This window comes from Acidimicrobiia bacterium, assembly GCA_035471805.1.
Taxonomy (GTDB): Bacteria; Actinomycetota; Acidimicrobiia; order Spongiisociales; family JAHEDJ01; genus JAHEDJ01.
This window is the reverse complement of sequence record DATIPS010000004.1, coordinates 1-91,852: the sequence shown is the minus strand read 5'-3', so window position 1 is coordinate 91,852 and position 91,852 is coordinate 1. Positions and strand designations below refer to the sequence as shown.

Here is a 91,852-nt window from a genome sequence, read left to right as displayed (position 1 = left end):
ACGTCGCCCGGGCTCTTCGTCGAAGCGTTGAAACGAAGAACCAGCTTGTTGTCCAGTTCCCGCTGAATCTGGTCGTACAGGGTGTTCAGTTCGGTTGGGTCCGAGGTGGCGAGGTAGAGGCCGTCGGTAGCCGCAGTGAAGCTCTGCAACGGGCCCGGATCAAACGTCGGCGACTCGAGCCCGATGCCGAACACCCGCGGCGCATCCGGTGAACCAAGGACGGCGAGCACATCGTCCGCAACGGCTTCGGAACCGTCGTCGGCGCCATCGGTCAGGATGATCAGGTGCGGCTGCAACTCCGCCGCCTCTCCCTGATACATGTTCGCGGCGCGAATGACGCCGTCGTAGAGAGCGGTATTCCCGCCTGCTTCCAGGGTGCCGATCAGGCGGAGCAGCTCGGCCGGTTCGTTCCTGAAGGCAGAGAGAACGTTGACCTCGTCGCCGAAGGTGAGGAGGGCGATGAAGTCCTGGTCACGCTTGTTGCGGACGAAGTTGGATGCGGCCGCCTTTGCCGCATCGATCGGGTCGCCGGCCATGCTTCCGCTCACGTCGATGACCAGCACCACCCCAACCCGGACGGTCGACTCTGAAATGGACTCGACCTCGACGGTTTCAACGGGTTCACCGTTCTCGGTGACCACGATCTCGTCCGAGTCGAGACCTGTGATATTGCGGAACTCGACGACCATGGTGACGCGGCCGTCTTCGTCGTAACGGCCCACGTTGATGTCGAGGATGTCGACGGAGGCTTCCTGGTCTTGCGCCATCGCCGGAAGCCCGGCCGGTGCCAGGAGAACCGCAACGAGGCCGACGGCAAGAAGTCTCTTGATGGCTACCGTCCCATTGAGAACTGATCGGACCGGCGGGCGAACGGTTCGGGATCGAAGAGGTCGCCCGGCAGGCGGATGCCGATGTCGGAGAGCTGGTCGCTGAAGCTCGGCCGGATGCCCGTCGCCTTCAGGCGTCCCAGGTACTTGCCGTCCTCGTCAACGCCCATGCCGAAGTCGAACAAGAAGAGATCCTGAAGAGTGATGATGTCGCCCTCCATGCCCTCCACCTCGGTCACATGGGTCACACGACGGGTGCCGTCGCGCAGACGGGCGATGTGGACGATGAGGTCGACAGCCGAAGAAATCTGTTCGCGAATCGCCCGCACCGGCAAGTCGAAACCCGCCATTAGGACCATCGTCTCGATTCGGGACAGGGTGTCCCGCGGTGAGTTCGAGTGGACCGTGGTCAGCGACCCGTCGTGGCCGGTGTTCATGGCCTGCAACATGTCGAGCGCCTCGCCACCTCGAACCTCGCCGACGACGATGCGGTCCGGACGCATGCGCAACGAGTTCCGGACGAGGTCACGGATGGCGATCATGCCCTGACCTTCCAGGTTGGGAGGCCGGGACTCGAGGCTGAGCAGATGCTCCTGGTGGAGCTGCAGCTCGGCGGCGTCCTCGATGGTGACGATTCTCTCGGTTTCGGGAATGTAGGACGAAGCCACGTTGAGGGTGGTCGTCTTACCGGAGCCGGTACCGCCGCTGATGATGATGTTCAACCGACCCTCCACGCAGGCGCGCAGGAAGTCGGCCGTCTTCTGACTCAAGGACCCGAAACGAACCAGGTCTTCTTCCTGCAACGGGTCGACGGAGAACTTACGGATGGTGAGGAACGGTCCACCGATCGCCAGCGGGTGAATGACCGCGTTGACACGGGAACCGTCCGGTAGACGAGCGTCGACCAGCGGGGTCGCCTCATCCACCCGCCGGCCGACCTGGCCGACGATCTTGTCGATGATTCGACGCAGGTGGACATCGTCGACGAACCGCACGTCGGTGCGGGCGAGCTTGCCGTCGCGCTCCACGTAGACGCTGTGGGGACCGTTGACCATGACCTCGGTGACGTCCGGATCGTTGAGAAGGGGGTCGATCGGGCCGTAACCGAGAACATCGGATGCGATCTCATTGAGAAGCTGGGAACGGTCGGCGCTCGACAGCGGAACGCTCTCTTCTTGATCGACCGCCCATTCGAGCATCTCCATGACACGCAAACGCAGCTCCGCGTCACTCATCTGCCGGTCGTACAGCGTGGGGCCAAGCTCCTCCACGATGCGGAAATGCAGCTTGCCGCGCAACTCGCGGAAGGCGCTCTCGCGCTGCGAGTCGAACGTCACGCCCGTTTGCTTGGCAGCTGCGACTCTTTCAGACAGCGACGCCATGATCTAGATCCTCCTTGGGGGTGCGCAGATGATCACGCTATATCCATCGGCGCTTTGACGCCCGACTTGACTCGGATGTCGGCCCTGCCACCAGGTTGTATACGGTTTCGAAACCCTTGGCCACCTTGGACTTCGGAGCGCTCTCGACGACCGGACGGCCTTCGTTGACGGAAGCAGGGACGAGACCATCGGAAGGAACGCTCGCCGAGATCTTCATCTTCAATGACTTCTCGATCTCCTTCTCGTCCAAGCGCGCTTTGGCGTTGGACCGATTGAGAATCAGCTGGATCTTGGCCGAGGGGAACTTCAAGAGGCGCAGGGTCTCCAGTGCCAGCTTGGCGTTCTTGACGCTCGGCAGATCCATATCGACCACGAACAGGACCTCATCGGCTCGTTCGAGCAGCGAGAGAAGCAGCTCGTCGAGCAAGGAGGCCGTATCGACGATCACGTAATCGAACATGGTGCGCAGCCTGCCGAGGATCTCCACCATCGACGCCGTTGATATCTCGTCGGCGAATGCCGGCTCCAGCGGGGCGGCCAGGACACTCATCCCGGTGGGATGCTTCGTCAGCAGCGAATCCAGCAAGGCGTTGTCCAACCGGTGGATTTCCTGAGCGGCGTTGACCACGGTCAGTCTCGGCTCGAGCTGCAACACGAGACAAACGTCACCGAACTGAAGATCCGCGTCGACCACCACGACTCGCTTGGGGTCGTGGTTCTGGGCCAGCAACATGGCGAGGTTCGTCGCCATGACGGTCTTGCCGCTTCCACCCTTGGCCGACATGACCGTGATGATGCGCCCTTCACGGGGTCCGGTCGGCGCATACGGCTCCACCGCCCCGACCGCCGGCTTGCGCTGCGGGCGGCTCTCTACCTGATCGAGGATCTCCGCCAGTTTCGTTGCCGAAACCGGCGCCTCGATCACATCGGTGAGGCCGGCCCTGAGGGCGGCACGCAGCAGCGGGGCGGTAACGGTACCTGCCACCAGAACGAGCGAGATGTCGGGGTCGATTTCCTGCAGGAGCGTGGCAGCTTTGATCCCGGCCTCGTGTGCATGCGACGGCCCCAACAAGACGAGAGCAGTGTCCCCCGCTTCAACGGCGCGTTGCGCATCGGCCAGCGTGCGCGCGGTCGGAACGCGACCGTCGAACACCCGCTTTGCCTCGTCTAGGAACTCGTCGTCGTCATCGACGATGAGAATCCCGAATTGATCCCAGTCGTAGTCTGTTGTCATTCTTCTGCGAGCAACTCTTCCAGGTCGGCGAGGAACGGGAACAGCTTGGTCAGGAACCCGTATTCGGGTCCGAACAACTTCTCAACCGTCACGCCCTCGGTGGGCTGATCGGAGACCGCGATGAAGCTCGGCGGTACCAGCGTGAGCCAGACGGATCCGTTTTCTTGTGCAAAGACCATTCTCTCGGCCTGATCCGGTGTCAGTTCGAGGGTCAGAACGATGTTGCCGGGGGCCTGCTCGGCGGCGGGAGCAGCCTCGCCCTCCGCAGCAGTGGTCGGGGCGACTATCTCGACCGGAGCGTCCTCGTCCGGCTTCACTTCCTGACCGATCGCCAGCACCGGAAGGCCCTGCAGAACGTATCGGGTGAAGGCCTTCGTGACGGTATTCGTTTCAGTCACAGGAGTCGGTCCGGTCTCATCAGGCGTCGGCTGAACCTCGCCGATGACCAGTTCTTCCCCGACCGGGACTTCGAGTTCCAGGTCCATCGAGACGATCACATTGACACGGTCGCCGGGTTCGATGAAGCCGTACACGCCGCGCTCGGCGCTGACGAACACGGTGATCGCCTCTTTGCCCTCCGAGATGCGCCCGGCCAGGGGTTGGATCTCGGTTGTGATCTCAACCCACTGGTCGGTGGTCAGTACCTGACCACGGGAAATCGGACCCGCCGCAACACGGTTGCGCAGCGCGGCATTCAGTTGGTCGATGTTCCCGATAACCTTGTTGGCGTCCAGTGTTCCCGGGTCGCACGCTTCTTCCGGTTCACAGTAATTCACGGCTTCGATTTCTCTCAGCACATACCGTATCTGCTCCAGAACCGCACTTCCCTGAGTGCCCTCCGATAGATCATCCGCTGCTACAAAGACCTCGACGTACGCTCGGTCCTGTCTTGCTTCCTCTTCAACGTTGGAGAGGAAGTTGTACACGGCAAACGTGGCGACGGCTGCGAGCAGCAGCGCAACCACCAGTACGAGTGTCCGTCTACCCATTGAAGCTCCTTACATCGTGAGGTCTATCGAAGGGCATTGACCCCACCGTTATTTCAGTGAATGGGACAACGCGCGGCAACGCCGGGTTCGTAGGTACCGAACCGTTACCTAACACAGAATCCCCCTGTCGTCGCAGAGTCGTCATTACCCGGCCTCCCCGACGCCCACTATAAGTACCGAGGCTGCCACAGATCGTGAGATTGTCAAGCCGTGTTTTCTAGCGACGGCCTATCCCACGTTCTTTCAATTCTTGCAGGATAGCCTCAAGACTCGAATCTACGTTGAATGATCGTTCTTCGGTCGTCTCGGCCTCCCGCTCGAACTCGCGACGCTCGGGTGCGCGACGGCGCGGCTCCCGGGGCGGAGCGGCCGCCGGCTGCGGACGATCCTGCCAATCCGGCGAGGCCTGCTTGATGGAGAGGCTCACGCGACGGCGACTCTCGTCCATCTCGGTGACCTTGACTTTCACCGGCTGGCCGATTGAAAGCTCGAGCTCCGGGGACTCGACGCGGTGCGCGGCGATCTCCGAAACGTGCACGAGGCCTTCGACACCTTCGCCGACCGACACGAACGCTCCGAACGGAACGGTCTTCGTCACGTTTCCGTCGACAACCGATCCCACCTCGTGCTCTCTCGAGAAGGCTTCCCACGGGTCATCCTGGGTCTGCTTGACCGACAGGGAGATCCGCTCACGATCCAGATCGACCTCCAGTACCTTGATCATCACCTCGTCGCCGACCTTCACAACCTCGGAAGGATGGTTGACGTGCTGATAGGACAACTCGGAGACGTGCACGAGTCCGTCCATTCCCCCAAGGTCCACGAACGCACCGAAGTTGACGACCGACGAAACGACACCCGGCCGGATCTCGCCCACTGCCAGCTCATCGAGGAAAGCCTGGCGTTGCTCGGCCTGAGCTTCCTCGAGGAAGGCCCGGCGGGACAACACGACGTTGTTGCGATTCCGATCCAGTTCGATGACCTTCGCTTCGATGTCCTGACCTACGTACTGGTCGAGATCGCGCACCCGGCGCAACTCGACGAGCGAGGCCGGCAGGAATCCGCGTAGACCGATATCGACGATCAGACCGCCTTTGACGACCTCGATCACGGGACCGGTGACGGTGCCGCCCTCGTTGGTGATCGACTCGATGCGACCCCAGGCGCGCTCGTACTGGGCGCGCTTCTTGGAGAGGATGAGGCGACCTTCGTCGTCTTCTTTGTCGAGCACGACCGCTTCGATGCGCTCGCCCGGCGTAACCACCGCGGCGGGGTCCACGTTGTTGCGAATGGACAACTCGGATACCGGAATGACACCTTCGGACTTGTAGCCGATGTCGACGAGAACTTCGTTCTGATCGATGCTCACAACGGTGCCTTCGACGATATCGCCCTCGGAGAACTCGAGCACCGTGTGCTCCAGTGCGGCAATGAAGTCGTCGGCAATGTCGTCGGGCAGCTGACCGACGGTTTTGGCGACGATCGGAGTCGACTTCTTGACGATGGGTTCCTCGGCTTCGGGAGCCGTCTCGGCGACTTCCTCGACGACGGCCTCAACCGGGGCGTCTTCGGCCGCGGGCTCTGCGGGCGTCTCCTCCGCAGCGGTCTCCGCGACAGCCCCAACGGGGGCATCTTCGGTGACTGGCTCGGCAGGTGCCTCTTCAACGGCAGACTCGGTGACGGTTGATGCCGTCTCCTCCTCAGCTGCTTCGTCGGCGGCGTCTGGCGCCACGGGCTCATCGGTCGTCTGGTCGATTATGGCCGCCGGAGTTTCCGGTTCGAGGTCGGCCACCGCGTCGCTCGCCTCGTCGGCGATAGGCGCGGATTCGTTTTCGGTCGTCATGGGTGGTTGTGTTTCCTCCGAGAGAGATTGCTCCCGCGGCAAGATAGCGCGAGGCGAAAAGAGTGTATCACGGACAACTCGAGCGCCCTAGTCGAGATCCCCTGTCTGGCAATTAGTCCCAGGATTGTGCTCGCGCCGGCTCAACTCTTGCACTCCGCCAGATTGGACCCGCTCGACACATCCACCCGCAGCGGCACGGAGAGCTCAACGATGTTCTCCATCGTCGACACCATCAGTTCGGTGGCCGACTCGATCTCCTCGGGAGGTACTTCGAGGACCAACTCGTCGTGAATCTGCAGCAGCATGGCCGACTCCATCGCAGCCAGCCGGTCGTCGAGTTCCACCATTGCCTTCTTGATGATGTCGGCGGCCGCCCCCTGGATGGGAGCGTTCAACGCCATCCGCTCCCCCATCTGCCTGATGCGGAAATTATCGCTCTTGAGTTCGGGAAGGTAGCGGCGTCTGCCGAACATCGTCTCGGTGTACCCGAGCCGTTTGGCATCTGCGACGACCGAGTCCATGAAAGCCCGCACATCCGGGAACTGCGCGAAATAGGCGTCGATGTGTTCTGTGGCTTCATCCCGGCTGATTTCGAGACGGTCGGCCAGACCGAAGGCCTCCATCCCGTACAGCAACCCGAAGTTGATCGCCTTCGCCCGCCTCCTCAGCTCTTGCGGGACGTCCTCCAGATCTCGTTCGAAAACCCGTGCCGCGGTTGCGGTGTGAATGTCCAGGTTGTTCATGAACGCTTCGAGCAGGCCGGGATCGCCGCTGAGATGCGCCAGGATCCGGAGTTCGATCTGCGAGTAGTCCGCAACCACGAAGGTCCATCCCCGGCGGGGAACGAACGCCCGCCGGATCAGCATGCCGGATTCAGATCGCACGGGGATGTTCTGGAGATTGGGATTGTCGGAGGAGAGCCTGCCCGTTGCCGCCGCGATCTGATTGAACGAAGTGTGAATGCGTCCATCTGCGGCGATGAGCGGCAGATAGCCGTCGACATAGGTCGAGCGAAGCTTCTCGAGTTCCCGGTAGCGTAAGAGGTGCGCCACGATCGGATGCGCATCGGCGAGCTTCTTCAGCACCGAGGCATCGGTCGAGGGCGTTCCTTTGGCCGTCTTCTTCAGAACCGGCAACTCGAGTTGGTCGAACAGCACCTCGCGCAGCTGCAGCGTCGAATTGATGTTGAACGGGCCGCCTGCCTCCTCGTGAATGGAGACCTCGAGATCGGCGAGCTGCTTGCGCAGGTCGTTTCCCAGCTCCTCCAGGTATTCGCGGTCGATCCGGACGCCGCGTGCCTCCATGCGCGCCAGCACGCCGACCAGCGGCATCTCCACTTCGTCGAACAGGGAACGTTCGCTCCGTTCCTCGAGCTGCTCGATCAGCACGTCCGCCACCCGGCTCAGGGCCATCGCCCTCCGGCCGGCGCCCTCCAGGTCCGGGCCTCCGGAGAAATCGAATGCGCCCTGCACTACTCCCGGCTCCTCCTTGTCGGGCGACTCGACCTCGATACCGAGGAACTGATCCGCCAGATCCCGCAGATCGAAAGAGCGGGAAGTCGGATCACACAGGTAGGCGGCCAGGGCTGTGTCGACCTGGACACCCCTGACGGCGATGTCTCGGGCCATCATCTCCCGAACAAACCGTTTCCCGTCGTGGACGATCTTCGGCGCGCTCTCGTCGCTCAGAGCCTGGCTCCACTCCTCGATCCGGTCCACCGACAAGAACGCGGCCGTTCGATCGTCGACCACCACTGCGATGCCGGCGAGCTCGCCGCCGTCGTACAGCGGATCGAAGGCAATCCGGTCCAGGCCACGCAGCAGCGCGGCGATGCTGCCCCGGGGCGGAACGACGACCTCGACGTCCAGCGGCTCGACCACCGGCGCACCTTCGGGATGAACCACCATCAGCTCCTCGAGCAGCGAGCTGAACTCGAGGCTCTGGAAGAGTTCCTTCAAGCGCTCGATGTCCCAGTTCGTCCACTCGAGGGCGTCGGGGGACGAACCGGTCTCCAGATCCAGAACCAGCTGCATCAGGTGTTGATTGAGAAAGACCTGCTCCCTGGCGGCTTCCAGGTTGTCGCGCAGCTTCGGCGTCATTTCGTCGAGATGCTCATAGATGGCTGCGAGGGTGCCGTACGACGCGACCAGGCGTGAGGCAGTCTTCTCCCCCACACCGGGCACACCCGGCAGATTGTCAGACGGATCGCCGCGGAGCGCCGCATAATCCACATACTGGGAAGGGCCTATCCCGTATTTCTCCCTCACCCAATCGGCATCCGCCATCACGATGTCCGAGATTCCCCGGCGTGTGTAGACGACCTTCACACGTTCGTCGACCAACTGGAAAGCGTCACGGTCGCCTGTGACTATCAGAACGTCCCACCCCCGACCGGCCGCAGACTTCGCCACGCTGCCGATGATGTCGTCTGCTTCGTAACCCGGCATACGGAACTGGGTGATCCCCAGCGCGTCGAGGACCTCATCGATCAGGGGCAGTTGACTGCGAAAACTGTCCGGCGCCCTGTCGCGCTGCGCCTTGTATTCCGGATACTCCTCGGTACGGAACGTCTGCCTGCCGGTGTCCCAGGCAACGGCCAAACCATCCACCGCGTGGTCTTTGAGCAACCGGACCAGCATCCTGGCGAAACCGTAGACGGAGTTGGTGACTTGACCCGACCGCGTGGCAAGGTCGTCGGGAAGCGCGTAGAACGCCCGGTAGGCCAGACTATGGCCGTCGAGAAGTGCGAGGGTCGGCATGAACCATGATCATAGGTCCCGGAGCTTGTCGAAGAGTTTCCGCCGCTTCTCCTCCAGCCTCGCCCTGCGGGCCCGTACCTCTTCGACCGCCCGCTCGAATCTGGCCACGTCGGCGCCGGTCTGCCTCGCCAGCGCCCGGTCCTCCGGATGATCTGAGACGAGGGCGTCGCGTTGTGCGTCGTCGTTGATATGGCGGTGGAACTGGAGTTCCTCGAACACTCGCTCCTCTTCCCCGACGAGTTCGGCGAGTTGCTCGTTGATCTGAAAGATTCTCTGTTCGATGCGGGACATCAGGACTCGCTTGGCGGCGATCACGCGGGCTAGTGCCGGGGGCGGGACTTGAACCCGCACGGACCAAGGTCCAATGGATTTTGAGTCCATCGCGTCTGCCAATTTCGCCACCCCGGCTCGGCGTGCAGTGTAGAGCACGCGCGGGCACAACCCGCCACTTCAGCCGTGGCGCCGGTCCACCCGCAAGACGGGAATAGGAGTATCCTGAAAGGGCAACGGTCACCCGGATCCTGGATCGATCTTCGCCGCATCCCCCCACTCCCCACTCCCGGCTGGAACGGTCCAAGTTTCAGACGGGTGACCGTTGCGAACCGGTCGCGAGTTCCTCGTCGCGAGTCGCGAGTTCAGAGCACTTCCCTGAATGCGGCCACTGCCGCGGACAGCGAGTTTGCTGCTTCTTTCGGGCCGGTTGCTTCCAATACCCGGCGCACCAGGGCGGAGCCCACGATGACCCCGTCGGCGATCCCGGCGATGGCCGCCGCGTGCGCAGGGGTGGAGATACCGACCCCCATCACCAGCGGTGTCCTGGTTAGTGCTCTCACCCGATGGGCTAGATCGGCGGCCCGGCTGCTGGCCTCCACGCGTTCGCCGGTTACGCCCACCTCGGCAACTCCGTAGATGAGGGCAGGATCGGCATCGACGATAAGACGCAACCGGGCGTCGGTGGTCGTCGGCGCGGCGAACAGCACCATGCCCAGACCGGCGCGCTCCACTGCGCTCTTGACGAAGCCGGCTTCTTCCAGCGGGAGGTCGGCCACGATCACCCCGCTCACACCGTGATCGGCGGCGCGGCGCGCGAACTCATCCGGACCCGCCTGCGCGATCACGTTCGCATAGGTCATGACCATCACCGGCAATCCGGTGCGGGCCACGACCCGACCGGCGATTTCCAGGCCTTCGCTGAGGCCGACACCCGCCGCGAGAGCCCGGGCTCCGCCCTCCTGGATGGTCGGCCCGTCCATCAGCGGATCCGAGTACGGAATCCCCACCTCGAAGCCGTCGGCCCCGGCCGCTGCCATCGCCTCGAACATGTCGACGGCGTGACCCGGATCGGGCAATCCGGCCGTCATGAAGGGAAGCAGCGCAGTTCCGCGCCGCGCCCGGGTGGCGGCGAACATTGAACTGAGTCTTTCGGCGCTCACGCCGTCACCTCTGCAATCTGCTGTACGTCCTTGTCGCCGCGGCCCGAGAGATTGACGAGGACGGTTTTGCCCGTCAGCTGGGCAGCCGCCTTCTCAATCCAGGCGATGGCGTGCGCCGATTCGAGTGCGGGGATGATTCCTTCGGTCTGGGCCAGTAACCGAACGCCGGCCAGCGACTCCTCGTCGGTGATCGAAACGTAGCGAGCGATGCCGAGCTCCTGGAAGTAGGCGTGCTCGGGGCCGACCCCGGGATAGTCGAGTCCTGCCGAAATCGAGTGTGCTTCCTGCACCTGGCCGTCGGAGTCCTGCAATAGAAAGGTCCGGGTCCCGTGGATGATGCCCGGCGAACCTTCGGTCAGTGAAGCGCCGTGGCGGCCGGTGGCGATACCTTCGCCTGCTGCCTCCACCCCGACGAGCTCGACGCCCATGCCGGCGAACGGGTAGAACATGCCGATGGCGTTCGAACCGCCCCCGACGCAGGCAACCACCACGTCCGGAAGCTGATCGCCCAGCTGCTCGAGGGACTCGTCGCCGATGATCCGCTGGAACTCTCGAACCATCCACGGGAACGGATGCGGCCCAACCACTGACCCGATCACGTAATGGGTGCTCTCCACGGTGCCCACCCAGTCGCGCATAGCCTCATTGACGGCGTCTTTGAGCGTGCCGGCGCCGCTGGTCACCGCGGTGACCCTGGTTCCGAGCATCTCCATGCGGTAGACGTTGAGGGCCTGCCTCTCGATGTCCTTCTCGCCCATGAAGACCTCACACTCCAGTCCGAGAAGCGCCGCCGCGGTGGCGGTGGCCACACCGTGCTGCCCGGCACCCGTCTCGGCGATGATGCGGGGTTTTCCCATTCTTTGGGCCAGAAGCGCCTGTCCGAGAGCATTGTTTATCTTGTGAGCACCGGTGTGCGCCAGATCCTCGCGCTTGAGCAGGATCCGCACCCCCAACCGGGCACTGAGGCGCTGCGCCTCGAAAATCGGGGTCGGCCTGCCGACGAAGTCCCGGAGCAAACGGTCGAGCTCATCCCTGAACGCCCGGTCCGACCATGCGGACTCAAAAGCCTTCTCGAGTTCTTCGAGGGCCGGCATCAACGTCTCCGGAGCGAACCGTCCTCCGAACTCGCCAAATCGGCCTCGGTCGTCGGGTCGTTCCAGTTTCATTTCTTCTTGGCCTCCCTCACGAACTCTCTGATGAGTTCGGGATCTTTCACACCGGGCGCAGACTCTAGGCCGGATGAGGCGTCAACACCCCACGGTGAAACCCGGGCGATCGCCCCGGCGACGTTCTCGGAGTTCAATCCCCCGGCTAGTACGAAGTCGCGGTCGGCAGGCCCGATCAGGTCCCAATCGAAAGACGACCCGGAGCCACCGTGACGGTTCGGTTCAAACGTGTCGAGCAGCGGAATCCGGCCGGCCGGGACCTCACCGAGGTCGACCCGGGACCGAACCCGCACCGGATGGAGAACGAGTAGACCCTCGGAGATCGCGGCACTTCCGGCATCTGCGGAATGGAGGCCGTGTGGTTGCACGCCGGTTGCCCCGGTAGCCGCAACCCATCTCATCAACTGCTCGGGCCGCGCATCGACGGTGACGAGCACCCGCTGAACGGTGAGGCCCTCCCCGAGCCTGCGGGCCGTCTCGGGCGACACCCGGCGCGGCGATTCGGCCAGAACGAAGCCGACGGCATCGGCGCCGGCCTCCACCGCCGCCTCGACATCCGCGGCGCGGCTCAATCCGCATATCTTCACCCACATCAGCCGGCCGCCGTCAGGAATCGGCCGATCAACGCGGCGGGGTCGGCGGACCGGACGAGGCTCTCCCCCACCAGCACTGCGTCGTATCCGGCCTGTGCCATTCTCCTCACATCGGCCGGAGTGTGAATCCCGCTCTCGGCGACGCGAATCGACGGGCCCTCGATCCGGGAAGCCAGCCTCTCGGCAGTGGCCAGATCGACCTCAAACGTAGTGAGGTCGCGGTTGTTCACCCCGATGATCCCGGCCCCGGCGGCGACCGCCCGGGCGGCTTCCTCCGCAGAATGAACCTCCACCAGGGCGGGCAAGCGGGCCTCGTGCGCCTCGGCGAGCAGCCCGCCCAGCGTCCGGTCGTCGAGAATCGCGACGATCAGCAGAACCGCGTCGGCTCCCATCGCCGCCGACTCCCAGATCTGCGAGGGATGAACGATGAAGTCCTTCCTCAGCACCGGCAGCGCCGTCGACAGCCGTACAGCCTCGAGGTCGGCCGGCGATCCGCCGAAGTGGTCTTGCTCGGTCAGGACCGAGATAGCGGCAGCGCCTCCCTGCTCGTAGATGGCCGCCTGCCGGGCGGGGTCCAGACCGGCGTTCAGAGTGCCCCGCGATGGTGAACGGCGCTTGACCTCGGCAATGACGGAGATGCCCGGCGCGGAGAGTGCGGCCGCGAACCCGCGGTCGGAAACCCGGGCCGCCGCCCGATGAGCGTCGGTCTGTGAAATGACCTCGGGGAGCCGCCCGTGCACTGCGGCAACGATCTTGTCGAGCATTAGGGTCTACATCGTAGAGGCAGGTGGGGAGGACACCGGCAGCACCACGGTTATCGTCGTGCCGGCCTCACCCGGATCGGTCCCGGCTTCTATGGAGCCGCCCATGGCTTCGACGATCTCTTTGACTATCGACAATCCGAGCCCTGAGCCCTCGGGACGCACCCGGCGATACTTCCTGGCCACGTAGAACTTCTCGAAGATGTGCGGCAGGTCTTCAGCATGGATCCCGGCACCCGTGTCGACGACCTCCAACCGCACCGTTGCGGTATCGACTGCCAGGCGAACGATGACCCGGCCGGCTTCCGGTGTGTACCTGAGGGCGTTCTCAATGAGATTGACGGTGATCTGATCCAGCCGATCGGGATCGATATCGACGATGCCCGATCCAGCCGGCTCGTACCGGAGGTTCAGGTGCGCCGCCTCGGCACGTGCTCGAAAGGTCTCGATGGTCTCACCCAGGTGCGCCACCACATCAACCGGTTCCCCACGAATCGAGAACTCCCGTGACTCGAGCCTGGCCAGCAGCATGAGATCCTCGATCAGCCGCCTGAGCCGGCCCGTTTCCCGGTCGAGCACTCCGGCGATCCGGTTGATCTCGGCAGGATCGACCTCCCCTTCCGCCAGTACCTCGACGTACCCGGACACCGTGGTGAGCGGGGTGCGGAGGTCGTGCCCGACGCTCATCAGGAAGTCGCGTTCACGTTGCCGCGTCGCCTCCAGTTCGTCCGCCATCTGATTGAACGAAGTCGCCACATCGGCAATCTCATCCGCTCCGTCGACCCGGGCGCGCGCCCCTGGATTACCGGCCGCCAGCTCGCCGGCCGCTTGCCGGAGGTCCGCCAGACGCTTGACCAGCCAGTTCGACATACGGCCGGCCGCCACCGCCGCCACGCCGGCCGCGACCAGCAACGGCAGGATCATCTGCCGGGCTATGGAGCCGAGCTCGAGGACGTCGGACTGTCGAATCATCACCACCGCGAGGACGCTCCCCGTTCGGCCTATTTCGGCGACCGACCGGGCGACCACCTCCACGACGGCCCCGCCTTCGAGATCGGCAACTCGATCTGCCATGACTCCTCCGGACAGGACCGAACCGAAGTCGAATTGTCGAACCACCGCGGCCGGGAGAGAGTTTCCGATGATGCGCTCGTCTGCCGCCACCGCCACCAGGCGCACGTCTGCTTCGGGTCCGGCTACCCGGCCGGCCTCGAACAGCAGGCGGCGCACCGTGGGCGCCGACCCTTCGGCGAGTAGCTCACGGGTCCTGGCGGTACTCAGGTCCACTCCGTCGGCAACGAGGGCGTCCTGGACCAGTCCGGCGATCTGGGAGATCTGCCGTTCCATCTCCGAGCGGGTTTGCGCGCGCACCACCGACAACGTGATCAGGGCCCCGACCAGAGAGACGATCAACAGGGTCGTGGCGACCGCACCGAGGAGCGACCAGAAGAATCGTCGGCGCATGCCTCAGCCTGCCTCGACCCGGTAGCCGACTCCCCAGACCGTCTCGATCGGTATCCCGTCCAGCTTCTTGCGCAGCTGCCGGATGTGAACGTCCACAGTGCGGGTCTCGCCGAAATAGTCGTAACCCCACACCGCCGCCAGGATCTGCGCCCGCGACAGGACCATCCCCTTGTGGTCGGCCAGATACCAGAGCAAGTCAAACTCCCTGGCGGTGGGACGAACCGGATCGCCTTGGGGAGGCCTCACCTCGCGCCGGCCGCCGTCGATCTCCCAGCCGGCCACCTCGATGAAACGGCGATCATCGGTGCGGCCCTGGGACCGGCGCAGAACCGCCTTGACCCTCGCCACGAGCTCTCTTGCAGAAAACGGCTTCGTGACATAGTCATCCGCTCCGATCTCCAGGCCCACGATCTTGTCGATCTCGGTGTCCCTGGCCGTCAGCATGATGACCGGGATCTCCGACTTCGCCCTGATACGCCGGCAGATCTCCACGCCGTCCATTCCCGGGAGATTGAGATCGAGCAACACGACGAGAGGCTCGAGCCTCTCGAGTCTCCGAAGCCCGTCCTCGCCGGTCAGCTCATGGACGACACGCAAGCCCTCGCGTTCGAACACCGTGGTGAGCATCTCCCCGATGCTCTCCTCGTCCTCGATCAGCAGGACCGAACCTTTGTTCATGATTCTCCATCCTCGCGTCGCACACAGAGGTCCGCGCGCCTTTCCGAACCCGGTTCGGCCCACCATCGTGGTCAGGGTTTGTTCGAAAAGGATCAGAGAACGGTGAAATCATCGAGCGGCAGTGCCCGGACGATGGCTTGGACTGCTCCACCATGCCACCGGACGTCGACGGCGTCCCCCGGTTCGATCTCGCGCCTCACCAGGGCCAGAGCAACGGGTGCGCGCAGCGTGAGGGACTCGGCGACCGATCCGACCACACCGACCTCCCGATCGCCGGCGAAGACTCCGGCCTGCGGAGGCGGCAGCACGTTTTCGCCCACCACCAACCCGCGCAAATAGCGGTTGACATGACCGCGACTGTCGATGCGGGCCACCAGTTCTTGACCCAGGTAGCAACCTTTGGTGAACGAGACGCTGTCGGCCACCAGCCCCGACTCCTGCGGTATCGTCGACTCGTCGACGTCCTGACCCATCTTCGGCTCGCCCGCCTCGATGCGCACGGCCGTTGCGGCGAGATGACCGCAGCGGAGGGCGCCGTGTTCGACCAGGGCTGCCGGGTCCAGTCCCGCGCAGATGAAGCGGTCCAGGCCGCCGAGCGGGGCACGGGCAACCCATCCATCTTCCGTCTCGCGCCATCCTTCCCCGGGGGCCCGGCCTGCGGCTCTCAAGACACCCGCCGACGAAGGACCGAGCAGCTCGAACACCGGGCGTTCCTCGAGTTCGATCTCGACGTCGACCCGGATCCGGTAGCGCAGAAGGTCGGCCCTCACCGTCTCCGCTGTTCCGGTGTCCGTGATCAGAACGACCTCCTCCTCCCCGATCAGAACCCACAGCAGGGCCCGCAACTTGCCCTGCGGGCTCAACAGGAAAGACCGCACAATCGAACCGGACGGCGCTGTGAGGTCCTGGCTGAGAAGACTCTGAAGGAACGTGATTGCGTCCGGGCCGTGTACGCGTACTGCTTCGTGCCGGCCGGCGACGAGTCCGGCCGCCCCGCGGATCGCCAGGTACTCCCCGGTCACGTCCCCGAAGGAAGCTTCAGACATGCGCGGCTCCAGCGATGGCGGCCAGCGCGGCCGCTGCCTTGTTCATCGTCTCATCGTATTCTGCCGCCGGATCGCTGTCGGCGACCAGACCCGCTCCGGCCTGCACCCAGGCCTTGCCGTCGGCCGCGACCACGGTTCTCAGGCAAATGGCGGTGTCGATGTTCCCGGAGAAGTCGATGTAGCCGACTGCGCCGGCATACGGCCCTCTGGTCACGGGTTCGAGCTCGTCGATGATCTCCATCGCACGGACTTTCGGCGCCCCGGAAACCGTGCCGTGCGGGAAGGTTGCGCGCAGGACGTCGACCGGGCCGATACCGGGCCGCAACCTCCCGGAGACCCCGGATACGATATGCATGACGTGCGAGTAACGCTCGATCACCATCAGATCGTCGACCTGCACAGTCCCGTACTCGCACACCCGGCCGACGTCGTTGCGGGCGAGATCGATGAGCATCACATGCTCGGCGCGCTCTTTCGGGTCGGCCAGAAGTTCCTCTGCAAGTCGCTCGTCTTCGGCCTGCGTATCCCCGCGCGGCCGGGTGCCGGCAATCGGGCGTGAATAGACGACACCGTCGCGCACTCTGGTCATCAACTCGGGGGACGAGCCGATCACCGTGACCTCCGGGTGCTTGTGATAGAACAAGAAGGGCGAAGGGTTGATCATTCGCAGCGCCCTGTAGACAGAGAAGGTATCGCCGGTGAACGGCACTTCGAGTCGCTGACTGATGACGATCTGGAAGGCATCCCCGCTGAAGATGTATTCCTTGGCTCGATGCACTGCCCGTTCGAACTGATCCCGTTCGAGCGTCGATCCGGCCGCCGGCACGGCGGCCTCCCAGCCGGCAGACCGGGGTTCGTAGAGGAACGGCCGGCCGAGTCTGGCAGCGGCATCCTCCAGATCGGCGACGGCCCGGTCGTACTGCCCGGCCGGATCGTCACCGACGAACACGTTGCGAACCAGGGTGATGCGCTGTGCCAGCCGGTCGAAGGCGGCGAGCGACCCGACGAACTGCCACATCATCTCCGGCAGCCGGCGGTCGTCCGGCGGCCGATTCGGGAGATGTTCCACATAGCGAACCGCGTCGTAGCCGAGCCACCCGACTGCCCCGGTGTGGAGGGGAGGCAGCCCTTCGTAGTGGGCGGCGGTCAACCTGGAGATCAACCCCTCGAGAACCTCCAGCGGGTTGCCGTCGGGCAGCTCAACCTCCGGGTCGTCGAGGCTGGAGACTCCGTCGCGGGCGGTCAGGGTGTACTCGGCGTTCCACCCGACGAAAGACCAGCGTGCCCAGTTCTCGCCTCCCTCGACAGACTCGAGGAGGAACCCCGGATCGTCCCCGACCAGCTTCTCGTAGGCGGTGACGGCCGTTTCGCGGTCGGCCAGAACCTGCATCGACACCGGAACGACCCCGTGGCCGGCTGCGAGGTCGAGAAAGGTGGAGCGATCGGGGACAACGGGCATGGATCGGAGGGTACTAGCGGAGCAGCGATTCGGGGCACGGAAGGTGAAGCTCCCGACCGGACCCCGGCGGCCGCTACGTGCTCTCGTTGATGAAGTCGCCGAACGGGGTGTCTCCGAACACGTCCAGCATCCAGGTGGCGATACGGGTCAGGTTGCCGGTGATCATCACGATCCCGAACACTGCCAGCAGGAGGCCCGAAGCGACGTTGATGGGCCGCAAGTATTTCCTCATGAAGGTCATGGCCTTGAAGGTCGCGCTCATGCCGACCCCGGCGATGATGAACGGAATGCCGAGGCCCATGGCATAGGAGAAGAGCAAGACGACTCCCTGCAAGACCGTGTCCTGGGCGGAGGCGATGAGCAGGATCCCGCCGAGGATAGGGCCGATGCACGGTGTCCAGGCGAAGCCGAAGGCGAGCCCCATGACCGGCGGTCCCCACAGTCCCATTCGGCCGGTGTCGACGTGCATGCGGCGCTCGCGCATCATCCACGAGGTCAGTCGGCCGCCTCTTTGCAGTGCGGTCAGAACGATGAGAACGCCGAAGGCGAGCACCATCCATCCGGCCAGTTTCGAGAGCCCGACGCTGTTGCGCTGGAGCCATCCGCCGATACTGGTCGCTCCCGCCCCGAGAGCGACGAAGACGAGCGTGAAGCCGAGCACGAACAAGCTGGTAACGCCCAGCATCCTTCTCCACGACGCCGAGCTCTCCTGGAGATCGGCCACCGAATAGCCGGACATGAGGCTGAGGTACCCGGGCAGCAAGGGCAGCACACACGGAGACACAAATGAGAAGAGGCCGGCAACGAAGGCACCGATGATCGTTATTTCCATAGCTGTTGGTCCAACCCGGGTCGTTGAGGAGATGTTCCCAGATCCGCGGCTTGTTTCGAAGCCCGTAATGTCACCCGAGCGAGGACCGTCGCCCGTACCGGACTGCGAACGCCAGTCCGCGCACCGCGATCAGAACCGCAATCGACCACCAGACACCGGTCAGTCCCCATTCCATGCGCGGGGTGACGAGGAGCAGAAGCGCGGTGACCGCCGACGCAGAAACCGTTGCTCCTGCCAGGAATCGAAACGCACCCGCTCCCAGATAGAGCCCGTCACCCACGAATACGAGTGCCCCGATCGGCTGGATCACGGCGAGGATCAACATCGCCGATCCGGTCAGCTCCCGAACGGTCTCGTCGCTGCTGAACCATCCGGCGATAACACCCCGGCCGGCCAGGATGATCGACCCGAGGGCCAGCCCGATCCACCATCCCCAGGTCAAGAGTCGCCGGGCCGTCAGCCGGGCGGCCTCCGGATCGTTTGCGCCGACGAACCGGCCGATCATCGCTTGCGCGGCGATTGCGAGCGCATCCACGACCAGGGCCAGAAACAGCATCCATTGCGAGACGACCTGATGGGCGGCGACCTCCTCCGTTCCGATCGAAGCCGCAGTCGCCGTGGCGAGTGTCAGCACCGCGACCAGCGAGAGGGTCCGAATCGACAATGCTCCGCCGACGTTGAGGAACGGGCGCAACTCCTGCCACGAAGGCGGGCGCCAGGCGACACCCCAGTCGGAACGGGCCATCAGCGTCACAAACCAGATTGCACCGGCCCATTGCGCGACGACCGTGGCCACCGCCGCGCCGCGGATCCCCCAGTCGAGTCCGAAGATCAGGATCGGGTCGAGGATCAGGTTGACCAGGTTCAGCCCGATCGTCACCACCAGTGGAGTGACGGTGTCCTGGAACCCGCGGAAGGCCCCGTGGCCGACGGTGATGAGCAGGACGGCCGGAATCGCCAGGGCGCGAATTCTCAAATAGGGGGTGGCCGCGTCGAGAACCTCCTCCCCGGCCTGCATCAACCCCAACAAGGCGCCGGTGGCGCTCTCAACGACGGCGAGACCGACGGCGCCGATGACCAGTGCCAGAAACACTCCCTGGCCGACTATCTGCGCCGCCGACTCGCGCCTACCCGCGCCGATTCGTTGGGCAACCAGCGACGTCGTCCCGTAGGCGAGGAAGTTGAACGTCACAAACATGAGTGTGAAGATCGACGTCGCCACTCCGAGAGCACCCAGCTGCGTCGCACCCAACCGGCCGACGAAGGCGGTGTCGACCAGCGAGACCAGAGGATCCGCGGCGAGTGCCCCCAGCGCCGGAACGCCCAGGCGGATGATCTCCCGGGAAATCTCGCGAGGCTGATTCACTCAGCCCCCACTCTTCCTGCCTGCCGGCGAAAGCATCTCCCCTGCCGGCCGCGTTGGAAAGACGGTTGGGGCCGGTTGCCGTGTACCTCCGTCGGCAACTACCCGCTCATCCGCTTGTCCGGAAACGGGCACAGGTCGATCAAACCGCACTGGAAGCAGGCCGGCTTCCTGGCGTCGCAGATATCGCGGCCGTACTGGATTAGCCGCATGGAGAGCTGCCTCCACCGGCTTCTGGGAAACAGCGCCTTGAGATCCGCCTCGATCTTGGTCGGGTCGGACTCGGTCGTGAGTCCGAGCCGGTTGGAAAGACGCTTGACGTGCGTGTCGACCGCAATCGCCGGAACCCCGAATGCCTCCGCGAGAACCACGCTGGCAGTCTTGCGCCCCACTCCCCGCAGCTTCGTGAGTTCGTCGATGTCGACCGGCACCTCACCGTCGTGTTTGTCGACCAGATCTGCGGCGAGAGCAAGGACCGACCTGGTCTTCTGACGGTAGAAACCGGTGGAGAAGACGATGGATTCGACATCCTCGGGATCGGCAGATGCCAGATCATCGGGTGTCGGGTATTTGGCGAAGAGGACGGGAATCACCTTGTTCACGGTCTCGTCCGTCGTCTGCGCCGACAAGACGGTCGACACGAGCAGTTGCCAAGGGCTGTCGTAGGCCAGAGCGGTTCCGATCTCCGGATAGCGGCGGGCCAGCCGATCACCGACCTTGCGGGCGTGTGCCTTCTCTGCCGGTGTTGGATCTGTGCCGTCTGCCCGAAGGTGACCTCTTGCCATGCGGCGGGAGGGTAGTAGGAGCCGGGAGCGTCCAGCGCCGGTGCGGGGCTACTGGATCATGGGCGTTTTCGTCACACTACGATGCCGCCCGTGGATCTTCGAGCAGCCATCGCCAAGTACGGAGAAGTCAACGGCGACCTCCTGATGGTCGACCGGTTCCTGAACCACCGCGTTGATCCGGAAGTGATGACGGCAATAGGCGTCGACATTGCGGCCTGGCTGGCCGATCGACGACCCGACCTGCTGCTCACTGCCGAAGCAAGCGGGATTCCCCCGGCCCTCGCCGCCAGCAGGGAGATGGGAATCCCCATGGTGTACGCCAAGAAGTACCTCGGGCCCGGAGAGCGCTACACGTTTTCGAGGGAGGTCTCCTCGCCGACAAAGGGAACCGAGTACCGCGTCGAGGTCGCCAGACGGGTGCTCGATCCCGGCCTGCGAGTGGCGATCGTCGACGACTTCCTGGCCGGCGGCAGAACCGCAGCCTCGCTCGGCGAGATAACCGAAGAGGCAGGTTGCGAGGTCGTGGGGGCGGTCTTCGTGATCGAGAAGACGTTCTCAGGCGGCCGGGAGCTGCTGGAGTCGCACGGCTGGGATGTTCATGCCCTGGTCGGGATCACCTCGCTCGACGGAGGCGGGGTCGGCGTTGCCGACTGAACACGACCTCACAGACCTCGCCGACCGCATCCGAAGGCATTTCAACGACGGCTGCTACGCCTGCGGGCGGGCCAACTCGATCGGCCTGGGAGTGGACGGCTTCCGACGGGATGCCGGGGACGTGGTTGCCGACTTCACACCGGCGGACGAGCACCGGGGCGGACCGGGCATTCTGCACGGGGGGATCGCGGCGACGGCCCTCGATGAGATCCTCGCCTGGGCGGGAATGGTGGAGGAACGGGTGATGATCGTCACCGCCACCCTCGAGATCCGCTATCGGAGACCGGTTCAGATCGACCGTGGCCCGATCGTTCTCCGCGGGCGGCTGGACGAGCGCAACGGGCGGCGCCTCAGGCTGTCCGGATCTCTCACCGTCGACGGTGAGGAGGCGGCCTCGGCTTCCGGCCTGTACGTGGTCGTCCATGATCTGGACGGGCTTCTCGCACAAACGTCCTAACCTGCCTTCCCATGCGCCGCCCCCCCATTGCCTATCTCGCGCTCGCCGTCGCCGCCCTCTTCTTCGGGGCGACGTTCGTAGTCATCAAAGAGGCGGTGGAAACCCTGCCGCCCCTCTCGTTCGTCGGCTGGCGGTTCTTGATCAGCGCAGTGACGCTTCTCCTTCTCGCCTGGCCGCGCGGCAGCCGAATCTGGAAAGAGGGAACTCTCGCCGGAGTGTTTCTCTTCGCAGGCTTCGCACTGCAGACGTGGGGCCTTTCGCTGACGAGTGCATCGAACTCGGGATTGATCACCGGCCTGTACGTCGTGTTCACGCCCTTGCTGGCGGGAGCCGTCACCCATCGCCGGCCCAACCCATGGACCACCTTCGGTGCCGTGGCGGCTTTCGTCGGACTGGCGCTGCTCACGCTCGACGATTCCTTCGGCCTGGGAGCCGGTGATCTGATGACGCTCGGATGTGCCGCGGCGTTCGCCGCACACATCGTCGTGCTATCCAGGGTCGCCTACCGTCACCCCGTCGTGCCCTTCACCGCGGTGCAGTTGTTGTTCACAGCCGGTGCATCGCTGGCGGCTTCGGCCGTCTTCGAAGGGCTCCCGTTGCCGGCCTCGTCCGACATGCCGGCTCTTCTCCTCACCGGTCTGGCGGTCAGCGGCGGGGCTTTCATCCTCCAGGTCTGGGCACAGACCGTGGTCGGCCCGGCCCGCACGGCCGTCGTCCTCGCTCTCGAACCGGTGTTTGCGGTGGCGTTCGCGGCCTGGCTGCTGGAGGAGCGCCTCACGACGCGGGGGTGGATAGGTTCGGCGCTGATTCTCGGCGCCATCTACGTCGTGGTGAACACGACGAGAGACAACGACGAAATCCCGGCGGCAGAGGCCGTCAGCCCCGCTCACTGATCAGCCTTTGGCGCTCAACCGGCGGGTTGCTTCGGCGATCTCTTTGCGGCGCTCCATGCGCCGGACTATCCGCATCATCACCCGAAGGGTCGCCACGAGTCCGAAGAGCACCAGCGCGAGGCCGACTGCGAGTGCCGGCCCGGAGCCGAAATCGGTTGCGCAACTGGACAAGCCGTCGCCGCACACTCCGTATCCCGTGCCTCCCGAGCCCAGGTCGAGCAGCACCAACAGCGGAACCGCCGCCACCGCCACCACTGCCAGCAGCAATGCGGCGATTATCACTCTCAACCAGAACACGCTCATAGAAACGGAAGGCTAACCCGTCGGAGTTCCCCTTCCGGTAATATCCGCGCGAGTGAGCGACTACTACCAAGAGCTATTCACGCAAGCCGAGATCGACGTACTCTCCCGTTTCTTCACCAACACCGATCGGCCGGTTTTCGGCTTGATCAATCTCCCCGAGGTCGTCAAAGGCGCTCTCTTCGCCAGGTATTCACGTACCCACAAGTCGGTTCGCCGCCTGTTTCTCGACGAGTTCGTCGAGAAGCCCGAACTCGGCATCGAGGTGATCGCCGGGGCGCTCGGCCGAAAAGACGGCGTCGTCAAACTCGGAAAAGCTGAGGACCTCTACGATCGGATCTTCCTCGAATACGGGGACGACTCGGTTGCCCAGCTGGGCGGAGTCCACCTCGCCTGCGAACAAGCATCCAACGTGCTCACCAAGGTCCTCGAATGGGGCAGGATCGCCGCGTATCTGGAACAGAGCACCCGCTACATCGCTTACGACCGGCCCCTCGGCGACCGCTACAGGTATTTCGTTCCGGAAGAGGTCCGTGCCGCCGGTCTGGAGCAGGACTTCACCGCCTACATGGAACGGATCTTCACGTTCTACTCGACGGCGGTCGAGAGGCTGGTAGACCACTTCTCCGCCCTGCACCCGCAGCAGGAGGGTGACAGTGACTTCGTCTGGCGCTCAACGATCCGCGCCAAGGCCTACGACACGGTACGCGGGGTACTGCCCGCCGCCACTCAGTCGAACGTCGGAATCTACGGCACCGGCCAAGCCTACGAGATGGCCCTCGTCCGGATGCAGGCCCATCCGCTGACCGAGGTTCGCTCGTACGGGGCGATGATGCTCGAAGAACTCCGCAAGCAGATTCCCGCCTTCATGAAGCGAGTCGATCTACAGGACCGCGGCGGCATGTGGAGCGAGTACCTGGCCCGGACGGCAGGAGCGGTCGCCGGCATCGCAGCTGAACTCGAAGAGGAGCCGGAGGCGCGCGAGGAAGTAACGCTGGTCGATTGGGATCCCGAAGCCGAACTGAAGGTCGCCGCCGCCGCCCTGTACGCGTCGTCCGAGATGCCGGATTCACAGCTGCTGAAGATGGTGGGACTCCTCTCGGCGGACGAGCGCCGTCGTATCCTCACCGCCTATTTCGGCGACCGCCGCAACCGCCGGCACAAGCCCGGCAGAGCGATGGAACGCGTCTACTACCGCTTCGACGTGCTCTCGGACTACGGGGCATTCAGAGACCTCCAGCGGCACCGCATGCTCACGATCGAATGGCAGCGCCTGACCACCCGCTTCGGATACGACACCCCTGAGGAAGTGGCCGGCGTAGGCCTCCTCGAAGAGTGGGAGGGGATCATGGAGGAGGCCGGCGTGCTCTACGAACGGGTGCGAGCTGCGACCAATGCCGACGTCGCACAGTACGTGGTGCCTTTCGCCTACCGGATCCGCTACATGCTCGAGATGAACGCCCGGGAGGCGTTCCACCTGCTGGAACTCCGAACCCAACCGGCAGGCCATCCAAGCTATCGAAGAGTTTGCCAGGAGATGCACCGCCAGATTCGAGAGGTGGCCGGCCACCGGGTCATCGCCGACGCGATGCAGTTCGTCGACCACTCCGACCCCGGACTGGAGCGCCTCGACGAAGAACGCCGCCTCGAGGCGAAGAGGCGGAGCGCCGGAACCCTGTAGCCCGCCGCCTGCGGCCGGCGCCGGTCGGTAGTCCCGACGATTACGAAAACCCCGCCGTCACCCGGCCAGGGGAATCCGCAGCACCAGGTTCCCGTCTTCCACAGCCCATTTGGCGTTCCCGACGAGCGAGAAGTCCATGAAATCGGCTTCAGCCTGTTCGATCAGCAGACGGCGCTCGGGTCCTGCGACCGGGGGAAGATTGCGCTCCTGGACGGCGTGTGCCCTGGCTTGGAAGCGTTTGATGAACTGGTCGACGTCGAACTCTGCCATTGCGTAACTCCATCTCTCATCGTCGTGCTCCAGGCTATCGCCTACCGTAGCCGGTGAGGTCGATCGGGGACCCCGCCCATCCGGCCGAGACGACCCCTGCCCCCACTACGCTGGGCGTCAATGTCATCCGTGAGGTTCATCGTCGTCTCGGGGAAGGGGGGTGTGGGCCGGTCGGCCGTCTCGGCCGCCCTGGCACTGCGCGCCGCCCGGACCGGCATGAGGGTGCTGGTCGTGTCGATGACCGAGTCGGTGGGCCTGGCCGAGCATCTCGGCGTGGACCACCTGGGTCCGGAGCACGTCGAAATACACGCCGGCCTTTCCGCCCTGCAGATCGAACGGCCCGCCGCCCTCGACGAGTACTTGCGGCTGCAGGTGGGCATCCCCAAGTTCGCCAGGCTCGGACCGCTGGCAACGGCCTTCGACGCGCTGGCGTCGGCGGCTCCGGGAATCCGTGAGATCGTCACGATGGGCAAGGCGCTCTATGAGGTTCGGAGGGGCGATACGTGGGATCTCGTCGTTGCAGACGGCCCGCCTATCGGTCAGATCGGGTCCCATCTTCGAGCCCCACGGACAGTTTCCGATCTCGTTCCGACCGGCCGCATCCGCGAACAGGCCGCCTGGATGGCCGAGTTCCTGGCCGACGCGGAGAAATCTGCGCTGATCCTGGTCACCCTCGCGGAGGAACTCCCGGCGCTCGAGACGGCGGAGGCGGTGACCTGGCTGCGCAACTCCGAACTGATAACCACGCACTCAATAGTCACCAACCGGGTCCTGGAACCCTTGGAGGTATCCGCCGCCGCGTTTTCCGACGACGGACCGGTGCGCGACGCAGCCGTGCTCCACCGGGGTTTGACCGAAGAGCAAGCACGCTGGCTCGAGAGAACACCGGACGGACCCCGCCTGCCCTATCTCTTCGGAGCGACCGGACCTGCAGAAGTCGCGACGCGCCTGGCCGACCTGGTGGTGCTGCCGTGACGAGAGCGATCCTGGTGACGGGAGCGGGAGGCGTTGGTAAGACAACCCTCTCGGCTGCCATCGCGGTTCGTTCTGCCCGGTCCGGACGGCGCACCCTCGCCCTCACCGTCGACCCGGCCCGCAGGCTGGCCGATGCGCTCGGAGTCGGCACGCTCGGTGCCGTTCCGACCGCCAACCCCGAACTCGACCTCCTGTGGGGGGCGATGCTCGACGCCGAACACTCATGGGATGCAGTGGCCCGGCGTCATGCCGACCCGGAGGTTGCCGAACGGTTGGTGTCGTCCGAGTTCTTTCGGGTGGCGGCCAGGCACTTCCCGGCCAGCCAGTCCTATGCCGCCTCCGAGCGCATGGCCGACCATCTCGAGAGCGATGAATGGGACGTCGTGGTGGTCGACACGCCTCCGGCTGCCGGCGGCATCGAGTTCTTCACCGCTCCGGCCGAGACCCGGGACCTCGTAGGAGGACGTCTGATCCGCTGGATCACAGGAGGAATCCTCCCTGGTCGGCGCAGCCTCTTCCGGATCGCCGGCCGACCTGCATTGCGAATGGCAAGCACTGTTCTCGGCTCCGACCTCCTCGAACGCGTCGCCGAGTTCCTCTTCGACCTGCGGACCACGCACGACAGCCTGTCCCGCCGTGCGGCCGCCATCGAACGGCATTTCAGAGAGGCTTCGACTCTGGTCGTGACCACCTCAGACCCGACGCCGATGCGGGAGGCCGAGCGGTTCTTCCGCTACCTCCCGAAGGTCGCCAGCCCTCCCGAACTCGTCCTCTTCAATCGATCTCTGCCCGAGGCGTGGCGGGTTGCGAGCCCGCCGGCGGACACTCCGCCGGTTCTGGCGGACAACCTCCGCAAATGGTCGGCGGAAGCCGCCCGGCAGGCCGTGCGACGGGAAGAGTTCGCGCTTCGCTACGGCACACCGGTGGCGACGGTGCCGTGGCAGCCGGAGAGCCCCACCGACCTCCATGCGCTGGAGGATCTGCTCACACAGGCGGAGGGGCTCGAGGTACTCAGGTTCTGAGAGGTTCAGGGTATTGGGTTCCACACAGCCACAACTCAGAACCCAAAACCAACAACCGTTTCAGAGGATCGCCTTCTGGCCGAACAGCTCGCGCAACTCGGCATAGAGATCGGAGCGCGGTTCGACGCGATGGTCGTCGCCGAGCTTCAAGACCTTGTGGCCGGTATCGGTGGTCATATGCAGGTAAACCGGGGCCGGTCCGGGATGGTTGATCAGGACGTCCTTCAACTGCTTCACCCTCTCGGCCGAGAGGAGACGCGCCGGAATTTCGAGAGTGACCGCCCCGTCCGGTTCGAGATGCGGCTCCTCGATCGCGTGGCCCATCACCTTCACATCTTCGCCGCGGTGATCGAGACGACCTCTGACGAGCAGGATCGCATCCTCGCGGATCAGGGGTCCGAACTCATTGACGGTGCGCGGAAAGGCCACAACCTCCACAGAACCGGCGAGATCCTCGAGCGTGAAGTAGATCATCTGATCGCCGCTGCGGGTGAATCGTCGATTTATGCCGGAGACGAGACCACCGACCATGATCGAAGCGCCGTCGGTGAGGTCCATGAGGTCCGGTATCCCGCACGTGGTCTGACGGCGCAACAATCCTTCGACGCCGAGCAGCGGATGGTCGGAGATGAACAGGCCGAGCATCTCTTTCTCGAAACCCAGTTTCGTTCGCTTGTCCCACTCACCGTCTGGAACCTCAACGACCTCCGTGAACACCTCCTCCTGTCCTCCAAACAGGCTGAACTGTCCGAGATCCTCTTTTCGCCGCCGGGCAATCGTCGACTCGAGTACCTGCTCGAAGGTGAGGATCAAGCCCTTCCGGGTCAGCCCCAGCGCGTCGAAAGCCCCGGCCTTGATGAGGGACTCGACGGTCCGGCGGTTGAGTGCAGAGACATCGACGCGATCGGCGAAGTCCTGGAAGTCGACGAACGGACCGCCGGTCGTCCTGGCTTCGATTATGCGCTCGACGACGCCCTCTCCGACGTTTCGGACCGCCGACAACCCGAACCGCACCTTGCCGTCCCGAACCGTGAAATCGACCTCCGATTCGTTGACGTCCGGTACCAGCACGTCGACACCCATGCTGCGGGACTCACCGAGATACAGCGCGGTGCGGTCCTTGTCCTTTTTCGTCGACGTCAAGATGGCGGCCATGTACTCGGCCGGATAATGGGCCTTCAGATATGCCGTCTGATAGGCGATGTAGGCGTAGCAGGCGCTATGGGGGATGTTGAAGCCGTAGCCGGCGAAGGGTTCGATGGCGTCCCAGAGTTCGCGGCCGAGACTGGCCGGATGTCCTTGGGCGGCACATCCCTCGACGAACTTCTGCTTCTCGGCTTCCATGACGGACTTGATCTTCTTGCCCATTGCCTTGCGAAGATTGTCCGCTTCGGCCATCGAGTAGCCGGCGATGTCGCGCGCCACCTGCATGACCTGTTCCTGATAGACGATGATGCCGTAGGTCGACTCGAGGAACGGCTGCGTGGCCGGATGGGGATACTCGACCGGCTTTCGTCCGTTCTTCCGCTCGGCATACTCGTAGTGCATGTTTTGCCCCATCGGGCCCGGGCGAAACAGGGCGTTGGTTGCAACGATGTGATCGAAGACGTCGGGTTGGAGCGAGCGGATGAGTGATCGCATCGCAGAACCCTCGAGTTGGAAGACCCCGATCGTGTCCGTCGCCCTGATCATCTCGAACGTCTTCTCGTCGTCGAGAGGCACATTGTCGATGTCGATCAACCCGCCGCCGGAACCCTCGATCAACTCGAGCGTCCGTTCGATGATGGCGAGTGTCCTGAGGCCGAGGAAGTCCATCTTCAACAGCCCGAGATCGGCGATCCCGTGCATCTCGTACTGAGTGACGATCTCCGACCCTTCGCCCTTCTGCTGAATCGGGACCAGTCCGGTCAGCGGCTCAGGGGCGATGACGACCGCGGCGGCGTGAATGGAGTCCTGGCGACGCAGACCCTCGAGGCCTTTCGCCGCGTCGACGACCTGCCGGACCTCTGCTTCGGCGTCGTACGCCTCACGCAAACCGGAAGCATTTGAATACCAGTCCTTGACGGTCACGTCGGCATCCGGCGGCGGAGGGGTCAGACACTGCTCGAGGGAGGCCTCTTTGCCGAGAATGGCCGGCGGCATGAGCTTGGCCACCCGGTCACCCAGTCCGTACGGGTGCCCCAACACGCGCGCCGCGTCGCGGATCGCCTGCTTCCCTTTGATCGTCGAGAAAGTGATGATCTGGGCGACGTGATCGGATCCGTACTTCTCCGCCGCGTAGCGAATCAGCTCGCCCCGGTAACGCTCGTCGAAGTCCATGTCGATGTCCGGCATCTCGCGACGGCCCGGGTTGAGGAATCGCTCGAAGATCATTCCGTACTGAAGGGGGTCCAGTGCCGTGATCTTCAGGCAGTAGGCGATGATCGATCCGGCTGCGCTACCCCGTCCCGGCCCGACTCGAATCCGTTGCTCGGTCGCATATCGGATCAGATCCCAGACGATCAGGAAGTAGGCCGGGAATCCCATCTCTTCGATGATCCGCAGCTCATGCTCGATGCGCTCGCGTGCATCGTCCGGCAGTGGATCGCCGTATCGGTGCCGGGCACCCTCCTCCACCAGCTCCCGGAGGTAGGACAGTTCGGTGTGTCCCTCGGGAACCGGGAACACCGGCAGCAAGATCTTGCCGAACTCGAGTTCCACGTTGGCCCGTTCGGCAACCCAGAGCGTGTTCGAAGTCGCGCCGGGGAACCTGTCCTCCGGAAAGAGGTTCCGCATCTCCCGAGCAGTCTTGACATACAGTCCCGTACCTTCGAACCGGAACCTGCTGGCATCGTCGAGCGTCGACCCGGTCTGAATGCACAGCAAGACGTCGTGAGCGGCGGCATCCTCGGCCGTGATGTAGTGAGAGTCGTTGGCGGCCAGGAGGGGTGCGCCGATCCTGGCGGAGATATCGACCAGGTCGGGCAGGATCCGCCGCTGGGCCTCGATGCCGTGGTCTCCGAGTTCGATGAAGAAGTTGTCGCGGCCGAAGATGTCCTGGTACATGGCGGCAGCCGCAACGGCCCCTTTCATGTCCCGGCTCATTTGCCGGTTCCCCTCTTCACGCGAGGCATCCGGGGCCAGCAGGCTCGGCACATGGCCGCCCAGGCAACCGGACGTAGCGATCAGACCTTCGGAATGGCGGCTGAGCAGGTCCAGATCCATGCGCGGCTTGTAGTAGTAGCCCTCGAGGTAGGACTTGCTGACCAGTTGCATCAGGTTGCGATATCCAACCTCGTTCTCGGCCAGCAGCGTCATGTGGTGTCTGACGTTCTCGGCGCGAGCCGGACGGTCGAATCTGCTGCCCGGCGTCACATAGGCTTCCACGCCGATGATCGGCTTGACACCCACTGCGGTCGCCGCCTTGTAGAAATCGACGACGCCGTACATGGCCCCGTGATCGGTGATGGCCACAGCCGGTTGTCCGTCCGCCTCGACCGCACGGACCAGGTCGTTTACACGAGCCGCTCCATCGAGCATCGAGAACTCGGTGTGAACGTGGAGGTGAGCGAAGCTGTCGCGGGCCATGGATCCGAACTACATCAGTGGGATTATCGACTGTAGCAGTGCCGGCTGCTCGCAGTGGCCGGTCACGCCAGAATAACGGCGAGCAGAGAAACGATCCCAACACCTGCAGCTATGCCGGCACGGGTCGACGCGGTTTTCTGCGGAACCAGCCCCCACAGGTATCCGATGAGGAGCCCCGCCACGAAACCCCCCAGATGCCCCTGCCAGGAGATACGGGGCACCGCGAAAGAGAACACCGCATTGATCCCGAGGAGCACGAGCAGCTGCCTGTACAGGGCAGCACCGGCTCGCGTGTGCCGAACCCGCCACGACCCGACCAGCCATACGCCGAACAGTCCGAATATGGCACCGGAAGCGCCAACCAGCAGAGTGATTTCGTCGCTGAGGAAGTAGGCGGTCGCTCCCCCGGCGGCGGCAGTCGACAGATACAAGACCGCGAAGGCGGCCGAGCCGAGCTGGCGTTCGAGTTCCGGTCCGAACACGTACAGAGCCCACATGTTGAACAGGAGATGGGTCGAGCTTCCGTGCAGGAAGGCGGCGCTGAGGATCCTCCACCACTCCCCGTCCGCGACCAGCCAGTTCGCCTGCGCGGCATATTGCTCGATCAGATCCCGGGCCCACCTGACCGTTGTGTCCGTCAATCCGGGAATCACCCGCGGCGCGACGAACAGCAAAACGGCGACGCCGATCAAACCGAATGCGACGGGAGTCGGACGGTTCATGAGTTGGCGCGCCGTCACTTGTGCGGCGGCCGGCCGCGCACATTCGAAACACTTCTGACCCACCGGCGTGTCGAAGGCACACTCCGGGCACATCGGCCGTCCGCACGAGGCACAGCCCAGCAGGGTCTCGCGATCGGGATGTCGGTAGCAGACGGTTCCGGTTTCCATGACCGACCACGGTAATCGAACACGGGAGATCCGTGATTTCGATCGGAACTCATGCGGCTACAGTTGAAAGCTGATTCCAGACACTCAAGGGAGACCCAGAATGCGTGACGAGCTCTTCATCCTCGCCTTCGACCACCGGGGCAGCTTCAAGTCGAAGATGTTCGGAATCACCGGTCGCAACGAGACCGCCGAGGAAGCCGCCGCCCTGCGAGATGCCAAGCGCCTCGTATACGAAGGCGCTCTCAAAGCCGTCGAGGACGGCCTGTCCCCGGATCTGGTCGGCGTTCTGGTCGACGAGGAGATGGGTGCCGACGTGGCTCGCGATGCCAAAGCGCGCGGTATCAGACTGGCGATGCCGGTGGAGAAATCCGGCCAGCCCCTCTTCGACTTCGAATATGGGGAGGCGTTCGGCGATCACATCACCGAGTTCGACGCCGATTTCGCAAAGGTGCTCGTGCGCTGGAACCCTGATGACGACCCCGAAGACAACCGCGCCCAGGGCGAGAAGCTCAAGCGGCTTGGAGACTGGCTCCGGGATCACGGCAAGACCTACCTCTTCGAGCTTCTGGTCCCGGCGACCGACCGGCAACTCTCCCTCGTCGAATCGGGAGCGGACTACGACGCCGAGATCCGCCCGTATCTAACCCTTCAGTCGATCCGGCAGATTCTCGATGCCGGCGTCGAGCCGGACATCTGGAAGATCGAGGGCCTCGATCGACGTCGCAGCTGCGAGCTCCTTTCGCGGCTCATCAGGTCGGATGGACGCGACGACGTTATCGCGGTAGTCCTGGGACGCGGAGCCGACGACGCAAAGGTCGACCACTGGCTCCGAATGGGTTCGGGCGTTCCCGGATACGCGGGATTCGCCATCGGCCGTTCCATCTGGTGGGCCGGCGTGGAAGGCTTCAAAGACGGGAAGATCAGCCGTGCCGAGGCAGTCGCCTCCATCGCCGCCAGCTACCGGCGCTTCATCGACGTCTACAAGGGCAGTTGACCGGAGGACCTCATGCGAATCGGAATCCTTACCGGCGGCGGTGACGTCCCCGGCCTCAATCCTTGCATCAAAGCCGTAGTCAACCGGGTTGCGGACCGCGGTCACGAGGTAGTCGGCATCCGACGCGGATGGGCCGGTGTTCTGGAACACAACCCCGAGGATCCCGCCTCCGCCGCGCAGCACTTCCTCGACCTGACGCCCGAAGTTGTGCGCACCATCGACCGGACCGGCGGGACCATGCTGCACACCTCCCGGACGAATCCTCAGAGAGTTCAAACGAGGGATGTGCCCGACTTCCTGTTGGGGAGCATCGACGGGGACGGCCCGCACGACCTGACGCCCCATACCTTGCGTGTGCTGAACGATCAGCAACTCGATGTGCTGATACCCATCGGCGGTGACGACACCCTCTCCTTCGGCCAGCGCCTCCACGAAGAGGGTTTCCCCGTGATCGCCATTCCGAAGACGATGGACAACGATGTTCACGGCACCGAGTACTGCATCGGTTTCTCGACCGCCATCACCCGCGGAGTCCAGTTCATCACGAATCTGCGCACGGCCACCGGCTCACATGAGCGCATCGCGGTAGTCGAGTTGTTCGGCCGTAACAGCGGCGAGACCTCACTGGTCACGGCCTACCTGTCCGGTGTGGACCGTGCCCTCATCTCCGAGGTCCCCTTCGACATCGACCGCCTGGCCGCCTTCCTGGTCGAGGACCGCGCCAGGAACCCGAGCAAGTACGCCATCCTGACGATCTCCGAGGGTGCGCAAATGATCGGCGGTGACATCATCGAGACGGGCGAGGCAGACGCGTACGGTCATCGCAAGCTCGGCGGTATCGGCGAGGTGACGGCGCGGCTCATCAAGGAGCGCACCGGCATCTCGATAATCGAGCAGCGGCTCGGCTACCTGATGCGGTCGGGTAGTCCCGATTCCCTCGACCTGATGGTGGCCATCAACTACGCGGTGATGGCGGCCGACCTCGCAATGGAAGGCGCAACCGGTCGCATGGTGTCGCTGCGAGGCGGGACCTACACCAGCGTGCCCATCTCGGTCACCGCCGAAGGCGTCAAGCGGGTCGACGTCGACGAACTCTACGATCGCGACGAGTACCGGCCGAAAGTCCGCCATGTGAGCGGCAAGCCGATGTTCCTGTACTGATGAGCGGGGTCATCGGCGTCCTGACCGCAGGAGGGGACTGTCCCGGCTTGAACGCAGTGATCCGCGCCGTCGTCGGCCGGGCCGGCGAGCACTACGACGCAGAAGTCGTCGGAGTTCAAAACGGTTGGGAAGGCCTGATGAACGGGCGCACCCGGCCCCTCGACAGGGACAGCGTGCGCGGCATCCTGTCGCGCGGCGGGACGATCCTCGGCACCTCGAGGATGGACCCCTATGTGCACGGAGACGGGTATGAGAGCGTTCGCCGCACGATCGAAAGCAACGGCATCGAATCCCTGATCGTGATCGGCGGCGACGGCACGCTTCGCACGGCCCTGAAGCTTTCCGAAGAAGGTCTCTCGGTAGTCGGCGTCCCGAAGACGATCGACAACGACATCGCGGCAACGGACTACACATTCGGCTTCGATACCGCCCTGAGCATCGCCACCGAGGCGGTGGACCGGATCGCCACGACTGCGGAGTCACACAACCGGATCATGCTCGTCGAGGTGATGGGCAGGACCAAGGGATGGATAGCCACTTACGCGGCGATAGCCGGTGGCGCCGATGGGCTCCTCATTCCGGAGGTGCCGTACGACCTGGATGACATCGCCGCAGCCCTCAAGCGGCGCCACCGGCAGGGCCGGACCTACTCGGTGGTTGTAGTGGCCGAAGGCGTCGCACCTCCGGACGGCGTGTCGGTCGACCATCCCGTCGACGCATTCGGTTTCGAGCGGCTCGGCGGAGTCGCCTATCAGATCGCGCCCGAACTGGAATCGCGGACCGGTTTCGAGACACGCGTCACAGTGCTCGGCCACTTGCAGCGGGGCGGAACTCCCACAGCTTTCGACCGGGTGCTCGGCACGCGGTTCGGGGCAGCAGCAGTCGATCTGGCGCTGGCCGGCCAAAGCCGGGTCATGGTGGCCGTACGGGCCGACGAGATGGTCTCGGTTCCGTTGACCGAAGCCTGCGAGTCAGTCAGGGGGGTCGATGAGGACCTCTACGGACTGGCAGCCACGTTCTTCAGCTGAGGGGGCCGAAGGCCGCCAAACCCGCCGCGATGTCTACGAGAGCGCGGAACTCGGCGGCTCGTTCCTGTGGCATCGCCGCCGCAGCCAGCTCGAACCGTTCGGACTCGAGCGCACCCGTGGCATATGCACCAATCGAAACCAGTGCCGATCGGACACCTCGCCGGATACGCCTGCTCTCGGCAGACAGCACCTGTTCGATCTCCGATTTCGGCCAACCCGCCAGCAGAGACTCATAGGCCCCGGAGAGCCCGGCCATTCCCAGTACTTCACAGACGGCGACCATCACCAACCGCTTCTCGTCCCCGGTGAGCTGTCCCGGTGCCATGACGAACTCGTGGAGGTCCCACCACCGGCCGAGCGTGCGCGGCTGCCAGGACATAACACCCCACGGGGGTGGCACCGTGTCGAACGCCTTGCGGATGCGAATGAGGGTCGGCCGCGTCTCATCGTTCTGTTTCGGCGGCTCGATCGGCGTGCACATTCGTTGCGGAGCCGGAGTCCGCAATCCGTCGAACATCCTGGCTGCTGCGCCGATGCCGACGGCGCCGGCCACGCCCCGCCTGCCGTATTCGCCTGCCACCGGCCCGACCAGCCCGGGCTCGACGGTGCCGGCATAAGCACTGCGGGCCAGTGCGCCGAAGGAAGTGGCCGCAGTCGTTGTCGAAGGTGTGGATCCCCATCGCAGGAAGTCCTCGAGACTCTTCGATTCGAGCGGACAGGCAGCCAGCACCCCGGCGGCCGCCACCTTCTCCGGGACACCCTCCGGCGCGAAAGCCGAGGTGAGTATCGAATGGCGGAGGGCCGAGAGCGCCTCCCGGTCAACCATCGTCCGGCCCGACGTCGGGCTCACCGAGTGCTTCGAGCGACCTTGACAACTCCGGCGGAAGGGGCGAGTCCACGATCAGGCGGGCGCCGGTTTCGGGATGATCCAGTTCGAGATGATGGGCGTGTAGCCACAACCTGCCGGCTCCCGACGCTGCCCCGCCCTTTCCATAGGCACGATCGTCGAAAACGGGATGACCTATGGAGGCGAGATGAACCCTTATCTGATGGGTGCGCCCGGTCTCGAGCGAGATGTCGAGTAGGGAAACACGGTCGCCCCACACCGATTTGAGCGTGTAGTGGGTACGAGCCGGCCTTCCCTCCACCACCACCGCCATTCGTGTTGCGCGTGACGGATCCCGACCGATCGGAGCATCGATCGTCCCGGTGGTCATGTCGAGCCGCCCGTGGACGAGCGCGTAATACCGGCGGGAGACCTCCCTGGAGGCGATGGCGGCCTGCAGCCGAGCCAGCACCGGGGCTTCCTTGGCGATCAGCAGCAGGCCCGATGTCTCTCGATCGAGGCGGTGTACGACTCCCCAGCGGTCTGTTTCGCCGACCCCTCTGACTTCAGGCCAGCGAGCGAGAACTCCTGCCGCCAGCGTGCCGGTGTCTCTCCCGGCTCCCGGATGTACGACCACTCCGGCAGGCTTGTCGATAATGGCAATCCATTCGTCCTCGTATGGGACCGTGAACGGTACGGATTCATCCGGCTGGAGTCCGACGGGCGAGGAAGGTTCGGGAAAGCTCAACACGACTCCGGCGCCGAGACGCTCCCTCCGGGAGACTGGCTTCCCTTCCGCCTCCACCCGACCACCCTCGATCAGGTCGGACGCGGCCGACCGGCTGATGCCGGCCAGAACCGCAATGATCTTGTCGGCGCGTTCTCCGGCCAGGTCGGCGGGTACCGCCCGAATCAGCCGCGCCGGAGTGCCGCCAGAACGAGCAGAACCGCCCCCACCACTATGGCGCTGTCTGCGATGTTGAAATTCGGCCATAAGGGTGTCTCAATCCAGTCGACTACCGCACCGTCGAACAAACCGGGTCCGCGGGCGATGCGGTCGGTCAGATTACCGAGGGCACCGCCCATGATCGCACCGAGTGTGATCGCCTCGAAACGCCCTTCGACGGACCGCAGAGCGTAGATGATCAGTCCCGTTGCCAGGATCGCTCCCACGGCTATGAAGCTCCCGCCGCCTTTCAGCAGGCCGTAGGCCGCACCGGTGTTGAATGCCAGTTCAAAGCTGAGGATGCCGTCGATCGCGACAATGTCGGCATCGGCGAGGGCGTTGAGCGCCCACAGTTTGGTGATGCGATCGGCGACTATGACGATCGCGGCGGTTGCTCCACCGAGGACAAAGGCTCGCCGGGACCTGGGGCTCAGGTCAGCTTCTGTCTCTGGCACAGTCAACGCAGAAGGTGACGTAGGGAAGCGCCTCCAGGCGGGCGACAGGGATCGGCTTCGCACACGCCTCACAGATTCCGTATTCACCGCGTTCTATTCGAGCGAGGGCGTGCTCCATCTTGAGCAGGAGATCGGCGGTGTTCTGATCGATCGAGAGTTCCTTCTCGTATTCGAAAGCCATTGAACCGCCTTCTGCGGTCATGGGATCCGGACTGCGCTCGGATGCGGTCTCGGCGAGTCGCGCCTCCTCACGTTCCTGCTCGTGCTCATCGAGCAGGTCCGCCAGACGATCGCGCTCCTGTTCGAGCTTCTTCCGAAGCCGACCGAGCGTTCCTGAGGCGAGTTGACGAGCCATGTTCCTCCTCTTGGCGGGAGGAACATAGCACGAACAAGCCGGCGCTTCGTTCGTTGCGCTATCCGCGGGCGGCCAGATTCTCGACAAGCAGGGTCGCCACCGCCTCCGGGGATCGACCCTCCACACGGACCTTCTTGCGTCGCGAGGTCGACCCGCCTTCGAGGCTCAGATGAGCAGGGAGGAGCTCGCCGAGCAGGGCGAGCACCGCCTTGTTTGCCCGGCCACCTTCGGGAGGCGCTCCGACACGGACCCGCAGGGCGCCGTCGTGTATGCCTGCCACCCCGGACCGTCGAGCACCGGGAATCACCCAGACGTCGATGACGGTGTCGGGCCCGTCGGCCCGCAGAGCCCCTTCCAGGTCTGTCCGGCTGATCATTCGTCAATCCTCGGCACGGCAGAGCGGAATTGCGAATCGCTACTGGCGAGGACGTTCGCTCGAGCGGGCCGCCCGGTGGACCCGCCCGGGCCGTGGCACCACGCAGTGCGACCGTAATGATGGCGGGCAGCAGGTTTGTTCCCACTACGATGACTGGCCCGAAACACGAGGAGCAGAGGCCTGATGAAAGGGTTCCGCCGAGTCGCATCGAACGTAGATCTTCCGGCGCTCGACGCGCGAATCCTGGAACTCTGGGATCGGATCGATGCGTTCGAGAAGTCGATAGAGCAGAGGCCCGAGGACCAGAGCTTCACTTTCTACGACGGGCCTCCGTTCGCCACCGGCAGCCCGCACTACGGGCACATACTCGTCGGAGTCATCAAAGACATCGTTCCGCGTTATTGGACGATGCGGGGTCATCGCATCGAGCGCAGATTCGGCTGGGACACGCACGGCTTGCCCGTGGAGATGGAAGTCGAGAAGCAGCTGGGAATCTCCGGCCCGCGCGAAATCCAGGAATACGGCATCGACCGATACAACGAAGCCTGCCGGGTGATGGTCAACCAAACCACTGAAGAGTGGGAGGACATCACCAAACGAATCGGCCGCTGGATCGATTTCGAGAACGACTACAAGACGATGGATCCGGAGTTCATGGAATCTGTCTGGTGGGTCTTCAAGCAGCTCTGGGACAAGGGTCTCATCTACCGGGACTTCAAGGTCCTGCCCTACTCGTGGGGCGCCACGACTCCCCTGTCGAACTTCGAAGCAAACATGGACTACCGCGACGTCGACGACCCGGCGATCACAGTTCGCCTGCGCGTCGTCTCGGGAACCGGCGGAGCCCGGCCGGGAGACTGGCTGCTCATCTGGACCACCACACCGTGGACGCTGCCCGGCAACCTCGCTGTGGCGGTAGGGGGAGACATCGACTACGTGTGCGTCCGCGACGGCCGGGACCAGTACTGGATCGCAGAGGCTCTCGTCCACACCCTGTGGCCGGAGGGCGGCGAGATCGTCGCCAGAGCCAGAGGTGCGGATCTCGTCGGTACGACCTACGAACCGCCGTTCGACTACTTCGGTGAGGAACGCGACCGTGGAGCCTTCCGGATCCTCGAATCGGCGGAGACGAGCACCGAGGAGGGAACAGGCCTCGTCCACATGGCTCCGGCCTATGGAGAGGTCGACTTCTACACACTCCAGGCCGCCGGTCTCGACACCCTCGTCGATCCGATCGACGCCGAGGCACGGTTCACCGACGAGGTGCCTGATGTGGCGGGGATGTACGTGAAGGACGCCGACTCCAAACTCATCGATCTCCTCAAACTGAAGGGCCTTCTCGTCAAACGCGATCAGATACGCCACTCCTACCCCTTCTGCTGGCGCACCGAGACCCCTCTGATCTACAAAGCCATCCCGACCTGGTTCGTGGCGGTCGAGAGTTTCAAAGACCGCATGGTCGAGTTGAACAAGAACATCCACTGGGTGCCTTCTCACGTCGGCGAGCGGCGATTCGGCAACTGGCTCGAAGGTGCCCGCGACTGGGCAATAAGCCGCAACCGCTATTGGGGCTCCTGCATACCCGTGTGGGAGTGTTCGAACGGCCACACGACCTGCGTCGGGTCGATCGACGAACTCGAGAGCCTGTCGGGGGTGCGGGTCGACGACCTGCACAAACACTTCGTCGATCCGGTCACGTTCGAATGCCCGGAGTGCGGGGCTACGGCGGTGCGGGTTCCAGAGGTTCTCGACTGCTGGTTCGAGTCCGGTTCGATGCCCTACGCGCAACCTCACTACCCGTTCGAGAATCGCGCCTGGTTTGAATCCAACTTCCCGGCCAACTTCATCAACGAGAGTCTCGACCAGACGCGGGGATGGTTCTACACGCTCGTGGTCCTGGCGGCTGCTCTGTTCGACAAAGAGCCCTTCCAGAACTGCATCGTCTCGGGGATGATCCTCGCCGAGGACGGTCGCAAGATGTCGAAGAGCCTCAAGAACTATCCGGACCCGACCAACATCCTCGACTCCTACGGTGCCGACGCTCTGCGGGCCTATCTGATCGATTCGCCGCTGATGCGCGCCGAGTCGCTCCGGTTCTCCGAGAGCGGCGTCCGTGAGGTCGTGCGCACTGTGCTGCTGCCCCTGTGGAACGCCTTCTCGTTCTTCACGACCTACGCGGAGGCCGACGGCATCACGATGGCCGACCTCCGGTCGGCGCCCGCCGTCGAAGACAGGCCGGAACTAGACCGCTGGCTGCTCAGCGTGCTGCAGAGCCTCATCCTGCGCGTGAACGAAGAGATGGAGGGCTACTACCTCTACAACGTCGTCGGGCCCACGCTGTCGTTCATCGACGATCTCACCAACTGGTACATCCGGCGCTCGCGGAGAAGGTTCTGGCGGACGCGCAGCGCCGACGACGCCGACAAGCTGTCGGCCTTCGCCACTCTGTACGAGTCCCTGGTGATGTTCTCGAAGGTCCTGGCGCCCGTGCTGCCCTTCGTCACGGAGCATCTGCACCAGGAGCTGGTGGTGGCCCAGGACGAGGACGCACCCGAATCCGTTCACCTGGCCGACTATCCGTCGGCCGACCGGTCGCTCATCGACGAGGAACTCGAGGAGGCGATGTCGGCAATACGCACAGTGGTGCGGCTCGGACACAACATCCGCAAGCAACACAGCCTGCGGGTTCGCCAGCCCCTGGCGAGCGTCACCGTCCTGACCAGGAACCGGACCGTGGCAAACGCCGTCGGCTCCCACATCGACCTCATCGCCGACGAGTTGAACGTGAAGGTCGTTGCCACCAGTCAGGATGAGGGCGATCTGGTCGAACTGTCCGCCCGGGCCAACTTCAAGATTCTGGGCCCGCGCTTCGGGAAGGACGTGCAGGCGATCGATCTGGCTCTGCAGGACGCCACCTCCGCCGAGCTACACCGCCTCCAGGACGGATCGACGATGAGCGTCGCAGGTCACGAACTCAGCCTCGAAGATGTCGTTCTGCAGCGCAACCCCAAGACGGGGGTCGTGGTCGCCACCGAAGGCGCCATCTCGGTGGCCATCGACGTCGAACTCAGCGAAGACCTGGTGATCGAGGGGTTTGCCCGTGAGATCGTGAACCGCATCCAGACGGCACGCCGGGATCTCGACCTGGACGTAACGGATCGGATCACGGTTGCATGGTCGAGCGACGATCCCCGGATAGCGTCGGCGTTCGAAGCTCATGCCGATCTGATCACGGACGAAGTCCTGGCGACGGGCATCCGGCGCACCGAACTGGACGAGAAGGCCGACCTGGCGGGGGTCTCATTCGGCCTTCTGGTGGAGAAGTCGGGCGACTGACCCGGAGCTCCTCTATTCGTGTCAGCCTTCGTCTCGCTCCCAGGGGCGCCGGTAGGAAGGCCGCGAGTCGATGTTCTCAGAGCGGTCGCGGGTCATCCACTCCGGAACCTCGGCGATCTCCGCGGCGTCTTCCGGCTCGTCCTCGGATTCCTCTTCCTCGAAGTCGGAGAAACTCTCCACCGGCTCGCCGTCATCGCCGCCTTCATAGTCGAAGTCATCATCGGCATCCGCTTCCTCGTCCACTACACCGAGAACCGCGTCGTCGAGGGTGGGAAGCTCCTGTTCCGCCAGGTCATCCAGATCGATCGGTTCGCCGGCATGGCGGCCGAAACCGGCCGGTTCTTCGGCATCGAAGGCCCGATCCGCCGGCTCTGGGAACTCACTGTGGGCGGCCGGAGCCGAATCAACCGCTTCGCGATCGGCGACTGCAGCGATCCGGTCGGCAACCGCGTCCACATCGAGCACGTCGAGCCGCCTCATGGTGCCGGTCGCCAGGTCTGAGAGGGCCGCCCGCAATCCGTGGACGCGGTCGCGCAACATCGCCGTCTCGGCGAGGAGCCTTGCCTTTTCCTCTGTCTGCTCGCTAGCCACACGGTTGACCTCTCCGCGCGTTTCGGCCAGGAGTCGTTCCGACTCGGCTCTTGCCTCCTCCAGAATCGCATCTGCGGTTCGCTGAGCGACCAGGAAGGTCCGACGCATGGCGTCTTCGGTTTCACGGTTGGCGGAGAGCTGCTCTTCGAGAACTGCGATTCGCTCTTGAGCGTCGCGCAGACGCTGCTCGAAGTCCCGCAATGAGATGACCACCTCGTCGAGGAACTCGTCGACCTCGTCCTCGGCGTAGCCCCGCAGGGCAACCTTGAAGGTTTGCTGTTGTACGTCGATTGGGCTCAGTGGCATAGCTCCGGATCCTCGTGAAGGTCGTCGGCTGAGCTTAGTCAGAACTGCCGGCGATCGGCGCGCTCAGCAGACGACGGATCTGAGCAGGCTGAGTCCGAGCAGGACCACGAGCGGAGAGAGATCGAGGGCGGCCGGACCCATCCGGACCGGAGGAATGACCCTGCGAAGCGGAATGAGGACGGGATCGGTCAGTGAGGCCAGAATCGAGCGAATCCGGCCCACCGGATGATCGGACGGTACCTCGAAGAAACTGAGAATGATCCTCCCGAAGAGGACCAGCACGTAGAGATCGATGAGCGTACAGAGAAACGTCATGGACGATCAGGTCTGCTCGTCGCCGACCGCATACAGGCCGAGGTCCGCCAGCCTCCGCTTCTCCTCACGGCCCAGCGACACCCGCGGGGGCAGGACGAGGATGACACCCTCGTCGATCTTCCTCATCGATCCGTCGAGAGCGTAGGTCAGACCGGTGCAGAAATCTACGAGGCGGCGCACCATATCCGGATCGGTGTTCCGCATGTTCAGCACCACCGGTACGCGGTCACGAAGCCGGTCGGCGATCACTTTGGCGTCGTCGAAATGGGCCGGCTCGATGATGTCGGACTGGGCATCCATCGTCGGAACGGCGCGCACTGCGCCCGTCGACCGGGTGGAGGACTGCGGTTGGGGCCGCCGGGCGACCGGTGGCGGCTCGACTCGCCGCCCCGCGACACGCTCGCGCGTTCCCTGGGTTTCCACGGTCTTGACCGCACTTCTCGTCCGCGCCGGCGCCGGTTGTTCAGGCTCCTGATCGACTCGATCCTCGTCGACGAGCCCGAGATACATCAGCGCTTTCTGCCACAACGAAGCCATGTGCTCCCCGATGTCTAGCGATTTCTCGGCCCAAAGATAGCTTGTCCGACGCGCACGAGAGTCGCTCCTTCCTCAATTGCGACCTCGAAGTCGTCGCTCATTCCCATCGACAGCTCGTCGATTTGCGGGAACTCGAACCTCAGCGCCTCCCGCAACGCGGCCATCCGGCGGAAATAGGGGCGGGCGGCTTCGGGTGTTTCAACTCGGGGCGGAATGGTCATGAGCCCGCGGACGTCCACTCCCAGCTCGACCAGTCGGCCGATGACTTCGGAGGCGCGGTCGGGGGACACTCCCGACTTCTGCGGCTCTTCGCCGATGTTCACCTCGACCAGCACGGGAGGAGGCGTTCCAGGCCCTTTCAACCAGGCCTCGCCGAGCGCGACGCGGTCCATCGAGTGGAGCAGCGCGACGGCCGGACGAACGAGCCGAACCTTGTTGCGCTGCAACGGTCCCACGAAATGCCACCGCACGTCCGCGGGGAGCACACTCGCCTTGGTCGAGAGCTCCTGGGCACGATTCTCCCCGAAATCGCGATGACCGGCGTCGTAGACCGTCATCAGGATCTCGGGAGAGAATGTCTTGCCAACCGCCACAACGACGACCTCCTCCGGTCGTCTGCCCGACCGGAGGGCCGCCAGGGCGACCCGCTCCATCGTCTCGGCGAGTTTCAAGTTATCCATGCGATGGTCCCCATTCTCGCCGGTGTTGCGTCGACCCTGTGCGAGTGGAAGGGGGCCGAGCACATCGTGCACTCCCCAGCCTCCCATATGTCCAGGGCCCCGAGCTGGTCCCGGACCGCGCCCGGCAGGTCGACGCTCACGGTTCCCCAGGTCGTCTCGGAAACAAACCCCGCCAGCCGCTCTGCCACCTCCGCCCCGACCTCGTAGCAGCACGAGCCGATTCCCGGTCCGACTCCGGCGCGCTGTGGAGGGAAGCCCGCCTCGGTCATGGCCTCGATCAAGTTCGGAACCACACCCGCCACCACCCCCCGCCAGCCGGCATGGGCGACTCCGACTGCACCGTCCGCGATCAGCGCCACCCCGAGGCAGTCGGCGGTGAACACGGCAAGGGGAAGATCGGCCTCGGTCGTGAACAAGGCATCGGCGGGGCCGAAGTTCACCGGTTCGGTGGCCCGGACGACCGTTGAGCCGTGCACCTGCTCGACCACGGCCCACGGTCGCGGGATACCGAGCTGTGCGGCCACCTCGTCACGGGCGACCTGATCGCCGCGCACGTCCCCGTCGTCGGCGGTGGTGAAGGCGATACCCGGATAGCCGGGCGGAACGATCATCCCCGGACGAAGCTCGGGATATCCAGATCCTCGTCTTTTTGGTTGGCGAGACCGGACAGGGTTCCCGAGGCGAGGCCCCGCGCCCGACGCTGGTCGAAGCCGGCCGCGATCACGGTGACCCGGATCTCTTCTCCGAGTGCGTCGTCGACGACTGCCCCAAAGATGATGTCGGCATCGGCGTCGCAGTGCTCGGCTACGGCAGAAGCCGCCTGGTTGACCTCATAGAGAGACATGCTGGGCGGGCCTGCCACCGACAGGAGTACGCCTCGTGCTCCTTCCATCGATGTTTCGAGGAGAGGACTGGCAATAGCCCGGTTGGCAGCCTGCGATGCCCGGTCCTCTCCCGAGCCTCTGCCTATGCCCATCACCGCGGTCCCGGCGTCTTGCATGACCGTCTTCACATCTGCGAAGTCGACGTTGATCAGGCCGGGTGTCGTGATGAGATCGGTTATACCGGCCACGCCGTTCGTGAGCACCTCATCGGCCAGCCGGAAGGCATCGATGATCGGCGTCTTCTCGTCGGCAATCTCCAGCAGGCGATTGTTGGGGATCACGATCAGCGTGTCGACTGCCTCTCGGAGATCCTGAATGCCTTGCTCGGCTTGCAGCGACCTGCGCCTTCCTTCGAACCCGAATGGACGAGTGACCACTCCCACGGTGAGGGCGCCCAGATTGCGGGCGACCTCGGCCACGACCGGAGCACCCCCCGTACCGGTTCCACCCCCCTCGCCGGCAGTGACGAACACCATGTCCGCCCCTTTGAGCACCTCTTCGATTTCCTCGCGGTGCTCCTCCGACGCTGCCCGGCCGACCTCCGGGTTCGCGCCGGCGCCCAGGCCCCGGGTGATGTCTCGCCCGAGGTCGAGTTTGATGTCGGCATCCGACATCAGGAGCGCCTGCGCGTCGGTGTTCACGGCAATGAACTCAACGCCCCGCACTCCCGCCGTGATCATGCGATTGACGGCGTTCACGCCGCCGCCGCCGACTCCCACCACCTTGATGACGGCGAGGTAGTGCTGCGGTGTAGAGAAGTTCTTATTGGCCATGGCTGTGCTCCAAGCGGAAAGGGTTCAGGGTGAACTTTACCTTGATGTCTGTGCCGAATCCATACCGAATACCTAACCTTCTACGTCAACTTGATGGTTGCGCTGGTCAGGGAGTGACCGCGGGCCGGGCAGGTGCAATGAGGTTGATCGAAGCTCCGGCCGGCAACCCATCGGCCAGCACGGCCAGCAGCGCAGCAGCTTTTGCTGCCATTTCCACCGGACGGCCCATACGAATCTCATGGCCGTCGAAGAACCCCCAGAGCTCCCCTCCCGCTTCCCTCAGTTCGAGTCCCGAGAGTGCCCCGTTGATCGCGGCGACGAACTCGATTCCGCCGAGTACCGCGGGTTCGGTGTGTTGATCCCCAACTTCGATCTGCCGGGCGCCGAACTGAAGAACCGGAGCCCCTTCGGCGGGTGCGGAAACGTACTCCAGCACCACACCTTCGATGTCCAGCACTGCGAATGTCCCCGACGTCCACATCCACGCAACCGCGCGGCGCTGATCGACCGCTATCTCGACGCGGTCGGGGAACACTCGCTTCACTGTGGCGGCCTTCACCCACGGGAGGGATTCGAGTTCCTCGGTTGCGCGGCCGGTACGAACCAGAATCAGCGGCGTTCCCTCTTCGATGCCCGCCCTGGTTATGGCGTCGCGGACGTCTTGCCGGAGCGAGCCGGTCACCTCGATCTCACCCACGGACAGCATCGGGGACTGCAGCAGCCACACGAGTCCGGCACCCAGGCTGACGAGAATCAACAGAATCAGCGCACGCCTGATACCCCTCCTGGCTCCGCTTTCGAGGACCGCCCGCCGGCGCTCATCCATCCTCGGATCGATCATCAGTCCTCCGCCGGTGGCGGCTGTGGTTCGTCGTCGAAGTCGCCGACGAACCGGATCTCGGGGATCAGCTCCACCCCCGAGCGCTCGCGAACGATCTCTCGCACGGCGAACACCAGATCGTGCACATCCTGGGCCGTTGCAGCGCGCTCGGCCACGAAGAAGTTGCCGTGCTTGTGCGACACCGAAACACTCCCGACCCTGTAGCCCTTGAGACCGACCTCGTCGATGATTCGGCCGGCTGCGTCGCCCGGAGGGTTCTTGAACACGCTCCCGGCGTTCAGTGTGCCTCCCGGCTGGTGCTCCTTCCGCCACCTGCTCACCTCGCGCATCACCCCTTCGGCGGCCGCCGGTTCCACAGGGACCGTGTGGAAAGTGGCGGATACGACGACTTCGTGGTCTCCCAGATTCGAGTGGCGGTAGCCGAGATCCAGGTCCTCCGGCGAACGGGCGGATCGTGTTCCGTCCAGCAGGTCGAAAACGTCGGCGGTCTCGAGAACGTCGGCGGTCTCCGATCCGTGACATCCGGCATTCATTCGCACCGCGCCGCCGACCGAACCGGGAATCCCCACATAGAACTCGAGGCTGCCCTGCCCGGCCCTCGCCGCCGTCCGGGCCAGATTGGGGAGGGACGTCGACCCGCCGGCCGACACCAGACCTTCCTGCCATCGCACCCAGGAGAAGCCGGGACCGAGATGAACGACGACACCGTCGAAGCCGCGATCTGAGATGAGGACATTGCTGCCTCTTCCGAGGACGAGAACCGGCAGTGGTGTCTCGGCGATGCCGCCGGCCAGCGACACGAGATCGTCGGCATCCTCAACCTCGACCAGCAGGCGGGCGGGACCCCCGAGCTTGTAGGTAGTCAGTGGCCCGAGCGGAACGTGGGTGAGAAGGCGATTCCGGTCTGCCAGCTCTCGCCAGGAACTCATCAGATGGAATCCCGGGAGAGGGCCCCTGCCAGTTCGCCGGGAAGAAGCGTGATATCACCGGCTCCCATCGTGAGAACCAGATCGCCGGGTTGGAGGCGGCCCGCGATGAAGTCGGCCAGGTCGCTTCGGTGCCGAACGTAGTGCACCTCGGCGTCGGTGTGGTCACGTGCCGCGTCGGCGACGAGCGCTCCGGTTACGCCCGGCCTGGGCACTTCACGAGCACCGAACACATCGGTGACCACGATCACATCGCAGCCAGACATCGCCATTCCGAACTCGCGCTGGAGCGTCTCGGTCCGACTGTACAGATGCGGCTGGAATACCGCCCACACCCGCTCCCAGTCTCCGTGCAGGGCGGTGCGGACCGTCGCGGCCACCTCGGTGGGATGGTGGGCGTAGTCGTCGATGATCGTCACTCCCCCGATCGTTGCCCTTACTTCGAACCGCCTGCGGATCCCGGCGAACTCGCGGAGGGCTCGCGCAGCACCGACGGCATCGAACCCGAGTTCCGAGAGAAGGGCGATGGCTCCCGAGGCGTTCCGGGCGGTATGCAGGCCGGGTCGTGAGACCGTGACGGACTCGTCGAATCCCGGGCCGGTGAGCCGAAACGCCACCGACATGGAACGCTCGTCGACCTCAGTGATGCGCCACGTTGCCGCCGAATCCGTGCCGTAGGTCGGCCGGCCCGTACGTTCGGAGAGACGACGCCCCCCGGCGTCATCGATACCGATCAGGGCGGGTCCGTCGACCGAGCGCACCACTTCGGCGAAGGAATCCTCCATCTCATACACGGATCCGAAGTGATCCAGGTGATCCGCTTCGACGTTGGTGACGACGAGACCCTGCAGGTGAAGCGATTCGAATGTACGAAACGCCTCGTCGGCCTCGAGCACAAAAGGCGAACGCCGGCCGAGATGTGCGTTGGTCCGCAGGTCGACGAGTTCACCGCCGACCATGAACGATGGATCCTGGTCGAGGGATCGCAGCATCGATATCAGCATCGCGGTCGTCGATGTCTTTCCGTGGGTGCCGGTTGCGCCGACGGCGGGCATAGAACGGGTCATGGCCTCCAGCAGTGCAGGCCGCCGCCAGACCGGCGTTCCGTGCTCCTGAGCTGCTGCAAACTCCGGATCGCGATCGGGGACTGCCGACGAGGCAACAACCAGATCGGCTCCCAGGACGTCGTCGGGCCGGCTACCCGTCCATGTTCTGACGCCGATCCCGTCGAGCAGGTCGAGAATCGGTCCCGCTCTCAGGTCCGACCCGGACACCACGTGGCCGAGTTGTGCGAGCAGTTTTGCCAGACCGCTCATCCCTGCGCCCGCCACGCCGATTATGTGTATTCGCTTCGATGTCCCGAGATCAACCATGTGCCCGCCTGAGTTCAGCCGAGATTGTGGCAGCTGCCTGCGGTCTGGCGATGGCATGCGCGGCCGCGGACATCCCGCGCCGCTGTGCAGGGTCTCTCGCCAGCTGCGCAATCAGATCGGGTAACTCGTCCAGTCGGTCCTCGCTCAAGCACCGGGCGGCGCCCGCCCTCTCCAGGGCCCGGGAGTTGGCGTCCTGATGCCCTCCGGATCCAAACCCGCCCGGAATCAGAATGGCCGGCGTTCCGGTGGCCGTCATCTCGGCCACCATGCCGCCGGCCCGGGCCACAACGACGTCGACGGCTGCGAAGAAGTACTGCATCTCTGACTCGAACTCGATCACGACCCAGGGAAACTCAGATCTCTGCGCAGCCGCCGTCACCTCGTCGACATGGTCGCGGCCCGCCAGGTGTACGAGTTGGATCGGCGGATCTTCCCAATCCGACATGGCCGCCATCACGGCCCGATTGACCACGCGGGCACCGAGACTTCCCCCGACCACCCCGAGCGTAACGCGCCCCGGCTCGAGGCCGTACCTATCGAAGGCCGCCCGCCTGAGCTCGACCCGATTGAACTCCGCCAGACCCGCCCGAATGGGATTTCCAACATGAAGCGCACGGACCGCGCCCTCGGTCTGCTCGAAGGAGGTGAACGTGGTCACTGCAAATCGGCCCATCAATCGGTTGGCCAGTCCGGCGTGGGCGTTCTGCTCGTGAAGATACAGGGGTATGCGCCGGCGTCTGGCCGCGAGGCCAACCGGGACGGAGGTGTAGCTGCCCATTCCGAGCACGACCCCGACGTCGCGGGCTCGCAACTCGGAGGAAGCGCGCCGTGTTGCGCGCGCCACGACCAGCGGCAAAGCCAGGTTCTTGGCGCTGAGGCTGCGGCTGAGCCCCCGGACTTGGAGCCTCAGATACGGGAACCCGGCGGCGGGAAATACCGTGGCCGCCAGGCGGTCCCCTCCGATGAACAGCACATCAGCACGGGCGACACCATCGGCAACCAGTTGCTCACCGACGGCCAGGCCCGGATAGACGTGTCCCCCCGTTCCGGCTGCGGCGATCGCATACGTCATCGACTTCCTCTCCGGGAAGACGAAACGCCGCTCCGCGCAACGTTGATGAGAACTCCCGCCGCCCCCATCACCATCACCAGTGCCGTCCCACCGAAGGAGATGAACGGCAGGGGCATCCCGGTGATCGGCATCGCCTGCACGACTCCCCCGATGTTCACGACGGCTTGGGCCGTGATCCAGACCGTTATTCCAACCGCCAGGAATCGGCCGAACCTATCCGGAGCTCGAAAGGCAACCGTCAATCCGATTACTGCGATGAGAGCGAACAGGGTGACTATGACCAGTCCGCCCGCGAAACCAATCTCCTCGCCGATGATCGCGAAGATGAAGTCGGTGTGGGCGTTGGGAACCCATCCCCACCTCGTGCGGCTCGCTCCGAGCCCCACCCCGAAGGTTCCACCGGTACCGAGTGCGCCCAGACCCTGCAGGACCTGGTATCCGTCTCCCAGTTCATCGGCATATGGATCCAGGAAAGCCGTCACCCGGGCAAACCGGTAGTCGGAAGCGTAGGCAAGCACCAGGGCGCTGATCGCTCCCACGATCCCGGTCATCGTCACGTACCGGAGCGGAGAGGCGGAAACGGCCAGGATCGCGAATGCCGCCGCCGCAATGATCAACGTCGTGCCGAGGTCGGGCTCGAGCATGACGAAGAGGCATGTGGATCCCACGATCGTTGCGACGGGAACCACGAAGTGCCAGACATCGTCGAGTCGACGTTCCTTCTTGGCCATGACCGCGGCAAGGGCGACGATGGTGGCGAATTTGGCAAACTCCGACGGCTGGAACTCCGTGAACCCGAGGTCGATCCAGCGCTGGCTTCCGTAGTCACGATCACCGACGAGCAGAACGGCGAGCAGACCGACACTCGACACCAGGAAGATCGGCACCGCCGCCTTGCGGTACCAGGCATACGGGACTCGGGCGGCAACGACCATGGCTACTGCGCCGAAGCCCATCGCCATCAACTGCCTCGTGAAGAAGGCCCAACCGTTGCCCTCCTGTTCGAGACCGACGACTGACGACGCGCTGCGCATGGCGCCCAGACCGATCACCAGGAGCAGTCCCACCGCCAGGCTGAACAGCACCGTGAGGCGAGTGTTGACTTCCGCAGTAGCGACGTGGCGGCGCGCCGCCGATCTGGCTCCCGCGATCGATGTCACCTTGGTGGTCATTCCCCCTCCTCCAGCTCCAGCACGGCCCGTCGGAACACCTCTCCGCGATGTGCGTACGAATCGAACATGTCGAAACTGGCGCATCCGGGAGCCAGCAGGACCGTGTCTCCGGAGCGGGCCATCGATGCGGCTGATGCGACCGCCTCGCTCATCGAGTCGGCCTTCACCGCCGGAATGTGGAGAGCGGCTTCGATGACCTCATCGGCAGCCTCACCGATCGCGACGACCGCCCGGACATTCGGATGACGGACGATCGGCGCCAGATCCAGCGCCTTGTTGCGGCCACCCGCTATGAGTACCACCGACGGGTAGGCAGCAACGGCGGCCAGGGCAGCATGGGGATTGGTCGCCTTCGAGTCGTCGATCCACATCACGTCCCGCCAGGCACCGATAACCGTTCGACGGTGGCGCACCGGCTCGAAGGCGGTTATGACACCGCGCACGGCGGCCGGATCTGCACCGGCCAGCAAGGCGGCGGCACCCGCCGCCACCAGGTCGAGCAGGAAGGAAGGATCGGCGACCGGCACCTCATCCAGGGGCATTTCGAGACCATCGAGCACCAGGCGGCCGCCTTCAACCCCCCACCCTCCGCCGGTGCGAGCCTTGCCGCTCACCGGCACCGGACGAGCGTGTGCGCGGCTCGCGACCAGACTGGCCTCGGGATCATCGACGTCGAACACCAGGGGCACCTCGGGTCCGGCGTTCCGCACGATGTTCGCTTTCGCCTGCCGGTAGTTGTCGAAAGTCTGATGCCAGTCGAGATGGTCCGGAGCGATGTTCAACAGGACGGCCAGATCCGGCGTGAAGCTCTCGATGAACCGGAGTTGGAAACTCGACGCCTCGACGACGATCACGTCGGGGGTGCTCCCGACGATGTCGGTGAGGGCGGTTCCGATGTTCCCTGCTGCGGTTGCCTGCCTCCCGGAGGCGTTGAGCATGTCGGCGACGAGGGTCGTAACCGTCGTCTTGCCGTTGGTTCCGGTAATCGCCACGATCGGTGCGGTGAGGTGGCGTGCCGCGAACTCGAGTTCGGCCCATACCGTTACGCCGGCACGCAGCGCGGAGGAAATCGATGCGGAGTGTTCGGGTATGCCGGGGCTGGTCACTACCACGTCGATGCCGCGGAGCCATTCCGGTTGCCACTCGGAGTGGAAGGTGGGCAAGTTGGTGAGGTCGGCCAGCGCGGCCGGGTCGCGGTCGTAGACGGCCACCTCGTAGCCGAGCCGCTCGGCGAGACGAATGGCCCCGCGTCCCGACACGCCGCCTCCGAGCACGAGCATCCGCATCAGATCGCTCCCCGTCCCAGATCGATACCGCCGTTGGTGATGAAGTCCCCGTAGAAGAACCCGAGGGCGAGCGCGATTCCGATCGCCGCCAGGATCCAGAACCGCACGATGATCGTCGTCTCCGGCCAGCCGATCAGTTCGAAGTGGTGGTGGACGGGAGTCATGCGGAACACCCTTCGGCCGAACCCGCGGAAGCTCACGACCTGGATGATGACCGTGAGTGTCTCCACAACGTACAGGCCGCCCAGCAGCAGAAGCAGCAGATCGGTGTTGGAGATCAGGGCGAGTGCGGCCAGCGCCCCGCCTATCGATTGGGAACCGACGTCCCCCATGAAGATCTTGGCCGGCGCCGTGTTCCACCACAGGAAGCCGAGGAGCGCTCCGAAGAGCGCGGCGGCGAAGATCGCCAGTTCCAGTGCGCTCAACTCGTTGGCGAGGAATCGACCGTAGAAGGAGTCGTTTCTAGATATCCAGAACAGGATGATCGTGTATGCACCGAAGACCAGAGCTCCCGAACCCGAAACCAAACCGTCGAGCCCGTCCGTGATGTTCACCGCGTTGGCAGTGGCCGTCAGCATCAGCAGGACCCAGATGAAGTAGGCGAGACCGAGGTTGATTCCAAGGGATCTGGTGAACCCGACCTCGGTCGCCACCCCGGCTTCGACGGCCCACCAGGCGAAGACACCTGCAATGGCCAGCTGGCCACCGAATTTCGCGGCCTTTCCAAGACCGAGGTTTCGTTCGCGGGTGACCTTCTGGTAGTCGTCTACGAATCCGATCAGGGCCATACCTACGAATGCGAAGACCACGAGCAGCCCGCCCGCCCTGAACCCGTGGACGTTGAACCCGAATCCGTTCTGCTGGCTCCAGAAGGAGACGTGTGACAGCGAGTAGGCGATGAGAACGGCGGCCACGATGACGACGCCGCCCATCGTGGGCGTGCCGCGTTTGTGTGAGTGGCCTTCCACTTCCTCTTGAATGAACTGGCCGATATTGCGCCGTCGCAGGTACCTGATGGCGTAGGGAGTTCCCAGGATCGAAACACCAAAGGCAATCGCTGCCGAACTCAGCAGGGCGAGCATGGCGTCTCCTCGATCCAGGCGAGTTCGTCGGCGACTACCTTGCGATCATCGAACTCGATGATGCGGCCGCCTATCTCCTGTCCCTGCTCGTGGCCCTTCCCGAGCACGAGGACGGTGTCGCCGTCTCCCGCCGCAGCCAGGGCGCGACGGATGGCGAGACGACGGTCCGCCTCGACGATCAACTCGACTGCGTCGGTGTCGACGCCCGCACGCACCGAGTCGATGATCTCGCCGGGTGACTCGGATCTGGGGTTGTCGGAAGTCAGAATGAAACGGTCGGCAGTGGAGGCGGCGGCACCCATCGCCGGCCGTTTGGAGCGGTCCCGGTCGCCACCGGCTCCCAGTACGACGGTGATGGAACCGGAGCAAAGCGCACGCGCCGCGGCAATGACCGTGCGCACGCCGTCCGGCGTGTGCGCGTAGTCGACAACCGCCGTGAAGCGTTCCGGCCCGGGGACGATCTCGTAGCGTCCGGGGATCTGGCCGACGGATTCCAAACCTCTGGTGACCGAATCCAGGTCGACGCCCAGTTCGAGCGCGCAGCCGGCCGCAACCAGCGCGTTGGATACGTTGAACTCCCCGGCCAGCGGCAAGGACACGTCTGAAGATCCGACGGGCGTGACCAGTCGAAACCGGGTGCCCGACCGTGAAAGTTCCACGTCGGATGCTCGGACATCGCTCCCGACGGCCAGCACCGGAACATCGACCATGCCGGCCAGGAGCGCACCACCCGGATCATCGATGTTGATCACGGCCCGCTTAGTTCGCGCTTTGTCGAATAGAAGCGCCTTAGCCGCGAAGTAACTCTCCATATCCCCGTGGAAATCGAGATGGTCCTGCGACAGGTTCGTGAAGGCGGCAACTGCGAACGACACGGCGTCAACCCGGCCGAGCGCCATCGCATGGGACGAAACCTCCGAAGCGACGACGTCTGCACCTGCCTCGAGCATGTCGGCGAGGAGTCGCTGAAAATCGGATGCCTCGGGAGTCGTCCGTTCCAGGCGTATGGACCGACCCGCCACCGACGCGCCGGTCGTGCCGATACGTCCGGCAATCGCTCCACCCGCCGTGATGATGGACTCGAGCAGGTAGGTGACGGTCGTCTTGCCGTTGGTGCCGGTCACGCCGACCACCCGCAGCTGCGAGGAAGGATGCCCGTGGACTTGGGCGGCCAGACGGCCGAGAACCGCCCTCGAGTCGTCAACGACGATCTGGGGAACCGGACGGTCATCCACTGCCTCCTCGACACACACCGCCGATGCGCCTTCCGCTATCGCCTGGTCGACGAAACGGTGCCCGTCGGTAGTCAAACCCCGGATTGCCACGAAGAGAGCTCCGGAGGTCGCCCGGCGGCTGTCGTGCACGACATCGGAGACCTTCACGGTCGGGTCGCCGACGAGCGCCGCGCCCACCGTCCTGGCCAGGCGACCGACTGTTGCCGGGGATTTACTCATCGGGAGACACCCCCAGTTGATGCAGCGCATTCTCCATCACTTCGGCGAACGCAGGGGCGGCCGCGTCGCCACCGTAGTGTCCGTTGACCGGCGAGTCGATCACTACGGCCACGACGAGTTGAGGGTCGTCGATCGGTGCCATGCCGATGAAACTCGCAATCCAGGCCGTTTCCGAATAGCCGCCGCCTTCCCACTTCCGGCTCGTGCCGGTCTTGCCGCCGACCTCGTAGCCGGTGACGCGGGCGTTGCCACCCGTGCCGTCATCACTCTCGACCACCGAACGCAGAAGCAGACGCATTATCCGGGCGGTCTCCTCGGAGACGATCCTGCGCTGTTCCGGCTCGACCGCCTGCCGGATCCCGTCGCCGTCCACGATGCTGCCGACCAGATGCGGCCTCACCCACACACCGTCGTTGGCAATGGTCGCGAACACTGAAGCCATCTGCAGCGGTGTCACAGAGACGCTGTATCCGATTGCCGCGGAGGCGGTGCACGGACCACATGTGATGTCCACTTCGGCGACCCCGGCGGCCTCTCCTGAGAAGTCGATGCCGGTCCGGCTTCCGAAACCCCACTTCTCCAGGTATTTGCGATGCGCGACATCCCCCAGCTCGCGCTGGATGAGAATCGTCCCGGTGTTGGACGATCGGGTGAATATGTCTTTCACCGTCATGTCGAGATCGGGGTGAACGTAGACGTCGTGGTAGCAGCCGTATACCTCGTCACCCTTGTCGCACGCACCGTCGATTACCTCGAGTTCATAGGGTACGTTTCGAATCAGAGTGCTCCATTGCACCGCCTTCTCTTCGATGGCTGCGGCAACCGTGACGAGCTTCTGCGTCGAGCCGGGTTCGTAGGTCATTCGCACCGCCGCGTTCTGCAGCATGGCCGGGTCTGCAGAGCGGACGTCGTTGGGGTCGAAGCTGGGAGTGTTGACCATGGCCAGGACTTCCCCCGTGTTCGGATCAAGCACGACGATCGTGCACCGGAGAGCCTCCGTGCGCTCGATGGTGGCCACACAGGCCTGCGACGCGGCGAACTGGATGTCGAGATCGATTGTGGACACGAGATCCGATCCCGGAACAGCCGGGACGATCTCGCTGGTCGCGAACGGAATAGGGGTTCCGCCGATCGCCCGCTCCCATTCGGCATATCCGGGGGTGCCCGCGAGTGCGCTTTCGTAGAAGTACTCCATGCCCTCGAGTCCCTCGTTGTCCCATCCGACGAATCCGACGACCGAAGCCGTGAAACGGCCCGCCGGATAGACACGCTTCGGCTCGTTGACGAAATACAGGCCGGGCAGTTCCAGTTCCCGCAGGTGATCGGCATCCGCCGGCTCCATCTGACGGACCAGGGTGACCCACCCGGTTTCCTTGGATTCGAGCCGGGCCTTCAGTTCGTCTCGATCACCACCGACGGCGGCCGCGATCAGCGATGCCGTAACCGTGAAGTCGTCGATCTCGGCGAGATTGGCGGACACCGTCACACCCTCGATCGTGACGGCGAGAAGCTGTCCTTGCCTGTCGAAGATGGTGCCGCGCGCCGCCGCCAGGTCCTGATGGATCGTGCGCTGCTCCCGGCTCCGCTCCTCGTAGACCGCTGCGTCGACCACCTGGATCTGGAAAAGGCGAAATCCCAGGCCGCTCCAGGCCACGATCAACACGACCCCTACGGTGATCAGCCGGAAGTCGGCGCGGCGAAGCCGCCGGCGGGCGCGTGAGCGCCCGCTCACGGCTATTCCTCCGGCCGAACCCGGCAGGCGACCTCGGGAAGGTCACCACCGCGGCATCGGCCCCCAGCGCCAGGTCCGACCATCATGGTGATGCACTCAGAATCGACTTGATGTTCGTCCACCGGTCGTCGTCTCTCTCCATTACTACGACGCCGGAGGCCGTAACCCTTCGAATGTCGTCGGGATCGGGGTAGACCATGCCGAGCTCCTCGGCCAGCGGTTGGATCCGCTCTGGAGATCGAAGCCGGGCGACATCGAGGCGCAGCTGATCGAAACGCTCCTGTTGCGCGACTATCTCCGATCGAATCTCCTCGAGTTCGAATGCCGAGCGATCCAGGGCGGTGTTGGCGATGATCAGCCCGAAGAAGAGCGCCACAGACGCCAGGGCGATGAACAGCCAGCCCCACGCCTTCGGACGGACGAACGGCCTTCCTTGAATGACACGCAGCCGGACGGCCGGGGATGTGCCCCGGGCGGGGCGGGCGGTCATGCCGCCACCTTCTCTGCTGCCCGGACTTTGGCGCTGCGAGCGCGCGGATTGGCGTTCACTTCGGCGACGGTCGGGCTGATCGGCTTGCGCGTGAGCAACCGTACCTCTGGAGACCGATCGCAGCGGCACTCCGGGATCTCGGGTGGACAGATACACCCCTGGGCCAGGTCGGCGAAGGTTCGCTTGACGATCCGATCCTCGAGGGAGTGATACGAGATCACCACGCAGCGGCCACCGGGCGCGAGACGATCCAGCGCAGTCTCCAGCGCGGTCTGAATCTCCCCGAGTTCGTCGTTGACTGCTATCCGGATGGCTTGAAACGTGCGCCGGGCGGGGTGCCCGCCGGTTCGCCTCGTGGCGGCCGGGATGGCATTGCGAGTGACTTCGGCGAGTTGCGCCGTGTCCGCTATCGGCCGGTTGGCGACGATGGCCGCCGCGATCCGCCCTGCGAATCGTTCCTCGCCGTATTTGGCGATGATCCTGCGCAGGTCGTCCTGGGACCATTCGTTCACGATATCTGCCGCCGTCCGAGGGGCATCGGGTCCCATTCGCATATCGAGCGGACCGGGGTCTCGATACGAAAAACCCCTCTCGGCCGTGTCGAGTTGGTGTCCGGATACGCCGAGGTCGAAGAGAGCTCCGTCGATTGACCCAACAGCCAGCTCGTCCAGCAGCTCACCGAGTTCGGAAAAGGAGCGCTGATGCAACCGGACCCGATCGGGGGCCGGTCGTGCCACGGCGGCGTCATCTCGATCGATACCGATGATCTGCAGGTCGGGATACGCCGAGAGCAAAGCGCGGGAATGGCCTCCGCCACCGTATGTGGCGTCTACCAGGACTCCCCCATCGACGTTCTCGAACAACTCCACGATCTCCCTCGTCATCACCGGCTCGTGATATTTCCGTTTCGGGTCTTGATCCATGGCCAGCCCCCCGGGCGCTGGCACCAAAGGAAGCGGGCGGAGAAAGGGGCCTTCCGTTGGTAACCGGGGGGCTGGCGATGGACCAGACGGTCCGGCCGGCCTGTCAGATTCCTTGGTCGCTGAATGCCTCCTCTATATGGGCGTATACGTCGTCGGCCTCTGCCGAAACCTGACTCCACCGCTCGGCATCCCAGATCTCGATCCGCTCGGCGACTCCGACAACGGCCAGATCCTTTTCGAGCGCGGCAAACGCGCGGAGGTTTTGTGGAATGGTGATCCGGCCCTGACCATCGAGGGTTTGCGGTTCGGCACCGGAGAAGAACGATCTGAGGTATCCGCGCGAACGGCTGTTCGTACGAGGAAGCTGCTTCATTCGCTCCGCTTCCTTCTGCCAGTCGTCCGTGGACCAGACGAAGACACACTCATCTTGGCCCTTGGTGAGGACACAGCCGTCCTTTTCAAGAGCCTTGCGGAAACGGGCGGGCAACACGACCCTGCCCTTTCCGTCCATTGTGTGTTGATACTCTCCGACGAACACTCCACACTCGCCCTACTAGTCACTGGTCCTCCTGTGCGCCCCACATTGCCCCATTTCTCCCCACTTGTCAACCCTTTCCTACCACTTTCTCGCCACACGGCCGGAAAACGCCTCAAGCATGGTCCACAAATGGCTCGAACACGCCCCACATCCGCCGGGGCAACAGGACCGGGAAGCTCCTGGGGCTCTGCTTCGCAGGTTCAACCACCGTCGACAAGCGATCCCCGGATCGGACTCCAGATCCGGCAGCAGGCCGGTAGGGTGAGCCAGACAGACCAAGGGGAGATTCCATGAAGGTACTCATCGCCACCGACGGCACGCTGGACCCGCTCTTCGCGGCAGAATCCGCCGCGCGGCTCGCCGGGAACGACGGTCGGGTCACGGTGTTCACCGTCGTCGAGATCCCGAGGCGGCTGCTCACCGACCTTCGCGCCGTCTACGGGGAGTCCTCGGACCGGGCACCGATCGATCAGACTCTCGAAACCGCCGGCCACACGACTCCCCGACCACAGGTCAGTTCGGACTGGCCCGGCGACGATGCTTTCCTCGTTCGTTACGTCGACGACCAGAAGACCTCCAGAACGGCGACGATCATCTCCGCGCTGGCGGACCGGGGAGTTGTCGCCGAGCCCGTCGCGGTCGAGAGCGAAGATGCCGTCACAGAGATACTCAACTACGCATCGGCAGGCGAGTACGACGTCATCTGCATCGGCACACACGGCCAGGGCCGCTTCGACGGACTACTCGGTTCCACGTCGACGAAGCTCATCAGACGCGCCTCTTGCGCCGTGTTGACCGTTCGCTCCTGAGAGAGGTACTTAGGCCGGTGGCCGGCACCCGACCCTCGGAGTTGCACCTTCGTAACTACATTCCTGTAGTTATCACGCCGGAAAAGAAAACCCTCAATGTGGGTCAGGATGCTCCCGAAATCTGAGTGAAGCACAGTCGCTCAGCTACAAGGGAGACGCAAGGCATGTTGCGAAAAGTGATACTCATGACGGCAATCTTGCTGCTCGTCATGACCGGAATCGCCTCGGCGGGTCCGGGGGTCGCCACCCTTGCTGCCGTCCAGGACACGGGTGCCGGGGAGGAACCGGCCGACACTCCCCCGGTTTCAGAATTCAAACTCGGTGAGCGCTACTCCAACGGCCTCTTCGATCTCGAGATCCAAGATGCGTTCTCGGTCGAGTCGCCGCTCTATCCCGGTTACGACGAGGTCCGGCTCTCAGCCGCGTTCCGCCACAACACCGACGTCCCGTGGTTGGCCTCGGAATACGCCTTCACGGGCGAGTACGGCTATCCCGTGCTCCAACTCATCGACGGCGCCGGCGAGATACATCCCGTTCCCACCAACGTCCTGCCATTGCGCGTAGAAGTCGTGGACGAGGAAACGGAAACGACGACGGAGATACAGCTGGGTGATTACAGCTATCAGGTCGGCGGGTTCGCGCTCAGCATGCAGCCCCGTGGGATTCCGGCCCGCTGGACCGTCGGCTTCAGAGTGCCGTCGGCGTTCAATCACGACCTCAAAGTACAGGCGTCGTTCGGCGGTGCGGTCCTGGCCGAATGGAATCTCGACTCGAGCCCGGCTCCGGCCGCCGGGTGGGAACGGCCGGAGGGATTCGAACTCGCAGAGCTCGGCGACGAGATCGCATGGGGCGACTCACTGTCGGTTGAGCCGAAAGCGGTGGCAACCGAGGTCTGCGGCGACCCCCGGTACGGGCACGTTTCGGTTCAGACGACCCTTCTCATCGGCGTTTCGAGTCTCTCCAATCGCGATGCGGTCTGGCCGGGAGTCGACTATCCGGAAGTCGCCGCGCTGGCCGTCTGGAGCGACGGAACCGCGGCGCGCTACAAGGCAAGCTCTCTCGCCAACGCCGAAGACGACCCCCTGTCGTCGGGGCGGTACGGCGAGAATGTGGTCGTGCCTCCCCAAACGAGCTACGACCGTCTGATGGAGTTCATGGCGCCGAAAGACGGCCGGTTCTCCAATGTGAACGACGATCCGATCGCGCTCGTTCTCTACCCACCCGGCGGACCTGCTGTTTGGGTCGACCTGACGAGCCCTTCGGGTAGCGTCCCCGAATTCGAGTGCGAACAGAAGCCGGCGTTCCAACTGTTCCTGGTCGACAGGAACGGTCCCGCCCCCCAGCCTCCCCTACCGGTGCTCGAATCGGAGACGATCTTCGAAAACGAGACGTAGGGAGGGAGAAGGCGGCCGACGCCGGACCCCGGCCCTCAGGCCGACACTCCCAAGAACTGCAACCAGTGCGGGTCCACCGATGGGCCCGCACTGGCATATACCCAGCCGAATCGCCAGGGGGGCTTCGGAGATCTGGACAGGTTCAGGCCTATCTCATGGGGCAATCTATCCGCCTTCCGAAGATTGCATCGGCGGCAACACGCCACGACGTTCTCCCAGGCGTTCGTCCCGCCCCGCGAGCGCGGCAGAACATGATCGATGCTCTCGGCCGGTGCACTGCAGTACTGACAGGTGTGTTTGTCCCTGGCGAGAATCGCGCGCCGTGTAGGCGGAGCCTTCCGATGATGAGGGACCTTGACGTACCGGACCAGCCGCACCACCGAGGGCACGTCGATAGTCGTACGTTCGGAGTGGAGGCAACCTGGACCCGCCGCTACGACCGACGCCTTCTGGTTGAGGACGAGCACGACGGCCCGGCGAGCGCTGACCACCGAAATCGGCTCGTACGTTGTGTTCAAAACGAGTGCGCTGGGCACCCGGACCTCCTGCGAACAGCAGCAGCACCATACCAGCGCAAGATCAGCTGAAACGGTAATCCTTGACCTCACAGAGGGTGAGAGCTTGACTACCAGGAAGTAAAGACCGGAGACCACTTGAACGTCGTCGGATATATCTGCGAACCTTCCAGCGCTGAGTCGGGCGACACCATGTTCGCTCAGTCTGAGCGGATTCGACGATGGATCGCCCGCAACGGGCATCAACTCGTCGCGGTTTGCCAGGACACCGCCGCAACCCGCCGCAACCTCGACGGGTTCCGGGCACTCCTGGGCATCGCGGCACGGGGCCAGGCCGATCTGGTCGTAATCCCCGGCCTGCCGGTGCTATCTCCCGACAAGGTGGTTCAGGAAATGATGTTGATGAGGCTCAGATCGCACGGTCTGGCGGTCGCCTCAACAGAGGAAGCCGACCAGGAGGAGCTTTCGGAGCCCACTGCCGACCCCGCCCGGATGCTGATCCGTGACATTCTCCACCGCATCGATGATTACCGCCCGCTGCTCGAAGCCGACCTCGAGATCCCGCCTCCAGTCGCGCTCCCCGGCCCGGTGGAGATATTCATGGATCGATCCGACCCCCAGCCCGCCGTTCTCATCGAGTTCATGGAGACTCCCGCCGCCAGCTGAGGAGCGATCGCGAAGAGCCGCTCAGTTCGTGAGCGCCGCCCAGATTGCCCGCCCGAACGCGTATTCCCAGCCGACGCTCACCAACGCCGAACCGACGGCCAGATTCCCGGCGCCCCGGTCGAGCACCACTGTGATCAGCTGCCGGTCTCCCTCGCTGGCTCTATGGATGGCCACAATCGAAGGAGGCGCTCCACCTTCGCCGATCAGCTCGAACACCGCGTTGGCGACTGCGTCACGCAAGGCTGCCCGTCCGGGTTGTCCCACAGCCCTGGCCGAGCTACCCCGGTCATCGCGGACGGTGACGACGACGCTGGACCGGTCCTCCTCCACCGCGACGGATCTGAGCCGACGCAGCCCGTGGGGCATGTCGGCCCCACCGGGCGCCACCTGAGGGCGCACCGCGGGCTCGGTCTCGACCACGGCAACAGAAGCTTCCGGGGGGGACTCCGCAACCGGTTCGGCGCTCACTTGCTCGGGCGCCAAACGCGACCTGAGCCCGTGCTTGGCGAGGATCTGCTGAACGAGCTCTCCAACACGACGCCGATCTGCGCCCGGCTCGACCTGCAGTCGCACCGAAGGAGATCCATCATCGACGATCTCGACCTGGGCTTGCGCCACGCCGTCGATCGCCATCAGTTCGTCATGCAACACGGTCATGTCAATCCCCGCCGCCTTCGCCGCCATCGTAGGTATGCCACGAGATCTTTGCCCGTGAGATCGGCACCGGCGCTGCCGTAGGCCGTGCCGATCCTCCAGGCCAGGTAGCGCCGCTCCGGCAACGGCAGAAAAGGCGCTCGCGCCCACCACCGCAAAGGAGCCAGCGCGAGCACGGATCTAATCGCCTCCGGCCAAAGGCCGGGGTGACGTACCAGCTCGCGCGTCGCTGAAGACACTTGCCCCATCCCGATCGCAGTATATGACATCACGAGCCGCCAATATCAACTGTCTCCCGCCTTTGATAACCTGTGTTGGCACAAATCGAGGAGGATTGAACCTGTGACGACGATCGAAGCCTTGGAACGAGAGGATGTCGTCTGGTTCTCGGATCAGTTCACCGAGATTGGCAACAACATCGAGCGGGTGATTCAGGGTAAGAGGGCCGTCATCGATCTGATCGTGATCTGCCTGATCGCCGAAGGGCACGCTCTCATCGAAGACGTGCCGGGCGTCGGCAAGACCCTGCTGGCCAAGTCACTGGCGACATCGATCGAGAGCAAGTTTCAACGTGTGCAGTTCACTCCGGATCTCCTGCCTTCCGACATCACGGGCGTCTCCGTCTGGAATCGAGGATCGAGCGAGTTCGAGTTCAAACCGGGCGCGATCTTTGCCAACATAGTGGTGGGCGATGAGATCAACCGGGCCAGCCCCAAGACCCAGGCCGCCCTCCTCGAGGCGATGGAAGAGCGCCAGGTCACCGTCGACGGCACGACCCGACCCCTCCCTCCCCCGTTCATGGTGGTTGCCACTCAGAACCCTCTCGAACACGAGGGGACCTATCCTCTGCCCGAGGCGCAACTCGACCGATTCATGATGCGCCTCACAATCGGCTACCCCAGCCGGGAGAAGGGCCTGGAAATCCTCGACACCCACGGCATCCGGTCGGTGTTCGAGTCTCTTGTTCCGGTGATCAGCGCGGTGGACGTCATGAGGATGATCGACCTTGCCAGGCAGGTACACGTGTCCCCTGCCGTCAAGGGATACATCATCGATATCGTGGAAGCGACACGCCATCACGACGAAGTTCTGCTGGGGGCGTCTCCGCGCTCGGCGCTGTTCTTGCAGAGAGTCGCACGTGCCAGGGCTGCCAGCGAGGGGCGCGACTTCATCAACCCCGACGACATCAAGGCAATCGTCGAACCGGTTCTGGCCCACCGGATGGCGCTGCGACCCGAGGCGCAAATGCGCGGCACGGCGATTCCCGAAGTGCTTTCCTCGGTTCTGCGGCAGATTCCGGTCCCTGGATCCAGAACGATCAGCTGATGCTCACCGACCGGGGTTGGGCGGCGCTCGGAGCGAGCCTGGCGCTCGTCTTGCTGTGGGTTGCGCTGGGCGAGACCGAACTGCTGGCGACGGGACTGTTCCTGACCACGGCCGCCATCGCTGCCTCGCTCTACACGCGCTTCGGCAAGCCGACTGCCCGAGTCATCAGACACCTGCGGCCGACACTCGTCCGTGAAGGCGATCAGGCTCTGGTGAGAACTGCGGTCACCAACACGGGTCGCTGGTCCATCTTCAATCCGACGATCGAAGATGAGGTCATGGAGCTCGGGTCGGCCCGGTTCGCGACTGCCCGGCTCAAACCGCAAACGACAACCACCGGGACCTATCAAATCCTCTGCCGGCCTCGTGGCATCTACCAGGTCGGTCCGACCCGCCTCACTCTCAGCGACCCGCTCCGTTTCGCCCAGAGAACCGTCGAACTGGGCGAGGCCGACCGGCTGGTCGTGTATCCCACTATCGAACCGCTCGACGATTTCCCGGTCGTGCGCGGGCGCGATCCGTCGATGCATGCGGTGCGTCCGGAGTTCTCCCATCGGGGTGGAGAGGATTTCTTCACTCTGAGGGAATACCGCACGGGTGACGACCTGCGGAGGGTTCACTGGCCCAGTTCGGCCAAGAGGGACGAGCTCATGATTCGCCAGCTCGAAACTCCCTGGCAGTCGCGAGCCCTCGTGGTTCTCGACGCGCGAGAAGATCGCTACGAAAACCCCGTCGACTTCGAGAAGGCAGTCAGTGGGGCGGCCTCGGTGGTGCGACACCTGTTCGCTTCAGGATTCGACACCGACCTCTGGACCGGCATCGCGCAAGCATCCAGCAGGGATCCTGATTCGTTCCCGCGGGCGATGGAGGCCCTTGCCGGGATCAAGCTCCAGCGCGACCTCGATATCCGATCGGTCCTCAGCGCTCTACGCCAAACGGGTGACGGCGGCGTTCTCATCTTCGTGAGCGGCCGACCCGATCCCAACCTATTCGCGGCACAGCAGATGCTGGCAAGGGAGTACCCGGCCACGATTCTGCTGTCGGTCAGTTCCCAACCCTCCACCGGCCTCCTCGATTACCAGAGGGCCGGTGTTGTCACAATCTCCGTTCCCGCCGACGGATCTTGGTCGGCCGCCTGGCTCGAAGCAACGAGGAGAACATGGTCTACCGTCTCAGCGCGATAGCCGTATCCGGGGCGGTCCTGCTCGATCTGTTCCGGCTGCAACGACTCCTTCGACCGGCGGAGAGTGCAGCGTCGTGGGAGATCATTCTGATCGCCTCCGCGATCCTCGGTGGGGTGATCACCTGGGTCGCACGCACCTACCGGGTCGGACGCTCTGGGACGATCGCGCTGAACGCCGGCGGCATGCTTCTGGCGGTCGTCCGTATCGGTACGCCGGACACTCTCACCTTCGGCGTGATCCCGACCGCGACCACATTCGCCGAGCTGGCCGAAGAGTTCTCGTTCGCGCTACAGCTGCTTCGCTTCGGAAATGCCCCGGTCGTCCCATACGTCGGGTTGGTCATAATCCTGGCGATGGTCTTCTGGACCTTCGGCATGCTGGCGGTATGGGGGCTGACCTCCGGCCATCCGTGGATCGGGAGCGTTCCGCCGCTCATGTTCTATCTGCAGCTCTCGACGATCGACAGAGCCCCTTCCAGCCTCCCGTGGACGGTCTCGTTCCTGATCATCGTCATGTTGGCAATAGCCGGCATCGCCGGCGAGGACCGGCTGAGCGGCACCGGGCGTCTGCGGGGCCCGGACGGGCTCGCCATGCCTCGCAACAGCTGGTTCGTTCCGGTTGTGGCCCTGGCCGCGCTCGGTTCACTCACGCTGTTCGGCACGGATGCTGCCGCCGGACGCGTGCCCGAGAGCGGTGTCCTCGAGTGGCGCAGCCGCTCCGGGTTCGGAGACGGAATCTACGGAGGAGTCTCCTACAACCTGTACACCGGAATCGTCCAGGAATCGCTGCTGTCACTGTCCGACGAGCCCGTCTTCGTGGCCAGAGTCTCGGATTCCGACCTCAGCCGGAATGACATGTACTGGCGGCTGGTGACCCTCGACGCCTTCGATGGGGAGAACTGGTACCTCACGAACCGCGGCAGCAGAACCCCTGCGGCCGGGGAGGCGTGGGAAGCCCGGGGCCACGAGTTTCGAGGACCCACCACGACCGTTGACCAGGTCGTCCAGATTCGAACCCTCCAGATGAACTATCTCCCCGTGCTGTATGCGCCGAACGGGGTGACTTCTGAGACGGAGGTCGTCTCGCAGAGCCTCCGCATTCGCAACGATGCTTCGGTGCGGTTTGACGCCCTGACGTTCGAAGGGCTCACCTATCGGGTCCGTTCGGAGGTACCGCGACCCGATATCAACGTCCTCGCCACGGTCGACGGCGAACTCTCGCCCGTCTTTGCCACGGCGAGGAACGACACCGCCTTCGATGGAACGGCAGCCACCACGCCGGCGGTCGAACCACCCGAAGATCTAGAGGATTTCCTCGAGCTTCCGGACGACCTCGACGTCCGGCTCCTGGCACTGGCCAGGGACGAGACCCTGGAGGCAACCGGCGATTTCGAGAAGGCGTTGTTCCTGGAGCGGTTTCTTCGCAACACTCAGCCGGGCGGCTTCCAATACTCGGTCGACATCGAACCCGGTCACTCGGCCGAGAACCTCGCCGATTGGCTGACCGATCCCGAAAGCCCCGGGTACCGGACCGGCTATTGCGAACAGTTCGCGACTTCGCTGGCGGTCCTTGCCCGGGTTCTCGACATACCGAGCCGGGTCGTCATCGGCTTCACGCCGGGCGACCAGCAGAGCGACGGACTCATCGTCGTCCGTCAGCGCAACGCGCACTCGTGGGTCGAGCTGTGGATGGACGGCCAGGGCTGGGTTCGCTTCGATCCGACGCCGCGCGGCACGGGGGACAATCCCTCCGCGGTCGACAGCCTCGCCGGCTTCGATCCGACTCTGTATGTGCCGGAGCCCGAGTTCCTCGACGACAACGTCGTGCTCGGCCCGGACGGACAACCGATCCCGTTCGGCCCCGATCGGGATGCGCTGCTGGAAAACCCTGACGACATCCTCGAAGCCAACACCCCCTTCGTCGGCTCCGGCGACGCCGCCACCGGAGGCGGCGTTCCGTGGGGCTGGATCCTGCTGGCCACGGGCGCGACGCTGATCGGACTGAGTCCTGCCATCAAGTGGATCCGCCGGCGGCTGCGCCTTCGCCGATTGAAGACCGGCGACATTTCTGCGGCATGGGAGGAAATCATCGATCGGCTCACGGACCTCCGCTACGACGTTTCCGAGTGGAAGACGCCTGCAGAACTCGCGGTCACGACCGAACCGTCCCTAACAGCCCTTGCCGCGGTCTACGGCGAAACCGTCTACGGGCCGCCTCGTCGGCTCGGCCGGCGGCAGGTGGAGATCGGAATGAGATCGTTCGAATCCGCCGAGTCTGTCTTGCGCCATCGGCACACGCGCTGGCAGATGATCAGATCGTGGCTGACGCCTCATTCGCTTCGAAAGAACGGCTAGACGGCAGGAGGCCGATCACCCGTCACTACGAGCCGGAAGCCTCTGAAGCTACGTCCTCTTCGACGAGGCGCAGTATCTCGAGGAAGTGATCCCGATCGAGTTCGAACCGGGTGACGTCCTCTTCGACTTCCCGGGTGATCGAATCGATGGCAACGAAGAAGGCCATCTGACCCTCGCGAAGCGCATCGAGCAGTTCTCCGTCGTCCGATGCGATCTTGAAAATCGAGGTGCCGTCCGTGATGAGTTTCACCTCGGCCAGATGCGATTCCATCTCGGCATTGCGCCGCAAGTAGTCCCAGGCGCGCCGAACTCTCTGCACAGACATTCCGTTGTCGAGCAGGCTCCGGACGACGCGCAAGGCGACGAGGTCACGGAACGAGTACAGGCGGCGTACTCCGGGGCGGCCGCCCGTTGATTGCAGCGACGGGCGGACCAGATCGACGCGATCCCAATAGCGGAGTTGATGAGGTGTGCAGCCTGTCAGCTTCGATGCCTGCTGAGCCGTGTATCCGTCGTTCAAACCTCAACTCCCCAAAACGCTCAGCGACGAACACAACTCGTCGCGAATTTCGATCCTCAACCCGACGCCGAAGTGACCGGGACTTCCCGACTCCCGGTGCGCCGGGGGGGTCACTCTAGCGAATCAGGACGGAGGTCGGAACCGTCGGTTATTCCGGATTTTCGCAGTCCAGGAACTCCACAACCCCGGGCCTTCCGATTCCCCGTCGCCGGCACCATCGCGACGCCGGTAGCCTCGCAGAACTGCCGTAGTGGAGATCACGATCATCAAGAATCCGGTCAGGGCGATGAAGGTGTTGTAGCGAAAGGTAGCTATCAACGTGATTATTCCCACGAATATCCCGGCGATGGCCAAACGTCCGGCCAGGCGGCTCAGACCACGCCCTGAGATATTCCGGACGGCGTTGGCGAGATCAGGATCTTCCTGATAGAACTGGCGCTCGATCTCCGCCAGTATCTGCTGCTCTCTGTCGTCTAATGGCATCTGCGCTTCCGTTGGATCTGTCCCTTGTGGCCTCATTATACGTTGCAGTCCGCTAAAGAGTCTCGACGTCATTCGGCTTCCGGGCGTGTCAACCTAGCCGGGTGCACAGCCTCAGACCCGAACCTGGCACGCACCTCGGAGATCGCATCGGCCAGATCGTCCCAGGCGGCGGGACGATCAGTTGCCAGCTGGTGAGGAGCCCCGTCTGCCTCGAGCGTGGACAGGCCGACACCGATCAACCGAACCGGCCTGCCGCCGACCCCCGAACGTTGCAGGAGTTGAACCGCCGTGCGATAGATGTCGCGTCCGACGTTCGTAGGAGATTCGAGTGTTCGGCTGCGGGTAATAGTCGTGAAGTCCCCGAATCGTATCTTCAGAGTGATCGTCCGGCCGGCCATCCCCGCCTTCCGCATCCTCTCGGCTACCTGCTCGGATTGCCGCAGCAACTCGGCTTCGATTCGGTCCACACCTTCGATATCAGCGTCAAACGTGGCTTCCACCGAGATCGACTTCGTCTCACCCCCTACGGCCACCGGGCGGTCATCGACCCCGCGGGCGAGCTGGTGAAGATGGCGACCGAGGGTCGCACCGATCCGTCTCTCCAGAGTGGCGGGCGGGATGCCGGCCAGGTCGCCGATCGTCCGGACCCCCAGGCGTTCGAGCAGCGCATGGGTAGCCTCCCCAACCCCCCAGAGGCGCCGCACCGGCAGCGGGTGAAGAAACCGACCGACCTCGTCCGCCGCCACCAGGCGAATCCCATCGGGCTTCGCCTCCTGAGACGCCAGCTTGGCGAGAAGCTTGTTCGGGGCAACACCTGCCGATGACGGGAGCCCGAGCTCGGTCCTCAACGTCTCCCGAAGCGCCTCGGCCACCGACGAGGCGTCTTCGAAGTGTCGTCGCATACCGGAGACGTCCAGGAACGCTTCGTCGATGGACAGACCCTCCACGTGCGGAGTGAATCGCCGGAGGATCTCGAATACGAGGGCGCTGACTCGACGGTATTCGACGTGATCAGGCGGAACGACGACCAGTTGGGGACAGAGGCGCCTCGCTCTCCCCATCGGCATGGCGGACCGGACACCGTACGCTCTGGCCTCGTAAGACGCCGACGCGACGACGCCGCGCGGGCCGGTGCCGCCCACGACCACGCTCGCTCCACGCAACCCGGGACTGCGGAGTCGCTCCACCTCGACGAAGAAGGCGTCCATGTCCAGGTGGATGATCGGCTCACGGAAGGACTGTTCAGACGGCACGCTCCGACGATAGAACAGGGTCGGCGGCGATACGAACAATTCGAGAGCTGTGACCATTTACACTCGCCGCCATGGCATCGATGGTTCATCTGACGCGACACGGGGAGGTCGAGAACCCCAAGCATCTCGTGTACGCGGACTTGCCCGGCTTCGGGCTGAGCACGCTGGGCAGCCTGCAGGCGAAGGAAGCCGGCCGGTTTCTCTCTTCGCGGCCGGTTGTCGCCGTTTGGTCGTCTCCACTCCAGCGGGCGATCGAGACCGCTCACTTCATCGCGGCCCGCCACCAGCTGCCCGTCCACGTCGACGAGAGGCTGACGGAGTGGCGTCTTTCCTCGCGATGGTCGGGCATCCGGTGGGAGGACTTGCCGCAACGGGTTCCGGGGGAGCTCGAGGCGTACCTCACTCACCCCTGGGATCTGGACTTCGCCTCCGAGTCGCTCGAGCAGTTGGCCGACCGGGTGACCGATGTCGCAACGGAGCTCTCTGCCCGGTATTCGAACGGCGATGTGGTAATCGTCGGGCACCAGGATCCGATCCATGCCGCCCGCCTCCGGCTGACGGGCGCCGACCACCGCAGGCAGCAGGAAGGAAAGCCGGGACACGCAGCCGTGGTTTCGCTTCGGCCGGATACGCCATGGCGCGAAATGAGCGTATGGGAGCCGGAGTCGGCGCCCCAATCGCCTCCGGGATAGCGCTCAGGCTCCTTCCCGAAGCGAGTCCAGCAGGGCTGTATCGGTATCGAACGCCAGAGGCGGCAGATCGTCCAGAGCGAAATAGCCGACCTCGTCGGCATCATCTCCGGCTTCCAGGACTCCCCCGGTGACGGTCCCCGCAAACCAGATACCGACCGTGAGTTTGGCGGGGTCATGGAAGTTGGAGGCCACGAACACCGGTTCACCAACTTCGACGATCAAGCCGGTCTCTTCCTGCATTTCACGGCGAGCGGCTTCTCGAACGTCTTCGCCGTAGTCGACGTATCCGGCCGGAATCGCCCACAAGCCGGGTTTGGTCGATCCCGGGGCCCGGCGAATGAGGAGCACCCTTCCTGCGCCGTCGCGCACGAGTACCGCAGCTCCGACCCCGGGATTGCGCCAATGGACGTATCCGCACTCCGCACAGGCTCTGCGCTCCCCTCCGGCCATGTCCCGGGTTGTGAGTTCGGCGGAGCACATCGGGCAGAACGAGAACTCACCGGGCCAGCGCGACATCATGGACTTCGATGGTAGGCAGGACAACCTGCGAGCGTGCGTCATAATGGCGCCGTGCAGAAACCTCCGATCTTCGCTCCGGCAGCCCTGTTGGCCGCTGCCGTTGCCTGGGCGATAACGCTGGCCTTTGGCGAGCCTACGATCGGAACGGCTGCCGCCGCAGTGGCGGCCGTCGACCTGCTGATCGTGACGCTGGTGGCCATCGTCGGTCTCGTCGTGGTTAGAGCCCGCTGGGCGCGCCGGTTTTCTATGGTGGTGATCGGCCTCATGGCCGGCATGGCCTTGACGATGCCGATTTCCAACAACTGGATGGTCGCGCTGCTGCTGTCGGGTTTGGCGGTGTCCGCCTTGGTCGGACCGTCGCTCGAAGATTATCTCCGGCCTCCGACACCCGGAGGCCCGCCTCCCAAATCGGTCGCATTGCTGCTGACCTTGCTGGTTCTGCCGGGGGTCACCGCTTTCTTGACGGGCTCGCCGGTTCCGATCGCCGCCTGGTTCCTGATCGTCGGTGCGCCCGGCGTCGCCTGGGCGTACGGAAAGACGCGGACGGAAGGCTTGTGGGCCGCCCGAATAGGAATACCGGTGGCCGGGTTGGTGACATTGTGGGGACTCGACTGGTGGGCGGTGGTCCTGCTGGCGGCTTCAGTTGCCGGCGAGGCGTGGCTGGCCTGGAGCGGCGAGGCGGCCCGGCCGCTCGATCGGCAATCAACGGCTCCTGCGACCCGGTCGATGGCAATCCCGCCTGAGCTGGCGCCGCCCGAAATCCTCGCGGCGGCCGGCCTGGACGATCGTGGAAGACGGCTTCCGCGGTCGTCGACCCACGAGACCCCCCAGGAGCGCGGTCAGTAGATGCGGCGATATCCGAACCCATGGGTGTTCTTGCCGGCGCTGGTCGGCCTGGTCATCGGTGCGTGGCTGGGCTATTTCATTGCCTCACTCAGCGGGTCGGGCACGGCCCTGGCAGTCGTGCTGGCCGTCCTGTCGGGTACGGCGGCGGCGTTCGGCGTGGGCGTGGTCGCCGTGCTGGCCATCCGCTCCTTCGATGAGTGGAAGACCGCCCAGGAACGAGGCCTCCCACCTCCCACGGTCGGCTGCGAGGTCCCGCCCCAGGACTGACCAACCCGTTTTCTCGGCAATACTGTTGATCCCCCGGAGTACCGGCATTGCTGAGAATCTCAGGCCCGTTTTCTCCGCAATACTGTTGATCTCCCGGAGTAACAGCATTGCTGAGAATCTCTGGTCTAGGCCTCCGGGGCCGAGAAGATCAACGCCACGTTGTGTCCACCGAATCCAAATGAGTTGCTCATGGCGTGGCGAATCTCCATCGGGCGTTCCACATTCGGGACGTAGTCGAGGTCGCAATCGGGATCCGGTTCCTCGTAGTTGATCGTCGGAGGCGCGACACCGTCCCGGATGGCGAGCACGCTCAGCATCGCCTCGAGCGCTCCCGCTCCTCCCAGCAGGTGGCCGGTCATCGACTTGGTCGATGAGATTGCGACCTTGCGAGCAGCTTCGTCGCCCAGTGCCAGTTTGATGGCCGCCGTCTCCGTGCCGTCGTTCGCCGGCGTTGAGGTCCCATGAGCGTTGATGTAGTCGATTTCCGAACCGTCCAGTCCGGCATCCCTGAGGGCCATGGCCATTGCCCTCGCCTGGCCCGCTCCCCCCGGGCGCGGCAGAGTCACGTGGTATGCGTCCGAGGACATGCCGTATCCAACGACCTCCGCGTAGATCGTCGCGTCCCTCGCCAGAGCATGGTCACGCTCCTCGAGAATGAGCGTCGCTGCTCCCTCGCCCATCACGAACCCGTCGCGACCGGCATCGAACGGCCGGCTGGCTCGCGTCGGTTCGTCGTTCCTGGTGGAAAGCGCTTTGGACGAGTTGAACGCCGCCACCGCGAACTCCACGATCACGGCTTCGGATCCACCGGCAACCATGACGTCGACGACGCCTCGCCGGATCATCTCGGCCGCGTCGCCGATCGCGTTCGCCGAGGCTGCGCAGGCCGTGACCGTGCAGTTGGTCGGGCCCTGCAGGTTGAACTCGATCGACGCATAGCCGGCCGCCATATTGGGGATGAGTTTCGTGATCGTGAGCGGATTGACCCTGGCCGCTCCGCGCTCGCGCAGGGTGTCGAGCCCTTCGATGAACGAGTGCATCCCTCCCAGGCCCGCACCAACGATTGCTCCGACCTCTGCGGCGGCTTCGTCATCGCCGCGGTAGTCGAGACCCGCATCTGCCAGGGCTTGTGAGGTGGAAGCAACGAAGAACTGCGTGTAACGATCGAGACGCCGAGCATCCTTCTTGTCGAGATAGTCGTGTGGGTCGAAGTCCGGGATCTCGGCCGCGATCTTGGTCACCGTGTCCGTTGTATCGAAGGCAGTGATGGGACCGACGCCGGACACTCCCTTGCGCACGGCCGCCCAGGATGACCCTACGTCGGCTCCGAGCGGGTTGACGGTCCCCAACCCGGTAACCACGACCCTTCGGTCGTGTCTTGCCACGGCGGAGCCTCAGGAGAGTTTGGCTACGACGAGATCGATAGCCTCGCCAACCGTTGTGAGGTTTTCAGCCTCTTCATCGGGAATGGTCACGTCGAACTCGTCCTCGAGCGCCATGAGCAACTCGACGACTCCGAGCGAGTCAACCTCGAGGTCTTCTTCGAATCTCGCGCCCGGGTTGATCTTCTCCGCGTCTAGCCCCAGCTCGCTCACCAGTAGTTCGGTGAACTTCGCCTCGATTTCTGCCCGTTCCATGTTCTCTCCTCTAGATAGTCAGGCCACCGTCGACGACGATGACCTGTCCCGTTACGAACCCCGCGTTCTCTCCGGCCAGGTATGCCACCGCGGCGGCGACGTCTTCCGGCCGCCCGAGCCTACCGACCGCAGTCGCCGATATGGCGGCTTCTAGTGCTACTTCGCCCAGTTCGGCCGTCATGTCGGTCTCGATGAAACCTGGTGCGACGACGTTGACCGTAATGCCTCTGCCGCCGACTTCCTTGGCTACGGACTTCGTGAATCCGATCACGGCGGCCTTGCTGGCCGCGTAATTGGCTTGACCGGGATTCCCGGCCAGCCCGGAGACCGAGCCGATCGAGATGATCCGGCCCCATCGGTTCTTGAGCATGCCCCGCATCACCGCTTTGGTGCACAGGAAGGTGGACCGGAGGTTGACCTCGATGACACGATCCCAGTCGTCCGAACTCATCCGGGCAAGAAGACCGTCGCGGGTCACACCGGCGTTGTTTACCAGTACTTCGACCGGTCCCAGCCGTTCACCAACCTCGCTGATGAGACGGCCGACTGCCGCTTCGTCCGAGACGTCGGCGCCGAGGGCGATTGCCTCTCCCCCATTCGAACGGATCTCCGTGACAACGGACTCGGCTGCTTCGGGGCGAGTCGAGTAGTTGACCGCCACCCGGTGACCATTCTGGGCGAGACCGAGCGCGATGGCCCGGCCTATGCCGCGTGAACCCCCGGTGACGAGCGCAACCCGACTCATCGCTCCCCCAGGCCAAAGAACTCGAAGTTCGGTTGCAGGAGCTGCATGGTGGTCCGCTCACTCGGTGGGAAGTCGACGTCGCTCGTGGCAATCGGCTCTGTACGGGTACCCCAGCGCAGAACGGCGGCCGCCCAGCTCAAGCCTCCGCCGAATGCGGCGAATACGATGTTGGCACCGGGGCGGATTCGGCCCTCCTCCAGCGCCTCGGTCAGCGCAATCGGGATCGTCGCCGCCGACGTATTGCCGTACGCATGAATGTTCATGAATACTCGATCCGGCGGGAGTTTGAGCCTGCGGGCGGTGGCATCGATGATCCGCTGGTTCGCCTGATGCGGGATGAGGATGTCGACATCTTCGAAGTCGATGCCCGCCTCTTCGACGACCCGGACCGAAGAGTCTCCCATCATGGTGACCGCCCGTCTGAACACCTCCTGGCCGTCCATCTGCACCCCGACCTCGGACGGCAGGTCGGGCACACGGTCGCCGACGGTGCCAAAGCCGGGTACGCAGAGGAATTCAGCGGTGTCTCCGTCCATCCCGAGCTCCGACGACAGTAGGCCTTCGTCGGCCTCGGTGGGCTCCAGCACGACGGCACCTGCACCGTCCCCGAAGAGCACCGAGGTCGAACGGTCCGTGAAATCCATGTAGTAGTGGAGCTTCTCGGCTCCGATCACGAGCACCCGCTTATGTGTTCCGCCGCGGATCATGTTGGCACCGAACACGAGCGAGTAGACGAAGCCGGAACACGCCGCGTTGAGATCGACTGCTCCCGCGTTCTTGGCCCCGAGCTTGGCTTGCACGAAGGCTGCCGCGCTCGGGATGAGAGTGTCGGGCGAACACGTGGCCACGATGATCAGATCGATGTCGAGCGGGTCGAGTCCGGCGGCGGCGAGAGCACGATGAGCGGCGATCGCAGCCATATCCGAGGTTTCGACATGGCTGATCCGTCGTTCCTTGATACCGGATCGGGAGGTGATCCACTCGTCGGACGTGTCCATGATCGATTCGAGATCCGAGTTGGTGAGAATCGACGGTGGCAACGCCTTCCCCCATCCGGTGACAGTGGCGTTCATACTGGGCCTTCCTCTTCTTCCCCCGCTAGCGATTCGATGACCTCTCCGATCCCGGCGAGGTCGTTTATGACGAAAACTTCAGAATCCTGGACTGTGCGCCGGGCCATGCCGGCGGTTACGTCTCCGGGACCGACGTGCACGAACGTTTCAATCCCGGCGTCGGCCATCCCTTCGAGGCTTTCGGAGAACCGTACAGGAGCGGTAACTTGACCGGCGAGTAGCTCAGGGATTTCCTCGCGCCGCACCGGGGCCGCGCTCACGTTCGACCAAACGCTGAAAGCCGGCGTTTCGGGCGTCGTTGCAGCCAGCCCGGAGGCGAGCACGGCCTGTGCGGAGGCCATGAACGGTGAATGGAAAGCTCCGGCAACGTTGAGCGGCACGACTCGCCGAACGCCGAGCGACCTGCTCTCTGCTTGCAGCCATTCGATGTCTGCCGCTCCGCCCGCCACCACAATCTGGCCCGGGGCGTTGAGGTTCGCCACCCAGAGATGCCCGCCCGAGTCGCGACGGGCGGAGGAGATCTCCTCTGCTAGATCGACGGAAGCCCCGATCAGTGCCGCCATCGATGACGGTGCTGCGTCGGCGGCGGTCGCCATGGCCCGACCGCGGAGCGCAACGATCCGCAAAGCGGTGGCGAAGTCGAAGACCCCGGCGGCCGCCAGGGCGGTGTATTCACCCAGGGAGTGCCCGGCGGCTGCAGCAGGCGGAGCGGACACTCTCCTCGCCAACTCCTCCCACAAGGCAAAGGAGAGGGCAAAGAGCGCCGGTTGAGCATGTTCGGTCCTGGTGAGCTCTTCTTCTGGTCCGTCCAGACAGATGTCGCGCAGACTCCAACCGAGGACCTCGTCGGCCTGCTCGACTAACAGATCGGGTCGCGCCTCGAAGAGGTCCGCGCCCATTCCGACGTGCTGACTTCCCTGACCGGGAAAGAGAACGGCATAAGACATTGCGGCTTTCGACTGTAGGCGTGTCGAGAAAGTTACGGGAGGTTCAGGAACGGGTACCGGTAGCCGGATTCGCTACAAAGCCCTCATTGAGTCGAGCACGCGCTCAACGTCGTCGGAATCGACGTCACAGTGGGTGACAAACCTCAGCGTGCCGGCCGAGACGGCACTAACCAGCACCCCGTCTTCCGACAATCGACGCCGCAGGCCCTCGGCGCTCACCGGCAGCCCGTCGCCGTGGACCAGGACCATGTTGGTCTGCACTTGTTCCAGCGAGACCGCGGCAGGGAACAGCCCGGCGATTCCTTTCCCCAGTTGTTGGGCCAGAGCGTGGTCCTCACCGAGCCGCGCACGCCGGTCGAGGGCCACCGCCGCTGCTGCGGCGATCACTCCCACCTGTCGCATCCCTCCGCCGAAGCGCTTGCGGAGATAGCGCGCCCGCCTGATCACGTCCTCGCTTCCGCAGAGGATCGATCCGATCGGTGCACCCAGGCCCTTGCTGAAGCAGAACTGGACCGTGTCGGCCAGTCGAGCGTATTCCGCAGCATCGATGCCGGTGGCCGCTACCGCATTCCACAGCCGCGCTCCGTCGAGGTGCACGGCCAAGCCTGCCGAGCGAGCCGCCCGGGAGGTTGCCTCCATCAGCTCGAATGGAATCACGGTGCCACCGGACCAGTTGTGTGTGTTCTCCCATGAGAGCATCGAGATGTTCAGGACGTGACGGCTGCTCTGCTCCACCGCAGCTTCAACATCGGCAGGCTCGATCTCTCCATTGGGGGTGGCGACCGTCCTGAACTGAATACCGCCCAGCGCAGCGGCCGACCCCATTTCGTAGTTCCGCACGTGGGCGTGTTCGACGCAGATCACCTCGTCACCCGGACGTGCCTGTGTAGCCAGGCCGAGGAGGTTCCCCATGGATCCGGACGGCACGAACACCGCTGCCGCTTTGCCGAGCAGCGAAGCTGCTCGCTCCTCGAGAGAGTTGACCGTTGGGTCCTCGCCGTACACGTCGTCTCCGACCACAGCAGAAGCCATCGCCTCTCGCATTTCCTGCGAGGGTCGTGTCACCGTGTCTGAGCGGAAGTCGGCCGTTCCGTCGGGGAATGCCATCGGATTCTCCATTCATCTCGAATTCCACAGCGTAGATGCTTGGGCCGGGGCCGCGGCAGGTCCACAATATCGGTGTGCGACGGCACTTCCTCATCGCTCTCACCCTCGTCTCCATGGCGATCGGTCCGGCCGCGCTCGGAACGACACCCGTCGAACGGGCTCACTCTCTTGCGGAGTTGCGCCTCGAACTGCCGGATCTGATCGCCAGAGCTTCGGACGCCCGGCTTGTGCGCGACCGGCTCGAGCGGGCACTCGATGTCGGCCGAGCCGAGCTGGAGGCCGTCCTCGCCGAGAGCGTCGGAGCGCTCGAGCGGCTCGAGCAGGTCGAGCGTGAGCTCCGGGCGGCACGCCGCCGCCTCGACGAGGGCATCCAGCAGCTCTACATCCGCGGCGGCTCCGCCGCGCTGACGGTGGTGATGTTCTTCGATGATCCAACCGAGGCCGGGATAGCCACCCATTACCTGGAAGCCCTGAACGCTTCCGATACCCGGTCGATGAACGACATCGCCCGGCTTCTCGAAGAGATGGGAGATCTCAGGCACACGGCGTTCGAATCGGTCAACGTCGCGGAAGCCGACTACGCCGAGCACGAGCGAGCATTCGTCCTGGCCGCCACCTTCGCCGCGGATCTCGAAGCTCAACAGGCGCGCCTCGAGGATCGAGTCGACCAGCTGACGGCGGGGTGGCGCGACTACCGGTGGAGCCTCGTGGAGGACATCATCACCGCGACCGGGGCAAGCGGCGCCCTTGCCGCTGATTCGATCGAACAGGGAGCGCTACGGGCTTCGCTTCCGCTCGGACCAACGATCGGAGTACCGCCGGAACTCGTTTCCACAGGGCGAACGCTGCGCGGCGTCGCCTCATGGTACGGGCCCGGGTTCCACGGGCGCCGAGCCTCGAGCGGGGCGATTTTCGATGAGCGCGACTTCACGGTCGCTCACAAGACGCTGCCGCATGGAACGCTGCTTCTGGTCACCTATGGCGACAAGCAGGCGGTCGTGATGGTCAACGATCGGGGCCCGTTCATCGAGGGCAGGGAGTTCGACCTCTCCAGGGCGACGGCCGAGTATCTGGGTCTGGGCCTGGGTAGAGTGAAGGCAGAGGTTCTCACCGTGGCTCCGTGACCGGCCGGCCGTCGCGCACGGCTAACCTGCCCAGGCTTCCCCCATTCAGCAGCGAGACTTCCAGTGATCAAGGTCCCCGTACTCACCTCAGACGAACTTCGCATACCGGCCCGGTTTGCGCTGCTCTATGAGCTCGCCTACAACCTCTGGTGGACCTGGGATCCGGTCGCCCTCGATCTCTGGAGAACCGTCGATCCGACCTTGTGGAATCAGTACCACAACCCCATCGACATGCTCCGGGCGCTCGACCCCGATACTTGGAGCGCCCTGGACGAGTCGGAGACTTTCCATGATCTCTACACCGAGGCCACCCGCCGATTCGACGAGTACCTGGCGGATCAGGACACCTGGTGGACCAGAGAACACGAAGGTGAGTTGCCAGAAGGTCCAATCGCCTACCTGTGCGCCGAATACGGAATCCACGCCTCACTGCCGATCTATTCGGGCGGTCTCGGAGTGCTGGCCGGCGATCACGCCAAGGCCGCTTCTGATCTCGGCATTCCTTTCATCGGCACCGGCTTGCTCTACCGGCGCGGCTACTTCAGCCAGGAAATCGACGTCACGGGCGACCAGCAGCACATGCATCCGCACCTCGACATCCACCAACTGCCGGTGCGGCCGGTCGCCGGACCTACGGGCGGCCAGCTCAAGGTGGCCGTCGACTTCCCCGGGCGGCAGATCTCCGCCGCCGTCTGGCTGCTTCAGGTTGGTGTAATCCCGCTGTTGCTGCTCGATTCCGACATTCCCGAGAACGACCCGGCCGACCGGCCGATCACCCATACCCTCTACGTGCGCGGGCGCGAGATGCGCTTCTGCCAGGAGATGATCCTCGGCATCGGTTCGGTCAAGGCCCTGGCCGCCATCGGTGTCGAACCGGCCGTCTGGCACGTGAATGAGGGGCATGCGGCACTGTCGATCCTCGAAAGACTGAAGGATGCGGTTGCCGGCGGATCGGCCCTCGAAGATGCGGAAGAGCAGATTCGGGCCAGAACGGCATTCACCCTCCACACGCCGGTACCGGCCGGCAACGAGGTCTTCGACTTCTCCATCATCGAGCGCTACCTCGGTTACTGGCCGGGTCTGGTCGGATGCGATCTCGGATACCTGGCTCACCTCGGAGCAACCGAGGAAGGGGCCGGCAACAACGACCGCTTCGACATGGGCGCGATGGCCATCCGCATGTCCTCGCGTGTCAACGGAGTGAGCCGTCGTCATGCCGACGTCGTCAACAAGGATTGGTCGCACTTGCTGAAAGCTCCGGCGCTCGGCGTAACCAACGGCATCCACACCCCCGGTTGGATCAGCCGCGATCTCGACCGCCTGTTGACCAGGCACATCGGAGTCAACTGGCGGTACAAACTGGTCAATGATCCCTCGGTGTTCGAAGCGATACGCGACATCGACGATTCTGAGATCTGGGCTGCCCACGTCAGCCAGAAACGACTGCTGACCAGGTTCGCCAGAGGCCGGATCCGCGTTCAGCATGCCCGCCACGGCGCATCGCCTCTCGAGTTGCGCTCGGTGGAGACGATGTTCCCGAGTGACCGTCTGACGATAGGGTTCGCCAGGCGGTTTGCCGGTTACAAACGGGCCACGCTCATGTTCCACAACAAGCCCTGGTTGCAGGCGATTCTGACCAATCCGGATAGGCCGGTGCAGATCGTATTCGCCGGCAAAGCCCACCCCGCCGACCAGTGGGGCAGCGGTCTCATCCAGCAGATCCACGAACTCGGGAACTCGCCCGAGTTCAAAGGGCACCTATACGTCCTCGAGGACTACAACCTGCGGATGGCTCGTTTCCTGGTGCAGGGCGTCGACGTCTGGTTGAACAACCCCCGACCTCCCGAAGAGGCGAGCGGCACGTCGGGAATGAAGGCCGCTCTCAACGGGGCGCTCAACGTGTCTACCCCAGACGGCTGGTGGATCGAGGGCTACAACCAGTCCAACGGCTGGACGTTCGGTACCGAATACGGCAACGGCGATCACGCAGCCCAGGACAACGAGGACGCCGTGGCGCTCTATCACACCCTTCAGGACCAGGTTGTTCCCACCTTCTTCGATCGGGACGAGGCCGGAGTCCCTCATGCCTGGGTGGCGATGATGAAGGAGTCGATCATCTCGGTGATCAACGACTTCTCGACCGCCCGGATGGTCGCCGACTACACAGAGAAGATCTACCTTCCACTGGCAGAGCAGGTGACGGGTAGCAGGTAACAGTCTTGTCGCCTCTGTGAGGGTCACCTGCTCAGAGGCGGTCGAGGGCCTTTCTGATCCCCCGGACGGCCTGACCGATCCGGTGCTCGTTCTCGACCAGCGCAAACCTGACGAACCCCTCCCCCGAAGCACCGAAACCGATGCCCGGGCTCACCGCCACTTTGGCGCGTTGCAGGAGATCGATGGTGAAATCGATCGATCCCATCTCCCGGTAGGGGTCCGGGATCGGCGCCCAGACGAACATGGTGGCCTTCGGGGCTTCGATCTTCCAACCGGCCCGGTTGAGGCCTTCGATCAGCACATCGCGCCGCTGCGCGTAGATGTCGTTGACCTCGGAGACGTACTCGTCGCCTTCGTTGAGGGCAATGATCGAGGCGATCTGGATCGGTTGGAAGGTCCCGTAGTCGAGATAGGACTTCAGCTTGGCGAGGGCGGCCACCATCTCAGCATTGCCTGCTACGAAACCGACCCGCCAGCCCGCCATCGAATGGCCTTTGGTCATCGTGTAGAGCTCGACACCGACGTCCTTGCCGCCGGGAACCTGGAGAAGGCTGGGTGGTTTGTATCCGTCGAAAGACACGTCGGCGTAGGCGAAATCGTTGACGACGAAGACACCGTATTCCTTGGCGAACGCCACGAGACGCACGAAGAACTCCTCGTCAACACACATCGTGGTCGGATTGTGTGGAAACGATACGAGGATCACCCTGGGCCGCGGCCAGGAGTCGTGAAACGTGGCTTCCATCCGTTCAAAGAAGTCCTGGTCGGCGGAGACCGGCACCTTGCGCACTTCGGCGCCTGCCAGCAGCGGTGCGTAGATGTGAATCGGATAGCTCGGCTCCGGCACGAGCGCAACATCGCCCGGCTGCACAAGTGCCCACATCAGGTGAGACAAACCCTCTTTGGCGCCGATCGTGTTGATGACCTCGGTCTCGGGATCGAGGTCGATTCCAAAACGCCGCCGATAACGGTCGGCCACAGCCTTGCGGAGATTGGGAATCCCGCGCGACTGCGAGTAGCGATGATTGCGGGGGTTCCTCGCCGCCTCCGTCAGTTTCTCAACCACGGCTGGATTGGTCGGAATATCGGGATTCCCGAATCCGAGGTCGATGATGTCTTCACCGGCCCGGCGCGCCTGACGCTTGAGTGCGTCGACCTTGGCAAACACGTATGGCGGCAGGCTGTGTATCCGACGGAACTCCACGATTTGTCCTCCGGGGGGCAGGGTACACAGACTGGGCGCGCTCAGGCGGAGGTGACCCTTCCGAGGGCAACATCGATCGGCACGGTGGTCATCCCAATCTCGCTGCTCATTTGCCGGGCCTCTTCGATGAGCGCCCGGCGTTCGGGATGGTTGTCGGGAAGAAGCAGTGCGCCGGCCACCATCAGGACGATTGCCGTCGGTGGCGCGCCCCAGTAGTCGACCCACCGGCGCACCTGTTCCCTCAGAAGGCCGGTGTCACCCAGCAGCACCTGATCGAGCCCTTTCAAATCCTCGCGGAATGCCCTCACCCAAGCGTCGGCGGGAAGTTCGGCCAACCGGTCCCGGTACTCGGCGATCAAAGCAGGGTCGCCGGACGTCAGCGCGCAGAGGCGCGCGAAGAACATGATGATCCCGTGCGCGAAGGTGAACCGCCGTGACAGGTCCAACGCCTCATCGAGACCTTGACGGAATCGGCCTTCGGCCCAGGCGATGGTCATGGATGCCCGTTGGATGGCCTGCAAGAGTTGCGGGTCGTCTGAATCGGCGGCGAGTTCCCTTGCCCTGGCCAGCTCATCCTTGGCCCGGTCGAAATCACCTTTGTTTGCCGAAGCGGACGCCAGATACGAGTAGTGGTGGGCCCACCAATCTGCCGGGGCATCAGAGAAGATCGGATCGTGGGTGATCGATGCCGGGGCGTCGAAGTCGCCGACGTAGATCCGGAAGGAGGCCCAGTTTCCTGCAAAGAACTGGAGATGAGATTTCTCTCCCAGCCGGCGGGACTCCCGGAAGCCGGTGTCGGTGGCGGAGATGCTCTCCTGAGGGTCGGGGGATCCGTAGCCTATGTTGGCGAGTGCGCGGAGTTTGGTTCCGACGAACCCATGCTCCTCCGCGATCTTGAGCGCCTCATGGAGCAATGCCATGGACTCGCGCGGTCGTGCCTGGCCCGAGAGGGCCGTTCCTCTGGTGATCATCGATTGGGCGGCAACCTCGTCGAGGTCCAGAAGGTCCGCGGCTCGCATGGCTACCAGGGCCGTCTCCGCCGGGTCGCCCTCGCCGGCCAACATCTGCCCCCGAGCCAGAGCCATGTAGGCCCGCGTCAACCCCTCATCGCCTTCTGGGTCCGGGTGCTCTGCCAGATACGGCGTCAGGACTTCAACCGCCCGTTTGGCCCGGCCACTTACGTTGTAGGCGGTTCCCAGCAGGCTCATCGCCTGCGCTTCGACCGTCCGATCGCCGAGTTCCCGGGCGGCCTCGATACAGCGCCGGGCATAGGCCTCGCACTCCTCATACCTGGCAAGGTGTTCCGCGGCGGCCGTGGCGCGCTCCCAGAAGGGCAGCAAATTGGTCGGGCCGGTGAAGAACTCCTCCGCCTGCTTGGCCAGACTCAGGCATTGGTCCCAGGCGTTGAGATCATCTGCACGATCGATGGCATCGAGCATGGCGGCCTTGGCTCGATCCAACAGCCGGGCGGCGGCCCCTGAATCGGTGGTGGCTCTCAGTGCCTCTACGAGATGGAAGGCCACTATGCCGGCCAGTTCCTCGTCGTTGAGGGACGCGAAGTAATCGGCCACTTTCAGGTGGCGAGCGCGTCGGACATCGCGCGAAATGCGGGCATGTGCGACCTCGCGAATGAGGCCCTGCACGAAGCGGTATTGGCCCCTGGTCGGCGACCGGGGGTCTCTGACGATTTCCAGCAGCTCATGCCGTACCAGCGGTGCCAGCTTTCCCTCCAGGTCTGTGGTGTCCCGATCGGTCAGGAAGGCCAGACCTTCCACGCTGAATGAGTGGCCCATGACGGCGGCGTCCTGCAGCAAGGATCGGTCCGCCTCAGCGAGTCGATCCAGTCGGGCACCGATCACGGCGGAGACCGATTCCGGGACCGGCAGCTCTGCCGGGTCGCCGGCTATCTCGAAAGTGCCATCGTCTTTCTGGTTCAGAACGGCCTGGCCGAGGAGCATGCGCACGAACTCGACCGCGTACATCGGGACGCCACCTGATCGTTCGACCACTCCTCCCAGAGTTACTTCCGGAATGCCGGGAACAAGACCCGAAACGAGCTCGCCCATTTCGTTGTCACTCAACGGACTCAAGTTCAGGGAGATGAATCCGCTCTTGCCGGCGCCCCATGTCGGCCGGCGGTCGAGGAGATCTGCCCGAGCGAGGGTGATGATGAGGATTGGATGGTCTCGCGACCAATCGGTCAGTTCTTCCACAAAATCGAGCAAGGCAGGGTCGGCCCAGTGGAGGTCCTCAAACACCAGCACGGTGGTCCCCTTGGCGGCTATGCGCTCAAAGAGGATCCGATAGGCGGCGGCTTGTTCACTGCCTTCTCCGACGTGGCCGTCGCGTAGCCCGAGCAGTCCTTCGAGGTGGGGTTCGACCCAGCTTTGCTCGTCCGGATCGGGAACATAGGTGTTGATCATCTCCCGGAGCCGGGTTCTGGTGGTGGTTGAATCATCGGTTTCGGCAATTCCGGCACGATGCCGGACCATCTCGCCAACGGCCCAGAAGGCGAGGTTGTCGCCGTAGGCAGGTGACCGGCCCTCGTGCCAGTAGATGTCGCTGATGAGGCCGTCGATGTACTTCTGGAACTCCCAGACCAGGCGGCTCTTGCCGATGCCCGCCTGGCCGACGACCGAGATGAGTCTCGCTCTCTGCTCGCGCTCGGCGGCGTGGAGCTGGTCCTTGAACATCCGCAGCTCGGGAGCACGACCGGTGAAGGGCGGTTCGAGACCATCGCTGCGGAGCGCGCCGCCGATCTGCGCGACGATACGCAATGCTTTCCATGCAGGAACCGGGAGGTCCTTGCCCTTCATGTCGAGCGAACCGATGTCTGCGAACTGGATCGAATCGCCTGCTGCCCGGTAGGTGGTCTCCCCCACGTACACCGTGCCGGGCTCGGCCGAACCCTGGAGCCGGGCGGCAGTGTTGACGAGGTCGCCGATCACCATTCCTTCCGAGCTGGTGTCCGACCGTACCGAGGCTTCCCCGGTCAGTACCCCCGCTCTCGCGGCCAGTTCGGGAACGCCGGCGTCGGCTCCGAGCTTGGCCACCATGTCGACCAGCTCCATGCCGGCTCGCACGGCCCGTTCGGCATCATCCTCATTGGTGGCGACGGCGCCCCAGGCGGCCATAACGGCATCGCCGATGAACTTCTCGACCACTCCGCCGAAACGTTCGATGATCTCTCTACTCCGGTCGAAGTAGTCGGAAAGGAATGAACGGACGTCCTCGGCGTCCCGGCCCTCGGAGAACGATGTGTAGTTGACGAGGTCGACAAAGAGGACGGAAACGACCCGGCGCTCGAGATAGGTGTCGGGCGCGGCGGAGGGGGCCGCGGTCGGAATCGGTGAGGCACCTCCCAGCACCGTGCCGCATTCACCGCAGAACCGATTGCCCGGCGGGTTCTCGGCGCCACAGTTCGAGCACGCCGCCGCCAGGCTGTTGCCGCAGTTTCCGCAAAACTTCTGGCCGGCCGGGTTCTCGTGTGCGCAGGTCGGGCAATACATGGTCAGGCCCTCATCATCCCCTCAGTCACGGAACATCTCCCTGGAGTGTTTCCCCAAGATACGCGACGCTGCGGCGTTATGCACCGTTCACCCGCGGCAGTGAGTCGCCCGCAAAGCGGGTATGGGCGCATAGAACGGCCGTGAAGGGTTCATCTTGACGGCGGCTGGCAGGTCGGGCACCACCAGATGAGGCGGTTGGCCATCTCGGCGGACAGGATCGTGTCACCGCAGCGACGGCACGGCAACCCGGCTCGCTTGTAGGCGTAGAGTCGCTCTTGGCGGGGTATGTCCGCCCGGGCGCGTACACCGACGTCGTTCGGGCTCACCGTCACGATCCGCCCGGCAGCTTCACCGGCGCGGAGTTCGGATCTGATTGTCGTCCAGAGTAGGTTTGCCTCGTCTCCCTGGATCTGGTCGGCCGGTCGATGAGGAGCTATGCCGCACTTGAAGAGAACCTCAGTCCGGTAGACATTTCCGATGCCCGCAACGACTCTCTGATCCAGCAGCGCAGACCCGATCGGAATTCGACGTCGAGCGAGGTTGGAGACGAATCGTCGACCGGAGCGCCGACCAGCCAGCGGATCGGGTCCGATCCGCGCCCGCAGGTCGTCTTCTTCCTCAGTGTTCAGGAGTTCACAGATGGTCGGGCCCGACAGATACACAACCGCCCGCCCGTTGGCCATCGCCAGTCGCGTCATGTTGGTCGGCGGCGGCGGATCGGACTTGAAGGTCTTGAACTTGCCGAACAGTCCGAGGTGAACGTGCAGCGTGTCGCCGGAGTCCCACCGGTAGAGGAGGTGTTTTCCCAGCGCCTCTATATCGTTGAGTATGCGACCGTCGAGACGTGCGGCGCCGGCCGCGAACCTTCCCTGCGGAGACCAGGTTCGGATCCGCTCTCCGGCCAGCGCTGCTCGCTGGAGTCGGGCCTGACGATGGATCGTATGTCCCTCGGGCATGGCTCAGAGCTCGATCCTACGGGGTGCCCCAACGCGCACAGGTACTCCGGCTGCGTAGTGCACCAGCGGCATGTCAGCTGGAGCCGGGTAGCCTGCCGCCGCTACCAGGTGATCATCGATATCTGCGAGTACAGCCCGCCTCAGGGGCCACTCGGGATGATCGACCGGCGTAAAGGTCATCCCGCCGCCGAAACTGCTGTAGAGGCCCCAGCGGGCGGTCAGGAACCGTTCCAAGCTTCCGGTGGTCCCAATCGGCGCACCGGGTCGCACGACGATCCGGCTCGCCGTGCCCGCCGGCCCGGGCCAGCGGGTGCCGGCGGTGTAGCTGATTTCATCGTGGCTTCGATCGATTCTCATCTTGGACCAACGGTAGGGAATCCGGTAGCTCACTTGGGCCACGAGTACCGGGATCAGGCGGGTGATATCGAGTGAATCGAACCAGACACCGGGCCGGCCGTTGGGACCGCGCACGTAGGTGCGGACGTTGGTCTCGGGAAACGATCCCAGGTATGGAACCGGCGGCAGGAACGGCAACCGAATCCCGCGCATGCGGAAGGCAACCAGACCTACCCAGGCACGGCCCTCGAAGGTGTCCACCCGGAGCCCTGAGGGAAGCCTCGACTGAACGATCTCAGGATCGACCGGCCAGTGCAGGAACGTGACATCGTCCCACCGCTGCAACATGACGGCCCGTTGAACGGGGCAAGGGGCGGTGAGCGGATAGTCGTCGGCGGCGATCATCTCTCGGGCGGTACGGAGCCACTTGCTGCATCGATGCCTGCAGGAACCGTCATCTTGGCTACGTCGTCGCGGACATAGATCTCGGTGAAGCGGTCCGACTCGATGTGAGAAACGGATTCCGATTCGAGGAGTTGACGTCGGTGGGCGGCCATCACTCGTGACAGAAGGAAGGCGATGGTGGCGCCGGTCGTGATGATGAAGAGGACGCCGCCGATTGCGAACAGCAGACCGTTGCTCATGATTCGTCGGCCTCACCGGTCAGCACGAGTGTGCCGAGGGAGTGAATTGCAGGGACCCAGAGCCCGACGAACAGGCCGACCTCTCGATCGACCAGGAACCAGAGCGAAACCGAGAGCACGAACGATGCAAAGGCCGCGGCCAGGAATGCGAGTTTCGTGCGATGGAATGTGCTGAGCGAGCGGAGAGAGGGAACGGTGGACGGCGGGGTTGTCATGGTTGTGAGCCTCCTTATCCGTTGTACGGATCGGCAAAGGTCGGTGGATGACATGAACCGCCCGGCGTGGCCTCCGCCGGGCGGTCGGTCTCGAACTGGTTCAGGCCGCCTCAGTCTGCACACTGCGCAGCGATGCCAGCATGCGCGCGGTTTCGGCCGCGGTGGCGAACTGAACCTGAGTTATGGTGCCGATCGGCGTTGACCCATCCCAGACCACGACAAGTGACGCAGTCCCGATCTTGCGCAGCAGTTCTGCAGCCGGTTCGTCGGCACGCACTGCCGGGTACTCGTCCACCGGTCGGGCAACCGTGCGCACAGACGTCGTCCACCGATCATCTTCGGGCACTGCGGCCAGAGCTTTGACCGTCACCACACCGCTGACCGGTCCGTCGGATTCTCCCACTAGATAAAACGGGCGGATCTGCTGGACGGCGTGTCTGTCGATGAACGCAGCTACGGATAGCCAATCTCCCTCGACCGGTTCGACAGCAGTCATGATGTCGCGTGCGGTGACGCCCCCCAGATCCTCATTCAGGGAAGCGAATCGGGCTTCGGCAGTTGCCGCGTTTCTCAGGAACCAGCCGATGAACGCAGTCCACAACCCACCGAATCCGCCGAACACGAATTGGACCAGGCCGAGTGCGATGAGCGCGGTTCCGAAGTAGCGACCCACCTTGCCGGCAGTCTGCGTCGCCCGCCCCCTATCACCATGGCGCTTCCACAGCCAGGCGTGCAGGAGGCGGCCGCCGTCGAGAGGAGCACCGGGTATCAAGTTGAACAATGCCAATACGACATTTATGAGGCCCGCCCAGCCGACGATCGCGGCGGGGAGTCCCGTCATGACTGTGGCGATGCCGTAGAGACCGGCGCCGAGAAGCAGGCTGATGGCCGGGCCGACCCCGGCGATCTCTGCTTCGGCACGGGGTGTTTCAGCCTCGCCCTCGAGTTGGGCGACCCCACCGAAGGCCCACAGACTGATACGGTCGACTTGGACTCCGTGACGGCGAGCCACCAGAGCATGACCGAGTTCGTGGAGCAGAATGCTGCCGAGCAGAGCAGCCGCCGCGATCAGTCCTCCCGCCAGATAGGCGGTACCACTCAAGCCGGGAACCGCCGCCGGCAAAAGACTTCCGGAAGCGGACAACGTAATGAGGGAGGCGATGACCAGCACGCTCCAGTTGAGCTCGATGGTGACACCGGCCAGGCGGCCGAGAGTGAGGTTCTTTCTCATCGGATGACTCCTTTCGGGGTCGGGCGACCGTGTGGTCGCCGGAAGGTTTGTTGAAATCAGGCGGTCGTGGGAGAAGGCTCGAGAAACTCGGAAAGCGCCTGTTCCTTGGCGGGGTCGAGAGGTCCGTCGGATCGCCAGAGGATGCGGCCCGCTCGGTCGATCAACAATGTCCGGATCGTCGAATCGTCTTCGATCTCAAGCGTCGCCAGGAACTCGGCCTTGTCGATGTAGAGCGTGATGGTGTGCTCGCGTGTGGTGCGGTCGCGAATTCCGGAGCGCATTCCGCTGTCGATGAACCACTGGGAAACCCGGCTCCTGGATTCGATCACCGGCAGTTCGTAGGCAACCAGGCCCGAGTGACGGGTCTGCAGCCGTCTTGCCAACGGCATCCAGGTGTCGACCAGACTCTGGTGGTCTCTCCAGAAGGCCAATATGACGAGGTTCACCTCGCCTTCGAGGTCGTCCGGAAGCGTGAAAGACCTGCGTTCTAGATTCGATCCGGTAACGGTCGGGAAGTGCATTACTCCTCCGTATGACTCTTCACCCTGTCTACGGAGCCCGTCAACGGTGCGGATGGATGATTCTCGAGACACCAAACGCCCGACCGAGCGCTGGCCGAAACGCAAGTTCCCTGTCGGGATTGTCTGCGGCCCGGGCGGTCGCGAACCTGCTCGCATAAGTCAGATTGCGATGGCCCGCAACGCTGCCACCCCTACACAGGGTGGCGCCCGCCTCCACGATCAGCGTTATGCGAACTGAGTTGAGGGGAGCTCTCTCTCCCCCGCCGCGAGACCCTCGACGATGAGCCGTGCTACCCGATCGGGATCCAGGCCGGTCGGGAGCGTAGGAGGGCTGCCTTCGATTGGTCGGGTGGCCAGCCCGGTCTCGGTGTGAGGGGGCCGGGCGTCGAGCAAGTGGATCTTCCTACGCCGGAGTTCGCGGGCTAGGGCCCTCGTGGCGGCGCTCAGCCCGGCTTTGACCGCGGAGTAGGCGGCCATTCCTCCCACCGGTTGCTCGGCGACGACCCCGGTGATGCTGACCCAGAAGCCGCCTTCGATGTGTGGGATCGCCTCTCTGAGCAATCTCAGCGGGGCGGTGAAGTTGGTTTTGACGAGTTCGTTCAGAGCATCGTCGCTGAGTGTCTCGAAGGGTCCGAAGGCAACCACGCCTGCGGCGTTGACGACCCCGTCGAGTCCTCCGAGTGTCTCGACCGTCCTCTCGATGAGTTGAGCCGGGTCGTCGATGAGCAAATCGAATTCCAGCATGTTCGATTCGGTGGGATCACCGGATCGACGTGCGTTTCGTCCGGTCGCCAGGACAACGGCGCCCCGGTTGCGCAGCTCGCCGGCTATTCGGGTTCCGAGTTCACCGGATCCGCCGAGAACGAGGACTCGAGTTCCGGAGAGGTCGATAGGTGGCATTGGGTTTCTTTCGGTCGTCTACTCGATGTTCGAGGCCGCGTCGGGTATTGGATGGGTGGCGGAGTGTCGTACGCCTCAGCTGCAGAGCGGAGGCGAACTTTCCCTCAGCCCAGCATCCGGTGCAGCGTCGTCTCGAGGTCTGCATCGCCGAACTCGAATCCGTCGTCCACCAGGCGTTCGGGCAGGACTCTGGTGCTGGAAAGACCAATGGACTCCGCCTTCTCACCGCCAAGCGCGAGTCGTATGGCGAGTTTCGATTCGATGAGCGACACCGCCGCGCCCCGTGGCCTCACCGCCCGGAGTTACGGCGCCCGGGCCTCACTCGAATATCGATGGCTGAGAGGACTCGTCCACTCGTGGGAACCGGCCTCCGTTCGCCGGTAGCTCCAGCCCGCACCGTGTCGCACGCGATGGTCGTGCCGGCAGAGGGGGGCAAGGTTGCACCAGCACGTCGGTCCGCCGTCAGACCAGGGTGTCATGTGGTCGAGATCGCACCGCGTCGACGGGACGCGGCATCCCGGGAACGTACAGGTCGGGAATGCCGTTTCGATTGCGCGCCGATCTGCTGCTGTCGGACGGCGGCGGGTGATCCCGGAACAAATCGGCTGATGTTCGGCGTCGGTCACAACGAATCGCCACTCGTCGCTGAGCGAGGTTTCGGCCACCCGGCGGGCGACATCGGAAATCACCGGACCGTAGCCACCGAGATCGCCGGAAGATTCAGTAAGACCGGCGAGTGTGGCCATGTCAACCGTCATCACGAGAGATCCTCGCCCCGACTCGCGCCCCGAGTGTGGAACGCTGGGATCGAGCAAGTCGAGGGCAACATCCGCACGCAGTTGGTCCATCGTCCGGGTCTCTCCCGAGGTCCGCAGGTCGCGGGCAGCCGAATCGATGCGGTCACGGATCCGGGCGGCTCGATCGGGCGGCAGGTCCATGAAAAAGAGATGGGCTGTGCCGTCCGTGCCGGGCTCGAGAACGACTCGACGCTCATCGACTGCGTTCTCGTAGCGGTGTTTGGCATCCGCGGGATCGGCCTCGACGCTGAGCTTTCGCAACAGCTCCGTCAGCTGCCCGGTCGTGAGCTCGGAAGCCCGTTCCAACGCACGGCGAGCCACTTCCTGCGCTTGGGTGACCGGAAGATGATCGGTGCGATGGAGGATGAGATTGGCACGGCGCCGGTCGATACGCCCGGCAGCGAACTCCTGCCAAACGGCCGGCAGCCGCGTCTGGAAGTCACGGGCAATGGAGAGTTCGTTGTCCGCTGCCCTCCGGGTGAGCCGGAGCGCTGCCCGGATCTCGGATGAGCAGGCCTGTTCCACTATCTCGAAGTCGGTCTCGCCATCTCTATCGAGCAGCTCTTCGGAGACCGCCTCGGCAACCGACGCCATCGCGGCGTACAGGTTGGCTTGATGGTGTGATGCCATTCGCTGATGGGCGGCCATCACGATCACCCGATCGTGACCCGAGAGGGAGTTAACGTCGATGGCCCATAGCAGACCGGACAGCACGATCCCGGGTTCCATTGCGGCCAAGTCGGGCGGTATCGACGGCTCGCGAGGGATCCCCGGATCCGCCTCCGCGATTGCCAGGGCCAGCTCTGCATCGCCGTACTCAGCTTGGTCGAGCCAGACCCGGAGCTCTGGGTCTCTTGTCAGCGTATCGAACATATGTTCGATTATACCCGCACCGAGAGACAGAAAACACCCCCTTGAGCGGAGCCCCTATTGCCCACCAGCGCCGCCGGGCTACTGCCAATAACTGCGGCTAGCCGCTATCCGGCAACGGCTCAGCGAAAACCCAGGGATCGAACGGCCAAGCTTCTCCCCCGGCGAAATCGACGGTGTACTCCTCGGACAAGAACCCGACCGTTCCCCCCACCAAAACGAGCCCGGTCGGTCGCGAGGGGAAGGGACACACGTCTGTTTCAAACCAAGCTGCGCAGGGCGCAACCCACTCAACCACCATGTCGTACCAGCCAGGTTGGAGCCCCGTTGGGAACTCGAACACCCAAGCAACGCAGGTCTCGTGGTCTCCAAATGAACCGAGGGAGGCACCGCAGGAAGTTCCACCCATCCGCGCAGGTTGCCTGAGCCACCTCACGAACGGCCAACACCAATACTCCCTGTGGTCAGAGTGAGGTCAACCGGCCCAGCAGCCGCTGAACCGGTCTCGGCAGCAGGCCGGCTGCGAAACCCGTTATCTGGCCTACGAGTTCCAGGACATCCTGAC

General features: G+C 64.2%; 88 protein-coding genes, 1 tRNA gene and 1 pseudogene. 21 read left to right on the top strand and 69 right to left on the bottom strand.

Annotated elements, in window-relative coordinates; all coding sequences use genetic code 11:
• The 19 genes from VLT15_01015 to nth form a co-directional block, all read right to left on the bottom strand.
• A partial coding sequence (locus VLT15_01015) for a vWA domain-containing protein (GenBank protein HSR43794.1) occupies positions 1–767 on the bottom strand: 767 nt, incomplete at its 3' end.
• Positions 768–832: 65 nt separating this feature from the next.
• Positions 833–2,209: a CpaF family protein gene (locus VLT15_01010; protein HSR43793.1), complete on the bottom strand. Its 1,377-nt coding sequence runs from the start codon at positions 2,207–2,209 to the stop codon at positions 833–835.
• Between the two features lie 37 nt (positions 2,210–2,246).
• Positions 2,247–3,443, bottom strand: coding sequence for an AAA family ATPase (locus tag VLT15_01005; protein ID HSR43792.1), 1,197 nt, complete (start codon positions 3,441–3,443; stop codon positions 2,247–2,249).
• Complete coding sequence (gene cpaB / locus VLT15_01000; protein ID HSR43791.1) at positions 3,440–4,432, bottom strand: Flp pilus assembly protein CpaB; 993 nt, start codon at positions 4,430–4,432, stop codon at positions 3,440–3,442. The genes VLT15_01005 and cpaB overlap by 4 nt, the downstream gene beginning before the upstream one ends.
• A gap of 217 nt (positions 4,433–4,649) precedes the next feature.
• Positions 4,650–6,275, bottom strand: coding sequence for a 30S ribosomal protein S1 (gene rpsA / locus VLT15_00995; protein HSR43790.1), 1,626 nt, complete (start codon positions 6,273–6,275; stop codon positions 4,650–4,652).
• A gap of 140 nt (positions 6,276–6,415) precedes the next feature.
• Positions 6,416–9,034: a DNA polymerase I gene (gene polA, locus VLT15_00990; protein HSR43789.1), complete on the bottom strand. Its 2,619-nt coding sequence runs from the start codon at positions 9,032–9,034 to the stop codon at positions 6,416–6,418.
• A gap of 9 nt (positions 9,035–9,043) precedes the next feature.
• Positions 9,044–9,325 carry a hypothetical protein gene (locus VLT15_00985; protein HSR43788.1) on the bottom strand — a complete coding sequence of 94 codons (282 nt, stop codon included), beginning with the start codon at positions 9,323–9,325 and terminating at the stop codon, positions 9,044–9,046.
• A gap of 33 nt (positions 9,326–9,358) precedes the next feature.
• Positions 9,359–9,442, bottom strand: a tRNA-Leu gene (locus tag VLT15_00980).
• 227 nt (positions 9,443–9,669) lie between these two features.
• Positions 9,670–10,467 carry a tryptophan synthase subunit alpha gene (gene trpA / locus VLT15_00975; protein ID HSR43787.1) on the bottom strand — a complete coding sequence of 266 codons (798 nt, stop codon included), beginning with the start codon at positions 10,465–10,467 and terminating at the stop codon, positions 9,670–9,672.
• Positions 10,464–11,633 carry a tryptophan synthase subunit beta gene (gene trpB / locus VLT15_00970; GenBank protein ID HSR43786.1) on the bottom strand — a complete coding sequence of 390 codons (1,170 nt, stop codon included), beginning with the start codon at positions 11,631–11,633 and terminating at the stop codon, positions 10,464–10,466. The genes trpA and trpB overlap by 4 nt, the downstream gene beginning before the upstream one ends.
• Positions 11,630–12,226 carry a phosphoribosylanthranilate isomerase gene (locus VLT15_00965; protein ID HSR43785.1) on the bottom strand — a complete coding sequence of 199 codons (597 nt, stop codon included), beginning with the start codon at positions 12,224–12,226 and terminating at the stop codon, positions 11,630–11,632. Before VLT15_00965 ends, trpB begins: the two co-directional genes overlap by 4 nt.
• Positions 12,226–12,990, bottom strand: a complete 765-nt coding sequence (gene trpC, locus VLT15_00960; GenBank protein HSR43784.1) for an indole-3-glycerol phosphate synthase TrpC — start codon at positions 12,988–12,990, stop codon at positions 12,226–12,228. The genes VLT15_00965 and trpC overlap by 1 nt, the downstream gene beginning before the upstream one ends.
• Before the next feature lie 6 nt (positions 12,991–12,996).
• Positions 12,997–14,451 carry a HAMP domain-containing sensor histidine kinase gene (locus VLT15_00955; GenBank protein ID HSR43783.1) on the bottom strand — a complete coding sequence of 485 codons (1,455 nt, stop codon included), beginning with the start codon at positions 14,449–14,451 and terminating at the stop codon, positions 12,997–12,999.
• Positions 14,452–14,454: 3 nt separating this feature from the next.
• Positions 14,455–15,129 (bottom strand): response regulator transcription factor, encoded by a 675-nt coding sequence (locus VLT15_00950; protein HSR43782.1) that lies wholly within the window; start codon positions 15,127–15,129, stop codon positions 14,455–14,457.
• Positions 15,130–15,221: 92 nt separating this feature from the next.
• Entirely contained in the window at positions 15,222–16,175 is a 954-nt protein-coding gene (locus VLT15_00945) for a glycine cleavage T C-terminal barrel domain-containing protein (GenBank protein HSR43781.1), read from the bottom strand.
• Complete coding sequence (trpE, locus tag VLT15_00940) at positions 16,168–17,634, bottom strand: anthranilate synthase component I (protein HSR43780.1); 1,467 nt, start codon at positions 17,632–17,634, stop codon at positions 16,168–16,170. Before trpE ends, VLT15_00945 begins: the two co-directional genes overlap by 8 nt.
• Positions 17,635–17,707: 73 nt before the next feature.
• Complete coding sequence (locus VLT15_00935; GenBank protein ID HSR43779.1) at positions 17,708–18,466, bottom strand: cytochrome c biogenesis CcdA family protein; 759 nt, start codon at positions 18,464–18,466, stop codon at positions 17,708–17,710.
• A gap of 70 nt (positions 18,467–18,536) precedes the next feature.
• On the bottom strand, positions 18,537–19,832 hold the full coding sequence (locus VLT15_00930; GenBank protein HSR43778.1) for an MATE family efflux transporter: 1,296 nt from the start codon (positions 19,830–19,832) through the stop codon (positions 18,537–18,539).
• Between the two features lie 98 nt (positions 19,833–19,930).
• Entirely contained in the window at positions 19,931–20,614 is a 684-nt protein-coding gene (gene nth, locus VLT15_00925) for an endonuclease III (GenBank protein ID HSR43777.1), read from the bottom strand.
• A gap of 90 nt (positions 20,615–20,704) precedes the next feature.
• On the opposite strand from nth, the gene VLT15_00920 reads away from it, so the two are divergent.
• The 3 genes from VLT15_00920 to VLT15_00910 are packed head-to-tail and all read left to right on the top strand — an operon-like array spanning position 20,705 to position 22,618.
• Positions 20,705–21,268 (top strand): phosphoribosyltransferase family protein, encoded by a 564-nt coding sequence (locus VLT15_00920; protein ID HSR43776.1) that lies wholly within the window; start codon positions 20,705–20,707, stop codon positions 21,266–21,268.
• Entirely contained in the window at positions 21,258–21,725 is a 468-nt protein-coding gene (locus VLT15_00915; protein HSR43775.1) for a PaaI family thioesterase, read from the top strand. The genes VLT15_00920 and VLT15_00915 overlap by 11 nt, the downstream gene beginning before the upstream one ends.
• 11 nt (positions 21,726–21,736) lie before the next feature.
• Complete coding sequence (locus VLT15_00910) at positions 21,737–22,618, top strand: DMT family transporter (protein HSR43774.1); 882 nt, start codon at positions 21,737–21,739, stop codon at positions 22,616–22,618.
• Here the strand turns inward: VLT15_00910 and VLT15_00905 are convergent, their stop codons facing one another.
• Positions 22,619–22,921: a hypothetical protein gene (locus VLT15_00905; GenBank protein HSR43773.1), complete on the bottom strand. Its 303-nt coding sequence runs from the start codon at positions 22,919–22,921 to the stop codon at positions 22,619–22,621.
• Positions 22,922–22,973: 52 nt separating this feature from the next.
• Between VLT15_00905 and VLT15_00900 the strand changes: the two genes are divergently transcribed.
• On the top strand, positions 22,974–24,599 hold the full coding sequence (locus VLT15_00900; protein ID HSR43772.1) for an FAD-dependent thymidylate synthase: 1,626 nt from the start codon (positions 22,974–22,976) through the stop codon (positions 24,597–24,599).
• A gap of 57 nt (positions 24,600–24,656) precedes the next feature.
• Here the strand turns inward: VLT15_00900 and VLT15_00895 are convergent, their stop codons facing one another.
• Positions 24,657–24,869 (bottom strand): hypothetical protein, encoded by a 213-nt coding sequence (locus VLT15_00895; protein HSR43771.1) that lies wholly within the window; start codon positions 24,867–24,869, stop codon positions 24,657–24,659.
• Positions 24,870–24,989: 120 nt separating this feature from the next.
• Between VLT15_00895 and VLT15_00890 the strand changes: the two genes are divergently transcribed.
• Together VLT15_00890 and VLT15_00885 are read left to right on the top strand one after the other, a co-directional pair.
• The gene (locus VLT15_00890; GenBank protein HSR43770.1) at positions 24,990–25,844 is read left to right on the top strand and encodes an ArsA-related P-loop ATPase; all 855 of its coding nucleotides are present in this window, start codon (positions 24,990–24,992) and stop codon (positions 25,842–25,844) included.
• On the top strand, positions 25,841–26,866 hold the full coding sequence (locus VLT15_00885; GenBank protein ID HSR43769.1) for an ArsA-related P-loop ATPase: 1,026 nt from the start codon (positions 25,841–25,843) through the stop codon (positions 26,864–26,866). Before VLT15_00890 ends, VLT15_00885 begins: the two co-directional genes overlap by 4 nt.
• Positions 26,867–26,926: 60 nt before the next feature.
• Here VLT15_00885 and dnaE read toward each other — a convergent pair whose 3' ends face one another.
• On the bottom strand, positions 26,927–30,433 hold the full coding sequence (gene dnaE, locus VLT15_00880; protein HSR43768.1) for a DNA polymerase III subunit alpha: 3,507 nt from the start codon (positions 30,431–30,433) through the stop codon (positions 26,927–26,929).
• A 62-nt stretch (positions 30,434–30,495) separates the two neighbouring features.
• On the bottom strand, positions 30,496–31,155 hold the full coding sequence (locus VLT15_00875; protein HSR43767.1) for a rhomboid family intramembrane serine protease: 660 nt from the start codon (positions 31,153–31,155) through the stop codon (positions 30,496–30,498).
• 268 nt (positions 31,156–31,423) lie between these two features.
• Between VLT15_00875 and VLT15_00870 the strand changes: the two genes are divergently transcribed.
• From VLT15_00870 to VLT15_00860, 3 genes are read left to right on the top strand one after another with little or no spacing between them, the layout of a single operon-like run.
• Positions 31,424–32,317, top strand: a complete 894-nt coding sequence (locus VLT15_00870) for a DUF2090 domain-containing protein (protein ID HSR43766.1) — start codon at positions 31,424–31,426, stop codon at positions 32,315–32,317.
• Positions 32,318–32,329: 12 nt separating this feature from the next.
• Positions 32,330–33,478: a 6-phosphofructokinase gene (locus VLT15_00865; GenBank protein HSR43765.1), complete on the top strand. Its 1,149-nt coding sequence runs from the start codon at positions 32,330–32,332 to the stop codon at positions 33,476–33,478.
• Entirely contained in the window at positions 33,478–34,506 is a 1,029-nt protein-coding gene (locus VLT15_00860) for an ATP-dependent 6-phosphofructokinase (protein ID HSR43764.1), read from the top strand. The genes VLT15_00865 and VLT15_00860 overlap by 1 nt, the downstream gene beginning before the upstream one ends.
• On the opposite strand, the gene VLT15_00855 is transcribed toward VLT15_00860, so the two are convergent.
• Genes VLT15_00855 through VLT15_00835 form a run of 5 tightly spaced genes read right to left on the bottom strand, consistent with a single transcriptional unit; the run spans position 34,499 to position 37,464 of the window.
• Positions 34,499–35,356, bottom strand: a complete 858-nt coding sequence (locus VLT15_00855) for a hypothetical protein (protein HSR43763.1) — start codon at positions 35,354–35,356, stop codon at positions 34,499–34,501. The genes VLT15_00860 and VLT15_00855 overlap by 8 nt on opposite strands.
• Positions 35,325–36,326, bottom strand: a complete 1,002-nt coding sequence (locus tag VLT15_00850; GenBank protein ID HSR43762.1) for an RluA family pseudouridine synthase — start codon at positions 36,324–36,326, stop codon at positions 35,325–35,327. The genes VLT15_00855 and VLT15_00850 overlap by 32 nt, the downstream gene beginning before the upstream one ends.
• The gene (gene lspA / locus VLT15_00845; GenBank protein HSR43761.1) at positions 36,245–36,733 is read right to left on the bottom strand and encodes a signal peptidase II; all 489 of its coding nucleotides are present in this window, start codon (positions 36,731–36,733) and stop codon (positions 36,245–36,247) included. The genes VLT15_00850 and lspA overlap by 82 nt, the downstream gene beginning before the upstream one ends.
• Complete coding sequence (locus tag VLT15_00840) at positions 36,714–37,088, bottom strand: TraR/DksA C4-type zinc finger protein (protein HSR43760.1); 375 nt, start codon at positions 37,086–37,088, stop codon at positions 36,714–36,716. Before VLT15_00840 ends, lspA begins: the two co-directional genes overlap by 20 nt.
• Positions 37,089–37,146: 58 nt before the next feature.
• Positions 37,147–37,464 (bottom strand): DUF167 domain-containing protein, encoded by a 318-nt coding sequence (locus tag VLT15_00835; GenBank protein HSR43759.1) that lies wholly within the window; start codon positions 37,462–37,464, stop codon positions 37,147–37,149.
• A gap of 183 nt (positions 37,465–37,647) precedes the next feature.
• On the opposite strand from VLT15_00835, the gene ileS reads away from it, so the two are divergent.
• Positions 37,648–40,800 carry an isoleucine--tRNA ligase gene (gene ileS / locus VLT15_00830; protein ID HSR43758.1) on the top strand — a complete coding sequence of 1,051 codons (3,153 nt, stop codon included), beginning with the start codon at positions 37,648–37,650 and terminating at the stop codon, positions 40,798–40,800.
• 21 nt (positions 40,801–40,821) lie between these two features.
• On the opposite strand, the gene VLT15_00825 is transcribed toward ileS, so the two are convergent.
• The 18 genes and pseudogenes from VLT15_00825 to mraZ all read right to left on the bottom strand — a co-directional run bounded on the left by VLT15_00825 (position 40,822) and on the right by mraZ (position 57,775).
• Complete coding sequence (locus tag VLT15_00825) at positions 40,822–41,697, bottom strand: DivIVA domain-containing protein (GenBank protein HSR43757.1); 876 nt, start codon at positions 41,695–41,697, stop codon at positions 40,822–40,824.
• A 63-nt stretch (positions 41,698–41,760) separates the two neighbouring features.
• Entirely contained in the window at positions 41,761–42,012 is a 252-nt protein-coding gene (locus tag VLT15_00820; GenBank protein ID HSR43756.1) for a YggT family protein, read from the bottom strand.
• A 6-nt stretch (positions 42,013–42,018) separates the two neighbouring features.
• Positions 42,019–42,549, bottom strand: coding sequence for a cell division protein SepF (locus VLT15_00815; GenBank protein ID HSR43755.1), 531 nt, complete (start codon positions 42,547–42,549; stop codon positions 42,019–42,021).
• A 14-nt stretch (positions 42,550–42,563) separates the two neighbouring features.
• A complete protein-coding gene (locus VLT15_00810) occupies positions 42,564–43,229 on the bottom strand; it encodes a YggS family pyridoxal phosphate-dependent enzyme (protein HSR43754.1) in 666 nt (221 codons plus the stop codon).
• Complete coding sequence (locus tag VLT15_00805) at positions 43,217–43,840, bottom strand: polyphenol oxidase family protein (protein HSR43753.1); 624 nt, start codon at positions 43,838–43,840, stop codon at positions 43,217–43,219. Before VLT15_00805 ends, VLT15_00810 begins: the two co-directional genes overlap by 13 nt.
• Before the next feature lie 68 nt (positions 43,841–43,908).
• Positions 43,909–44,886: pseudogene (ftsZ, locus tag VLT15_00800) on the bottom strand (cell division protein FtsZ).
• Positions 44,887–44,992: 106 nt separating this feature from the next.
• Positions 44,993–45,727 (bottom strand): FtsQ-type POTRA domain-containing protein, encoded by a 735-nt coding sequence (locus tag VLT15_00795; GenBank protein HSR43752.1) that lies wholly within the window; start codon positions 45,725–45,727, stop codon positions 44,993–44,995.
• Positions 45,727–46,656 (bottom strand): UDP-N-acetylmuramate dehydrogenase, encoded by a 930-nt coding sequence (gene murB / locus VLT15_00790; protein ID HSR43751.1) that lies wholly within the window; start codon positions 46,654–46,656, stop codon positions 45,727–45,729. The genes VLT15_00795 and murB overlap by 1 nt, the downstream gene beginning before the upstream one ends.
• A complete protein-coding gene (gene murC, locus VLT15_00785) occupies positions 46,656–48,026 on the bottom strand; it encodes a UDP-N-acetylmuramate--L-alanine ligase (GenBank protein ID HSR43750.1) in 1,371 nt (456 codons plus the stop codon). Before murC ends, murB begins: the two co-directional genes overlap by 1 nt.
• Positions 48,019–49,098, bottom strand: coding sequence for a UDP-N-acetylglucosamine--N-acetylmuramyl-(pentapeptide) pyrophosphoryl-undecaprenol N-acetylglucosamine transferase (locus tag VLT15_00780; GenBank protein ID HSR43749.1), 1,080 nt, complete (start codon positions 49,096–49,098; stop codon positions 48,019–48,021). The genes murC and VLT15_00780 overlap by 8 nt, the downstream gene beginning before the upstream one ends.
• Entirely contained in the window at positions 49,095–50,270 is a 1,176-nt protein-coding gene (gene ftsW / locus VLT15_00775; protein ID HSR43748.1) for a putative lipid II flippase FtsW, read from the bottom strand. The genes VLT15_00780 and ftsW overlap by 4 nt, the downstream gene beginning before the upstream one ends.
• Complete coding sequence (murD, locus tag VLT15_00770; protein ID HSR43747.1) at positions 50,267–51,556, bottom strand: UDP-N-acetylmuramoyl-L-alanine--D-glutamate ligase; 1,290 nt, start codon at positions 51,554–51,556, stop codon at positions 50,267–50,269. The genes ftsW and murD overlap by 4 nt, the downstream gene beginning before the upstream one ends.
• Positions 51,556–52,638: a phospho-N-acetylmuramoyl-pentapeptide-transferase gene (gene mraY, locus VLT15_00765; protein HSR43746.1), complete on the bottom strand. Its 1,083-nt coding sequence runs from the start codon at positions 52,636–52,638 to the stop codon at positions 51,556–51,558. Before mraY ends, murD begins: the two co-directional genes overlap by 1 nt.
• Positions 52,623–54,092 (bottom strand): UDP-N-acetylmuramoyl-L-alanyl-D-glutamate--2,6-diaminopimelate ligase, encoded by a 1,470-nt coding sequence (locus VLT15_00760; GenBank protein ID HSR43745.1) that lies wholly within the window; start codon positions 54,090–54,092, stop codon positions 52,623–52,625. Before VLT15_00760 ends, mraY begins: the two co-directional genes overlap by 16 nt.
• Positions 54,085–55,824 (bottom strand): penicillin-binding protein 2, encoded by a 1,740-nt coding sequence (locus VLT15_00755; protein ID HSR43744.1) that lies wholly within the window; start codon positions 55,822–55,824, stop codon positions 54,085–54,087. Before VLT15_00755 ends, VLT15_00760 begins: the two co-directional genes overlap by 8 nt.
• Positions 55,825–55,906: 82 nt before the next feature.
• Positions 55,907–56,314 (bottom strand): hypothetical protein, encoded by a 408-nt coding sequence (locus VLT15_00750; protein ID HSR43743.1) that lies wholly within the window; start codon positions 56,312–56,314, stop codon positions 55,907–55,909.
• Positions 56,311–57,237 (bottom strand): 16S rRNA (cytosine(1402)-N(4))-methyltransferase RsmH, encoded by a 927-nt coding sequence (gene rsmH / locus VLT15_00745; protein ID HSR43742.1) that lies wholly within the window; start codon positions 57,235–57,237, stop codon positions 56,311–56,313. The genes VLT15_00750 and rsmH overlap by 4 nt, the downstream gene beginning before the upstream one ends.
• 103 nt (positions 57,238–57,340) lie before the next feature.
• On the bottom strand, positions 57,341–57,775 hold the full coding sequence (mraZ, locus tag VLT15_00740; GenBank protein HSR43741.1) for a division/cell wall cluster transcriptional repressor MraZ: 435 nt from the start codon (positions 57,773–57,775) through the stop codon (positions 57,341–57,343).
• Between the two features lie 290 nt (positions 57,776–58,065).
• Here mraZ and VLT15_00735 point away from each other — a divergent pair, with 290 nt between their 5' ends.
• Both VLT15_00735 and VLT15_00730 read left to right on the top strand, forming a co-directional pair.
• Positions 58,066–58,584, top strand: coding sequence for a universal stress protein (locus VLT15_00735; GenBank protein ID HSR43740.1), 519 nt, complete (start codon positions 58,066–58,068; stop codon positions 58,582–58,584).
• Between the two features lie 185 nt (positions 58,585–58,769).
• Positions 58,770–59,978 (top strand): hypothetical protein, encoded by a 1,209-nt coding sequence (locus VLT15_00730; GenBank protein HSR43739.1) that lies wholly within the window; start codon positions 58,770–58,772, stop codon positions 59,976–59,978.
• A gap of 35 nt (positions 59,979–60,013) precedes the next feature.
• On the opposite strand, the gene VLT15_00725 is transcribed toward VLT15_00730, so the two are convergent.
• Positions 60,014–60,736 (bottom strand): HNH endonuclease, encoded by a 723-nt coding sequence (locus VLT15_00725; GenBank protein ID HSR43738.1) that lies wholly within the window; start codon positions 60,734–60,736, stop codon positions 60,014–60,016.
• On the opposite strand from VLT15_00725, the gene VLT15_00720 reads away from it, so the two are divergent.
• Positions 60,632–61,159: a recombinase family protein gene (locus VLT15_00720; GenBank protein ID HSR43737.1), complete on the top strand. Its 528-nt coding sequence runs from the start codon at positions 60,632–60,634 to the stop codon at positions 61,157–61,159. The genes VLT15_00725 and VLT15_00720 overlap by 105 nt on opposite strands.
• Positions 61,160–61,180: 21 nt before the next feature.
• On the opposite strand, the gene VLT15_00715 is transcribed toward VLT15_00720, so the two are convergent.
• Positions 61,181–61,816 (bottom strand): hypothetical protein, encoded by a 636-nt coding sequence (locus VLT15_00715; protein HSR43736.1) that lies wholly within the window; start codon positions 61,814–61,816, stop codon positions 61,181–61,183.
• A gap of 339 nt (positions 61,817–62,155) precedes the next feature.
• Here VLT15_00715 and VLT15_00710 point away from each other — a divergent pair, with 339 nt between their 5' ends.
• Genes VLT15_00710 through VLT15_00700 form a run of 3 tightly spaced genes read left to right on the top strand, consistent with a single transcriptional unit; the run spans position 62,156 to position 66,677 of the window.
• Positions 62,156–63,139: a MoxR family ATPase gene (locus VLT15_00710; protein ID HSR43735.1), complete on the top strand. Its 984-nt coding sequence runs from the start codon at positions 62,156–62,158 to the stop codon at positions 63,137–63,139.
• On the top strand, positions 63,139–64,323 hold the full coding sequence (locus VLT15_00705; protein ID HSR43734.1) for a DUF58 domain-containing protein: 1,185 nt from the start codon (positions 63,139–63,141) through the stop codon (positions 64,321–64,323). The genes VLT15_00710 and VLT15_00705 overlap by 1 nt, the downstream gene beginning before the upstream one ends.
• On the top strand, positions 64,299–66,677 hold the full coding sequence (locus VLT15_00700) for a DUF3488 and transglutaminase-like domain-containing protein (protein ID HSR43733.1): 2,379 nt from the start codon (positions 64,299–64,301) through the stop codon (positions 66,675–66,677). The genes VLT15_00705 and VLT15_00700 overlap by 25 nt, the downstream gene beginning before the upstream one ends.
• 25 nt (positions 66,678–66,702) lie before the next feature.
• Here the strand turns inward: VLT15_00700 and VLT15_00695 are convergent, their stop codons facing one another.
• The 3 genes from VLT15_00695 to VLT15_00685 all read right to left on the bottom strand — a co-directional run bounded on the left by VLT15_00695 (position 66,703) and on the right by VLT15_00685 (position 68,933).
• Positions 66,703–67,197 (bottom strand): helix-turn-helix domain-containing protein, encoded by a 495-nt coding sequence (locus VLT15_00695; protein HSR43732.1) that lies wholly within the window; start codon positions 67,195–67,197, stop codon positions 66,703–66,705.
• A gap of 123 nt (positions 67,198–67,320) precedes the next feature.
• Complete coding sequence (locus VLT15_00690) at positions 67,321–67,680, bottom strand: DUF3040 domain-containing protein (protein ID HSR43731.1); 360 nt, start codon at positions 67,678–67,680, stop codon at positions 67,321–67,323.
• A gap of 68 nt (positions 67,681–67,748) precedes the next feature.
• A complete protein-coding gene (locus VLT15_00685) occupies positions 67,749–68,933 on the bottom strand; it encodes a DNA polymerase IV (GenBank protein ID HSR43730.1) in 1,185 nt (394 codons plus the stop codon).
• Positions 68,934–69,004: 71 nt separating this feature from the next.
• Between VLT15_00685 and VLT15_00680 the strand changes: the two genes are divergently transcribed.
• Positions 69,005–69,625, top strand: a complete 621-nt coding sequence (locus tag VLT15_00680; protein HSR43729.1) for a histidine phosphatase family protein — start codon at positions 69,005–69,007, stop codon at positions 69,623–69,625.
• Between the two features lie 3 nt (positions 69,626–69,628).
• Here VLT15_00680 and VLT15_00675 read toward each other — a convergent pair whose 3' ends face one another.
• Positions 69,629–70,144: an NUDIX hydrolase gene (locus VLT15_00675; GenBank protein HSR43728.1), complete on the bottom strand. Its 516-nt coding sequence runs from the start codon at positions 70,142–70,144 to the stop codon at positions 69,629–69,631.
• A gap of 51 nt (positions 70,145–70,195) precedes the next feature.
• Here VLT15_00675 and VLT15_00670 point away from each other — a divergent pair, with 51 nt between their 5' ends.
• Positions 70,196–70,990 carry a hypothetical protein gene (locus tag VLT15_00670; GenBank protein HSR43727.1) on the top strand — a complete coding sequence of 265 codons (795 nt, stop codon included), beginning with the start codon at positions 70,196–70,198 and terminating at the stop codon, positions 70,988–70,990.
• A complete protein-coding gene (locus tag VLT15_00665) occupies positions 70,991–71,257 on the top strand; it encodes a hypothetical protein (protein ID HSR43726.1) in 267 nt (88 codons plus the stop codon). It begins immediately after the preceding gene.
• Between the two features lie 125 nt (positions 71,258–71,382).
• Here VLT15_00665 and fabF read toward each other — a convergent pair whose 3' ends face one another.
• From fabF to VLT15_00635, 6 genes are all read right to left on the bottom strand, one after another.
• Positions 71,383–72,642, bottom strand: a complete 1,260-nt coding sequence (gene fabF / locus VLT15_00660) for a beta-ketoacyl-ACP synthase II (protein HSR43725.1) — start codon at positions 72,640–72,642, stop codon at positions 71,383–71,385.
• A 9-nt stretch (positions 72,643–72,651) separates the two neighbouring features.
• Positions 72,652–72,894: an acyl carrier protein gene (gene acpP, locus VLT15_00655; GenBank protein HSR43724.1), complete on the bottom strand. Its 243-nt coding sequence runs from the start codon at positions 72,892–72,894 to the stop codon at positions 72,652–72,654.
• 10 nt (positions 72,895–72,904) lie between these two features.
• Complete coding sequence (gene fabG, locus VLT15_00650; protein HSR43723.1) at positions 72,905–73,639, bottom strand: 3-oxoacyl-[acyl-carrier-protein] reductase; 735 nt, start codon at positions 73,637–73,639, stop codon at positions 72,905–72,907.
• Entirely contained in the window at positions 73,636–74,712 is a 1,077-nt protein-coding gene (locus VLT15_00645) for a beta-ketoacyl-ACP synthase III (GenBank protein ID HSR43722.1), read from the bottom strand. The genes fabG and VLT15_00645 overlap by 4 nt, the downstream gene beginning before the upstream one ends.
• Positions 74,709–75,659, bottom strand: a complete 951-nt coding sequence (fabD, locus tag VLT15_00640) for an ACP S-malonyltransferase (GenBank protein HSR43721.1) — start codon at positions 75,657–75,659, stop codon at positions 74,709–74,711. The genes VLT15_00645 and fabD overlap by 4 nt, the downstream gene beginning before the upstream one ends.
• A gap of 72 nt (positions 75,660–75,731) precedes the next feature.
• Positions 75,732–76,766 (bottom strand): GntG family PLP-dependent aldolase, encoded by a 1,035-nt coding sequence (locus VLT15_00635; protein ID HSR43720.1) that lies wholly within the window; start codon positions 76,764–76,766, stop codon positions 75,732–75,734.
• 74 nt (positions 76,767–76,840) lie between these two features.
• Between VLT15_00635 and VLT15_00630 the strand changes: the two genes are divergently transcribed.
• Both VLT15_00630 and glgP read left to right on the top strand, forming a co-directional pair.
• Positions 76,841–77,890, top strand: coding sequence for a septal ring lytic transglycosylase RlpA family protein (locus VLT15_00630; GenBank protein ID HSR43719.1), 1,050 nt, complete (start codon positions 76,841–76,843; stop codon positions 77,888–77,890).
• Between the two features lie 63 nt (positions 77,891–77,953).
• The gene (gene glgP / locus VLT15_00625) at positions 77,954–80,104 is read left to right on the top strand and encodes an alpha-glucan family phosphorylase (GenBank protein HSR43718.1); all 2,151 of its coding nucleotides are present in this window, start codon (positions 77,954–77,956) and stop codon (positions 80,102–80,104) included.
• A gap of 31 nt (positions 80,105–80,135) precedes the next feature.
• On the opposite strand, the gene VLT15_00620 is transcribed toward glgP, so the two are convergent.
• The 11 genes from VLT15_00620 to VLT15_00570 form a co-directional block, all read right to left on the bottom strand.
• On the bottom strand, positions 80,136–81,311 hold the full coding sequence (locus VLT15_00620; protein HSR43717.1) for an aminotransferase class I/II-fold pyridoxal phosphate-dependent enzyme: 1,176 nt from the start codon (positions 81,309–81,311) through the stop codon (positions 80,136–80,138).
• Positions 81,312–81,349: 38 nt separating this feature from the next.
• Positions 81,350–84,817, bottom strand: coding sequence for an adenylate/guanylate cyclase domain-containing protein (locus tag VLT15_00615; GenBank protein HSR43716.1), 3,468 nt, complete (start codon positions 84,815–84,817; stop codon positions 81,350–81,352).
• A gap of 149 nt (positions 84,818–84,966) precedes the next feature.
• Entirely contained in the window at positions 84,967–85,773 is an 807-nt protein-coding gene (locus VLT15_00610; GenBank protein ID HSR43715.1) for a DNA-formamidopyrimidine glycosylase family protein, read from the bottom strand.
• Between the two features lie 3 nt (positions 85,774–85,776).
• Positions 85,777–86,514: a DUF2071 domain-containing protein gene (locus tag VLT15_00605; protein HSR43714.1), complete on the bottom strand. Its 738-nt coding sequence runs from the start codon at positions 86,512–86,514 to the stop codon at positions 85,777–85,779.
• On the bottom strand, positions 86,511–86,753 hold the full coding sequence (locus tag VLT15_00600) for a hypothetical protein (GenBank protein ID HSR43713.1): 243 nt from the start codon (positions 86,751–86,753) through the stop codon (positions 86,511–86,513). The genes VLT15_00605 and VLT15_00600 overlap by 4 nt, the downstream gene beginning before the upstream one ends.
• Positions 86,750–86,968: a hypothetical protein gene (locus VLT15_00595; GenBank protein HSR43712.1), complete on the bottom strand. Its 219-nt coding sequence runs from the start codon at positions 86,966–86,968 to the stop codon at positions 86,750–86,752. Before VLT15_00595 ends, VLT15_00600 begins: the two co-directional genes overlap by 4 nt.
• Positions 86,969–87,068: 100 nt before the next feature.
• Positions 87,069–88,199, bottom strand: a complete 1,131-nt coding sequence (locus VLT15_00590; protein HSR43711.1) for a site-2 protease family protein — start codon at positions 88,197–88,199, stop codon at positions 87,069–87,071.
• Positions 88,200–88,255: 56 nt separating this feature from the next.
• Positions 88,256–88,720 (bottom strand): hypothetical protein, encoded by a 465-nt coding sequence (locus VLT15_00585; GenBank protein ID HSR43710.1) that lies wholly within the window; start codon positions 88,718–88,720, stop codon positions 88,256–88,258.
• A gap of 225 nt (positions 88,721–88,945) precedes the next feature.
• A complete protein-coding gene (locus VLT15_00580) occupies positions 88,946–89,620 on the bottom strand; it encodes an SDR family oxidoreductase (GenBank protein ID HSR43709.1) in 675 nt (224 codons plus the stop codon).
• A gap of 104 nt (positions 89,621–89,724) precedes the next feature.
• Complete coding sequence (locus VLT15_00575; GenBank protein ID HSR43708.1) at positions 89,725–89,913, bottom strand: DUF1731 domain-containing protein; 189 nt, start codon at positions 89,911–89,913, stop codon at positions 89,725–89,727.
• Positions 89,914–89,922: 9 nt separating this feature from the next.
• Entirely contained in the window at positions 89,923–91,290 is a 1,368-nt protein-coding gene (locus VLT15_00570; protein HSR43707.1) for a DUF222 domain-containing protein, read from the bottom strand.
• Positions 91,291–91,852 lie beyond the last annotated feature (562 nt).

What these genes read in the sequence shown, in the direction of transcription:
- ftsW (HSR43748.1), bottom strand. Translation starts at nt 50,270, where the DNA reads ATGACCACCAAGGTGACATCGATCGCGGGAGCCAGATCGGCGGCGCGC.
- VLT15_00835 (HSR43759.1), bottom strand. Translation starts at nt 37,464, where the DNA reads ATGATCAGCCGGACAGACCTGGAAGGGGCTCTGCGGGCCGACGGGCCC.
- VLT15_00870 (HSR43766.1), top strand. Translation starts at nt 31,424, where the DNA reads ATGCGTGACGAGCTCTTCATCCTCGCCTTCGACCACCGGGGCAGCTTC.
- VLT15_00965 (HSR43785.1), bottom strand. Translation starts at nt 12,226, where the DNA reads ATGTGGGTGAAGATATGCGGATTGAGCCGCGCCGCGGATGTCGAGGCG.
- VLT15_00645 (HSR43722.1), bottom strand. Translation starts at nt 74,712, where the DNA reads ATGAACGCCACTGTCACCGGATGGGGGAAGGCGTTGCCACCGTCGATT.
- VLT15_00635 (HSR43720.1), bottom strand. Translation starts at nt 76,766, where the DNA reads ATGGCATTCCCCGACGGAACGGCCGACTTCCGCTCAGACACGGTGACA.
- VLT15_00905 (HSR43773.1), bottom strand. Translation starts at nt 22,921, where the DNA reads ATGAGCGTGTTCTGGTTGAGAGTGATAATCGCCGCATTGCTGCTGGCA.
- VLT15_00750 (HSR43743.1), bottom strand. Translation starts at nt 56,314, where the DNA reads ATGACCGCCCGCCCCGCCCGGGGCACATCCCCGGCCGTCCGGCTGCGT.
- VLT15_01005 (HSR43792.1), bottom strand. Translation starts at nt 3,443, where the DNA reads ATGACAACAGACTACGACTGGGATCAATTCGGGATTCTCATCGTCGAT.
- dnaE (HSR43768.1), bottom strand. Translation starts at nt 30,433, where the DNA reads ATGGCCCGCGACAGCTTCGCTCACCTCCACGTTCACACCGAGTTCTCG.
- rpsA (HSR43790.1), bottom strand. Translation starts at nt 6,275, where the DNA reads ATGACGACCGAAAACGAATCCGCGCCTATCGCCGACGAGGCGAGCGAC.
- VLT15_00600 (HSR43713.1), bottom strand. Translation starts at nt 86,753, where the DNA reads ATGAGCAACGGTCTGCTGTTCGCAATCGGCGGCGTCCTCTTCATCATC.
- ileS (HSR43758.1), top strand. Translation starts at nt 37,648, where the DNA reads ATGAAAGGGTTCCGCCGAGTCGCATCGAACGTAGATCTTCCGGCGCTC.
- murC (HSR43750.1), bottom strand. Translation starts at nt 48,026, where the DNA reads ATGGTTGATCTCGGGACATCGAAGCGAATACACATAATCGGCGTGGCG.
- VLT15_00815 (HSR43755.1), bottom strand. Translation starts at nt 42,549, where the DNA reads ATGGCTTCGTTGTGGCAGAAAGCGCTGATGTATCTCGGGCTCGTCGAC.
- VLT15_00955 (HSR43783.1), bottom strand. Translation starts at nt 14,451, where the DNA reads ATGCGCCGACGATTCTTCTGGTCGCTCCTCGGTGCGGTCGCCACGACC.
- fabD (HSR43721.1), bottom strand. Translation starts at nt 75,659, where the DNA reads ATGTCTTATGCCGTTCTCTTTCCCGGTCAGGGAAGTCAGCACGTCGGA.
- VLT15_00730 (HSR43739.1), top strand. Translation starts at nt 58,770, where the DNA reads ATGACGGCAATCTTGCTGCTCGTCATGACCGGAATCGCCTCGGCGGGT.
- VLT15_00840 (HSR43760.1), bottom strand. Translation starts at nt 37,088, where the DNA reads ATGGCTCGTCAACTCGCCTCAGGAACGCTCGGTCGGCTTCGGAAGAAG.
- VLT15_00690 (HSR43731.1), bottom strand. Translation starts at nt 67,680, where the DNA reads ATGCCATTAGACGACAGAGAGCAGCAGATACTGGCGGAGATCGAGCGC.
- VLT15_00580 (HSR43709.1), bottom strand. Translation starts at nt 89,620, where the DNA reads ATGCCACCTATCGACCTCTCCGGAACTCGAGTCCTCGTTCTCGGCGGA.
- VLT15_00595 (HSR43712.1), bottom strand. Translation starts at nt 86,968, where the DNA reads ATGACAACCCCGCCGTCCACCGTTCCCTCTCTCCGCTCGCTCAGCACA.
- VLT15_00665 (HSR43726.1), top strand. Translation starts at nt 70,991, where the DNA reads ATGCGGCGATATCCGAACCCATGGGTGTTCTTGCCGGCGCTGGTCGGC.
- VLT15_00610 (HSR43715.1), bottom strand. Translation starts at nt 85,773, where the DNA reads ATGCCCGAGGGACATACGATCCATCGTCAGGCCCGACTCCAGCGAGCA.
- VLT15_00680 (HSR43729.1), top strand. Translation starts at nt 69,005, where the DNA reads ATGGCATCGATGGTTCATCTGACGCGACACGGGGAGGTCGAGAACCCC.
- VLT15_00590 (HSR43711.1), bottom strand. Translation starts at nt 88,199, where the DNA reads ATGAGAAAGAACCTCACTCTCGGCCGCCTGGCCGGTGTCACCATCGAG.
- VLT15_00605 (HSR43714.1), bottom strand. Translation starts at nt 86,514, where the DNA reads ATGATCGCCGCCGACGACTATCCGCTCACCGCCCCTTGCCCCGTTCAA.
- VLT15_00810 (HSR43754.1), bottom strand. Translation starts at nt 43,229, where the DNA reads ATGGATAACTTGAAACTCGCCGAGACGATGGAGCGGGTCGCCCTGGCG.
- VLT15_00780 (HSR43749.1), bottom strand. Translation starts at nt 49,098, where the DNA reads ATGACGTATGCGATCGCCGCAGCCGGAACGGGGGGACACGTCTATCCG.
- trpE (HSR43780.1), bottom strand. Translation starts at nt 17,634, where the DNA reads ATGCCCGTTGTCCCCGATCGCTCCACCTTTCTCGACCTCGCAGCCGGC.
- VLT15_00910 (HSR43774.1), top strand. Translation starts at nt 21,737, where the DNA reads ATGCGCCGCCCCCCCATTGCCTATCTCGCGCTCGCCGTCGCCGCCCTC.
- VLT15_00725 (HSR43738.1), bottom strand. Translation starts at nt 60,736, where the DNA reads ATGCCCGTTGCGGGCGATCCATCGTCGAATCCGCTCAGACTGAGCGAA.
- VLT15_00860 (HSR43764.1), top strand. Translation starts at nt 33,478, where the DNA reads ATGAGCGGGGTCATCGGCGTCCTGACCGCAGGAGGGGACTGTCCCGGC.
- acpP (HSR43724.1), bottom strand. Translation starts at nt 72,894, where the DNA reads ATGGAACGGGCAGAAATCGAGGCGAAGTTCACCGAACTACTGGTGAGC.
- trpB (HSR43786.1), bottom strand. Translation starts at nt 11,633, where the DNA reads ATGAAACTGGAACGACCCGACGACCGAGGCCGATTTGGCGAGTTCGGA.
- polA (HSR43789.1), bottom strand. Translation starts at nt 9,034, where the DNA reads ATGCCGACCCTCGCACTTCTCGACGGCCATAGTCTGGCCTACCGGGCG.
- VLT15_00945 (HSR43781.1), bottom strand. Translation starts at nt 16,175, where the DNA reads ATGTCTGAAGCTTCCTTCGGGGACGTGACCGGGGAGTACCTGGCGATC.
- VLT15_00985 (HSR43788.1), bottom strand. Translation starts at nt 9,325, where the DNA reads ATGTCCCGCATCGAACAGAGAATCTTTCAGATCAACGAGCAACTCGCC.
- rsmH (HSR43742.1), bottom strand. Translation starts at nt 57,237, where the DNA reads ATGGATCAAGACCCGAAACGGAAATATCACGAGCCGGTGATGACGAGG.
- nth (HSR43777.1), bottom strand. Translation starts at nt 20,614, where the DNA reads ATGGCAAGAGGTCACCTTCGGGCAGACGGCACAGATCCAACACCGGCA.
- VLT15_00820 (HSR43756.1), bottom strand. Translation starts at nt 42,012, where the DNA reads ATGACGTTTCTCTGTACGCTCATCGATCTCTACGTGCTGGTCCTCTTC.
- VLT15_00735 (HSR43740.1), top strand. Translation starts at nt 58,066, where the DNA reads ATGAAGGTACTCATCGCCACCGACGGCACGCTGGACCCGCTCTTCGCG.
- VLT15_00805 (HSR43753.1), bottom strand. Translation starts at nt 43,840, where the DNA reads ATGATCGTTCCGCCCGGCTATCCGGGTATCGCCTTCACCACCGCCGAC.
- VLT15_00890 (HSR43770.1), top strand. Translation starts at nt 24,990, where the DNA reads ATGTCATCCGTGAGGTTCATCGTCGTCTCGGGGAAGGGGGGTGTGGGC.
- VLT15_00895 (HSR43771.1), bottom strand. Translation starts at nt 24,869, where the DNA reads ATGGCAGAGTTCGACGTCGACCAGTTCATCAAACGCTTCCAAGCCAGG.
- VLT15_00850 (HSR43762.1), bottom strand. Translation starts at nt 36,326, where the DNA reads ATGGCCGAATTTCAACATCGCAGACAGCGCCATAGTGGTGGGGGCGGT.
- VLT15_00570 (HSR43707.1), bottom strand. Translation starts at nt 91,290, where the DNA reads ATGTTCGATACGCTGACAAGAGACCCAGAGCTCCGGGTCTGGCTCGAC.
- mraY (HSR43746.1), bottom strand. Translation starts at nt 52,638, where the DNA reads ATGCTCGCCCTGCTGAGTTCGGCAGCGATTGCCTTTGGTGTTTCGATC.
- murD (HSR43747.1), bottom strand. Translation starts at nt 51,556, where the DNA reads ATGCGGATGCTCGTGCTCGGAGGCGGCGTGTCGGGACGCGGGGCCATT.
- VLT15_00825 (HSR43757.1), bottom strand. Translation starts at nt 41,697, where the DNA reads ATGCCACTGAGCCCAATCGACGTACAACAGCAAACCTTCAAGGTTGCC.
- VLT15_00875 (HSR43767.1), bottom strand. Translation starts at nt 31,155, where the DNA reads ATGAACCGTCCGACTCCCGTCGCATTCGGTTTGATCGGCGTCGCCGTT.
- trpC (HSR43784.1), bottom strand. Translation starts at nt 12,990, where the DNA reads ATGCTCGACAAGATCGTTGCCGCAGTGCACGGGCGGCTCCCCGAGGTC.
- VLT15_00865 (HSR43765.1), top strand. Translation starts at nt 32,330, where the DNA reads ATGCGAATCGGAATCCTTACCGGCGGCGGTGACGTCCCCGGCCTCAAT.
- VLT15_00700 (HSR43733.1), top strand. Translation starts at nt 64,299, where the DNA reads ATGGTCTACCGTCTCAGCGCGATAGCCGTATCCGGGGCGGTCCTGCTC.
- VLT15_00705 (HSR43734.1), top strand. Translation starts at nt 63,139, where the DNA reads ATGCTCACCGACCGGGGTTGGGCGGCGCTCGGAGCGAGCCTGGCGCTC.
- VLT15_00675 (HSR43728.1), bottom strand. Translation starts at nt 70,144, where the DNA reads ATGATGTCGCGCTGGCCCGGTGAGTTCTCGTTCTGCCCGATGTGCTCC.
- fabG (HSR43723.1), bottom strand. Translation starts at nt 73,639, where the DNA reads ATGAGTCGGGTTGCGCTCGTCACCGGGGGTTCACGCGGCATAGGCCGG.
- VLT15_00795 (HSR43752.1), bottom strand. Translation starts at nt 45,727, where the DNA reads ATGATCGATCCGAGGATGGATGAGCGCCGGCGGGCGGTCCTCGAAAGC.
- VLT15_00615 (HSR43716.1), bottom strand. Translation starts at nt 84,817, where the DNA reads ATGTATTGCCCGACCTGCGCACACGAGAACCCGGCCGGCCAGAAGTTT.
- VLT15_00935 (HSR43779.1), bottom strand. Translation starts at nt 18,466, where the DNA reads ATGGAAATAACGATCATCGGTGCCTTCGTTGCCGGCCTCTTCTCATTT.
- VLT15_00585 (HSR43710.1), bottom strand. Translation starts at nt 88,720, where the DNA reads ATGCACTTCCCGACCGTTACCGGATCGAATCTAGAACGCAGGTCTTTC.
- murB (HSR43751.1), bottom strand. Translation starts at nt 46,656, where the DNA reads ATGAGTTCCTGGCGAGAGCTGGCAGACCGGAATCGCCTTCTCACCCAC.
- VLT15_00715 (HSR43736.1), bottom strand. Translation starts at nt 61,816, where the DNA reads ATGACCGTGTTGCATGACGAACTGATGGCGATCGACGGCGTGGCGCAA.
- cpaB (HSR43791.1), bottom strand. Translation starts at nt 4,432, where the DNA reads ATGGGTAGACGGACACTCGTACTGGTGGTTGCGCTGCTGCTCGCAGCC.
- VLT15_00760 (HSR43745.1), bottom strand. Translation starts at nt 54,092, where the DNA reads ATGAGTAAATCCCCGGCAACAGTCGGTCGCCTGGCCAGGACGGTGGGC.
- VLT15_00950 (HSR43782.1), bottom strand. Translation starts at nt 15,129, where the DNA reads ATGAACAAAGGTTCGGTCCTGCTGATCGAGGACGAGGAGAGCATCGGG.
- VLT15_01010 (HSR43793.1), bottom strand. Translation starts at nt 2,209, where the DNA reads ATGGCGTCGCTGTCTGAAAGAGTCGCAGCTGCCAAGCAAACGGGCGTG.